Origin of the sequence: Pelorhabdus rhamnosifermentans, from assembly GCF_018835585.1 — a bacterium.
Lineage (GTDB): Bacteria > Bacillota > Negativicutes > UMGS1260 > UMGS1260 > Pelorhabdus > Pelorhabdus rhamnosifermentans.
On the sequence record NZ_JAHGVE010000009.1, the window covers coordinates 1 to 115,343 of the forward strand.

The following is a 115,343-nucleotide window of genomic DNA, read 5'->3' on the forward strand; positions in this document are numbered from 1 at the left end:
GACAAGCCGACTGGTGCAGTTGTTGGACAACAACCATTCGGTGGTAGCCGTGGATCAGGAACAAATGATAAAGCAGGCAGTGCTGTCAACTTAAATCGTTGGATAAGTCAACGGGCAATTAAGGAGACCCTCGTTCCTCGCACCGTGGTTGCTTATCCCTATATGGTAGAGAAATAACTGACTTTGGCGAACGATGATTTGTAAATTGGAGGTGATGATGTGCAAGGGGCCTTGATTTTTAATATCCAGAAATTTTCCGTACACGATGGACCTGGAATTCGAACAACGATATTTTTTAAGGGGTGTCCGCTAGCTTGTCAGTGGTGCCATAATCCAGAAAGTCAAAATTATTGCACCGAAATGATGGTAAATCCTGATCGCTGCACGCAATGTGGTCAATGCGAACAACACTGTCCAGAGCAAGCCATTACTTGGCGGTATGACAAATTGGTTTATGATCGGGGCCGCTGCAAGGTTTGCGGTGCTTGTATTGATTATTGCTGCAAGAATGCCCGGGAAGTTGTTGGCAAAGATTATACTGTTCCCGAACTTATGATTGAAATTGAGAAGGATCGTTCCTTTTATGAACATTCTGGTGGTGGTGTGACACTGTCCGGTGGGGAGGCGATGATGCAGATTGATTTTGTCGAACAACTTATCAAGGCCTGCAAAGATAGTGGAATCTCCGTTGTCATGGATACTTGTGGCTATGCACCAAGTGAGAATTTTCTCCGCATTGTGAATGATGTTGATCTTTTTCTCTATGATATTAAATTGATGGACCCAGATCTTCATTATCGTTATACAGGACAGGATAATGCTTTGATTTTGAAAAACTTGCGGCTATTATCTGATCAGGGAGCGAAAATTGATTTACGTCTACCTCTGATTGAGGGTATTAATACGAACGATGAAGAGATCCAAAACGTGATCGATTTTGCAAGTTCTCTTCATATTTATTCGATTCATCTTTTGCCTTATCATGATATTGCTAAAGGAAAATATCATAAATTAGACGTAGAATATTGTGGGGAAAAATTTTTAATTCCGTCTGATGAACGCTTGCAAGCGATTGCGGCAATGTTTAAAAATCGAAATTACCAAATAATGATTGGAGGATGAATGATGGAACGTCGAGGGATGAATGAAAGGATTCAAAAATTGCGGGAGCAAAGTGTCAATGCGGAGCCTCATCTGTCGATTGAACGAGCTAGGCTGGTTACGGAAGCCTATGAAAAATATCTTGGCACAGTAGAAACCCCTATTTTGCGGGCACTTACCTTTCAACATATTATGGAGAATAAAATATTGTGTATCAATGATGGGGAGCTGATTGTAGGCGAAAAAGGGGAACTGCCCCAATCTGCACCGATCTTTCCCGAATTATGCTGTCATACACTTGAAGATTTTGATGTGATGGATAAAAGGAAAATAATATTTTTCAAGGTTAATGATGAAGCAAGAAAGGTTCAGACAGAGAAAATTATTCCGTTCTGGAAAAATCGCTCCATGCGTAAATTAATTATGGACCGGATGGCACCCGAGTGGATTGATTGTTATGAAAACGGTATTTTTACTGAATTCATGGAACAGAGGGGTCCCGGTCATACCGTAGCGGACGGGAAAATGTACCAACGCGGATTTCTTGATTTTAAGAAAGACATTCAACAACAGATAGCAAGGTTGGATGGTTTACATGATGAAGAGTTTTACGCGAAAAAAAATCAGCTGGAAGCGATGAGCATTTGTTGTGATGCCATTATAGCTTATAGTAAACGTTATGCTGCGTATGCAAGAAAACTGGCAGCTACTGAAAAAGACGAGATAAAAAGGGCTGATTTACTCTCCATTGCAGCCAATTGCGACGTTGTTCCAGCGCATAAGCCGGAAACCTTTGCTCAGGCGATTCAGATGTACTGGTTTGTCCATATCGGGGTTACAACGGAGATTAATCCTTGGGATGCTTTCAGCCCAGGCAGACTGGATCAGCATTTGTATCCTTTTTATCAAAAAGGAGTAGCTGATGGAACACTTACCAGAGAGTCTGCCAAGGAATTGTTGGAATGCCTATGGGTAAAATTTAATAATCAGCCGGCACCGCCCAAAGTCGGTATTACCTTAAAAGAAAGCAGTACTTATACGGATTTTGCCAATATTAATACTGGGGGTATTAACGCCGACGGCGCCGACGGTGTGAATGAGGTATCTTATTTAATTCTTGAGACAATGGATGAAATGAAATTATTACAGCCGAGTTCTAATGTGCAAATTAGTAAAAAAACGCCGCATCAGTTTATTAAGAAGGCTTGTGAAATATCCCGAAAAGGATGGGGACAGCCAGCATTTTATAATACTGATGAGATTGTTGAAGAATTATTGCGTGCCGGCAAGGATATTGCTGATGCCAGACAAGGTGGGTCAAGTGGTTGCGTAGAAACAGGCGCCTGGGGGAAAGAAGCCTATATTCTGACAGGCTATCTTAATTTGCCGAAAATACTGGAACTTACGCTTACGAATGGTTTTGATCAAGTTTCCCAGAAACAATTGGGACTCAAAACGGGCTTTGCCGAAGATTTTAAAACCTATGAAGAACTTTTTGCTGCTTTTAAGCAACAACTCCACTATTTTGTCGATGTGAAGGTACAAGGGAATAATATTATTGAACTTCTTTATGCGAAGCATATGCCTGTGCCCTTCCTGTCCATTATTACGAGCGACTGTATTTTAAGCGGCAAGGATTATAATGCCGGTGGTGCACGTTATAATACCAACTATATTCAGGGGGTTGGCATTGGGACCTTAACGGATTGTTTGTCTGTTTTGAAGTATAATATTTATGAACAAAAACGTTTTACGTTGAAAGAACTTTTGCAAGCCTTAGATGACGATTTTGTGGGTCATGATTCTATCTTTAATTTAGTAACCAACCGGACACCGAAATATGGCAATGATGATGATTACGCTGATCAAATTATGACAGAAGCATTTAACCTGTATCATGATGAGGTGACAGGCCGTAAGACGATGAGAGGCGGGGTATACCGCATTGATATGCTGCCAACGACTTGCCACGTATACTTTGGGTCGGTCATGGGAGCGAGTCCCAATGGAAGGCGAGCCTATAAACCAGTATCCGAAGGCATATCTCCAGAAAAAAGTGCTGATCGTAAAGGTCCGACAGCCGTAATCAAATCAGCGTCGAAAATGGATCACATCAGAACGGGTGGTACCTTGCTTAATCAAAAATTTACTCCCGCCGTGCTGGCTGGGGACCAGGGGTTAGAAAATCTGACTGCTTTGATTCGAACTTATTTTAGCTTGGACGGACACCATATTCAATTTAATGTGATTGATCGGAAAACATTAATTGATGCTCAGAATCATCCGGATGATTATAAAGATTTAATCGTTCGGGTAGCAGGCTATAGTGATCATTTCAATAATTTAGATCGGGAATTGCAAAATGAAATTATTGAAAGAACGGAACAATCTTTTGCGTGACTAAAAAAACTGCCCATCGCTTACTATTTGAGTAAGGGATGGGCAGTTTTTATTGGAAGATTAGTGAATGGAGTCCATGAAAGTGATATACTCCTCTTTCGTCATTTTCGGCTGATAGGACGTTAAGACTTGTTTTGCCTTTGTGGCACCATCAGCAAGAAGGTCAATGATGGTCATAGCCATACATTGTGCCGAAATGAGATACGCCATTTCGGGGTCAACAACTTTAAAGTCCCGTGTGTGCGCATTGCCACTCACGCCGCCAATCCAGGGATGAACAACAGGCATGATGTGCGATAAGTCTCCCATGTCTGTACTTGCCGCATGGTGCTCCAAGGGAATGATGGAATCGGGTCCAAGGAGTGTAAGGGCATTGTCTTTAAAGAGTTCAGTTAGGTTATTATCATTGGCGAGAGGTAGAAAACCTGGTAAATCTGTAATTTCTACTTCGGCGCCAATGGCGGAGGCGCCGCCTTTTAATGCCCGGTTGATTTTTTTGTTTGCATCCATAATGGCTTCGATGGTTTTAGCGCGAACATAGCTTTCGATGCGAACATCAGCTGGAATGACATTGACGAGATCGCCGCCACTGGTGATGATGGGGTGAAAGCGTACATGGTCTTCGTCCCGAAAAGTTTCACGTTGTGCATGAACAGCCATGAGGGCAACCATGGCTGCGTTGAGAGCATTAATACCTTCATGGGGTGCCCCTGCAGCGTGGGCCTCACGGCCAATAAAGCGAATCATTTTGCCGAGAAATCCGTTGCTTGTTCCACCAATATAGACGGTGCGATGAGAATCGCCGTCTGTAGCAAGATGGATCATCATGGCCATATCGACATCATCAAAGGCACCACGCTGAATTAGTTCGGATTTGCCGCCGAGGTATTTAATTTTTCCTTCCCGACGAAGGCGATTCCGATATTCAATTTCAACGTATTCTTCGGCAGGTACGGCAAAAGGAATGACATCGCCGTCTAAGTCCTCCATGACGCCCGATTCTTTGAGACCAATACTGGCAGCAACCATGGCGGCAATTTGGGCATGATGACCACAAGCATGAGCTGCCCCAGTTGTCGCATCCGCCATGGGATGGTCTACGCAGGTGATGGCATCCATTTCACCTAAAACAGCAATTTTGCGGTTATGTGTTCTTCCTGGTAACAACGCTTTTATGCCGGTAATTCCTTGGCCAGTGGCGTGTGAAATATGATGCTTTGTAAAAACATCGGCTATTTTGGCAGCTGTTTTATGTTCTTTAAACCCCATTTCCGGTTCTTTTACAATGGATTGGGCCAGTGAAAAGATTTCATCTTTATGGGCAAGAATGGCTGCAGTTACCTTTTGTTTTAGAATTTCTTTGTTCAATGAACTCATCTCCTTATGATATCATTATTCATTATAGATTCTTTGCACGTATTTGTGTAGTTTAAAGTTTTTATGTCAATTTAGGCTGGTAAAGTGCAAAAAAAAAGATTATAATTTCTCTGTATACTATCAATCGACGTGTGTCTTTTTAGATCATACAATGAAAAAGGTTTTTATGAAGAAGATTGTATACAAAACGATTTTATTTAATAGAAAGGAGTTTGCGATTTTGAACGTATTGAAAAATTGGAAGCTACATGTATTGGCACTTATTTTAGTTGTAATTTGTGAAATGATTGGAACACATAAGGTAACAATTGGGCCGGGTGTATTGTTATTTTTGCCCATGCTTTATGCCATGATTATCGGAGGATTTATCAGTTGGCCCAAACTTAAACTAGTAAAACTGGAGCACATGAATCATGCGTCAGCAGTTTTGAGTATTCTAACACTGCTCTTAGTGACGAAACTGGGGACGGTTATTGGTCCTTCTGTAGGAAAACTCTTAAGTTCGGGGTTAGCTCTTTCGGTGCAGGAACTCGGCCATTTTTTGGGTACCGTTATCGTAGGTTTGCCGCTAGCTATTTTTCTCGGGATGGGGCGCGAGGCAGTCGGGGCAACGTTCTCGATTGACCGCGAACCTAATATTGCTATTATTGCTGAAAAATATGGATTGGATTCGCCTGAAGGCCGTGGCGTTATGTCCGTTTATATTTGTGGTACTGTGTTTGGCGCCGTATGGGTCGGCTTAATTGCTGGCTGTATGGCAGCGCTGCAAATTTTTCACCCTTATGCTTTAGCCATGGGGGCTGGTGTTGGTTCAGGGAGTATGATGGCGGCTGCTACAGGTGCTATTACCGCAGTTTTCCCTGATCATAAAAATGAAATTTTGATGTATGCTGGGGCAAGTAATCTACTTACGACGATCATTGGCATTTATTTCTGTCTATTTATTTCACTTCCTGTGACGAATTATTTGTATAAAGTGCTGACTCCGATTATTGGTCGGCGACAAGAAAAGGGGGGTGCTACAAAATGAGATGGACGGAACAAGTTGTTGTATTTTTAGTTACAGGCATTATTGGTATTGCTGCCAATGTCATCGGCTATCATCATCCCATTATGGATGCGGCTATTGGTTATGCTATTTTGCTTGTCATTACCTTATTAGGTATTCTTGTAACACACATTATGCCGCTTAAACTTCCCATGGTTTTTTGGATTTCACTGCTTGCTATATTTGTTGCATCACCCTTATCTCCTGTGGCATCATTTGTTACAAAGTATGTAGAAAATGTGGATTTTCTGGCTCTGTGTACGTTAATATTGGCTTACGCAGGACTGTCTGTTGGCAAAGATCTTGAAATGTTTAAAAAGATGTCCTGGAAAATTATTGTTGTTGCTCTTGTTGTTTATACAGGCACCTTTGTGTTTGCCACTATTATTGCCCAGAGTATGCTTCATGTAGAGGGAATTATCTAAAATTAAACGATTGAACAAGGATTTTCGTGGCTATTATGGTGCGAAAATCCTTTTTCCTTTCTGCTGTTGGCGTTCAGTAAAGAGGATTTTTCTCCCCTTTGGTGAATTTATCCATTTTAGAATATCAATTAATTGCGAAAAGGGGCATCAGTCATGAATACTAGCTGTTTTTCCCTTCCTAATGTGGATCGTATTGGGCTTGTTGATGATATATCGCGTTTGCTAGTAGAGGCTCAAATAAATATTGTATCGATGGAAGTCGAGCCAAACACATTATATCTGGAGTTTGAAACTTTGCCAGAAGACAAAGAAGCCTGTATTATAGAACGGTTAAAAAATATTCCTTGTATTGTGGATGTGAATGCAATTCAATTAATGCCCCATCAGCAAGCAAATGAACAATTAAGGGCTATTCTCGCGTCAGTCAGTGATGGCATTATGGCCATCGATGATAAGAAGCGAATTACTCAGTATAATCCAGCTGCTGAAAAAATTGTCCGGTTACCTTATTGTCAGGTGATCGGGCATTTGTTGACGGAAGTTTTTTCTCAAGAGCTTCCCTTGATGGATTCTCTAATTAATGGAATTACTTATGATAATCGGGAAATTATTTTAGAAAAAATGGGTAGCCATTATTTAACAAGCGGCCGTCCGATTAAGGACGGATTAGGGCGCATTATTGGGGCGGTAGCCATTCTCAAAGATATCCATGATGTGCGTAAACTAGTGGATTCATTTACTGGAAGTTATCAGCAGGTTTTTCATCAGATCATCTATCAGACCAAGGCTATGCAGAGAGTAGTAAAAACCATTCAATCTATCGCGTCAGGTGATTCTACCGTCATGATTCGGGGAGAAACAGGAACAGGAAAGGAATTGGTTGCGCGTGCTATCCATGCGGCTTCTATACGATCAAATGAAAAATTTGTTCCGCTCAATTGCGCTGCTATTCCTGAACATCTGCTTGAAAGCGAATTATTTGGATATGAGAGAGGCGCTTTTACTGGAGCTGATAAAGGCGGCAAAATAGGACTATTTGAATTTGCCAAAGGCGGGACGCTGTTTTTGGATGAAATCAGCGAAATGCCGCTTAAATTGCAGGCCAAAATTTTGCGCGTGTTACAAGATGGAAAAATGAGAAAAATAGGCAGTGCGGAAGAAATCCAAGTGAATGTAAGGATTTTAGCGGCAACAAATCGAGATTTAGAAAAAATGGTTGCTGAAGGTTTGTTTCGCGAAGATTTGTATTATCGGCTGAATGTCATTCCACTGTTTATTCCGCCGCTACGGGAGCGTCGGGAAGATATTCCCTTGCTTGTTCAGGAATTTTCGCAGCGATTTTCGGTAAGATTGCATAAAACAATCAGTACGATTAGTGAAACAGCGATGTCTAAGTTAATACAATATCCATGGCCTGGTAATATTCGAGAATTGGAAAATGTGATTGAACGTGCTGTTAATTTAATTTCCAGTTCGACTATTTTGACGAAACATATTTATTTTGATTATGAATATGCACCTAAACAGATACAATCTCATGTAGGATCGAATAAAAGCAGCATTACTGAAGTTGCTGATCAAGCGGAATATGAGGTATTAAAGGAAGGGCTTCGCCATTATCATACCTCGCGGGCTTTAGGCAAGGCGTTAGGTCTTTCACACACATCCGTTTTGAGAAAAATGAAAAAATATGGCTTGGATTTTTTTACCGTGGAATAGAATTGCACCAATTGGAATCAAAGCGTTCCAAAAAAATATTTTCTTATTTCTTATAGTCGCTTTTTCCGGGGGAAAAGCGACTATGTTTATTTGGCATGAATATTGCAAATATTTAATGATGTGATGATTGTGAATCACTAAATTACTTTGTTGGAGGGATAACAAATGATTGTAGGTACAGTAAAAGAAATTAAAGATCATGAATTTCGAGTTGGATTGACGCCTGCCGGATGTCATGCTTTAGTAGGAGCTGGACATACGGTAGTTGTTGAAAAAGGAGCTGGCGAGGGGAGCGGTTTTTCTGATGACAGCTATGTAGCAGCGGGTGCGAAGTTGGGGCTGCGAAAAGAAGTATTTGATCAGTCTGATATGATTGTCAAAGTGAAGGAGCCCTTAAAAGCAGAATACGATTTATTTCATCAAGGTCAAATTTTATTTACCTATCTTCATTTAGCGCCAGAGCCGGAATTGACGGCAGCTTTACTCAATAAACAAGTCATTGGTATTGCTTATGAGACGATTCGTGATGCGAAAAATACACTGCCCCTGTTATCCCCCATGAGTCGTGTAGCAGGGAGAATGGCGGTACAAATTGGTGCTCAGTATTTAGAGAAACAGTATGGTGGTAAAGGTATTGTCCTAGGAGGGGTTCCTGGTACGGAATCGGCACAGGTCGTTATTTTAGGCGGTGGGACGGTAGGACTGAATGCTGCGAAAATGGCAGTCGGGCTAGGAGCAAGAGTGGCTGTTCTTGATATGGACCCAGAAAGGCTGGCCTATTTGGATGATATTTTTGGTGGTCGAGTAGAAACGATTGTTTCGAATCCCTATGTGCTTGCACAGTGGGTTAAGAAGGCGGATTTATTTGTTAGTTGTATATTAATTCCTGGTGCTATGACGCCTAAATTGGTTACGGAAGCTATGGTGAAGACGATGGAACCGGGTTCTGTCATTATTGATGTAGCCATTGATCAAGGCGGGGCTGTTGAAACGATTGATCGAGTAACGACTCATTCTGATCCAGTTTATGTAAAGTATGGTGTAGTTCATTATGCGGTGGCGAATATTCCTGGAGCTGCCTCAAGGACTTCGACGATCGCATTGACTAATTCGACATTGCCTTATGCTTTAAGTATTGCTAATAAGGGATGGAAACAAGCCTTAACAGAAGATCCGGGGTTGGCGAAAGGGTTGAATACGGCGTTTGGGAAAGTGACTTTTAAGGCCGTCGCGGATGCACTTGATTTATCATTTACTTCTGTGGATGAAATTCTTCGTGATTATTGATTGCTCATTACGCTAAAGTTAAACAGTTGATTTTATTATGGGTTCCGCTACGGAAAATTTTCAGGTTCTTCTCGTAGCGGAATATTCATTATACACGTGGGAAACACCCTAATCTTTATTGAGAGGTGTACAACAGTGGCGAAAGAAAAGGAATTTGAAGAAGAGTTGCGGCGTGGTTTGAAAGAAAGACATATTCAGTTAATTGCTTTGGGTGGGGCCATTGGAGTAGGACTGTTTCTTGGGTCAGCAACAGCGATTAAAACGGCTGGTCCGGGATTAATATTTTCTTATATTATTGCGGGGATCTTTATTTTATTTATGATGCGATCTTTGGGAGAGTTGGCGGTATCGTATCCTGTTAGTGGCTCTTTTAGTGCCTATGCCAATAAGTTTCTTGGACCCTTGGCAGGATATATCACAGGTTGGACCTACTGGTTCATGTGGATTGTGACTTGTATGGCTGAGATTACGGCTGTGGGAGTTTATATTCATTTTTGGCTGCCTGATTTACCTCAGTGGATACCGGCACTTTTGGCACTTGTTGCGATGACTGTTGTGAATATTGTTGCTGTTTCAGCATTTGGTGAATTCGAATTTTGGTTTGCTCTAATAAAAGTGGTTACGATTGTTGTAATGATTGTTTTGGGTGGTTTGATGATCTGTTTTGGCTTGGGAAATGGTGGCGTCCCGATTGGAATTACTAATCTTTATAGTCATGGAGGACTTTTCCCGCTGGGACTGAAGGGGATCATCCTGTCTTTGGTTATGGTCATGTTTGCTTATGTGGGAATTGAACTTATTGGTGTTACAGCAGGTGAGGCAGAAAATCCGGAAAAGACCATTCCAGCTGCTATTAATAAGGTACTTTGGCGAATTTTGATTTTCTACGTGGGTGCACTTGGTGTGATTATGAGTATTTATCCATGGAATCAGTTGGGGACGATTGGCAGTCCCTTTGTTCTGACTTTTAATAAATTAGGTATTACTGCAGCGGCAGGCATTATTAATTTTGTCGTGCTGACAGCGGCTTTGTCTTCTTGTAATAGTGGGATTTTTAGTACAGGAAGGATGCTTTATAATTTGTCTTTGCAGAATAAAGCACCGAAAATATTTGGCAAACTGAGCAAGCGACATATCCCATTCAATGGTATTTTGGTTTCTTTTTGTTTCTTATTTATTGGTGTTGTCTTGAATTATTTGGTACCTGCTCAAGTATTTATCTATGTTACAAGTGTTGCTACAACAGGGGCTATTTGGACTTGGGGTATTATTGTTTTGGCGCAGCTGAAATTTAGAGCCAGTCTTACGGCTGATGAAGTAACTCAACTGAAATATCCTGCTCCATTTTATCCTGTGAGCAATTGGGCTACGTTGATTTTTCTAGTATTTGTATTGATTATTATGGCTTTCGATGCAGATACACGAGTTGCTTTATATGTGAGTCCCATTTGGTTTGGATTTTTGTTGGTATGTTATTATGCTTTTGGATTACACAAGTCTTCGGATTCTTCTGTGTCCAAGGATGTTTCCTGATTTTTAGTACCAAGATATAAAAGGGGAGTTTCCTGGCGCCAAGCGCCGGGAAACTCCCCTCTTTTTCACTTCGTTAGCGACCAATCTGGTCATAAATGGCTAGCGAAATAGCGGACATGTCATAAAAGGCATGAGGCTCGTCTTTTACATTTTCAGCCATGATGCAGAGAATATAGTCATGACTTTGACCATATACAATGGCGCAATCGTAATTCATACCATCTAATTCGCCTGTTTTGTGAGCAATCGTAATATGATGAGGCAATTGGGCGGGAATGGCTGTATTGTCTTCTTGGCGAGCTAAGGTATCAAGCATTGCTTGGTCACTTGCTGGATCCAGACACTGCAGTTTATATAATTTTTCTAACAAGTTAGCAATGTCTGTTACAGAGGTGTAGTTTTGACGTCCTTGTTTGGCTGCTTCAAAATCCATCATTTTTCTCTGCAATATCGTGTCCTTGCAGCCCAGGCTGTCAATCATGGCATTGATTTTTTTCATGCTTAGTTTATCAATTAGAATATTTGCGGCTGTATTATCGCTTTGGACAATCATGAGTTCGACAATTTGTCCAATCGTGAGTGTCGTTCCGTCCGGTAAATTATAGATGGAACCCCCTTCTACGGTATTCGCATGTCTGATGGTTATTTTTTCATTAAAATCGAGTAAGCCTTGATTTTTTTGATTGTAAGCCTCAATCATAATGGGAATTTTAATTAAACTTGCCGATGCCATTTTATGCGAATTGAGTACGACAGCCTGATTGTCCTGACCCACCCCTAAGGGCTTAACATAAATGGCATGCTCAGTAGTTTTTTGTGTGGGTAAATTTTTTACCTGGTCACTTAACCATTGTTCTGAAATGGGTGCGGCACTTACTGCACTAGGTAGAGCGAAGGAATAGAGACAAAGCACACTACAGAAAACCATAATAGACAGCGTGACCTTGTTTTTGATGAATCCTTGTTTCATTTTTATTTCCTCCTTTATATTTGACAGGGTTTTTTGTTCTTTCATTCACGAAGCAAAATTCATTTGCCCTATGGCTTTGGTTTAGGAAAATAGATAAGCATAAATGATGAGAAAGACAATTTGGGCTCCGGCTACAGTGACGCCATTTTTTATCATGGATTTAATATCTTGTGATTCAGCAAAACCCATGGAACTAAACATATTGGAGCCAGGATAGACAAAATTGGCTACACGCGTTGCTACAACTAAACCGACGGACCAAGCGGCCATGGATACACCAAATTGAGTGACTAGGGTTCCAAACATATCATTGAGCATTTTCATGACGGCAACGGTGGCGCCAGTTAGCCCGAAGGCACCTGTTAATCCCCCCATGATGGCTACAAAGGGCTTTCCGCCAAGGTTCACTAATGGTTGGAAAATAATAGCCAGTGCTTTGAATCCGCCTGCTTGTTCAACAAAATTCATAAAGGGTTCGAGAAAGAGGAACAGGATAAATAATCCTACATTACCTGCCATGCCTTTGACAACGAGCTTTGAAATGCGATCAACCGATAGTCCGCCTGCAAGACCCGTAATAAGCGACAAACTAAGCATAACGACGATGACATAGGCTGTGCCTGCTTTTGCTATAATACCGTATACGACAGCAATGATGAAAGTAATAACAAAGAGTATGCTTGCCTGAGTTTGTCTTGTTGTCGGTATAAATTGTTCGACGTTTTCCGGTACGACATAGGCATTGCTATTTTTTGTTGCTTTTTGAATGCGATGAACAACAATCCATGTTGTAATAAGTGTGACAAGTGCAATAGGTAGAGCCACTTTTAGCAGCATTTCACCGTAGTTGGTGTGCGTTAATCCCATGAGAGTTACGACAGGGGGAGTAAAAGGCCCTAAGATGAGTGCTTCTTCACCGCAAGCTTGGAATAAAACGCCGACAGTGCTGCGTGACAAACCTGCGGCAGCTGCGATAGGTAGTACAATAGGGGCTAAAATGGCATTGCCGCCAGCCATAGTACCAAGCAATCCAACAACAACGAGACAAGCCAGCATCATGCCAAGCATGGCTTTATTTTCTGTGTCGATACCAATTCCATAGATGATTCGATGGACGAGAGTGTGACTGACTTTGGCTTCTGTCATGACCTCACCCAGCCCACGACCTAGCATGATAATTAAGCCAACTAAGGCCAAGAAAGATCCCATGGCTTTGGACATGACATCTGCAAAGGATATGAGGCTCTGATGGGTGAGAATAGCGCCGATGAGAACGCATAATACAGTGACAGGTAAGGGGTCCATATCGCGAAATACAAGTACGACATAGATGAGAAGCGGTAATAATCCGAGTAGGCCCCACCAGATATTAAAGTCAGCAGCAATTCCCATAACAAATTTCCCCTTTCTTTAGTGGATTTTTATTTGATTTCCTGCCAACCTTCGATATGTGTAATGCCGAGTCCCGGTGTATCAGGAAGGATTATCTGATTCTTGGAGAAACTTACGCCACCTGTAATAGGATCTTCAGCAAGCAATACAGCCGCATCTAAATCAGTTTTGGTGACGATTCTCTTTCCTGCAGCAATACTTGCTGCTGCTGTAATACCTACCTTGCTTTCAAGCATACAGCCCATCATACATTCGACACCCATGGTTTCGGCAAAATGGGCAATCTTGATGGCATTATGTAGACCGCCCGCTTTCATGAGTTTAATGTTAATGAGATCACAAGCGCGCATAGAAAGCAGCTTAAATACCTCATAAGGTCCAAAAGCTGATTCATCAGCCATAATATTGGTTTCGACATGATCTGTCACATATTTGAGACCTTCAAAATCGTAAAATTTTACCGGTTGTTCGATGAGCTCAATATTGAGTCCAAGATCTTCAAATTGGCGAATGGTACGGACGGCTTCTTTGGGATTCCAGCCTTGATTGGCATCCAAACGAATGTTCACATTAGGTCCTACGGCTTTACGAATGGCTTTGACACGTTCAATATCAAGGGCAGCGTCTGTTCCCACTTTGAGTTTGAGATCCGTATAACCTGCGGCGATGGCCTCAAAAGCATCAGTCACCATTTCTTCAGGCGTATTGACGCTAATCGTCAAATCCGTTGTCATGGAACTGCGAAATCCGCCGAAGTATTTATACAGGGGAAGGCTGTGGAGTTGGCCAAATAAATCAAAGATAGCAATGTCTAGAGCGGCTTTTGCTGACTGGTTATGCAGCATGGCCGTATCGATTGTTGTCATCAAGGTTTCGATATTGTCAACATCCATACCAATGAGTTTGGGTCCAATAGTATCACGAATGGCTGCAATGACGGAATCTTGACTGTCACCTGTAATAACTGCTGTCGGAGGGGCATTGCCAAAACCGATGGCCTCTGTATTTGTCATGATTTTGATAATGACGTCCTCAGCCGAGTTTACCTGCCTGAGTGCAGTTTTAAAGGGCTTTTTTAAGGGAATACTTACTTTACCAATGCGAATTTCTTTAATTTTCACAGCATAATACCTCCTTGGCTTTAGTTGCTTTCTATTATGGCTACGATCAAACGGGCAGCTGTTTCTAAATCAGAGATGTGAAGACTCTCTTCTTTCGTATGGACATCTTGCATGCCAATGGAAAGATCCACAGCAGCAATACCTTTGGCATTGAAAATATTGCAGTCGCTGCCACCGTTTGTAGAGGCTAACTTGGGTTCTAAGCCAATCCTTTTCATGGCTGCATAAGCTTGTAATACAACGGGCGTATCAGGCGCTAAATGAAAGGGGGCGTAACTTCGTTCAATTTTTACGTCGGCTTTGGCACCCGCGTCATGGGCAGCGTTTTCAAAGCAGCCTTTCATATGTTGACTCTGGGCGTCCAATTTTTCTTTCGAAAGGCTGCGGGCTTCGGCTACAATTTCTAATTTATCAGCGACAATATTTGTTGCCTCGCCACCGGATATGGTACCTAAATTGGCTGTCGTTTCAGCGTCAATACGGAGTAACTTCATTTTTGAAATGGCCTGGGCACCGACTTGAATAGCACTAATGCCCTGTTCTGGATATAACCCGGCATGAGCTGTTTTGCCATGGATGATTGCTGTAATCACGTCTTTGGCGGGACCTTGAATTACGATGGTACCCAAGGGCCCTTCGGCATCTAAAATAAATGCTTTTTTAGCTTTGATTTTGTTATAATCCAGATTTTTGGAGCCATACATTCCGATTTCTTCACCAATCGTGAAGACAACTTGAATTAATCCATGGGGAATGTTTTGTTCCTGTACCTGCCGTATGCCTTCGAGAATGGCGGCGATACCGCCTTTATCATCACCACTTAAAATCGTCGTGCCGTCTGTATGAATGATATTGTTATTTACGAGTGGTTCAATATTTTCGCAAGGCTTGACTGTATCCATATGGCAGCAGAACATGAAAGGATCACCCGGACCTGTAGCAGGTAGGGTGGCAATAAGATTTCCCGTATTGCCGTTAATGGTTTTGCCAGCCCAATCGGTTTCCGTTTGAAAGCCAAGAGATGCTAATTCTTTCGTCAAATAAGAGGCGAAAAGGCCTTCTTGTCGGGACGGACTGGCAATTTTGGCAAAGGCGATAAACTGTTGTACTAGACGCTTGGTGTTTACATCTTTCGTCATTTCATCACTCCCTAATAAAAAATTTTTTAAAATAAAAAACAGCAAGATAAGCTCGTCTAAGACAGGCTTATCTTGCTGGGTTTCATTTACATAGACGTTTGTTTATAAGCAAACGCAATTGTGAATAAAGCAGCAAAAGTTTTATTTATTAGTTAAGTAAGTTATAGCAAATCTATTTTTTTACCTTCCTTAATACTCCAGAATTTTTTTTGCGCGTCTTTAAAAGCAACTAAAATGGCTTTTTGCGAGGACGCAAAATAGCGAGTTTCAAGTTCTTGGCGGATTTCCTCTGTATCAGCTGTTATGCTTTTGCCAATAAAGAGACTGCTGACAAATTCTGTTGTTGTTTGGATAATGGCTGAAACATCGCAGGCAATAATGAGACCTGTTTCTTTGTCAATGACAAAACCGATAAAAAATTGTCCGTACTGAAGCGTAATTGGATTATTTTGTTGCGTTTTTGCATTTCCAACAATATAAATTGTATTTTTTTCAAACATATTTTTACGCACCTTTTTTAAAACCAGAAATTAACTATTTAGAATTTCTTCGCCGCAAAATTTCAATATCCTTTTATAAAGGAAGAAGTTTTCCAGATTTTTGCGGCAGTTACGAATGAATTTGTATTATAATATAATTATATTTATGAGCATTTTTACAAATAAAGACTATAAATTATAGGAGACAGCTGAATCTATGGTAACGCGCGGAAAAAAGGTTTAAGTTTTAATTGGGGAGTGTGGAAGAATGGAACAGGAAAAGGAATTTGAAGAAAAACTGGAACGTGGTTTAAAGGAAAGACATATTCAGCTCATTGCTTTAGGTGGTGCCATTGGGGTAGGGCTTTTCCTTGGTTCAGCAACAGCCATTAAAACGGCTGGGCCGGGATTATTACTATCCTATCTTATTGGTGGAATATTTATCTTCTTTATTATGAGGTCGTTAGGGGAGCTTGCTGTATCCTATCCTGTCAGTGGTTCCTTTAGCGCTTATGCAAATAAATTTCTGGGGCCTTTAGCCGGATATATTACGGGTTGGACCTATTGGTTTATGTGGGTAGTTACATGTATGGCAGAAATCACGGCTGTCGGCGTGTATGTTCATTTTTGGCTGCCAGATTTGCCGCAGTGGATTCCGGCACTTTTGGCGCTTGTTGTGATGACTGTTGTGAATATTGTTGCTGTTTCTGCTTTTGGTGAGTTTGAATTTTGGTTTGCTTTAATTAAAGTGATGACAATTGTTGTCATGATTGTTTTAGGGGGACTCATGATTTGCTTTGGTCTCGGCAACGATGGCATCCCGATTGGTATTGCGAATCTTTATAGCCAGGGTGGATTCTTTCCTACAGGCATCAAGGGTATTATTATGTCTTTGGTTATGGTGATGTTTGCTTATTTGGGTATTGAACTGATTGGTGTTGCTGCGGGAGAGGCCGAGCATCCTGAAAAAACTATTCCAGCAGCCATTAACAAAGTATTTTGGCGTATATTAATATTTTACGTAGGTGCTTTAGGTGTTATTATGAGTCTTTATCCGTGGAATCAGCTCCAAGCGATTGGTAGTCCCTTTGTTTTAACTTTTAGTAAATTAGGGATTACGGCAGCAGCGGGAATTATTAACTTTGTTGTTTTGACAGCTGCTCTTTCTTCCTGCAATAGTGGAATATTTAGTACAGGCAGGATGCTTTATAACTTATCGCTACAGCAACAGGCACCGCAATTTTTTGGAAAACTTAGTAAGCGTCATGTTCCATTCAATGGTATTTTAGTTTCTTTTTGCTTTTTGTTTATTGGTGTCATATTGAATTATTTTGTTCCTGCTGAGGTGTTTATTTATGTGACGAGCGTTGCTACAGTCGGAGCTATTTGGGTCTGGGGTATTATTGTTTTAGCCCAGTTGAAATTTAGACAAAGTCTTACATCTGAAGAGGTGGCACAATTAAAATATCCTGCTGTTCTTTATCCCATTAGTAATTGGGCAACCTTGATTTTTTTAGTATTTGTTGTGATTATTATGGCTTTTGATGCCGGTACGCGCGTGGCCTTATGTGTGGGACCTGTTTGGTTTGGGTTTTTACTTATTTGTTATTATGGTTTTGGATTACATAAATCTTCTAAAGTGATTATAGAGAAGAAAAAAGATTGAGCCTTTTCATAGGCTCAGTTTTTTTATCAGCAATTATCAATGAACAATTTTTGAGTAAAGAAGGAATTTGGCAGAATTTGGCGAATGATAAATTGGTAAGGACTAAAACTTTGGCAGGGATGATTTGATTCCGCTTTGGGTTGCTGATATGGATTTTAAGGATGCTGCATGTCCCGGCAGTATTCTTGTAAAAGCGTTACAGCAATTAAAAGAGGCTGTGGTAAAATTTGATATTGAGCAAACCTAGCGAAAGTTAGGGACGCAAAGTCATGGATCTAAGAACAATTGTTTATGATTGCCAGACTGCCAACGCTATTTTTGTTGAGAACAACAAGCAGGCAATAGCCTGTTTTTTGTTTGGGTATAAAAAGTGATTTCATTTAAATAATGAATGGAGGAGACAAACGACAGAATGAGTACTAAAAAGTTAAGAAATACATTGCAGTTCAGGATGGTATTATTGTTCGTTGCTTTTGCCGTATTTTCGGCGCTGATTGTAGGTGGCGTGAGTGCTTATTTGAGTATTGATTCCACTGAACAAAATATTGTCGACAGCAATACAACGATTGCGAATCAACTTTCTAATGAAATTGAGCGATTTATGAATGATTCGAAGGGCTTGACAGAAACGTTAGCGCTATCGCCTACTGCTACTTCTATGGATGCAGCAAAAATAAAGGCGATGATTATAGCAGCTCAGCAAAAAAATCCACAATTTGAATTGCTTTATGTTATGGATAGTACAGGGATGCAAATCGCTAGAACATCGGGAACTTTAGCAAAACGGGCGGATAAAAATTATTTTACAGGAGCGATGACTGGAAATACCTTTTTGACTGATACGTATATTTCTTCTTTTACAAATGCTCCTACCATTACGATTTCGGCACCTATAAAAGATCCAAGTGGTAAAATTTTAGGCGTTTTTGCGGCTGATATTAGCTTAAAGGCTGTTTGGGATATGGCTGAAAGAACAACCATTGGCTCTAATGGCTATATCGATGTGGTCGATGATAAAGGGACATTTATTGCTCATCCCGATAAAGACCAGGTGCTGAAAAATGAAAATGTCGGTAAACTGTCTTATGTGCAAGAAGTGCTGCAAGGAAAAAGCGGTAGTATGAACGCATTATCAACAGTGGGACAACAGTCGGTCATTGCTTTTGCTCCTGTAAAGTCGTATCACTGGGGTGTTCTTACTTATTTGCCGAATGCAGAAGTTCATAATCACGTGATGAAGATGATTCTCATCATGTTGGCACTTGTGATATTTGCAGTATTTTTAGCGGTGTTTGGTGCTATTTATACGGCTAGAACTATTGCCAAACCGATAAAATTATTGGCACTTTCAGCTGAACAAATGGCGGGTGGAGATTTAAATAAACCGATTCATGTTCAAGGTGTGACTGAAGTTAATGATTTGGCAGCTTCATTGGAAGGGATGCGTAAAGGGTTGACAATCATGATCCGTGAAGTCGTGACATCGTCTAAACAATTAGCAGAGTCTTCTAATCAGCTCACAACCAGTGCAGATCAGTCTGCTCAAGCGGGAAACCAAGTCGCCGTGTCTATTACAGATGTTGCAACTGGTGCGGATAAGCAACTAACGTCTGTAAACGAGGCTACAGAGGTTGTGAAACAGATATCGGCGAGTATCGAGAAAGCTGTACTAAGTACGAGTCAGGTTGCTGCGCATTCATCGAATGCTGCTGCATCGGCTCAAGAGGGTGGTGAGTCCGTTGAGAAGGCTGTTAACCAAATGGCTAAGATTGAACAGACAGTCAATCACTCAGCTCAGCTTGTTGCTAATTTAGGTGAAAGATCAGCGCAGATTGGACAGATTGTTGATACTATTTCAGGTATTGCAGGACAGACGAATTTGTTGGCTCTTAATGCTGCCATTGAGGCCGCAAGGGCAGGGGAACAAGGGCGCGGTTTTGCCGTGGTGGCCGATGAAGTTCGTAAACTTGCCGAACAATCGCAAGATGCAGCCAAACAGATTGCAAGTCTTATTAGCGAAATACAAGACGAGACAAGTCAGGCTGTTGTGGCTATGAATGAAGGAACCCATGAGGTGCAATTGGGTACAGAGGTTGTGAATGCGGCGGGTCAAACTTTAAGTGAAATCACGACGCTTGTTACGCAAGTATCGAATCAAATTCAAGATATTTCAGCGGCCATTCAACAGGTATCAGGGGGTAGTCAGCTGATTGTGTCATCTGTCCGCGATATTGATGGCATTAGTAAGAAAGTAGCAGAGAAATCCGAGACCGTGTCAGCGGCAACAGAGGAACAATCGGCATCCATGGAGGAAATTGCTGCCTCTAGTCAGAATCTTGCTAAGATGGCACGTGATTTGGATGCTGCGGTCAGCAAGTTTACTGTGTAATAAAATGGGCACTGTGTTTAGATGACTTTATATAAACACAGTGCTTTTTTAGTTTTGTCACTTTTGTTTATTTCAAGTAGGAGTTATAACAGGAATTCACTATTATTTAGCGAAAAATAACTAAAGTAAAGATGTATGATGCTAGAAGAGGTGGCTTATGCGCTATTGTGTTTTTTGCGGTGTAGAAATACCGAATGATGCGAAATTTTGTCAGATATGTGGCAAAGAACAGCCGGAAGACGCAAATTTAGCTCTGTCTGGTTATGAGTCAGAGGATAAGGAGCAAGGTGCAAATGGATTTTTGAGTTCTCGCAAAAAAATGATTTTTGCCTGTGTGGGAGTATTTATGGCATTGATCGCTGTTGTTACAACGGTTATTATTTTTGTGCTTAAAAGATAGGGAGGTTAGCCTATGTTCTGTCCCAATTGTGGGGTTGCCATCAGTGAAGTGGGAAGTTTTTGTGCGAAGTGCGGCAAAAATGTAGCCTATTTAACAGAGGTTGAAAGTGTTTTAGCAGAGCAACCGGAAAAGGCACAGTCTATTGAGTCGGCAGCCAGAGAAATGGAAGAAGAAAATGCAGCCACCACGGAAGGGGCTGAGAAAACGGCAATAGAAGAGGTACACGTGGTTGCACCACGGATAGTAACGCCATTATCGGAAAAAGTATATTTCTGCAATCAGTGTGGGACATCTGTTTATTCCAAAGATAACTATTGCTATCAGTGCGGGAAGAAAACGCAAAAACAGTATTATTGTGTGCAGGGAAAAAAACGAAAAAAAGTTGTCATAGGTGTAAGTCTTGTTATCCTTTGCTTAGTTGTTGCTGGAGTTTGTTACAAGCTAACAAGTTGAGTTTTTTTGTTGAAGCTTTATTGAATTCTATGTTGCTGAATGTGGAACAACGTTTTAAAAAAAGAAAAATGGGTGAACAATTTGTTAACAATTAATCGAGCTATTTTACACATACTAGACTTCAACTCTGGCATTACCGTTTTCTCAGAACAAGAGTTAGATATTAAAAGTGACAGTGTCATGACCTTTTTAACGAAACATCTTGAAAGATGTTACCATGATCAAAAGGCTCAGTCCGGAACTTTTTATCCAAATAGCAAATTTAAAGAACAGCTATCCGATTATCTTGCGGATAGTTTAGATTTTATTAATTTTTCAACCTACGTAGCGGAATTAATGTATTCTGCTATTTCTCAATCCGATGTATTTAATTCGGCTGATTTACTCATTTGCGATTTCATGGTGGATGATCAGCGTTTTATTGCTATTTTAAAATGTAATAATCGACCTGGTTTTACGCATCAGGTTATCAACGAAAATGAGAAGGTTAAGAATGAGATTATTAGTCACTATGCCATATTACCGAATTTGTCGCAGAAAATTGATGAATATGCATTTATTGAGGCTGATTCATTAGCTATTCATTTTATTGATAAAAAGTGTTCTATTAATGGCACGGATACTGAAATTTTTGCGGATATTGTTTTAGAATGTAGTGCGCGTGTTTCTCCTCAAGATACCATTAAATTGGTAAACTCTATTACACGGACCGTTGCAGAAAATCATGGACAAAACAGTATTGTTGCTGTCTCAAAGGCTAAAAATTACCTAGTAGAAAACACGGAAGTGTCAGATTATCTTGATCCTGTAGAGCTCGGTAGAGAAGTTTTTAGCTCTTCGCCAAGTATGCAAGAAGAGTATTTGCAAGAAGTCAAAAGCGCAGGAATTGCTGAAACCGTGAAAATGGATAAAGAGTTTGCTCTGAGAAAAGGTAAGAATCATAAAATCAAAACAGATACAGGGATTGAAGTATCTTTTCCTGTTGGCTATTTTCAAAATACAGATTATATTGAGATTATCAATAATCCTGATGGTACGCTGTCTATCGAACTGAAAAATATTGGAAAAATAACGAATAAGTGAAGTTGTGTAATAAAATCAATAGCTTGAACTAAAAATCAAGAAGGCCAGGAATGTCAATGAGACGTTCTTGGCCTTCTTGATTTTGGGTTAAAAACATTACTTGCCCATACTTAAGACATCGGCTAGGTTGAGATTGTTTGGATCTATGGGAATAATAAAGTTGCGATTCAACGTAAACTCTTTACCTAACTGTCCCACGTAGAGATGTTCTGCTAATCCTTGGGCATTCAGTTGAGCAATATAAATATTGTTTTTTCCATCCACACCGACGAGGCGGTACTTGCCTTGCGATGGTGAAATGACACGCCAACTGCCATTTCCATGGCGGACAAGAATTGTGTCTTTTTTTAGATCTTCAAATATTAAAGAATCTTGATCAAAGAGTACGCCAATACGGCCAATGCGTTCCGTATTAAAATAAATACGCTGCAAATTATAATTCGCATCAATTCGGTATACACGAAACAGCGGAATGGGCGTGGTAACGGTCTGTACTTGCATATAAACGACATTTGTTGCTGTCGAACAAGCAATATCGGTGATGTGACTGCCAGCAGGAAGTTTCTCAATTGTAGTAGACAAGGCCTCATCTGTGCGGGTAGGATTAATTTGTGTTAGCAGGACTTTACTGCTGTCTTTATTATCTTCGTGGAGCCCCATAAGAGCAATATTACGGTCTTCCAGCCATTTAAAGTAAGAAACTTTTTTAGTGCCTAGATTGATTGTGCGCACTAACTTTTTGCTTGGCAGGGCATATATTTTGACTGTCGTGTTGTCTACACTTGCCACATAAGAACCGTTAGGTGAATAATAGGTTTTACCTGTAATGACAAGATTTTCGTCACTTTCACTTGTTTGAAAGGAAGAAGCTGGTGCAAGCAATATACGATCTAGATATAGATAAGTGCTTAGTTGGAAAGTCACGGCAACAATAATCCAAAGTGTATATTTTTTCCAGTTGTTCACGTGAACCCCCCTTACTGTTGAACAATAAATGCTGTGGGAAGCATTCGTTCCCCAAGTATATCGCAAGGTTTGTTTACTACCTTGCCGTTATAATACATCGTTGTACTAGAGCCGCCGTCAAGGTTGGCTGCTACATAGGCTCCTTGTTCATACAAAATATTTTGTACATCCATGAGCGTTGCTCCAAGGGATGTAGGTTGCCGACCGTCAATGGCAAGTAGTAAGACCGTTCCGTCTTTTCGTTGACCGATGGCTGTACGCGGTGCCACACCCCAGCCGCCGTCTCCGGAAGTGATTAATTTCTTCCCATTTACAATGAGTGGGGGGCCAAATGTTACACCTTCCCTGACATGCATATTTCGCATTTCAGTTGGTGTATAGTCGCCAGCAACTAAAACGCCTGACTGCGTAAAGCCAATTAAAGGCACGGGTTCGTTAATGTCTGCGCCAATTAAAAATTGTCCGTTGTGCAAGATAACTCCGTAGGGCAAACGACCCGTTCCTGTTCCATTAGGATCATAAAATCCGCCAGCGTTAATAGCTGCAAGTGCATTGTTGCTAGCACCAATGTTACTGATTGTTTCGCCTTTTTCCTGAATATTGCGGGCTGTTGCTACTTTAATCAGAGAAGGATCAGATATTTCAATCAAATAGCCCTGAAATCGTCCCCCCTTAATATTGATCATTTTTACGGATTCATCATGCCGCTTATCGATTTGAAACAAGTTTTGCCTGTTCTGCCCATTATTGTCCTTATCGCCAATAATGGACTTAATTTCTTCGTTTGACAACAGCCAAGTAATGTACTGGGGATGCATGGAGGTCATAATGGCACCGATGACGGTACTTTTGATGTTGTTAAAGGGCCCGTACAATACAATAAATGGGGATGTGGCGATAAACATGATTAAGTTGAAGGCTATAAATCGGACGTAATTATTTGAAATAAAGCTGTTCATGTCTAACCTCTGTTTCCGGTATTTTATTTTTTTATGCATGATCGGTCATTTTTTGACAACAAAGTTATTATATCACGAACATGCCGTTAATCTAAAATTTTTCTTTTGATGAAGGAATTAACAGTATATTGTGGAAATAACAATATAAGGAAAAACGGAAACCTATAAAGGGTAATTGTCTGGTTTGCACTAGAAGGAGAGCGTATGCTGATTCGTTTTAAATTGCTGTTATATTTTTTCACCTTGATTTTATTTCCTATCGTGATGTTAGGTGTGCTGGGAAATATTATTTACAGTCATTCCATGGAGGAGCAGACTAATTTGCATACGGCACAAATGATTGAGCAAGTCACGCGTAATGTTGAGTTTTACATCCATGATATGGAAAATATCGTATATTATCTTTCGAATGAGTCGTTAGTGATAGAATTTTTGCGGCTTTATAATAGTGCTGATAATAGGGAGGTTATTCAAGATCAGGTAAAGGAGCTTTTAAAAAATTATACGGCTATTCACCCTGAAATTGCCGGAATTATGATCGTTAATTACCACGATATGGATATTAGCAATGAAATGCATCGTCTGGCCCGCGATCCGTTAACTGAGGAAATGTGGTATAAGCGGGCTGTGTCTTCACCGAAAGAACTTCAACTTAATAGTAAGCCCCTTGGCCGTAATATTAAGACCAATCAAAATTATCGAGCAGATGAAGTTGTTTCTGTTGCTAAGGCTGTTGTCGATCCTGCAAGCGGAAAGTATATTGGTGTTATTCTCATTGACCTTAAACTGACTGCAATAGAAAAGGTTTTGGAAGATATAACTTTGGGTAAAACAGGATTTCTTTATATTATGGATGACAACGGCAACATTGTTTATGCCCCCGTGAATTCCGTTGTGTATCGAGTAAAAAATGAGTGGCTTAATGAGCCCGCGGGAAGTATTGTAAAGTCCATTCAAAGCAATAGTTACCAGATTATATATAAGAATTCGAAATACACCAACTGGAAGACGATTGGTGTATTTTCATTAAATGAAACGTTACAGGAAGTGGTAAGCATTCGCCATTATTCTATGCTTATTGGAATTTTCACCTTAGTGCTAGCCGTCATTGCCGCCTTCTTTTTTACGTCTTCCATAACCAAACCGCTTAATAAATTACGCCGGTTAATGAAAAGGGCGGAAGAGGGCGATTGGAGTGTTCGCTTTAACAGTAAGTATCATGATGAGATTGGCCAGCTTGGATATAGTTTTAATAATATGATTCAGGAGATTAGTAACTTGATTGATATGGTCTATCTGGAGCAACAAAGAAAGCGGGAAGCTGAACTCAAGACCTTGCAGGCTCAAATTAAACCGCACTTTCTTTATAATACGCTCGATACCATCCATTGGATGGCTCAGGAGCGGGGAGCCCAGGATATTGTTGATATTGTGGCGGCTTTAGCGAATCTTTTTCGCATCGGGTTAAGTAAAGGAAAAGAAATGATTACGGTGCGAGAGGAGCTTGAACATGTGAAAAGTTATTTACTGATTCAAAAAGCGCGTTATGAGGATAAATTGGATTATGAGATTCATTTTGATGACAATGTTCTAGGATATAGTGTTCTTAAGCTCATTCTGCAACCTCTTGTAGAAAATGCCATATACCACGGCATTCACGCACGAAGGGGAAATGGAAAAATTACTATAACAGCTCAATTACGAGACAATAAATTGTATTTTTGCGTGGCCGACAATGGAGTGGGGATTACGCTGGAAAAAATGAAAGAAATCGAGGCGCTTTTATACAGCAATAAGGTTGAAGCTTTGTCAACGAGTTTTGGCATTTTTAATGTGAATGAACGCATTCGATTGTCTTTTGGGGCGGAATTTGGTCTCAAATTCACTAGTACTTATGGTGTAGGTACGAAGGTCGAAGTATGGAATCCGCTTATTTAAATTAAGGGGGGGATTCGATGTGGAAAATATTGATTGCTGATGATGAGCCGAAAATTAGGAAGGGGTTAAAAAATTTAATGGTCTGGTCAGAAATGAATATGGAAGTCGTTGCTGAGGCGGAAGATGGGGAAATGGCGCTCGATTTAGCACAGAAGCTGCAGCCGAATATCCTCTTAGTGGATATTTGTATGCCTTTTTTAAATGGGCTTCAATTTATTGAACAGCTTCATGAGGTGCTAAATGATTGTATTGTGATTGTGATTACAGGACATGATGAATTTTCCTATGCTCAGCAGGCCATAAAATTGCAGGTTTTTGATTATTTATTAAAGCCAATATCACGTGAGTCTCTGTGGCAGGTATTAAAAAAAGCTGAGCAGAAGCTGTTAGACTTACAGTCAAAGGAAAGTTATTTAAATTGGGCGAATCGCGAGACAAAGAAGAACCTCCCCCTACTTCGCCAAACGTTTTGTAAGGAATGGGTTAAAGGACAGTTGGCTGAGTCCTATGTTGCCGAACAGCTTAACTTTTTGGAGCTAGCTGTTCCACCTATTGCAGGGATGTTTGTTATGAAAGTAGTCGGACAATGGGCTTGTGGGGAATTTTTACAAGAGGAGAATCATGAGGCATTGCAAGCAGAGCTCCAAGTCCTTGCAAAAGAGTTTTTTCAAGGGTGGCTGCCCAATCTGATTTTTTCTGATGACAAACATCAACTAGTTGTCATTACTCCGCTAAACCCTCTAGACGAGTGGGAACAGCTCGGTGTTCAGTGGCAAGCGCAGGTTGAAAAACAGCTGAAACAGTTTGTCGTTGTGAGTCAGCAGTCTGTTTCTGACGGGATGATGAATATTGCTGATGTTTATCATAATTTAATGCTTGAAGTCAATCAAAAAGTAAGTTATACGCCCGTAGTGATGTTATCACAAAAATATATTGAGGCTCATTATGACAAAGAAAATTTGTCGTTGCAAGACCTGGCAGCGAGTATTCAAATCAGTCCCACCTACTTAAGCAGGCTGCTAAAACGTGAGATCGGTTTGTCCTTTATTGATTGCCTCACGCATATACGTATCAAGCGAGCCATACAATTAATGAGTAATCCGACACTTAAGCTTTACGAAGTGGCCGAACGGGTCGGTTATAGCAATCAGCATTACTTTAGTACGGCATTCAAGAAAGTAGTTGGACAATCGCCAGCAGAATATCGCAAAAAAAGATAAATGGAGATGATCAATATTCTAGCGGCAAAGGGAAAAAGCGTCGTTGTCTTTATTATGTTACTCGTAATGACAAGCATACTGAGCGGCTGTCAGGAAAATCATCCAGCAGCGCATTTGGATGACGTCAAGTATGTAATTGGTATATCGCAGGCCAATCTGATTGAGCCTTGGCGGGTGAGGATGAATGAAGAATTGGGCGAAGAAGTCTTGAAACATACGGAAATGAGAGCTGTGTTTACTGATGCAGCTCAAAGCAGCCAAAAGCAGATTCATGATGTAGAAGAATTATTGAAGTCAGGTGTGGATTTATTAATTATCTCACCTAATGATGCAACAGACTTAACGCCAATTGTGGCGCAGGTCTACAAGAAGATTCCTGTTATTGTTCTTGATCGCGGTGTGGAAGGCTATGAGTATACACTTTACATTGGTCCCGATAATAAAGCCATTGGTCGTCAGGCGGGCAAGTATGTTGCGGAAATGTTGGGTGGGGCTGGAGGGAATGTTGTTGAAATAGAGGGGCCAGCTGAATTGCCTTCTGTGCGTGATAGAAATGCTGGTTTTAGGGAAGTGATTAAGCAAGAGCCCAATATTAAAATTGTTGATACGATTATTGCTGATTGGCAGCGGGATGAAGCCGAAGATAAAATGACGGAACTTTTCGATAAAAATCCAAATATTGATGTAGTTTTTGCCCAGAGTGACTATATGGCGCTTGGCGCCTATAAGGCTGCTCAAAAACGGGGTTTAAAGCAGGTCAAGTTTATTGGCATTGACGGTTTTGATGGATCGGGTGGGGGGTTACAGCTTGTAGAACAAGGAATTTTACAGGGAACATTTACTTGTCAGACGGGAGGCAGGGAAGCCATACAGTATGCTGTGGATATTTTAAATCACGAACACGGTTTGCCGAAAAAGATTATTCCCAGAAGCAATAAAATTACGGTTGATAATGTTCAGTCCTATTTGCAGGTGAAAAATGAAGGTACCAATGAAAAGGATAAAAAGGGCGATGTTGTCCTGGGATTTTCCCAATTGGGTGCTGAAAGCGATTGGCGTCTTGCCAATTCGGAGTCGATTAAACAGGCAGCGCAAGCGGAAGGGATCAAGCTGTTATTTGATGAAGCGGATCAGCAGCAAGAAAAGCAGATACAAACGATTCGTGCCTTTATTGCCCTCAACGTGGATGTTATTGCTTTTTCGCCTGTCGTGGAAACGGGTTGGGACGAGGTGCTTGAAGAAGCAAAAGCAGCAGGTATTCCTGTAATATTATGTGATCGTGCAGTGAAACCGGATGATAATACACTTTATGCAACATTTATTGGCAGTGATTTTTTAGAAGAAGGACGCCGGGCCGCGCGTTGGTTAATTGGCAAGAAGCAGGGACAACCTTTCGTGAATATTGTTGAATTGGAAGGAACAAGTGGTTCGGCACCTGCTATTGACAGAAAACAAGGGTTTGCCGAAACGATTGCAGACCATCCTGAAATGCGGGTCATTTATTCAGTATCAGGCGATTTTACGCAAACCCAAGGCAAAAAAATGATGAAAGAAGCTTTGAATGTATATGGCGATCAAATTAATGTTGTTTATGCCCATAATGATGATATGGCTTTGGGGGCGATAGAGGCCATTGAAGAACAAGGTCTTAGGCCAGGCAAAGATATTTTGATTGTTTCTGTTGATGCAACGAAAGCGGCTTTTCGTGCGATGCTTGCAGATAAATTAAATTGTACCGTTGAATGTACGCCATTACTTGGGCCACAATTGGTGCTGGCTGTAAAAAATCTATTGTCAGGCAGGGAGCTTCCCGGACGAATTATTACTTCGGAAAGCGTTTTTCCTGCTGAGGTGGCTCGTAGTGAATATGTGAATCGAAAATATTAGGACCGAATTTTATAAGAAATTACTGATTATTCTAAATACGCAGTCGGAGCTTTTCCCTATAATAAGATTATCAAAGAAATCTGGGGAGGGGAAAAAGATATGTCAAAATGGAAACATGTCACTGCCGCACTGCTTGCCGGGATCATGATGCTTGCACTAGCAGGTTGTGGTGATACGGCCAAGCCGGAAGCCGCTAAACCGGCTGACAAAAAAATTGTGTTAGGTTTCTCACAGGTAGGTGCTGAAAGCGAGTGGCGTACAGCCAATACGGAATCTATTAAGGCGAGTGCTCAGGAAGCAGGAATTGAGCTCAAGTTTTCTGATGGACAGCAAAAACAGGAAAACCAGATTAAAGCTATTCGCTCTTTCATCCAGCAAAAGGTAGATGTGATTGCTTTATCTCCCGTCGTTGAAACAGGGTGGGATGCTGTTTTGCAAGAAGCGAAAGCAGCGGGTATTCCCGTTATTCTTACAGATCGCGCTATTAAGATGAGTAGTGGCAATCCTGAAGACTATTATGTTACTTTCATGGGCTCTGATTTTACTGAAGAAGGTCGTCGCGCTGCGAAATGGCTTTTAGGTTTTATGAAACAAGACAATAATCCTGTGAATATTGTGGAACTTCAAGGAACCGTGGGTTCAGCGCCAGCCATTGACAGAAAAACGGGTTTCGAAGAAATTATGAAGGATCATCCAAATTATAAAATTATTAAATCCCAAACAGGTGATTTTACTCGTGCTAAAGGCAAGGAAGTTATGGAGTCCTTTTTGAAATCAGCCAAAGCGGAAGGACAAAAAATTGACGTTTTGTTCGCTCATAATGATGATATGGCCATTGGGGCTATCCAAGCTATTGAAGAAGCCGGTCTCAAACCAGGTAAAGATATTATTATTGTTTCCATGGATGGCGTAAAGGGAGCATTTGAAGCTATGATTGCTGGAAAACTTAATTGTAGTGTAGAGTGCAGCCCATTGCTTGGACCGCAATTGATGCAGGCTGTAAAAGATGTAAAAGCAGGCAAGACACTTGAAAAACGAATTCTTACGAATGAAAGTGTTTACCCGGCTGAGGTAGCTGCCAAAGAACTGCCAAACCGCAAATATTAGTTTAAAATGCAAGGCTCATGATCCACTCCCGTGTTCTCGCTTTGTGTAGAATGAGGAGCAGAAGATTATCTAAGGGATAATCTTTTGCTGGGGTGGATTTTTGATTTCTGGCTGCAGGACGATACCTAGTTTCATTGGGGGTGACACAAGGTTATGGCTGACGACAATTCGTTATTGATAGCAAAGGGAATATCCAAGGCTTTTTTAACAGTAAAGGCTTTATCACACGTGGATTTTAAACTGATGGCAGGTGAAATCCATTGTCTTATGGGAGAAAACGGAGCTGGAAAGTCGACGCTTATTAAAGTATTAACAGGCGTCGAAATGCTTGATGAAGGCGAAATTTTTCTTGAGGGTAAGAAGATTACGCCTAAATCGCCCCAGCAGGCGCAACAGCTTGGGATTAGTACGGTCTATCAGGAAGTGAATCTTTGCGGCAATCTTTCGGTTGCGGAAAATATTTTTATTGGCCGTGAACCCATGCGGTTTGGTCGGATTAATTGGAATGACATCAACAGTCGTGCCGAGCAGCTACTTGGAAAGATGGATATACATATTGATGTAAGGCAGCCCCTTGAACGGTATTCTGTGGCTGTGCAGCAACTCGTGTCTATTGCCCGGGCCCTTGATATATCCGCTAAGGTTTTAATATTAGATGAACCGACGTCAAGTTTGGATGCCAAAGAAGTCGGCAAGCTTTTTGATGTGATGAGGAAATTAAAAACTGAAGGATTGGGTATTATTTTTGTAACCCATTTTATTGAGCAAGTCTATGCTGTTTCTGATTGTATTACTATTTTGCGCAATGGGGAACTTGTGGGTTCTTATGAAACAGCGGCTTTACCGCGTTTGCAGCTTGTCGCTAAAATGATTGGCAAAGCCTTTGCAGGTTTTGAAGACAGTATTAAAGAGATCAGTCCAGTTGATTCGGTGCAAAACATTCATGGCTTTTTGCAGGCTCACGGGATTGGACATCGTGGTTCTATTGCCCCCTTTGATCTAGAACTTCGACGGGGTGAAGTCTTGGGTTTCGTGGGGTTGCTAGGATCAGGCCGGTCCGAGATGGCGCGGACTATTTTTGGTGTGGATCCATCAGACAGCGGTGAAATCGTTATTGACGGAATGCAAACGAAGATTACCTGCCCGGCCGATGCCATGGAACATGGCATTGGATTTTGTCCGGAAAACCGTAAAACTGAAGGTATTATTGCCAATTTATCTGTAAGAGAAAATATTATTTTGGCCCTTCAAGTAAAGCGAGGGTGGAGAAAGTATATTCCGCGTCAGAAGCAAGTAGAAATTGCTGAACGCTACATTGAATTGCTTAATATTAAAACATCGGGGCCAGAGCAGCTTGTAAAAAATTTGAGTGGCGGCAATCAGCAAAAAGTCATTTTGGCCCGCTGGCTGCTCACCGAACCTGAACTGTTAATTTTAGATGAGCCTACACGTGGCATTGATGTTGGTACGAAGGCTGAAATTCAAAAACTCATCTTAAATCTGGCTAGTCAGGGTATAGCTATTGTATTTATCTCTTCTGAGCTTGATGAATCTATTCGCTGCTGTAGCCGGATGACCGTTTTACGTGACAGAGTGAAAATAGCGGAACTTGCGGGAAAGCAAATTGAAGAAAAAATTGTCATGCAAACAATTGCAGGGGTGTAGCCAGATGGAAAATAGGACAAATAAGTGGAATGAATTTAAAAAATCGCAATTGTTTTGGCCCCTTGTGGCATTGTGCATTGTGCTTTTGTTTAATATTGTTTTCACGAAAAACTTTTTGTCTATGGAGATAAAGGACGGACATTTATATGGCGTTATCATTGACATTTTAAATCGTGCGGCCCCCTTGATGCTGCTTGCCATTGGCATGACACTAGTTATTGCAACAAAGGGGATTGATATCTCTGTGGGATCTGTCATTGCCATTTCAGGTGCTATTGCTGCTAGTCTAATTGGTGGGAAACTCGAATATGTCGATGGTATCCAAAAGTTTGTCACCCTTGTTCCCATGCCTGTAGCCATCCTGGCTGCTCTTACCATTACAACGCTCATTGGGGCCTGGAATGGAATCCTAATTTCGAAGGTAGGGATTCAACCCATTGTAGCTACGCTTATTTTGCTTGTGGCAGGGCGGGGTGTTGCCCAGCTGATTACACAGGGTCAGATTATTACGATTTACTATAAACCTTTTCAATATATTGGGACAGGTTATTTATTAGGTTTGCCTTTTGCCTTATTTATTGTGGCTGTCATTTTTTTAGTGACCATGTATGCCGTGAGGAAAACGGCTTTGGGCCTTTTTATTGAATCGGTAGGGATTAATGCTGTCGCCAGCCGCTTTTCAGGAATTCATGTAAATAAATATATCTTTTTAGTCTACGCATTTTCTGGATTTTGCGCAGGTGTTGCAGGTCTTGTCATCTGTTCTAATGTTAGTTCAGCTGACGGAAATAATGCCGGATTGTTTATTGAAATGGACGCCATACTGGCCGTAGCGTTAGGCGGAAATTCGCTTGATGGCGGGAATTTCTCTCTTGTCGGCAGTATCATTGGCGCATTGATTATCCAAAGTATTACGACGACAATTTATGCTCTCGGTGTTCCGCCGCAAGTAACCCTTGTCGTGAAGGCCATTGTTGTTATTATCATCTGTCTATTGCAATCTAATCAATTCCGGACGCTTGTATTTGGCAGACGGGTGCAGAGGGGGAAGAGTTGTGAAAAAACTGCCACTGAATTACAAATACATTAATCTTATCATTACGATCGCTTTGTTTTGTGGTCTCTTTGGCGTAGGTTCAGGACTTTATACAGGCTTCTTTTCTCTTCAAGTTCTGCTTAATATGCTTATAGACAATGCTTTTCTCATTATTACGTCCATTGGTATGACTTTTGTTTTAATTATTGGCGGTATTGATATTTCCATTGGCTCCGTTATTTCCCTCGTGTGTATGTTATCGGCTTATTTACTGGAAATGAAACATTTGAGTCCCTTTGTTGTTATTCCAGCTATGCTGCTGCTGGGTTCATTTTTTGGTTTGGCTCAGGGTAGTTTAATTCATTTTTTTAAAATGCAGCCTTTTATTGTGACTCTGGCGGGGCTTTTTTTAGCGCGTGGTTTATGTTATCTCATCAGCATTGATACCATCATGATTACTGATCCCTTATACCAAATTGCTGCGACCTATCGGATTCCTTTTTTGTTTGGTACGGCTATTTCAGTCAGTGTCATTATTGCATTGATTGTTTTGCTTGCGGCGCTTTATTTGGCTAATTTCACGAAATTTGGCCGTACAGCCTATGCTATCGGCGGGAGTGAACAATCAGCTATGCTTATGGGGCTACCTGTGGCTCGGACGAAAATCCTTGTCTATACGTTAAACGGTTTTTGTTCGGCCTTGTCTGGTATTGTTTTTAGTTTTTATATGCTTTCTGGCTATGGTCTTCATGCCGTTGGACTGGAAATGGATGCTATTGCCTCGGCAGTTATTGGGGGAACTCCCTTAACAGGCGGTGTTGGTTTTATTACAGGAACGGTCTTCGGCGTGTTAATTCAAGGGGTCATTCAAACGTTAATTATGTTCCAGGGAACATTAAGTTCCTGGTGGACTAAAATTGCTGTGGCATTTTTGCTTTGCCTGTTTATTGTGTTGCAACGCGTTATTGTCGCGCAAAAAGATAGTAAGAAGTCTATTGCGTGAAGAAGGTTTACAGTAATGAAACAAGCTTATAGTTATACTGAATGGAATAGAAAAACGTTAAAAATATTTCTAAAAAAGCGAGTTTTGGGGCTCATAAGTGAAACTAGGGCATTCAATCTATTGGGCTGGATCCTGTATCAGATGTTTTAGCCAGATAATGGCGATATTTTCTGTAAAAAAAAGGAGGAGTTTTCAATGAAAAAAATGCTAGCTTTACTACTTGTACTGATGATGATCTTCTTACTGGCAGCATGTGGCACTAGTTCAAACACCACTTCTAAAAAGAAGGTTGGGATTGCCATGCCGACCAAGTCATCAGCTCGCTGGATTGCAGATGGCGACAATATTGTGAAGCAACTGCAAGCCAAAGGGTATGAAGTGGATTTACAGTATGGTGAAGACAACGTAGAGAATCAGATTGCTCAAATTGAAAACATGATTACTAAAGGTGCCAATGTTTTGGTTATTGCATCCATCGATGGGGATGCCTTAACAGATGTATTACAAAAAGCGAAAGACAAAAACATTCCAGTCATTTCTTATGACCGCTTAATCAAAAAAACTCCGAACATAGATTACTATGCAACTTTTGATAACTTTAAAGTGGGAGTTCTGCAAGCTTCCTATATTGAACAGAAATTAGGCTTAAAAGAAGGGAAAGGTCCGTTTAACATTGAGCTTTTTGGTGGATCGCCTGATGATAACAATGCCTTCATGTTCTTTGATGGGGCCATGTCAGTCTTAAAACCTTATATTGATTCGGGAAAATTAGTTGTAAAAAGTGGGCAAATGGATATGCAAGTCTGTGCGATCTTAAGATGGGATGGTGCTACGGCCCAGGCGAGAATGGATAACTTGCTAAGTAAAGATTATACGAATTCGAAACTTGACGCGGTTTTATCTCCTTTTGATGAAATCAGTATTGGCGTAATTTCTTCCCTCAAGGCAGTTGGATATGGAACACCCAACCAGCCGATGCCGATTGTTACTGGACAGGATGCTGAAATACCTTCTGTTAAGTCGATTATCAAAGGTGAACAGGCACAGACGGTATTTAAAGATACGAGAGAACTTGCTAAAGTCACTGTTGCTATGGTTGATGCGGTTTTAAGTGGTCAACAGGCAGAAACCAATGATACAAAGACTTACAATAATGGTGTTAAAGTCGTACCTTCCTATCTCCTGACACCTGTTTCGGTAGATAAATCAAATTACTCAAAAATATTGATTGACAGCGGATATTATACGGCAGATCAGTTGCAATAATTATTTGTAGTGCAACTGTCACGTAATGTGGGCCACAAGGGCTAAATAAGTTAGTGATAGCTGAAAGGTTGTCACTAACTTATTATATAATGCGGCTGTAACGTGATCACATTGCAAGGGGAGGCAATTATGCAAGATATTATCTTGGAAATGGTTAATATCACCAAAGAGTTTCCAGGTGTCAAAGCGCTCAATAACGTGAATCTTCAGGTGAAAAAGGGTGAAATTCACGCGCTAGTTGGGGAGAATGGTGCAGGAAAGTCAACGTTAATGAAGGTTCTTAGTGGCGTATATCCCTATGGAACCTATACAGGCGATATTCGTTATAACGGGAAAATCTGTGAATTTAAGGATATCAAACAAAGTGAAAAATTGGGTATTGTGATTATTCATCAGGAATTAGCTTTGATTCCCTATTTATCAATAGCAGAAAATATTTTTCTGGGAAATGAGCAAGCAAAACGGGGGCTTATTGATTGGAATACTACTATTTTGCGTACGCAGGAATTGCTTAAAAAGGTTGGTCTTAATGAATTACCAAGCACTCTGATTACTGATATCGGTGTGGGTAAGCAACAATTGGTCGAGATTGCCAAAGCTTTATCGAAGGAAGTTCAATTGTTAATTTTAGATGAACCTACAGCAGCGTTAAACGAAGCTGACAGCGCGAATTTGTTAAACTTGTTGCTGGAATTTAAAAAGCAGGGAATATCCTCGATTCTTATTTCACATAAACTGAATGAGGTATCGAAAGTGGCTGATTCTATTACTATTTTGCGCGATGGATCTACTATCGAGACACTAGAAGTTCAACAAGAGCCTATTTCAGAAGATCGCATTATCAAAGGCATGGTGGGTAGAGAATTAACGGATCGTTTCCCAAAACGAAAGGGCACTATTGGGGATGTTATCTTTGAGGTGAAGAATTGGAGTGTGTATCATCCGTTGCATGGGGAACGCAAAATTATCGACAATGTTAATTTCACGATTAAACAAGGTGAGGTAGTAGGCATTGCCGGGCTCATGGGAGCAGGGCGGACGGAACTTGCAATGAGCATTTTTGGCAGAACGTACGGACAGAAAATCAGTGGAACCATTTACAAGAATGGTCAGGAAGTTCACTTGACGGATGTAAGCAAAGCGATTGACAACGGGGTAGCTTATGTGACAGAAGATCGAAAACAGTATGGTTTAATCTTAATTGACGATATTAAGAAAAATTCGACCTTAGCAAATTTGACTAAAATATCGAAAAACTATGTTATTGATGAAAATCTCGAGATACTAGCGGTTGAAGAAAGTAGGAAACAACTGAATATAAAATGTTCCAGCATATTACAGCCTACAGTGAATTTGAGTGGTGGAAATCAGCAAAAGGTTGTTTTGAGCAAGTGGATATTTGCGGAACCTGATATATTAATTTTAGATGAACCTACGCGAGGCATCGATGTGGGTGCGAAATTTGAAATTTATACTATTATTAATAATCTAGTCAAGGCTGGCAAGGGAATTTTGCTTATTTCTTCAGAGCTTTCTGAGATACTCGGAATGTGTGATCGAATTTATACCATGAGTGAGGGACGGATTACAGCAGAGCTTACCCAGAGTGAGGCCTCACAGGAAAAAATCATGAAATATGTCATGGCTCAATAGAGGAGGGATCGTCATGGAAACTTTGAAACACATGTTTCAGAATAATATCAGGGAATATGGCATGGTTATTGCGTTAGTATCCGTTATGGCATTTTTTGAAATTGTCAGCCAAGGTACGTTGCTAATGCCCTTAAATGTAACAAATTTAATTCAGCAAAATAGTTATATCCTCATACTAGCCATTGGTATGTTACTTGTTATCGTTGCCTTCCAAATTGATTTATCCGTAGGATCTATCGCTGCTTTTATTGGTGCCATATCAGCAATCCTGATGGTGGATTATCACGTTGGAGTTGTAGCAGGTGTAGTGATTTCTCTGATCGTGGGGGGACTTGCCGGAGCGTGGCATGGATATTGGATTTCGTATTTTAGAATTCCGGCTTTTATTGCGACACTGGCAGGGATGTTGCTTTTTAGAGGGTTGACAATGACTGCTTTACAAGGACAGTCGAAAGGACCTTTTCCGGTTAGTTTTCAAAAGATCAGTAATGGATTTATTCCTGATTTTTTTTCTGGAACAACTCTGCATATTACAACTCTTTTAGTTGGCGTTATCTTGACTTTAATTTATATTTACTTTGAGCTAAGTAGCAGAAGTACCAAGAAGAAGTACAATTTTCACGTCATTCCTTTACAATTTTCTATTGCTAAAATGGCAATTGTTGGTCTGGCAATCAACTGGTTCATGTATTTACTTGCTGCATATAAAGGAATTCCGAATGTTTTGATATTATTATTTGTACTGATTGTTTTCTATACATTTATAACAACGAAAACCGTGTTAGGGCGTCATATTTATGCTGTTGGCGGCAATGAAAAAGCAGCTAAACTGTCTGGGGTAAAAAACAAGCGGATTGTATTTTGGGTTTTTGTGAATATGGGAGTATTATCGGCCCTTTCAGGCCTTGTTTTTGCTGCCAGGCTCAATGCGGCAACGCCTAAAGCAGGTACCGGCTTCGAGTTGGATGCCATTGCAGCTTGTTTTATTGGCGGAGCCTCTACTGCTGGTGGAATCGGTGCTGTTATGGGAGCGATTATTGGTGGATTGGTTATGGGGGTTATGAATAATGGTATGTCCTTAATGGGTGTGACTATTGACATGCAGCAGACCATCAAGGGGTTAGTGGTATTATTGGCTGTGGCCTTTGATATTTATACGAAATCTAAACAATCATAAAAAGTAAGTAAGTCCTTATCACTTTTTATGTGATAAGGACTTACTTTTTATGGTTGTTCTTTATATTATTCCTGTTCCGTTAAAATGAAGGGGCCGTCAGGTAAGATTGCCAGGGTATGTTCATATTGAGCCGAGCGTTTTCCATCAACAGTACGTGCTGTCCAGCCGTTTTGATCAATTTTGCAATGCCAGGTGCCCATGTTTATCATGGGTTCTATCGTAATGACCATGCCTTCACGCAGTTTAACACCTTTACCAGGCTTCCCATAATGAAGCACAGTGGGATCTTCGTGCATGTCTTTGCCAATGCCATGGCCTGTAAAATCCCTTACGACGGAGAAGCCTTCTGCTTCAACATAAGATTGGATTGCATGGCCAATATCGCCCAAACGATTGCCAACTTGCGCCATTTCGATTCCTTTGTACAGCGATTCTTTTGTGATTTTTAGCAGGTGTTTAGATTCTGGTGAAATATTGCCCACTGCGTGCGTCCAAGCTGAATCAGCAAGGCCGCCATGTAAATTTACAACCATGTCAATGGTGACAATATCGCCGTTCTTTAGCGGCTGTAAATTGGGAAAACCATGACAAATTTCATCGTTCACAGAAGCACAGGTAGCATAGGGATAACCTTGATAACCTTTTTGCTCAGCTGTTGCGCCATAGTTAGCCAAATATTCTTCCGCAAATTTATCGATTGCTAAGGTATTGACGCCGGGTTTAATCATTTTTGCAATTTCTTTGTGACAATTAGCAAGAATCTTTCCTGCTTCATGCATCATTTTAATCTCTCGCTCACTTTTCAATATAATCATGTTAGGGATTCTCCTTAGATAGCAGAAATTAGTTTAAAACTTTTTAGTAGTTCATCTTTAATATTAAATTTTACTATAAAACTATGTAATTGTAAAATTACGTAATCCGATTAATAATAAATAGATTGTGTTTTTAACCAATATTTGCATGCGGATATTGGTTAAATATTTTTTAGCTGTTGTGGAAAACTAATTAAGGTTATCCACATTTTAGATGAAAGGAGCATAAAAGATGCGAAATACTAGATCGGGTTATGCACCACACAAAAGGGGCTATTTTGAGCAAAAGCCGCGCATCATTAAGTCCTACTCTGCCAGAGATTATACAACACTGCCTGATCCTGTGACGGATCCGATTGTATCAAATAATATTTCGAATGCTGAATTTGATTATACCTACGACGGGGGAGATCTCATTTAACGGTTCATATGCAAATAGGCTTAAGGATTTTTCATAGAAAAGGATTATCTTCTATGATGTTGCAATCTTTGTTAACAAGGTTGCAACTTTTTTTGCGGAATTTTTACTCAAAACGTAACAAAAAGTTAACCATAAAATCACGCAATAGTTACCACTATTTTCTATAATAGAATCAAGTCAGCGTTATTGAATTAAATTTAGCCGTTTGGTTAGAAAAAAATGTGTAGGTGTTAAGATGAAATCTTTGTTGGAACCGGCAGTTCGATTGATGAATCGATTAAAATATGCTTATAAATTTGGCATCATCGGGTTGCTTATTGTATTTCAAGCGACTGTTTTAATTTCTTTACTTGTAGCAGAACTGAATAAGAATATTGGCTTTGCTACACGAGAACGTCTGGGGATTGAGTATATTCAGTCTGCAGTAGTCTTGCTTGATGAAGCTCAAGAATATCGAAGCATGCATTATGCGTTTGTACTTGGCGATCATTCTTTGCAGGGAGCTTTGCAGGAAAAAATGGCTCATGTCGATGCCGCTTTTGCTGCCATAGAAGAGGTGGATCGTCATGTGGCGGACCAACTTGACACAACATGGAAAATGCAGATGGTCCGTCAAGATTGGGCTATGCGTAAACAGGAGGCTTACCAAGCAGATCCAAGTCGTGCACAGGTGGAATTTGATTTAGACAGCCGCTGGATTGGTGAAATTACTGATTTGATGCAACATGCGGGAAATAGTTCAAATTTGGCTATGGATGCTGATTTTGATACGGCTTATCTCATCGATTCTGTTTTGCGCAAATTGCCTGGTCTGATGGATACACTGGGAATGGTTCAAGGACGGGCTATTCAACTCTCTGATGATCATTCTCTTTCCATAGAGAGCAGAAACTACTTGCTTGGTTTGGCAGGACGTGTGCGTTCTAGTTTGGAGCAGGCTGATCGTAACCATCAACTTGTTTTTCGCCATAATGACAGTATTCGATTAAAACTCATGGAAGTTTATCGGCCGTTAACCGATTCAGTGCCGATCTTTATTTGGAATTTTGAGCAAAAAACGGTTGGACAACAGGGTCTGCCCATTCCTCAGCAGCTTATTGAAACAAGTGGCAGACAGGCTATTCAAAATGCCAAGCAGTTATATGGACAAGAACTGTTGGCTATTGATGAACAACTTGTCAAGCGGATTGAACAATATTCGCAATATCGCAATGGCATTGTAATTTTTACAGGCAGTATTTTATTTATTATGTGTTATTTATTTATGGCTTTTGATAGATCTGTACGTAAAGGGGTTTATCAGTTGAATGATCTAATGGCAGCGGCTGGACACGGACAGTTAGCTGTTCGGGGTGATATTTATTCAAGTGATGAGATGGGATCACTCACTTACTCTATAAATCATATGCTTGATTCGCTGGAAAAAATGGTCGAAGAAGTTCGGCTGTCTCATGACCGTTTGGAATTATGGAATCAGGAGTTGGAGCAGAAGGTAGTTGAGCGTACGGCATCTCTACAAAATCTACTCGACCATGCGGGGCAGGGCTTTTTGACTTTCGGTGAGGACTTGAAAGTAGCTGGGGAATATAGTGCCGAATGTACTCGGATTTTTAACCGGCCCATTGGGAATGAAAATGTATCGTCTTTGATTTATCCGGGCGACAGGGAGGAACAGGTATTTTTAGAAGCTGTTTTTCAGAAGATTTTTCAGGAACAGAATGAATATTTGCAGAAAACTTATTGCTCTTTGTTACCAGAAGAAATTGTACTTAACAACTGCTATATTGCTGTAGTCTACAAAATGATTGACAAGCTTTCGAAACAAAAGCCACGCAAGATGATGCTGATTCTTACGGATCAGACGCTACAAAAATCTATGGAAGAGCACGCACAGGGTGAACGCGATATTTTGACTATGATCGTTTATGTGGTCACTCATTCGGTGGATTTTTTTAATGCGATGCGCCAATATACGAGTTTTTGTCAGGAGGGATTATCTGATTTGCTTGTTGAGAAAAAATCGGCTAGTGAAATATTAAACACCTTATTTCGAATTATTCATACATTTAAAGGTACATTTGGTCAACTCCATATGGGACATATTATGGCGAATTTGCATGAAATGGAAAGCGAGTTGGAGTTTATCCGCTCTCAGGGCATGCTGGGATTAGAGTACGAGCAACTGGCGGATAAAATAAAACCTTTTACACCGGAAACTATGCTTGGTTGGTTGGAAGACGATATTACTGTCTTGAAGGAGAAGCTAGGTGAGAACTTTTTCCTGCAGGAAAACAGGCTTGTTGTGGAAAATGCTCGCTTACTGGAAATTGAAGATAAAGTTCAACATATGTTATCAGTCAATGAATGTAGGCTGTTGCTGCCTGATTTGCGTCGGTTGCGTTATAAGCCGCTCAAGGAGTTACTTGGATTTTATCCTGAATATGTATGTAATTTAGCTGAACGCCATGAAAAGGCAGTTCAACCGTTTGAAGTTAAAGGGGATGACATTTTAGTTGATCCCCAAAGATATTATGATTTTGTGCAATCATTGGGACATGTCTTTCGTAATGCCATTGTTCATGGTTTAGAATCATTTGACGAAAGATTAGAGCACGGTAAGCAAGAGATGGGGACGATCACTTGTTCTGTTGTGGAAGAGGCTGCTGGTTTTGCCGTGATTATTACTGATGACGGACGTGGCATGGATGTGACAAGGATTCGTGAAGTTGCCGTGGAAAAAGGTATTTGCCAGCAAGCTGCAACACAAAAAATGGAAGATGAAGAAATTGTTCCATTGATTTTTGCTGATGGTTTTTCTGGTGCTAGGCAAGTAAATGAGCTCGCCGGACGCGGCGTCGGTCTCTCTGCCGTTCGAGCTGAACTGGAGAAACTAGGTGGTTCTGTTCGTGTAAATACCCTGTTGGGGCAAGGGACGCAATTTCGTTTCTTTTTGCCTGGGATAGGTTGGGATGAAAATGAATTTTCCATGAAGCAGTTCGGTCAAGCATTACGAACAGTTACAGAAGAGTTGTTAACCAGTCATTATCATTTAACTGTAAATCGTTGTATATACCATGAAGGAGTCCTTGGAGGGAAACTCAAATTGCGGAAGATTACATCATTTATTGATGTGAAGGGAGCACCTAGCGGTAGATTAGTACTGAGTGCCGACGAGGATATTGTGCACTATTTGGCTACTCAGTCGATGGAGCACGAGGGGGTGAAACTATCTGATAACAAGAGTCCGGAAAACATTTTAGCCAAGTATGCTAATGAATTGTTTCAATCTACTGTAAAACAATTTCCACATTGGGCCGATACACTCAAGCTTGAGACACTAGTTACGATTTTAGCTGAAGACGCTTCGGCCAAGTATTCACGGTCGCAGATGTCGACGTGGGTGTTTGAGCTGGATTTAGGTCGGATGACTTTAAGTGTAATTGATTAGTTAATACGAGAAGGGATGATAAAAATGGCACGAATTTTAATTGTTGATGATTCTCTGATGATGAGGAAAACTTTGCGTAATTTTCTTGAAAAGGCGGGGCATGAGATCGTAGGAGAAGCATTGAATGGTGAACAGGCAATCTTGAGTTATTCTAAGTGTCAACCTGAGTTAGTTACAATGGATATTACTATGCCGGGTTTAGGCGGTATTGAAGCGATTAGGCGCATCATTCAAGTCGATCCAGCAGCGAATATTGTTGTAGTTAGTTCGCTTGGACAAAAGCATATTATTTTTGATGCAATACAAAATGGTGCCAAAAATTTTATTCTTAAACCTATTACGGAGCAAAAGCTGATTCCTGTTATCGATTTAGTTATGGAATATAGTTCGGTTGCAGCTTCATCGAATTAATTTGAGTAGCGAAAAAGGAGAATGATCATGTGTGATCAATATTTTGGCCATTATTTATTGAATAAGGGTATTATTACACCTATGCAGCTTTACAAGGCACTTGAATATGAACGCGCTGTTCGTGTGAAACTGGGAATTCTCGCTGTGAATGCCGGGTTAATGACAGCTGCTCAAGTGGAAGAAGTCCATTATCTTCAACGCGTGCGAGATAAAAAATTTGGCCTTATTGCCGTTGAACAAGGCTATTTAACAGATGAGCAAGTAGAAGAGCTACTGTCTACTCAACGTTCAGGACATCTTAACTTACTTCAAGCCATTGCAGATAAAAAATATATGACACTGACAGCTGTGGAAAAAGCTTTAGTTGATTTCCGTAACGAATATGGTGTTGAAGCACTTCTTGAACTAAATGCGGTAGATGATGATACAGTAATTCGAAAATGTATTGATTTTTCGGCAGCGAGGGACAAGTCTGATTTGCTATATTCTTATACAAAATTGTTGCTGCGAAATATTGTTCGGTTTCTTAGTGCTACTCCCTTTCTGTTACCGACAGCTTTTGAGGATGAAAAGTCTACTGAATGGTTTATATCTCAACAGGTTATCGGCGATGAAACACTTGGAATTGTCCTCAGCGTGGATACGCCCGTGTTACTTGCAATTGCCAGCCGTTTTAGCGGGGAAAAACTTGGGTCGGTGAATGAGATGGCGCTGGATAGTGTAGGCGAGTTTTTAAATGTACATCATGGCGTTTTTTGCAGTAATTTATCTGATGCCGGTCTTCGTGTTGATTTACAGCCGCAGTGTGTTGAGGACGGTTTCAAGCAGAGAAGAGGGCAGAGCGCTTATCATGTGCCTGTAGGCACTTCTTTAGGACGGTTAGACATTATGTTATCATTGAAAGATAAATAAATGGGTGTTATAATATATCGATGTTAATAGTCTATATTAGCAAATCAGTCAAGGCTAAGAAAGGGGCAAATGGTGTTATGAATATTGCTTTTTTCTTGATTCCAAAAAGTGAAGTAGTTTACTTGCCTGTAATTTGTACAATGCGACAAGCACTTGAAAAAATGGAATATCATCGTTATACGGCAATTCCGCTTATCGATGATCAGGGAAAATATGCTGGGACCCTTACTGAAGGCGATTTGCTGTGGAAGATGAAAAATACTCCGGGTTTAACTTTTGCTGATACTGAGAAGGTTACGATTCAAGAAATTCCTTGGCGAATGAAGAATAATCCGGTGCATGTCAACTCGGAAATAGAGGAACTATTTTCTTTGGCTATTGATCAGAATTTTGTACCTGTAGTAGATGACAGTAATATTTTTATTGGCATTATTCGCCGTAGAGAGATTATCGAGTATTATCAAAAAAACAATATAGGAAATAGATAAATTTTTCATTCGTATCTTGGATGAAAAAGAATCAGTAGCAAAAGTAAGGGTCTCAATTGTCGCTTTAAAAGGGATAATTGAGATTCTTATTTTATGTCTACGTAATTTGAAGGTGCTTTCTTACTTATAAAATAACGATAATCTGTTCATACTATCTATATATCTTATGAGAATCTATTGATTTGTTGCTAAAGGATGAATTGCTGTGCAAATTAAAGTTGGTATACCACAGGCCATGCTTTATCATGAATTTGGGAGATTGTGGACTGGCTTTTTTCAAACTATGAATATTCCTGTTACTGTTTCAGGTGGCACAAATAAACACATGCTAGATCGTGGCACCATACTGGCTATGGATGAATCCTGCTTGCCCCTTAAGGTGTATTTGGGGCATGTTGATTCTTTGCTTTCCAGCTGTAGTCATATCTTTGTTCCCCGTATCGTTCAGTATCATCAGCATTTTTATTTTTGCTCTAAATTCGCCGGACTCCCTGATATTGTTTGCAATACTTTTGGACTGTCACCCGAGCGGCTTATTTCTCCTAACATGGAGGAGCATTTGCTGACAAATCAACTGAGAGCTGTTTATACGACTTGTCATGCCTTAGGGGTATCGGCTGTTGCTGGATATCTTGCCTATCATCAGGCACTTCAATCATGGAAAAGTCAGGCGCTGTCAGACAAAGCAGTTTGCAAGGACAGTATCGCAGTGATTGGTCACAGTTATTTAGTAAAGGATATATTTTTCTGTCATGATATTGAGCAGGTACTCACTTCATATGGGGTCACCATGATTACTTCTGATCAGATAGCAAGTAAAGTGCTCTATGATGAATCGAAGATTTTTGAGTCGGATATTTACTGGCAACTGTCAGCAAAAATTGCCGGGGCAGCCCAGTTTTTTTGTCGGCAGAAGGATGTTAAAGGGGTTATTATGCTGTCAAGCTTCGGTTGTGGTCCGGATTCACTTGTAAACGAATATATTGAACATTATGTTTTGAAAAAAAGTGGGAAACCCTATATTATTATTAATCTTGATGAACATACGGGAAGGGCTGGATTGATTACACGAGTGGAAGCCTTCTTGGATTTAATGGAATGGAGGAAGAAAGGGTGAAATTAACTTATCCTCACATGGGATATTTAAGCATTCCAATTTTTAATATGCTGACGAATTTAGGTATTGAAGTCATTAAGGCCCCACCAATTTCCAAGAAAACTGTTGAATTAGGTTCAAGCCATTCCCCAGAGGGAGTGTGCCTACCTTATAAAATCAATATGGGAAATTTTTTAGAGGGGATTGATAGAGGCGCTGATACGTTAATAACTATCTGTGGTGCAGGTAAGTGCCGCATGGGCTTTTATAATGCCGTACAAAAAATCAGTTTAGCAGCAAACAAGAATTTAGCATTTTATACGCTCAACACAGATAACCTGTTTAGTGACTTGTATCGGTTTTTATGTATAGCAGCGCCTAAGGCCAGTCGTCTGTCTGTCGTGAAAAATATTATGTTAGCACTTAAATCGCTCCAAGCGCTAGATGCCATTAATGCTGCGAAAAATTTTTATGGTGCACGTTCAAGTGCTCCTGAAAGGATTATCCGTCTTTGTGAAGAAAGCATCCAGCAATTTGCTTATTGTCGTAATTTTCGTGATATCAGGCGCTTGCGGGAACAGGCGTTGGAGGAGATAAGGGCATCGACTCCAGTTAATGAATTTCAACCAGCCAAGGTCGTTTTGCTTGGCGAATTTTATGTCTTAATGGAACCCTACGTTAATCATAGACTTGAGAATATGCTTGTTAAACAAGGTATTGAAGTAAAAAAATTTACTTTTACCGGTCAGTGGGCTTATGCTAAAACACTGATGCAGACTTTAGGATTGTACAATGAGGAAAAAGAATGTCTAAGCCAAGCCAGACCTTATTTTCATTATCATGTAGGTGGTGAAGGGCTAAAGTCAGTCGGTCATGCTGTTAGTTGCGTGCAGAAGGATTATGATGGGCTGATTCATGTTTATCCTTTCGGTTGCACGCCGGAAGTTGTTGCGCAATATGCACTAAAAAATATTGCCCATGATTATGAGTTGCCTCTGTTGTCCTTAAGTCTTGATGAACACGCGAGTGATGTCGGTATTGTGACACGAGTGGAAGCTTTTGCTGATTGTATTCAGAGAAAAAGAACTAAAACAAACTGAGTCGTCTTTCCAGCAAGGAAGGATGACCCAGTTTGTTTTAATGATGAATCGTTTCTTTGTTGCTCCATTTACCACAACGATCTCCCCAACGTGCTGCGATTTCGTTGTTTAATTGGATTTCTATTATTTCACATAAATTTGGACAACCCTTACATTCAAAACTGTGAGGCCGATAGTTGTTATGAATTAAATCAAAACCACGAAAGACAGTAGAGGGCTTTTCTTTGACTTGTTCTTTTGCTAAAAGGGCGGCACCAATGGCACCCATGACGTTGTAGTGGGGTGGGATCATAACAGGGAGGTCCAGGGCATTTTCAAAGGCTTGTTTCATTCCTTGATTTGCAGCGACACCGCCCTGGAACAGGATGGGGGCCTGAATACTCTTTCCTTTACCTACATTATTAAGATAATTGCGTACCAATGCTTGGCATAGGCCGTTTAGAATATCAGCAATTTGGTGTCCCGTTTGTTGTTTGTGAATCATATCTGATTCAGCGAATACGGCACAACGCCCAGCTACACGTATGGGTGTCGTAGATTCTAAGGCTCGACTTCCAAAATCTTCAATGGGCATGCTCAAACGCGCAGCCTGCTGATCTAAAAAAGACCCTGTTCCAGCGGCACATACTGAATTCATGGCAAAGTCTATGACAACGCCATGTCGGATGAGGATGATTTTAGAATCCTGCCCGCCAATTTCAATAATCGTTTGCACATCAGGTACAGTATGCATGGCCGCTATAGCATGGGCTGTAATTTCATTTTTGATTGAATCGGCTCCGACGACAACGGCTGCCAGCTGTCGTCCGCTGCCCGTTGTACCAACGCCTGACACAGTTAAGTTGCTATTGCGTTCATTGATTTGTTTCAGGCCGTTTTGGACAGCCTCAATGGGTCGACCTTGTGTTCGGATGTAGAGAGTATCGATGACTTTATCTTGATTGTTAAGTACTGCCACATTAGTACTGACTGATCCAACGTCAATGCCCAAGAATACTTTCATTAAGCTTCCCCCTTTGGAGTACATAGCGAACCTTACTATTATGTTCTTTTGAGGAAAAATAATGCAAGATGATTTAAGAGATTATATAGTAATAAGCAGGGCTGCCTGGTGGGCAGTCCTGCTTATTTTGACGTGGTTTCATTGATTCAAAAATGATTACTGTTGGCTTGCTTGTACAGAAGTAATGGCAACCATGTTGACAATATCGTTGACATTGCAGCCACGTGATAAGTCATTGACTGGTTTTGCTAACCCTTGAAGAATAGGACCCGTGGCACTTGCATTGCCTAGTCTTTGCACAAGCTTGTACCCAATATTGCCTGACTGAATATCAGGGAATATTAGTACGTTGGCTCTGCCAGCTACGGTGCTGCCAGGAGCCTTTTGGCGGCCTACTGATTCAATGAGTGCAGCATCGGCTTGGAATTCTCCATCAATTTCTAAAGAAGAATCAAGGCCTTTAGCAAGTTTTGTAGCTTCTACAACTTTGTCTACCCATTCGTGCTGGGCGCTTCCTTTGGTAGAGAAGGAAAGATAGCCAATAACAGGTTCAAAATTGCACAGGTTTTTTGCTGTTTGAGCAGCTTGTATGCCGATTTCAGCAAGTGTTTGAGCGTCAGGCGCAATATTTACGGCACAATCGGCAAAAACGAACACGCCCTCACTGCCTAGTGTGCAATTTGGTACTGACATTAAGAAGGCACCGGAAACGGTCTTAAATGGTTTTTTCGTTTTAATAATTTGTAAAGCAGGACGTAAAACATCGCCTGTTGTGCTGAGTGAACCAGCAACCATGCCATCCATATCGCCATTATAAACCATCAGTGTGCCAAAATATAATGGATTCTTGATTAATTCGGCAGCTTTTTCTAAGGTCATGCCTTTGGCTTTTCTTACTTCATACAGTGCTTGTACATAATGATCATGTTGAGAACATGTAGCAGGGTCGATGATTTCAATGTCTGTCAGATCCACCTTGGCCTCTGAAGCCTTTTTAGCGACTTCTTTTTGATTACCGACGAGAGCAATTTTGGCTATTTTTTGGTCCATAATTTCTCTAGCCGCTTGAATTACGCGAATATCACTACTTTCAGGTAATAATATTCTTTGTTGTGTCGATTTTGCTTTGTTCTTAATGGTTGTTAAAAGATCCATGTGAGATTCCTCCACTCTAGAATGTGATAAATTGTGATGTTATGTATTATACTCTTGCGAGTTTGAAGCCAATTTATTTACAAGTTCTATTATGACACAAGGAGGCAGTGAATTTCAAGAAAATAGTCAACCGAGTATTATTGACGAAAATATGTGAATAGAAGGAAAAATAACGGATAAACTAAGGACGAAATTTAAGGAGGTGGAAGCATGGCACTGCCGGGAGTAAGATGTGAGGTATCAAATTGCAAATATTGGCAGCAAGGCGAACATTGTAATGCAGTAGACATTGAAGTAAAGGTTGATCAAGGCCAAAGTAACGCGCGTACCAGTGATCAAACAAATTGTCACACTTTTATGCCACAAAGCAGTTAAATAGAAATCTCACCGGACAGTAAAGTTCGGTGGGATTTTTTTTAATGAATAGACTTTTTCTTGAATTGTCCGCCCATTACATCGTGAACATCACTAATGGTAACAAAACCGTTTTCATCGACTTCTTGAATAATATCCTTTAGTTTCGAAATTTCCAGACGCGAAATTACAGCATATAATACATTTTTTTGTTCTTTACTATAGCCGCCTTCACCGTGTAAGATCGTTACACCCCGGCCTAATCGGCTCATGAGTGCGGCTGAGATTTCATCAGGCTTTTCAGATACGATGAGAGCTGCTTTTGATTCATTAAGTCCTTCAATGGTGATATCAATGACTTTAAAGGCGATAAAATAAGCGACAAGTGAATACATGGCCTTATCCCAGGTAAAAATCAGTCCGGCACTTGTTAAAATAAACAGGTTGAAAAACATGACCATTTCGCCTACTGAAAATCCTGTTTTTTGATCTAAAATAATGGCAACTACTTCGGCGCCATCTGTAGAACCGCCAGAGCGAATAATTAATCCTGTGCCGATGCCAACAATGATGCCGCCAAATACAGCGGCTAAAAATAAATCAGTTGTTAACCCGGGAATTGGGTGAAAGATGCTTACCCAATAGGATAGGGAAACAACTGAAAAGAGTGTGGAGATGGCAAACTTTTTCCCGATCTGCATATAGCCAATATAGAGAAAGGGGATATTTAAGATGGCAATAAAGAGACTAAGGGGATAGCCTGTTACATGACTTGCCATGATGGATATGCCGACGATGCCGCCATCAATAATTTGATTGGGTACTAAGAAAAACTCTAATCCTGCTGCCGCAATCATAGCTCCGATGAAAAGTAAAATATACTTTCTTAAGAGTTTTAGTACGAATTTTTTTTGTGTCAATAAATTCCCTCCCTGAAGTCTGTAACAAGACATTTTTATAGCTTGTATTATTTATATTCTATCTTATTTTATAGTTGTTTTCAACTGAGTATAAATAGTTATTCTTATTAGTGAATAAATTTTCCTAACTGAATCCGGCATTTGAATTTCCATATAAATGCCAAAAGAGAGAAAGCTTAGCGGCTTTTCTCTCTTTATTCCATCATATTTGGTGAGCGTTTTTATTATGAATTAGCTAGATGTTGAATCATTGCTAAAACCAAAGAATAATAAAATAATAATAAGTATAATGATAATCCCTTGATTACCACCAAAGCCATTGAAACCGCCACCATGACCAAAGTTCATAAGTAGATCTCCTCCTTTGTTTGATATTACAGTCTATGCAGGAAGAATTGTTAGGGTGATCTACTCTACAGGCACAATAAAAAAGCTTCGCTACCTGTAAAACTTTTATTTCATCAAAGAATAGATGCCAAGATAGATGAGAAGCAGTAGGACGATAAGGCCATAGTAATAGTTCGCTTTTGATTTATTCGGATTACCATTTGGTCTGAACATGTTTAAAAAACTCCTATCTTTTTCATGCTGTATTATAGTATATACGGGGAATAAAGGAAAAATCCTTTATTGTAATTGGATAAACGATAATAAATTCTTCTTGCTATTCTATCTTTATTGTGATATACTAAATAAAATCATTAACCGAATGCAAATAGTTAATACTAAGCAGTTTATTAAAGTGAAAGAATTAAACCCATTCTCTCCCATCTATAGAATACTGGTAATGGTTCAGATAATAGCGGCTGGTAGTGCATGTGTTGATTGCATTACGATTATCAGTATAAATAGAGAACGGAGGAGAATGTATATGAATATTGAAGAAAATATTAGACAGCTTCTGAAAAAGTTGATATTTTTGGGATATCAACGGTTTCAAATTAGAAATATTATCAATGAAGCTCTTGGACAACAGCTTTTGGAAAATGACTATCGACAGAATGTGCAAGTCATGATTGCTTTACAAAAGTATGAACAACTGGGCAGTGAATATTTACTTACTTACAGTAAATAATTGAATTGATAGGTTTTTGTAATTGTTATGCGACAGGCTTAAGGCTTGTCGCATTTTTATGTTATACGAACTGGAGAAGGGAGCTTGCGTTTGGTTGATAATTTTTTAGTAATAATTCCACCAGTAAGGATGATAATTCCACCACCGTTTACGGCGTGGTCGATAGTGATAAGGGCATCCGTAAGGATTACCATAAGGACAAAACATAGGGAGAACCTCCTTTGTTTTATATCCTATATTATGTAATTTGCTTAGTGCATGTTCCCAATGTGTGATAACAAAAAAGACTGACAGATTGTCAGTCTTTTTTGTTATCACGTAGGGTTTGAATTTTTGCAAGGTCGATATTTTTTTTCGGTTGATTCTTGTTTGGAATCATCCATGGCGCTGACACTTTCAGCAGCCGGCTTGCTTTCTTTCTGGGGCGTTGAATCGCTTAAATCTTTAAATGACATGATGCACATCTCCTTTTTGTGCTGAATAGATGTTTCGTGCATAGTATGTCCGAGTGAAGGTATTTTTTATCGATATTTTTATTATTGTATAAACTAGACTGTAAAAGGTTACCATAAAAAGTAATGGAGTAGATGGGAGTGAAAAGAGTGGTGCAAAAACTACTTTCCTGGATAATTATTGGGGCTACTATGGGGATAGTCACAGCTGGTTTGCTCATATTTAGTGTGGATAGGCCTTATATTCAGCAGAAGGCTGTCATGACGCTTGTTCAAAGCGGTATGAGTAACCCTGATATTCGTGAGATGATTATTTCGCAGGCTATGATTTATTTAAAATCGTCAGAAGGAAAGCAAGAAATGGTTGCTTATTTAAAAACACCAGAAGTAGCCCATGTACTTGCTGAACAAATGGAGACACCGGAATTTCGACAGCATCTTCTTCACTTTATGCAGGTTCCAGAAGTTCGGCAGGCTTTTATTCAGTCATTGCAAGAAGTACCTGAATTTAAAATTTTAAAAGCTCTTGGTGAAATTGTTCCAAATGATGAATCAGCTGTAAGTTCAGAAAAACCGTCCAATCCTGCGGTAAAAACCGGGGAGAAGTCATTGTCCACGACGGTTGCACGGCCATAATAAAAATGGTGTGTTAGAGGCTTTACAATAGGAAATATTTGTGCTATATTAAACATAACAATATAAGTTCGCTAGGGGTGCCGCATACGGCTGAGAGAAAGTTTACCTTTCGACCCTCTGAACCTGACATGGTTAATACCAGCGTAGGGAAGCAAATCTTTGATTCGAAAGCTTACTTCTTTATGAGGTGAGCTTTTTTATTTTGGAGAGGTGAGGCTCTTGAAAGTGAAGTTAAATGGTGCAGAAATTTCATTAGCATCTTCCCTGACGCTTGAACAGCTTCTGTTGACAAAAAAATTAGAGCTGGACTGTGTCGTTGTGGAGTACAACGAAAAAATTGTGAAGCGCAATGAACTGGCAGCGATTATCCTGAAGGAGCGGGATGAAATTGAAGTGCTACGGTTCGTAGGAGGAGGCTGAGAAATGGATAGTCAAGAAGACAAGTTTATTTTAGGGGGAAGAGAACTAAAAAGTCGTTTATTTATTGGTTCAGGTAAGTATAGTGATGATCGCTTGATTCCGAGCATTGCCGAACATTCAGGTGCAGAGGTAATTACAGTGGCTCTTAGGCGCATTGATTTTGAGTCGAAGACAGATAATGTACTGATTCATATACCGGAAACCATGCAGTTGTTGCCGAATACATCAGGGGCGCGCACGGCTGAGGAGGCCATTCGTCTGGCTCGTCTGTCAAAGGCCGCGGGCTGTGGCAATTGGATTAAGGTTGAAATTATTTCAGATGCAAAGTATTTACTGCCTGACGGTTATGAGACAGTGAAGGCCACTGAAATTTTAGCTAAGGAAGGGTTTGTTGTGCTTCCCTATATTAGCCCTGATTTGATGGTTGCCAGGTCTTTAGTTGATGCTGGAGCATCAGCTGTTATGCCGCTTGGAGCCCCCATTGGAACTAATCGTGGTTTAAAAACAAAAGAACTTATTCGGATTTTAATTGAAGAAATTTCTCTCCCTATCATTGTAGATGCGGGGATTGGAGCGCCGTCGCATGCGGTTGAAGCCATGGAGATGGGAGCTGCTGCCTGTCTTTTAAATACAGCTATTGCAAGTTCACCGCAGCCGCTTGTTATGGCTGAAGCTTTCGGACAGGCCGTCGCTGCAGGCCGTAAAGCTTTTTTAGCTGGACTGGGTGTTGATCAAACCATTGCTCAGGCTTCGTCGCCTTTAACGGGGTTCTTACATGAATAAGACGCGCGGTATTTATGAGGAGCTAAAACCTTACCGGAATTTTGATTATGACGGCTTCTTTTCCGGTTTGGCAGATAAGGATATTCAAACAATCTTGGCAAAGGATCAGTTGACGGCTTTGGATTATCTTGCCTTATTATCACCAGCAGCGGAGAAATATTTGGAACCTATGGCTCAAAAGGCCAAGGCCATTACACTCAAGTATTTTGGCAAGACTATTTTGTTATTTACGCCGATTTATTTATCAGATTATTGTACGAATAAGTGTAAATATTGTGGCTTTAGTGCGCTTAATACGCAACCGCGTAAAATGCTCACTCTTGAGCAGGTCGAGCAGGAGGCGCAGGTTATTGCAAGTACAGGGCTTAAACATATATTGTATTTAACAGGGGATGCCCCAACCATTTCTTCTGTCCAATATATGAAAAACTGTACGAAAATTTTAACAAAATATTTTTCATCCGTTGGGACAGAAGTTTACTCCTTGACTTTAGAGGAGTATAAGGAGTTATATGAAGCGGGTGTGGACAGTATGACGATGTTCCAGGAAACCTATAATGAGGCTTTATATGATGATATTCACGTGGCAGGACCCAAAAAAGACTATCATTTCCGGTTAGATGCACCTGAACGAGCTTGCCAGGCAGGAATGTGGTGTGTTAATATTGGTGCGCTGATGGGGCTTGATGAATGGCGCCGCGAAGCTTTTTTCACGGGCCTTCACGCCGCTTATTTGCAGGATCATTATCCTGAAGTGGATATTAACATTTCTGTACCGCGCATGCGCCCCCATACGGGTGATTTTCAGCCACTGGTGGATATGACAGATATGAATACAGTGCAGTATATTTTAGCTTACCGACTTTTTATGCAGCGTTCAGGTATTACTATGTCAACGCGGGAAACAGTTGATTTCCGCAATCATATGATGGGCATTGGTGTGACGAAGATGTCAGCAGGTTCTTGTACAGCTGTTGGTGGACATATTCATAAGAATGCCAATTCAGGGCAGTTTGATATTTCTGATGAGCGTGATGTTGAAGAAATGAAAAAAGCCATTAGGCAGCAGGGGTTTCAGCCAGTCATGAAAAATTGGGAGCCCCTTGTTGGGGAATCTTGATGAATGAATTTGAACAGGCTTTAATCCAAAAAATCGGGGCTGAGCGACTTCGAAAAATTCAATCAGTGAAAATCGGTATTGCCGGAGCAGGTGGACTGGGATCAAATTGTGCCGTTCATTTAGTTCGGACGGGTTTTAAAAAATTTATCCTTGTTGATTTTGATATCCTTGACTATAGCAATTTGAATCGTCAGTACTATTTTAATCGCCAAGTTGGTCGGGCGAAGGTTGATGTGCTTGCTGAAAATTTACTTGCCATTAATCCCGATGTGACGATTGAAAAACTTTGCCGGAAACTTGAAGAACCGGATTTTGCTCAGGTATTTGTGGACTGTCATGTTGTTGTGGAAGCCTTTGATCAGGCAAAATACAAAAAGCTTCTTGTTGAGCGTTTTATTAATACCGATAAATTGCTTGTTTGTGCTTCTGGACTGGCGGGTTTTGCAAGTAGTGATGCGATTGGCATTCATCAATTGCGTGAACGACTTTTTATGATTGGTGATCTGAAAACAGGTGTCGGAGCGGAAACGCCCCCGCTTGCACCACGCGTAGCTGTGGCAGCAGCCAAACAAGCTGATGTCATTTTGCGGTATGTGTTAGCAGATTCTGCTGGGGAGGAAATGTTATGCTGAGTAAAAGAAAGAATCCCTTGCCGTCTGATTTATATGCTTTGACAGCTGAGGAATATTCTTTAGGACGCAGTAATATTGCCGTTGTAAAGGAAATGCTTGAAGCAGGTATTAAAATTATTCAGTATCGAGAAAAGGGAAAAAAACAGCGTGTTAAATATGAAGAATGTCAGGAAATCCGTAAAATGACCTTAGCCTATGATGCTACGTTTATCGTCGATGACGATGTTGAAATAGCTAAATTGGTCGGGGCTGATGGTATACATATTGGACAGGAAGATTTGCCGATTGATGTTGTACGTAATATTGTCGGAGAAGACATGATCATCGGCTTGTCCACGCATTCACCGGAGCAGGCTGAGGCAGCGGTACGTGCAGGAGCTGATTATCTGGGTGTGGGACCGATCTTTTCTACAAAAACTAAAAAAGATGTATGTAGTCCTGTGGGTTTTGATTATCTTGACTATGTTGTCAGTCACGTTACGATTCCATTTGTGGCTATTGGTGGTATTAAGGCAAATAATGTGGCTGAAGTTGTGAAACATGGTGCCAATTGTGTAGCACTTGTGACGGAAATCGTCGGTGCATCGAATATACCTGTAAAAATTGCCGAAATACAACAGAAAATAGCAATAGCAATAGTAAAGTAGTTTCGATAGCAAAAAAAATGATCAGAAGAAGGGGTGCTATTTGTGAGTTATACAACGCAAATGGATGCGGCGAAACAAGGAATTATTACAGAACAAATGAAGACGGTAGCGCAAAAGGAACAAATGGATGTCAATAAGTTGCGCGAGCTTGTTGCTAGCGGCAAGGTCGTTATACCAGCCAATAAGCATCATACTAGTTTAAGTGCTGAAGGTGTTGGTGAAGGACTGAGAACGAAAATTAATGTCAATTTAGGCGTATCGAAAGACTGTTGTAATCTTGATGGTGAGATGGAAAAAGTCAAAAAGGCCATTGAACTCAAGGCTGAAGCAATTATGGATTTAAGCTGCTTCGGGAAAACACAGGAATTTCGCCGGAAGGTCATTGATTATTCGCCAGCGATGATCGGTACGGTGCCTATGTATGATGCTGTAGGGATGCATGAGGCTGAGTTAAAGGATATGACAGCAGAACAATTATTAGCTGTTGTAGAGCGGCATGCTGAAGATGGCGTCGATTTTGTAACTGTCCATTGCGGCTTGAATCGGGCTACTGCCGAACGCGTGAAAAAAAATAAACGTCTCACAAATATTGTTTCACGTGGGGGGTCCTTACTGTTTGCTTGGATGGAAATGAATAATCAAGAAAATCCCTTTTATGAGCATTATGAGTGTCTGCTTGATATTTGTGCTAAACATGACGTGACTATTAGTCTTGGTGATGCCTGTCGTCCCGGCTGTCTTCATGATGCGACAGATGCCGCACAGATTGCGGAACTCATGACACTAGGTGAGCTGACCAAACGGGCTTGGGAAAAGAATGTGCAGGTTATGATTGAAGGCCCTGGTCATATGGCGTTAAATGAAATTGCCGCCAATATGCTGCTTGAAAAACGCCTGTGTCATGGTGCACCTTTTTATGTGCTTGGACCTCTTGTGACCGATATTGCCCCTGGCTATGATCATATTACAAGTGCTATTGGTGGAGCGATTGCTGCTGCAAATGGTGCTGATTTTCTCTGTTATGTAACGCCTGCTGAACATTTGCGGCTGCCGAATCTTGAAGAAATGAAAGACGGCATTATTGCTTCGCGTATTGCTGCCCATGCGGCAGATATTGCTAAAGGTATTCCTGGCGCACGCGAGTGGGATGATAAAATGGGTCAGGCGCGGGCTGATTTGGATTGGGAAAAAATGTTTGAATTGGCCATTGATGATGAAAAACCGCGTCGTCTCCGTAAGGAATCGCAGCCGGAAGAGCAAGAAACGTGTACAATGTGCGGCAAAATGTGCGCTGTTCGCAATATGAATCGGATACTGAATGGTAAAGAAGTTAGCTTAAAGGATTAGAATTATGGTATACTAAAAAAGGACCTGCGCAAAACTGGCAGGTCCTTTTCTTGATAATTTTCTGAATGAGACAAAGGAGAATTTATTGTGACATCACTATCAGCAAAGCTGCTTTCTTGGTATAAAGAGGAAAAACGGGATCTTCCTTGGCGCCGTGACGGTGATCCGTATAAAATATGGGTTTCAGAGATTATGTTACAACAAACACGGGTGGATACAGTCATTCCTTATTTTCAAAAATTTTTAGCACGTTTTCCCAGTGTAAGCAGTCTGGCTGAAGCTGATGAAGAGGAAGTCCTGACGTATTGGCAAGGTCTTGGGTATTATAGCCGTGTGCGTAATTTACACGAGGGTGCACGTCAAGTGGCGGCTCAGTATGGGGGAATCATACCAGATAATCTTCAGGCAATAAAAAAATTATCGGGTATTGGCGATTATACGGCAGGAGCGATTTTAAGTATTGCCCATAATGCGCCTTGTCCGGCTGTAGATGGAAATGTGCTCAGAGTGTTTAGCAGACTTTATTGTTTGACGGAAGACATTATGACAGCTAAAGCGAAAAAAAATATTACGGAAATTGTTAAGCGTGTGTTGCCTGCTGGCCGGTCGGGTGACTTTAATCAGGCTGTGATGGATTTGGGGGCCACTGTTTGTACACCAGCTAGTCCGCGTTGCCCTAGTTGTCCCCTTGCAATTGACTGTCAAGCCTATCAGAAGAATCGGGTAATTGATTTTCCTGTAAAACGCTCAGCTCGGCCACCACGGCCTACTCAATTGGCTGTGGGACTGCTAGAACATAATGGGAGTATTCTCATTCGGCGTCGCCCTGCTAAGGGACTGTTAGCCTCAATGTGGGAGTTCCCGACTGTGGAGCATGTGGAACAAGATGAAATGATGGTGAGAGAAAACTTAAGACAAGTTTTTGTTTTTCTGGGACTTGATGTAAATGTTGGTTCCGCTCAACAGAAATTGACACATACTTTTTCTCATTTAAAGTGGTTTATGACGGTTTATGACTGTACTATGAAGGAAGCAAGAATAGAAGTTCCGTGTCCTTGGCGTTGGGTAGAGAAAAGGATGGCTCACACCATTACTTGGGCAGGACCGCATGCTAAAATTGTGCAACCCTAAGTGCAAAAAAAGGATCTTATGCATAAGCAATAGATCCTTTTTTTATTTATTCACTTTTGAGTTATTTTTGGGGAGATTTCTTTTTTGAAACCTCTTTTTTTCGTTGGTTTCGCCGCGTCATTTCCTGGATAACCACTTTATAGCCTAAATACAAGGCTGGAGGCGCCCAGACGATTTTTACAATTGTGTTTAGTAAAGGACTGTCAGGTGCACCGAAAACGATTAGCATTCCATATAAAGTCGAATACACAAGATAACCAAAATTCCAAAAAACGAAGCCAATTAAAATGGTATATACATATTTCAAGATTATTTTCCTCCTAGTCATATCAACTTTAATTATAACTAGTTTGTCCTTGGTGGGCAAGTGTATTGTTTTGTAGAAGTAAATAGCGGGGAAGGGGGGAAAGGGAAAAAATTTATTTCGACGAATTTTACCTAATAAATGTTACTAGTACATAAATAATTCTCAGAATTGTTATGGCTTTCGTTTTTTAGGAGTATCACATTTGTATATCGTTTGAGAGTGCGTTTTTGTGTAAAATTTTTAGCCTGTGAAATACTATTATTAAGTGATTTAACAACAATGACTGTTTATTGTCAAATTGAGTTATAGGATGGATGTTAATGGATACATTAAAAATATTAACAAGTATTGTTGTAGTAAATTTGTTGCTTAGTGGAGATAATGCGCTTGTTATTGCGCTCGCCAGCCGAAGTTTGCCAGAACGTCAAAAAAAGCTGGCCATTTTGTGGGGGGGAGTCGGCGCTATCGGATTGCGTGTAATATTGACTTTTATTGCAGTATTTTTGCTTACCATTCCTTATTTGCAGTTTGCAGGCGGTGTTATGCTACTGGGTATTGCCGGTAAATTATTAACAGATGATCATTCAAATCAGCAACGGTCGGTAGCGCCGCCATCATTACGTGGGGCCATTCGTATGATTATTTTCGCTGACCTAATCATGAGTCTGGATAATGTGATTGCTATCGCTGCTGTAGCTCGTGGCAGTTTACTCTATTTATTGATTGGCCTTGGATTAAGTATTCCCATCATTATGTTTGGCAGTCAGCTTGTTCAACGTGCTATGGCAAGATGGCCCATCATTGTATGGGTTGGCGCGATTTTTTTAGGATGGACAGCAGGGGAAATGGCTGGCGATGATGCAGGTGCGCAACAATCTGTACAAGCTGTTTTTCCGGGATTTATGGTCTATCTGCCAGCGCTATTTGCAGCTACTGTGTTTATCTGGGGGCTAATTGCAAGGCAAAGACATCCGTGACCTTTTCATGAACTCCTTTAGCTTTGTTATGCATACAATAGAATAAGATGTGTAACAAAAGTGGGGAGGTCATTGGAGTATGTCTTATTATGGAGAGCCTGGATGTTGCGATACTGCCATGCTCGAACAGTCACTTTGTCTTATTTTAGAAGCTTTGAAGGATGAGACACATGATCGGATGTTTTATCAATGTTTATTGCAACTAGCACCAGATCAAAAGCAGCAGGACGTGATTAAATCTATTAGAGATGATGAAATTAAGCATTTTAAAATGTTTCGGGTGATCTATCGAGAAATTATGTGCCAATCCCCCATAACACAACAGGCAACTGATTTTCAAAAACCAAAAAGTTATTGTGCTGGTATTGAACAGGCCATTTTCGGTGAATTAGCTGCGGTTGAATTATATCGTAAGATGATGTTTGGGCTTTGCTCTTCTAGACATAAAGCCATGCTTTTCGAAATTATTACAGATGAAATGAAACATTCAATTAAATGGAATTTTTTATATAGCAAAAATTGCTCAAGTTGTTGTGAAAGTTAAAAGGAGATAGTCCGTATCATTAAAGTGATACGGACTATCTCCTTGTTATTCGAATCAGGTCGGAATTTTAATGATGTGATTTGCTGTTAATAGATAAGATTCAAGGGGCATTTTGTTTTTGTCAAAGTGAATAATGGCTCTGTGAACAAATTTTTCATTAAGAAAGTATCGTAAGTCATAAAGTCTTACGAGAAATAAGCCGTTGGCTTGTTTTTCTACATTAAGATAGAGATAGGGAGTAAAAGATTGAAAAAATTCACCAAGTTCTGTTGTTTGTACAAGCTTAGCTATCTCAGGATGCTGCTGTTTTAATAATTTCGTTTTGACTGTGAGTTTGCACTGGATGAAATTAAACTGCCCGACGATATAGGAGTCAGCAAGTTCCACAACAAAATCCCATACAAGGACTCTTTTTAAGTTCGGCATAACAGCGAGTCGTGCAATTTGCTCTGCAGCGAAGAATATTGTCAAACGTTTTTTTATGCGTGCACGCATAGCGGTGCGTAATGTGAGGTAACAGGCTAAGGTACTGAGCGAGATGATGCCAAGTAGCCCCGCTGGAAGTGCGAAAAAATAAGGAATACTAAAGAACAATAGTAGTAAGGGATCGAAGACATTTAAAAGATGATTTGTCTGGCGTTTTTTGTTAAACGGCCAGAGAAGGCTGGCACCATGAGTATTAAAATAATCAAGTAAAATATGTGATAAGCCGCCGATAAAAGACCACAGCAAATAGCTTAGCCAGTCAGTCATGCCTAGGTTGTAGAGTAGTAGTACAGTAATGAGGCTGGACCACATTATAAGACCGGGCAGGGAGTGGGAAAAAGCCCGATGAGATTTCATGTAGGAAAAATTGCTTTTTAAATGGGTAATAATATCAAAATCAGGGGCCTGGGCTCCTAAAATTGTGGCAATATACAAAGGATCGGTCAAGGAAGGCTGATGGCCTGATAAAGCGGCAAGAGCTACGCCGACAAAAGCGTGAGATAAATTATCCATAAATATTCTCCTAGTCTGTTAAAATCATGAATAAAATTATATCAGTCAGGAGAGAAAACGTCTATGGATATTTTTACTTTTTAAGCGGCTTCATGGAAGATGTTTTTTGACGACGGCCACACCAGAAAAATAAGCCCAGGCCGATGATTATAACGAGTAGACTAGTAAGCTGAGCTGATTTTAAACCAAACAGCAAGGTACCGTAGTCCCCACGAATGTATTCCAGAAAAAAGCGGGCTGTTGAATATAAAATGGCATAGAGAATGAATACTTGTCCCTTGGCATGATTTGTTGTTCTGAATATAAGAAGTAGGGCAAATAAAACGATATCAATTTGACCTTCCCAGATTTCAGCTGGCCAGAGTGGTTGATTGCCATAAACCTGATAGGCGAGGGTGGTATTTGGATAGAGAAGCCCGAAACTGCTGCCTGTAGGGTGTCCGAAGGCATCGCCATTAAGCAGGTTGGCTGAGCGACCGATGGCTTGGCCAAGCAAGATAGCAGGTGCAATAAGGTCGGCGAGTTGCCAGCTGTCAATATGATGCTTTTTCGTATAAAGTATGCCAATTACGGCTCCTAGAATGACACCGCCTTGGATGGCCATGCCCCCTTGCCAGACAAAAGGGATTTCTAGCAAGTGATGGGAATAATAGGCCCAGTCGAAAAAGAATACATCCCAGAGACGTGCGCCAATAATACCGGCAATGCCGCAATAAATTCCCATGTCGGGAATATGACTATGCCAGCGACCATCTTGTTTCGTTAGAAAGTAGGCCACGCCTGTTGCTAAAACAATGCTTAAGCTAAGCACGAGTCCGTAGGCTCTTACTGGAAATTGACCAATGAAAAAAAGATACTGATGCAAAAAAAGACCTCCTTTTTAGAGAAAACAGTACATTATTTATCATTATGCACTAAGTATAGCATGGCTGGCTCAGTGGATAAAGGTGGAACAGATTAAATAGAAAATAGACCGACTTTTTTTATGGTACCAATTAGGTCATGACTTAATATTGTATAGTAATAGGTAAAAAAGTTATGTATCCTAGGAGGACGGAGAAATGGTAGATAATGCCGATTCTTTGGCTAAACAATATTTTCGTCAAATGCAACAGGAACGGGTCTGCCATCAACGTGAAGTAACTACACTACTTGATTGTTTACCAGCCTTTGTCTTTTTTAAAAATGATTTATGTATCTACGTCACAGCTAATCAGACCTTTTGTCAAGCTATTGGGTATTCTTTGGCTGAAATCATTGGTAAAACAGATTATGATTTGTTCTCAAAGGAGCGGGCTGATAAGTACCGTCATGATGATTTAACTGTTTTGTCGCAGGTATGCCGCTTTTTATTGGTGAGGAAGAAGTTTCCTATGGTGGTAAACCCTTTTCGGTTATTACGCGTAAGGTACCATTGAAAGATGCGAATGATTGTGTGACTGGTTTGATCGGTTTAATTTTTGACATAAAAGAAATCAAGGAAGCCGAACGCGAATTGCGTGAAAGTGAAGAAAAGTATCGGCTGTTATTTTCAAAAGAAAAAGATGCCATTATGTTATTCGACTTGGCCTGCCGGCAATTTATTGATGTAAACGAGGCGGCTGTGGCTCTTTATGGCTACAGCCGGGAAGAATTTTTAAATATGAAGGTCCTTGATATTTATGCCGATAGAAGTGCGGTTGAAGACGGACTAGAAGACATTAATGGTCCCTTACTAGCCACGCCGCCTCAGGGGGAGAATGAGATTAATTTGCGTTGGCACAAGAAAAAGGACGGCACTATTTTTCCTGTGGATATTGCGGCGGCTCCCTTTAGTTGGCAGGGAAAAAATATGATTTGTGAAATCATTCGCGATATATCAGAGCAATATAAGATTGAAGAACAGCTGAGAGCTGCCAAGACCTCTGCTGAACAAGCCAGTCGTATGAAAAGCGAATTTTTATCCATGGTAAGTCATGAAATTCGGACACCCATTACGGGTGTTTTGGGCATGTTAGATTTATTAATGGAAACTTTGCTTGATGAAAAGCAACGTAAATTGGCTCAGACAGCACATTTATCGGCTGAAAACCTCTTGGTCATTATTAATGATGTGTTGGATTTTTCTAAAATTGAAGCAGATAAGATTATTCTTGAACAAATTCCCTTTCGGTTAGTCTGCCTTATCAAGGAAACGATTGAAATTGTCAAGCCACCAGCATCTATGAAAAATCTATTAATTACGGTTGACATTGACCCGGCTATTCCAACATGGCTGATGGGGGACCCCATACGGTTAAAACAGATATTATTAAATTTGGCTGGAAATGCTGTAAAGTTTACTGATAAAGGATCCGTTACGCTACGTGTCATGCTTAAAAAACAGACAAAAAACCATGTTTTCTTACGATTTGAGGTAGTTGATACGGGCATTGGCATTGCTTGCGATAAGGTTCAATATCTCTTTCAACCTTTTACGCAGCAAGATGGTACGACGACACGTCGTTATGGTGGAACAGGCTTGGGGTTGGCTATTTCTAAGCGATTAGTTGAATTGATGAATGGACATATTGGTGTAATGAGTCAAGAAGGTCATGGGTCTACTTTTTGGTTTGATTTATTTTTGTCCAGTGAGGTTAATAATTATGATGAAACTTATCATCCCATACCTTGTCCGGACGATTTCGCTCTTTTGAATTGTCCCTATCAGGAACCTTATCTCGCGGGGCGGACGGTATTGCTTGTGGAAGATAACCCCATCAATCAAGAAATTGTTTATCAATATTTGAAGAAATGGGGTATTACTGTTGATGTTGCCACAAATGGGCAGGAATGCTTGGCAAGGGTTTCGCAGGGTGCTTATGATCTCATTCTGATGGATTGTCAGATGCCAGAGATAGACGGATTTGAGGCGACCCAGGCTATTCGCCTTCAAGAAATGACGCTAAATCATCACATACCTATTATTGCCATGACGGCCTATGCTATGACAGGTGACAAGGAACGATGTTTGGTGGCGGGAATGGATGATTATATTAGTAAGCCCTTATCACGGCAAGAGCTTCAGTCTGTACTTGCTAAGTGGCTTAAAGATATTAATGTATTACCCATTTTAGATATGGCTGTTTTGACTGAATTGCGGCGTCTGGAGGCTGAGGGGGCTGCCGGGCTTCTTGTTAAATTGATTGGCTTTTTTAAGGAACTAATGCCAATAAAGATTGCTGAGCTGAGGCAGGCTGTTTACCAGACTGATGGAAAAGCATTAAGTTATGCCGCTCATTCATTGAAATCAGCTAGTGCCCATTTAGGTGCAGTACGTTTATCAAAGCTTTGTGAACAACTGGAAGTGCAAGGGCGTAGTTTGGCCTTGCGGGATGTAGCAAGTCAGATAGAAAAAGTCGCCTGTGAATTCGAATTGGTGATGAAAGAATTGAATAAGTTAATAGAGTAAATAAACATAATAACAAACATTCGTTCGGGAAAATGCGTAAGCTTATTGCATCGAACATATGTACTGTGATATATTATAGAAAACAAACAAATGTTCGCAGGAGGGGTTATCCTTGAGGATGTTGTTGACTGTATTCATGGTTGTTTTGATCTGTTCCCTTACGGTGTTAGCTCATTCAGATGTTAATGATTTCCAGGGAAATATTACTTACAATACGATATACGTACAAGCAGGGGACACAGTGTGGAATATTGCTGCGAAAGAGGTAACAGATAAAGAAGATATTCGCAAGAGGATAGGCTTAATTCAAAAAGCCAACGGTCTTGATAACAATGCCCATTTATATCCGGGGCAGGCTTTGAAAGTACCTGTGAAGTGGTAGAAATCAAAAAATGCCATCCCGATGAGGGATGACATTTTTTATAGAATCCTTTTTAGTGTGAACTTAAGGGCGTCACAAGATACTAAATGGTATTCTGTCTTATTGCGCAGACCGAGAAAGGCACTTGTTACTGATTGATCATGGAGGTGCCCGTAAATACAATGTTTTACAGCATATTCATCAATTAGAGCGAGAAAATCATTGTTGTCTTCTTTTTGAACGAGTGGAGGATAATGAAGGAGTGTGATGATGTTATCATAGCCAGCATTTTTTGCGGTTTCTAATGAAAGGCGCAAGCGGCCAATTTCTCGCTGATAAATAGGCTGGTCTTCCTCTTTAAAATGGGGATCTGTGGGAACCATCCAGCCGCGTGTGCCGCATAAAGCCAGGTTGAGTTCCGGCAGTTCGTAGAAATTATTTTGAATGAAATGCAGGGTAGGTGGACAGAGCCGTTGCATCTTGGTCAGCGTTTGCCACCAGTAGTCGTGATTTCCGCGAATAAGATATTTTTGACCGGGTAAATCAGCTACGGCCTCAAGATCGGGTAGGGCTTCGGTGAATTTCATGGCCCATGATACATCACCAGGCAGTAAAACGACATCATCTGCTGTAACAAGCTGAGACCAGTCAGACGTGATTTTTTGCCAGTGGTTTAGCCAGTTGTCGCCAAAAATATGCATGGGTTTAAACGGTGGATTTCCTGATAGATGAAGATCACTAATGGAAAAGATTTTCATAAAGACCGTGTCCTTTCAGTCATAATTAGGTTAATTGTACAGCCGTAGCAAAAAAAAAACAAATTTTACACTGACTTTTATGGACAACTTTGGTAAATAGGTATAAAAAAAAACCGAATAGGTGTACAATGGCAAAGAAGATAAGTAAAAGAGGAGACCGAATAGGGGAGATTCTGCCGTGGGAGACATAACTAGAATGAATGAATTTAATAATGAAAATGTATTATTGCAAAATAAAATGAGACGATGGACTATAGGAGCTTTCATTGTCATCATGTCGAGTGCAGCAATTTGTGGATCAATAGCCTGGATGCACTGGAAACATGCACCTGAGTATTCGCTTAATATGATCAAGACTGCTGTTGAGACGCATGATATTAAAGCATTTGATCACTATGTTGATTTAGATAGGCTTCTTACGCAAGGGATTGATCAACTCCTTCGTTCTACCATGGATGATGAAGAGAATTATGAGCCTGCCAAGCAAGCAGTGGGATTTTTTCAGACTGTAAAACCCGCGCTTATTTCTTCTGCTAAAGATCAGATCCGTTTTTATGTTGAACAAGGCGTTTTTTCGAAATCGGCGAATCGTTCTGGAAATATTGCAGAAACGGACATCGGGGATTTATATAAAAATACGGGCGGTGGATCGTCTGTATTTCATGGTGTTGAATATGTTAAAGAAGAGGGAAAGGATGCTGCTGTCGGCATAAGGGTGTTTTTTCCGAAACTTGACAAGGATTTCATTCTAGAACTGAATATGCGAGATTGCGAGGATTATTGGCAATTAGTTGAAATCAATAATTTTGGTGAATTTTTTTCTCAGATCGCTGCAGCGGAACAGGCAAAATTAGCTGAAGTCAATCAGCCAATTGTTGAGTCCATGTCTACACATGTTGCACTTGATAGTGTGAAGGCGATAGCAGAATCTAATGAGGATTTGGGTATTGCCAAGTCTATTCATTTGGTGGGGACTGTGAAAAATGTGGGCACAGAAGCGATTGGCAATGCCGGGTTTACTTTCATTGTGAAGGATGGAGATAAAATCGTTCGTAAATTTCCAGTAAAAACCAATTGGAGCCAGCCACTTCCAGTGGGTCAAGAGAGGAATATGTTGTGGAGCAGAGGCGTGAATCCATTTCTAAAGTCTGATATGGTTCTGTATCAAACCATTGGTAATTTAACGATTGAGGTACAACCCATTTATATTCAGCTTATAAATGGCACGGAACAGAGATTAGTTGAAAAATTACCTTAAGCTAGAATGCGACTAAATACCTGATTTTACTTGACAAATTCTTACAAAATGTGATTTAATCTTATTAGTAGTATTAATTTATTGGTATCTTGTTAAAAAAGATAGCCTAAAAATAAAGCGCCTAAGATTGATAGGCTTGCTATGTGATCGCATAGAAATGCAGTCAGGCGTGAGCCTGACTTTTTTGATACTTATTTTAATATGAGTCATTTATGGTTTTAAGGATAAAAAGTTTTTCAGAATGCTTCTAAAATAATTAATGAATTGTGAAAGAGGTAATTATGGGGAGTAGTATGGAGGGTAATAAAAAGATAGAATTAACTATGCGTTTATCTGAATTTGAGATGCCACCCATGCAAGATGTACTTATTGTGGGGAAAATGGCACCGATTGGTGCGGAAGCCGCTAGGAGAATGGTAGATATTTTATCTCCCGATCAGTATATGATAAAAAAAACGGAGCATCCGATTATTGAAGCGATTGTTATAAGAAAATCTTTATTGAATATGATGCCTGAAGATAAATTGATTGCACTTATCTTAGAGGAGGGAGAAAAGGTTACTAATGAAACAATGATAGTAAGAGTGCAACTGAATATTACTATCTTAGTTAGTAAATCGATTGAATTATGATTAGATGTGTCGCAGATATTATGATTAAAGATTTTCCGGTAGTTGATGCACTTGCAGGGTTACGGCATGTTCAAAATATGGCAGTAAGAAATGAATTTGGCAGTTTAGTTGTTATGGAATCGAATAAGGTAGTTGGTGTACTGAATTATTGGGATTTAGTTAAATCTCACCCTAATCGGATTGTTGCTGATGCAATGTCCGAGAAATTTATGTATATTGCTCCAGAGATGACTGTCTGGGAAGCAAAAGAAATGCTTGATGAACATTGTGTTGAGTTATTGTTGATTGGTAATCAACAAGCAGTATGTGGTATGGTGAATCAACCCCTTATTGATGCCGAAATAGGACAACATCGTGATTTGTTGACAGGTCTTTATCGAAGTGATTATATTTATTATCAAGCTATAAAACTTCTTGATGGTGGCAGCGCAATATCGTTCATTTTCCTCGATGTAAATAATTTTGGCCGCATTGATAAAGAGTATGGACATATTTATGGGGATAAAATACTTCAAGAAATTAGCGCATTATTAAAGAATAAGATGAATGAACAAACTTACTTATCTCGTTTTGGAGGTGATGAGTTTCTGGTCTTGACCCCTTATAATATTGATGAATGTTGTAGTTTTGCTGAAAATTTATTACATAGTGTTGTATGCCATCATTTTTATAAGGATATACCCGTAACGATTTCGGCAGGTATTGCTAAAAAGTCCGCTGAAGGGAGTTTGGAAGATCCCTTTTCTTCTCTTCTACAAATGGTTAATCGTGCTAGTTTAGCTTCGACGAAAGCCAAGAAAAATAAGTCGGAACTAGTTGTTGCTGATGATGTTGATTTTAACGAAGAGTTGGGTCGTATGAGTTTATAGATAAGGGAGGGCATTTTGATGTCATATTTACTTCAGCCATTAGGGGTAGGTTCTTTAAAACTGATCAGTCGCTTGGTTATGCCGCCCATGGCTACGGCACAGTCACAAGATAATGGAATGGTAAGTCAAGCGCTTTTAGATTACTATGGGGAAAAATCTGCTGGCGGCTATTTTTCATTGGTTATTATTGAACACAGTTTTATTCAATTGGCAGGAAAGGCCAGTCATCAGCAACTGTCTGTTGCTGATGACTGGATGATAGAAGGATTGCGGGAGTTGGCAAATGTCATTCATCGTAACGGTTCGAAATGTGTTATGCAAATTAATCACGCTGGCAGTGCCACAACAAAGGATATTACAGGTGGGATTCCTGTTGGTCCTTCTGCGGTAGTAAATCCACGCAAAGGTGGTATTCCCCACGAACTTACGCGACAAGAAATTGCTCAGATCGTGACTGCTTTTCAGCAGGCTGCAGGACGTGTAAAAGCTGCGGGGTTCGATGGAGTTGAAATTCATTCGGCTCATGGCTATTTTCTTAATCAATTTCTGTCGCCAATTACGAACAAACGTACAGATGAATATGGTGGGGATATTCATCATCGTATTCGTCTTCATCTTCAAATTATTGCAGCAGTGCGTGAAATTGTGGGACAAGATTTTCCGATATTGCTGCGTCTAGGGGCTTGTGATTTTCTTCCCGGGGGGACAACAATTGAAGATAGTTTAGTTGCGGCAGAGGCCTTTGAAACAGCCGGAGTCAATATTATCGATATATCTGGCGGGCTTTTAGGATATACAGTGCCAGGTGTTACAGAACCCGGTTATTTTGCTTCACTTGCCGCGGCGATAAAAAAAGTCGTTTCTGTTCCTGTTATTCTTACTGGTGGAATTACGGATGTGCAGGAGGTAGAACGACTGTTGGCAGATGGAAAGGCCGATCTGATTGGAGTGGGCCGAGCTGTTTTGAAAGATTCTAATTGGGCAAAAGAAGCTGTTGCTCATCTTCAATCCAACTAGCGTGTAAACAGGAAATCTAGAATAATATGTTGAATATTGAAAGAGACTGATTGGATTTATATATTTGTCAATAGGATACTAACCAAAAGGGGGGGTAAGTATGTTTAATCTTGGTATGTCTGAACTTGTGTTAATATTAGTGATTGCGCTTGTTGTTTTTGGACCAGGCAAGCTTCCTGAAGTTGGCAAGGCACTTGGTAAGGGAATTCAAGAATTTAAGCGAGCTACGGCGACTAGTGGTCAAGAGGAACCCATGAAGGTGGAAGCCAAGCCAGTTGAAGAAGTTCATAAAACAGAAGAAAAAAAGTGAGGAATCTGTCATGTCATCGACGGATCACGAAATAAATTCAGAAACTGACGCAGTTACAGATGCTGCAGGTGGTGCCATGTCGCTAGTTGAGCATTTGCAAGAGCTCAGGCAAAGACTGATTAAAATTATTGTTACTGTCAGTGTTGCCAGTAGTTGTTGTTACTATTTTTCAGCCGATCTCGTTGATTGGATTACTCAGCCTGCAGGAAAGCTTTATTATATGCATCCTGCTGAGGCTTTTTTCACGTACATGAAGGTTTCAGTTTTATTGGGATTTTTGTTTACTCTGCCTGTGACAATGTATCAAGTTTGGGCTTTTGCTTTGCCTGCTTTAACGAAAAATGAAAAGAAATTATCCGTTTTCTTAATTCCTGCTTCGGTAGTACTTTTCGCTATGGGATTGGCTTTTTCTTATTTTCTGGCACTACCAGCTGGTATTCGTTTTATGTTGGGCTTTGCCAGTGAGACTTTGCAGCCGCTGTTTTCAATTGGTGAATATGTGTCATTTGTAATTTCCTTTTTATTGCCTTTTGGTTTTGTTTTTGAATTGCCGTTGATTATTCTGGTGGCGGCGCAGTTTGGTTTAATAAGTTCTCAGTTTTTAAAAGCAAAAGGCAAGGCTGTGTTGGTTTTATCTTTTGTTGCCGGAGCTATCTTATCGCCTACGCCTGATGTCTTTTCACAGACACTTGTAGCGGTACCTCTTATGATTTTATATGGCCTTAGTTATTTAATTGTGCGATATGTGTTGCGTAAATAAATGGGATTTTTTTATGAATAGCTGTCAGGAGATATTTAGGTCGGTGAAAATTTGTTTAATGCAGCATCATAATAAAAGATGATCAAGATAGGAGGCTCTGCAAATGATAAAAATTTGCGGGCCTTTTGTATTAAAACCTATCATTTCAGCGGAAAATGACTTTGAACATGAATTTTTGATTGCTTTTAAAGAATAATCGACAAATGCGCTGTATTTTGCTATTATTATTTTTATGAGTCAAAAGAACTTATAACATTTAAAAACAGGAGATTTGTAAAATGCAAATTGATACTCCCTATTATCTTATTGATGAGAAAAAATTGCTTCGCAATTTACAGATCATCCAGAAGGTTCGTCAGCTTTCTGGAGCGAAGTCAGTTTTGGCTCTCAAGTGTTTTTCCGCTTGGTGTGTATTTGACTTGATGAAAGAGTACATGGATGGCACAACTTCCAGTTCTCTTTTTGAAGCAAAATTGGGTTTTGAAAAATTCGGCAAAGAAACACATGCTTATTGTGTAGGATATTCTGAGAAAGATGTGCTGTCTGTAGTTCAATTTGCCGATAAGATCATTTTTAATTCTGTTTCACAATTAGATCAATATTACGATGTTGCGAAATCGGCACAACTTGGTTTGCGTGTCAATCCAGGAATAAGCTATTCTGATTTTGATTTGGCTGATCCAGCACGCAGGTATTCACGGTTGGGCGTTGTGGATAAAGCGCTACTTGAAAAACGAATTCCCCGTCTGACTGGTCTGATGTTTCATTACAATTGTGAAAATGATGATGTGGATATTTTTTCACAACAGCTTGATATAATTGGGAACTGTTATGGCGACATACTCAAACAATTACAGTGGGTCAGTCTTGGGGGCGGATGTTATTTTACTAAAGAAGGCTATCTGATTGAAAAATTCAGCAAGAAGTTGGCTGATTTTGCAAAAGAATTTGATGTGCAAGTTTATTTGGAACCAGGTGAAAGTGCGATTACAGATTGTGCCGAATTGGTTACTCACGTTGTTGATTTAGTTCATAACGAAATGAATATTGCTGTTGTTGACGCTTCTGTAGAGGCTCATATGCTGGATTTATTGATATATCGATTGTCAGCCAAAATGGAAACAAGCGATAAGGGGAATTATGAGTATATGGTTGCTGGACGCTCGTGTTTGGCTGGAGATATTTTTGGTACATTTCGTTTTAAAGATAAGTTGGAAATCGGTAGTGAAATCCGTTTCGCTGATGCTGCTGGCTATACACTAGTCAAGAAGACTTGGTTTAATGGATTACAGATGCCAGCGATTGCTGTACGTAGGCTAGATGGCACGGTAGAGGTTATCCGCAAATTTGGTTATAAAGATTTCTTAAATAGTTTGTCATAAATGTCTTTAGGTAATAGGAGGGAAAAATGCGAAAAAATGTTTTAATAGTTGGTGCTGGCGGAGTGGCCCATGTAGTTGCTCACAAATGTGCCATGAATAACGATATTTTAGGTCATATCTGTATTGCTTCGCGTACTCAGCGAAAATGTGAGAACATTATCGAAAGCGTGCTAAGCAAAAATCACTTGAAAGATTCATCGAAAAAATTGTATTCACGTAAAGTGAATGCTTTGGATATTCCGTCTTTGATTCATGTCATTCAGGATACTCAGTCGGAAATTGTTATCAATGTAGGTCAGTCTTATATTAACATGTCTGTTTTGGAAGCTTGTATTGAAACAGGCGCGGTCTATATGGATACAGCTATTCATGAAGAACCAGACAAGGTTTGTGAAAATCCTCCGTGGTATGCTAATTACGAATGGAAGCGCAAGGAACGTTGTAAAAAAAACGGCATTACTTCTATTTTAGGGATCGGATTTGATCCCGGCGTAGTCAATGCCTGGTGTGCTTTGGCACAGAAAGACTATTTCGATCAAATCGATACTATTGATATACTAGATGTGAATGCAGGCAGTCATGGTAAATATTTCGCTACTAACTTTGATCCTGAGATTAATTTTCGGGAATTTAAGAAAGTATGGACTTGGATTGATCGAAAATGGGTGTTGCAAAAGGTTCACTCCGTAAAAGTGGACTACAATTTTCCTGTAGTGGGAAGCCAGCCTGTTTATCTGACTGGACATGATGAACTTCATTCTTTGTCAAAGAATATCGATGCCGCTTCCATTCGTTTCTGGATGGGTTTTGGTGATCATTATTTGAATGTATTTTCTGTTTTGACCAATATTGGACTGACTTCAGAAAAACCGGTCAAGATTGCAGATGGTGTGGAAATTGCGCCACTTAAAGTGTTAAAGGCGCTATTACCTGATCCGTCTTCTTTGGCTCCTAATTACACGGGGAAAACTTGTATTGGCAATTTTATTCGCGGTACAAAAGACAATAAACAGCGGGAAATTTTTATCTATAATATTTGCGATCACGCCGAGTGCTATAAGGAAGTGGAATCACAGGCGATTAGTTATACGGCGGGCGTTCCCCCTGTGGCAGCTGCCATTTTGGTTGCGCGCGGTGAATGGGATATTAAGAGAATGGTAAATGTGGAAGAATTAGATCCTACACCTTTTATCGATCTGTTAAATACACTAGGCTTGTCTACGAACGTGATTGAAGCACCTGTAGCTTTTACGCCGCCGGTTATTGAATCACTAGAGTCTGTTTGAAGAGAGGCAAGACCCAAATGATATAGCGTTGGAGAAATTGTTTATATTTTATGCAAACAAAAACAGGCCTTACAGCCTGTTTTTGTTTGCATGTCAGTCACCCAGTTTTGGCCTTTTTCGTTCATAACGTTTTTAGCCAGGAGTCAAACTTAGCGTAAATTTCACTGCGTGCTGTATCTACTTCGGCACCGCGCCATTCTTGTCCTGTATCATTATCATACCAAAGTTCACGATTGACAAAAGCGCCTGATGGACAAACCTTTTCTTGTACAGCTGCCTCAATCGTATCAATGATGCTTTGTTTGATGCTTTTCCGCATCAGCTTGCAGCCGGCTTTTTCTGTTGCTTTTACTTCCGGCTCTGCGTCTTCATTGGACGAAATTTCTACATGGCTGAGCAGCTTATTATGACTGCTTGCTTTGGCAATAGCCTGTTTGGCTAAAGTGGCGGCTTGCTCACGACTCATGTTATCGTCTGTTACGGTGACTCTGACTGTACCAATAATTAATTTATACATAACGCACCTCCTAAAATTTATTGTATGCCGTGAATTTTTGACTAGAACTTTTTGAGAATTGTCGATTTGACAGGTTGTTAAAGATTGCTATATAATTATATGCATAAATCTTAAGAAACAGAGTAGTAAGTTTTGTCGAATCAACAGAAAGTTAGCGGGTGATGGGAGCTGACGTTTCGTTAAAACTGAACTCACTGTGGAGGAGCAGCAGTAAAAGAATGAACTGCTGACGGAAAACCGCCGTTATCGGAATTGAGAGGGTGACTTTGTCACTAATCAGGGTGGTACCGCGAGTTTGCTCGTCCCTGGCTTTTATTGCCAGGGACTTTTTTATTTTTCCCTATTTTGTATTTCGGGAGGTTTTCTTATGATGAACGAAAAATATGTACCGGCGGAAGTAGAATCGAAATGGCAACGCATCTGGGAGGAACAGAAAGCTTATGAGACAAAGCTTGATCGTCAGCGCCCAGAATACTATGTGTTGGAAATGTTTCCTTACCCATCAGGTAATTTACATATGGGGCATGTCCGAAATTATTCCATTGGTGATGTTATTGCCAGGTTTAAGTCGATGCAGGGCTACAATGTGCTTCATCCTATGGGGTGGGATTCTTTTGGCATGCCTGCCGAAAATGCGGCTATTAAACATGGTCTCAAGTCGGATAAATGGACATGGGATAATATTGCCAATATGCGCCGACAGCAAAAGACGCTTGGTCTGTCTTATGATTGGGATAGGGAAGTGGCTACTTGTCATCCTGATTATTATCGCTGGACACAGTGGCTCTTTTTATTGTTTTATGAAAAAGGCTTGGCTTATAAGAAAAAAGCCGCTGTTAACTGGTGTGAAGAGTGTAATACTGTACTAGCTAATGAACAGGTTGTTGATGGACATTGCTGGCGGTGTGACTCTGTTGTTGTGAAAAAAGAATTAGAACAGTGGTTTTTTAAGATTACCGATTATGCTGATCGGTTGCTTGCTGATTTAAGTGAACTCAAGGGCTGGCCTGACAGAGTGAAAACGATGCAGGAAAATTGGATTGGCAAAAGTACGGGTGCTGAATTTTCTTTTGATGCTCCTGAGATTCATGAAAAAATTCCAGTTTATACTACAAGAGTGGACACAGTTTACGGTGTAAGTTATATTGTGTTGGCACCAGAGCATCCTTTTGTTGAGCGCCTTATTGCGGGTAAAGAACAGGAAGCAGCTGTCAAGGATTTTGTTGCTAAGGTGCGTGGACTTAGTGAAGTTAGTCGTACATCAGGTGACACGGAAAAAGAAGGTCTGTTTACAGGTGCTTACGCTATTCATCCCTTTACAGGTAAAAGAGTGCCGATTTGGGTAGCGAACTATGTATTGTTTGAATATGGGACAGGTGCTGTTATGGGGGTTCCGGCTCATGATGAACGTGACTTTATGTTTGCAAAAAAATATGATTTGCCTATTCAAATTGTCGTTCAACCGCAAGGCAAAGAGCTGAGTCTTGATTCCATGACAGACGCTTATCATGAGGATGGCATTCTTGTCAATTCTGGCGAGTTCAGCAGTATGACAAGTGAAGATGCACGAACTGCCATTGCCAAGTGGCTGGAAGAGAAAGGGATCGGTAGCGGCAGGACGAATTATCGTCTGCGTGACTGGCTCATTTCCCGTCAAAGGTATTGGGGGGCACCGATTCCGATTATTTATTGTCCTCATTGTGGCGTTGTTCCTGTACCAAAAGATCAATTACCTGTTCGTTTGCCAGAAAACGTGGATTTTAATCAAGGTGCCGTGTCTCCACTTGCGACTGTTGAGGAGTTTGTCAATTGTACTTGCCCGAAATGTGGTGGTAAAGCAAGGCGTGAAACAGATACAATGGATACCTTTATTTGTTCCTCATGGTATTATTTCCGTTATACGAGTCCGCATTGCGAAGTGGCACCATTTGATTCATCGCAGGCCAATTACTGGGCTCCTGTTGATCAATATATTGGCGGCATTGAACATGCTATTTTGCATTTATTGTATTCGCGCTTTTTCACGAAAGTGCTAGCTGATGCGGGACTCGTCAATGTCAATGAGCCTTTTAAAAATCTGTTAACACAAGGAATGGTTATTAAAGACGGTTCGAAAATGTCAAAATCCAAAGGCAATGTTGTTTCGCCTGAAGAGATTGTCAATAAATTTGGCGCTGATACAGCGCGGTTATTCATTTTATTTGCCGCTCCTCCTGAACGGGATCTGGAGTGGAATGATCAAGCAGTGGAAGGCTCTCATCGGTTCCTCAATCGTTTGTGGCGGATTGTTTATCACTATGTTGACACGATTCGTGGCGGAGAAACGAGTTATGATACAGTAAGCTTGACGAAAGCCGATAAGGAATTGCGTCGCGCCTTACATTTGTCTATTAAGAAAGTAACCGATGACATTGGAGAGAGACGGAATTTTAATACAGCCATTAGTTCCATTATGGAGCTTGTTAATGCTTTGTATCTGTTTAAAGACCAGGAAGATCAGCCGAAATCCGGTTTGATTTATGAGGTCTTGACTTCACTTGTGAAACTCATTGCTCCTTTTGCGCCGCATATAGCAGAAGAATTGTGGTCTGAAATGGGACAAGAAGGCAGTGTTCATAAGCAAAAGTGGCCGAAATATGATCCAGACGCCATTGAGCAGGATGAACTGGAAATTGTGTTACAAATTAATGGGAAAGTGCGCGATAAGTTAATTGTTCCAGCCAGTCTTGATAAAGTGGCACTAGAGGCTGCGGCGTTAAAACAGGATAAAGTGAAAAACCTGATTGCTGATAAAAAAGTAGTCAAAGTGATTTGTGTTCCCCATAAACTTGTTAATATTGTTGTAAAATAGGGTTTCAATAGTGATAGGAAACTTTTGAGTCAGTGCCGATAAAAGTATTAGCACTGACTTTTTTTATTGAAAGTAACAGTTGAAAACAACACAGGAATCATTTTACATGCTTTATTATTTTACTTGACTTGTGGTTTATAGTGATATGATTTCTCGTCGAACTTATTAAAGGCCACGCTAGCGGTTTTTCTTAATTCATAAGATAATTTTGCTATTAAAGAGTTTTAAGGCAGTAGTCGTCAAAATATATTTGATATTGGAGATCTTGACAGATGATAGATTGTTCCATATAATAATTATTAATATAACACTTACATGAGCGATGGGGCTCTCGCAATTTATGCGGGAGTTTTATGTTTATTTTTTGGAAATGTCTTTTAAAAGGCCAAAAATGGTCTGTAATAACATTTTATAGTGAAGGAGCTGGTTATTAAAGCCGAAGCGATGAGAAGGAATAGGGCAATGAGGATTTTTAATGCAAAGGAGAAATGTATTGATGAGCAAGTTGGCAAACAACCCGCAGGTAAATGATGATCCGCGCAGTGGATTTTTGAAAAAAATTGAGATATTCGGGAATAAACTTCCTAATCCGGCAATTCTATTTTTACTATTAATTGGTCTTCTTGCTGTTGTATCTGCAATATTAGCTTCGAATCATGTGGCTGCCATTCATCCTTCTACACATAAACCAATTTTTATTAAAAGTTTAATTAGTCAAGAAGGATTACAATGGATTTTTACGGATTTGATAAAAAATTATCTTGCTTTTCCGCCGCTTGGCATGATTATGGTAATGACTTTGGGTATTGGTCTTCTGGAAAAAGCCGGATTTATGGATGCTGCCATCAAATCGGCTGTTCACGCTATTCCTCCGAAATATGTCACATTTACTATTGTAATCATTAGTTTTATGAGCCACATGGCTTCTGATGCCGCTATTGTTGTTGTTCCGCCGATTGCAGCTATGTTGTTTTATTCTTTGGGACGACATCCTTTTGCAGGATTTGCTGCATCACTTGCTGCTATTTATTCTGGGTTTACAGCCAATCTGTTAATTGTTACGACAGATGTGTTGTTATCAGGGCTGACGACGCAAGCAGCACAAATTGTTGATCCGAATATGGTTGTAACACCGATTGATAACTGGTATTTTGCTTCATTTGCCGTTCTTGCTCTTGCTATCCTTACGACAGTAATTACTGAAAAATTTGTTGAGCCAAGTTTAGGTACTTTTCAAAGCAGTCAGGAAGTAAAATTAGAAAAGCCGACAGATCAGCAAAAAACAGCTCTTAAGTTTACAGGAATTGTGGCCATCATTTTTATTGCTGTTTTAATGTTATTAGTTGTACCTGAAGGTGCCTTGCTCAGAAATCTCGAAACAGGTGGTATTCCGGGATCACCATTTATGAAGGGGATTGTACCGTCGCTCTTTTTCTTTTTACTTACTTTAGGTCTTGCTTATGGGCTCAAATTGGGTTCGATTAAAAATGGTGATGATATTATTCATATGATGAGTGAAGCTGTAAAAGGATTATCAGGTTTTCTTGTTATGGCCTTTGTTATTGCGCAATTTATTGCTGCCTTTACATGGACTAATGTGGCTACCCTTGTTGCAACAACAGGCGCTGATTTTCTAAAGAATATTCATATGACAGGTCTTCCGGCCTTGATCTGCATGATGTTACTTGGTCAGTTACTTGGGCTATTTATTGCTAGTGGCTCGGCAATTTGGTCGTTGTTATCACCTGTCTTTGTTCCCATGTTTATGTTGCTTGGTTATCATCCGGCATTTATTCAAATGGCATTCCGCGCTGGTGATGGTGCTTTGAATACGGTTCAGATTGTTAATCCTTTCTTACCGCTTTTCTTAGAGGACTTGAAAAAGTATAAAGCAGATACAGGTATTGGTACTTATTTGTCGCTTATGATGCCTTATGCACTATCCTTCTTTGTTATGTTTTATCTTTTGTTTACTTTCTGGTATATGTTCGGTTTGCCAAGTGGCCCGGGCGTGCCGCAGCGGTTATGGTAAGATGAAAAGAAAACAATTTTATGTGATGCAAGTAGCTTAGGTGAAAATGAATTTGGTCTCATTGATCTGACAACATGTCAGATCATTTTTTTTTTTTTGCTATTATACAGATTATTGCAAAAATATATAGGAAATGCCTGAAGAATAACGAAATATTACATCAAGACTGGATGTCTTTTAGCCGATAATATTCTTATGAGGGGTCTGATGTCAAATGGGGACCTATAAGAAACGATTGGTAATTATCTTAGTTATGGCGGCCATGGCTGTGGGGGTAAGCTTTTTTATTTTTTCCAGCAAGCATTCTGCTGTTGATGCTGAATTTACTAATGATGATGTTGTCACAGAGCAAAAGCCTTCAGGCAAGGGAAAAGCGAAAGGAGATTCCGTTGTGTATGTAACAGGTGCAGTCAATCAGCCCGGGCTTTATACAATCAACGATCGTCTTAGAGTAACAGAGCTCATTGCACTTGCTGGTGGAACGACATTTGATGCAGATATGAGCAAAGTGAATATGGCACGTGTCGTAAAGGATGGTATGCATATTCATATTCCCGTTGTTAAAGAAAAAAAGGCTGCTCAGACGGCGGGAAGTGTGCGACAAGGGCATACTTGGCAAGGGACGGCGACTGAAGCTATCAATGTGAATACAGCTTCAGTTGAGGAACTTAGTACTGTCAAAGGAATTTCACCGCAGCTTGCCGCCCAAATTGTTGAATATCGCATAAAAAAGGGTGCTTTTGCTTCTTTCGAAGACTTATTACATGTACCGGGCTTTACTCCCAAGCGGTTAAATCGGGTGAGGGACAAGCTTGTGATATAGTTTAGTGAGTTTGTTGAAAGAAGGCGGTTGTCGTGTTGTGGCCAATTGTGATTTCATTTTTGGCCGGTTTGATTTGTCAGCCTTATGTCGAATCGTATATTTCCATTACAGTAGCAGGTATTTTAGTGATTTTTCTGTTCGGCGGAGTTGTATTTTGTCTTCATACAGATGAATTTTTTTATGCGAAAGTTTTTTTGAGCATTTCTTTTATGTTTGTTGGTTTTTTACTCATGTCTTTTGCGCTTGCTGTTTCGCCTACTGATATTAGTCATTATAGCGGCGAGCAAAGTATCAAGGGAGAAGTCGCGAATGTTCCGAAGGTTACTGCTTCTATGAATGGGAAAATTCATGTAACGTATGTGATTGCAGCCCGCAAAATTCAAGTTCATGGCGAGTGGCATCAAGTATCTGGTAAATTTATGGCTGTTCTAAGTCAGCAGCAATCTGACAGGGCCTTTAGTCTGGGCGACAGGGTTATGCTTACAGGCAAGCTTTATTTGCCTCACAATTATCAGAATCCAGCAATGTTTGATCAAGTGATGTCGCTGAAAGAGCGAGGCATTTCGGCTACGCTATGGATCAAGTCTATGCGAGGTGAGCAGCGCTTTCACGGCTTTTCTTTGGCTAACGTTTTGGCTGATATGCGCGCGCAAGTGCATCAGCGTATGGCAGAGGCGATGGCACCGGGGGATGCGGCTTTGCTGAGTGGCATGTTATTTGGTGGTTATGATGGAATTCGCAGCGATATTATTCATGATTTTGCAGCCACGGGAATTATTCATATTCTCTCTGTTTCTGGTACTCATATTGCCCTTGTTGCTGGGGCAGCAGCCGCAATTTGCTCTTTGTTCCATGCATCTTCCAATGTGACAGCAGCTGTTTGTGCCATGTTTATGATTTCTTATTCCATGCTCTCGGGACTTGTACCCGCCGTTGTGAGGTCACTTATGATGGGGCTTGCCGCATTGCTTGCAGTTTGGAGTGGACGCAGTTGGAATAGTTCCCAGGCCTTATTAATGACGGTTTTACTGCTATTATTTTATCAACCACTGTGGATTTATGATTTGAGTTTTTTGCTATCTTTTGCAGCGACTGGGGGGATTGTATGGTTTTTTCCCTCACTTCGCAATAAGCTGGATTTTGTGCCGACGCCGCTGGCTTTATCGCTTGCTGTGACATTGGCAGCGGAGCTGGGTGTTTTGCCATTTGTTGCTTATTATTTTAATAATCTTCCCCTATCTTCGATATTGGCCAATTTGGCCATTGTTCCTATTATTGAATTGACTGTTCTTGTTGCCTTGTCTGGTGCAGTATGTACGTGGATTTTACCCGTTTTTTATTTGCTCAATCGCTTTATTTTTGCTTTTTGTAGTTTGATAGTTGGCTTTGCTGTATTACTGACTCAAGGGCTTGCTTATTGGGGTGGATTGCTTTACGTACCAGCATTTAATTGGCTCACGGGGCTTATTTATTATATCGGACTATTTTACCTATTCGGTTATCATCCTAAATTTATTTGGTCAGCTCGTGAAGTCTGGCGGCGTTATTCATGGAGTGTTGCTCTTTTGTGCAGTCTTATGCTTCTTATGGGGAGCTGCTATGCGTTTTGGCCGAAACCTGTTACAGTACATTTTATCGATGTCGGCCAAGGGGATGCGACACTCGTCATTACGCCTCATAGACATGCTGTGTTAATCGATACAGGCGGCACACTAGGTGAAGATAGCGTTTTTGATGTGGGGGAAAGAGTTGTTGTTCCTTATTTAAAACATTATGGTGTTACTCAAGTCGATGTTTTAATTCTTACGCATGGACATCAAGACCATGCTGGCGGTGCAGCAGCTGTAGCTGAGCTTCTATGTGTGAAGCAGGTGGTAATTGCCAAGGAGGCGCCATCGCCTGCCATGTTAGCTTTGGAGAAAGCGATGCATCATGAGCATTTGATTTTTGCTGCTGAGGGACAAAAACTGGATCTTGATGGCGTTCATTTTGAAGTGATTCATGCTGAAAATGCGATTCGCGAAAAGCCAGGCAATGAAGTATCTTCTGTTATTCGTTTTAACTACGGGGCGAACAGTTTCCTTATAACAGGTGATCTTGAGGCAGATGGGGAGCAAGAAATACTTGAAAAGGGGATTACGCCTGTTAATGTGCTGAAGGTGGGCCACCATGGTTCGAAAAATGCCTCTACAGCTGATTTTCTGGCTGTTCTTCACCCTGAGTATGCTATAATATCTGTAGGTTATGACAATCACTTTGGTCATCCTCATGCGGAAACGCTGCGGCGTCTTCAGGCGATTCACGCAAAAATTTATCGGACCGATGAAAATGGCGCTGTCGTATTTACGCTTGATGGCCGGAATATATCGGTTAGAACCTTTGTTGGTGGCATGTCCCATTAGGAGGATTTGATGTTTTATGGATTACGTAGCTTTACAAAAAGACTTGAAAGCAGGTAAGATTAAACCTTTATATTTGCTTTATGGTGAAGAGCCCTATCTGTTTAAAGAGTATCAAGAGCAGATACTTAAAGTATTACTGACCCCTGATGAACGTGATATGAATTTAATAACGTTTGATCAAGATCCATCGGTTGCTGAACTTCAAGGTATTGCGGAGGGCTTTCCTTTTTTAGGAGAGCGTAATGTGCTGCTTGTAAGGAATACGCGGTTTTTTAGTGCGGCAAAAAAAGGTCGTTCTGAAGAGAAGGGGCCGCAAAAGGATGAAGATTTACTGCGCTTTTTAGAGGCTATACCCAAGCAAACTGTTCTGATATTTATTAGTTATGAAAAGGTGGATAAAAGGCGTAAGACATTTAAGATAGCCTTTGAAGTCGGGGCTGTCCTGGAGGCTGCGCCACTAAAAGGGCGGGAATTGCAAAGCTGGCTGGAAGGCACAATTGGTGCACTTGGCAAAAATATTTGCTCTGAGGCACTCCATGAGATATTAACGGCTGTAAGCTTGATGCCTCATGCATCGCTGAATTATCTTGAACAAGAACTGACGAAAATTGTTCTTTATTTAGGAGAGAGACAAGAAATTACGGTGGCAGATGTCCATATGCTTCTTGCCAGCGTTCCGGAAATTTCCGTATTTGTTATGATGGATGCACTGAGCAGAAAAAATGCCCGCCTGGCACTTGCTGTTCTTGAAGAACAAATAGCGACTGGTCAGGCAGGGCTTCGTCTATTGGCGTTGTTAGCACGGCAGGTAAGACAGTTGTATCAGGCAAAAATTATGATTGAAGAAGGTTTTAGCAGCAAAGAAATTGGCAGTTATTTAAAGCTTATGCCTTTTGTAACAGATCGATTAATTAAACAAAGTCGCGTTTTTCAGCTTGCACAACTCAAACAGGCTCTAGGGCTTTTGAGTCAGGCTGATCAGGATTTAAAATTGAATAAAGGTCTTGTTTCACTGGAAAAAATTATTATTTATCTATGTCAATGAAGAATTTTTGGCCATTAAGTCTATGAAAGTTGAGTTATAGTTAGCCTTGATAATCCGGAAATTACATAACCTAAATTGAGGTGATTTCATGGAAATGATCGATAGGATGAATAAAAATATTCTATATATGATCTTAGCGGCGATTGATAATATTCATGATGGAATAGTAATTGTAGATAAAAATTCAAAAATAATTTATGTGAATGAAGCGTATTCCAAAATTCTTCATGTTAATAAAGATAAAGTATTAAATCAATTTGTAAGTGAAATAGAACCTGGAGCGATTATATTAGACAGTTTAAAAGAAAAAAAGCCGAAAATAAATACGGTTGTAAAAGTGAAAACGAGGGGAAAAGAAATTGTAGTCAATATAAATCCAATTATAGTTGCGGATGAACTTTTAGGAGCTGTATCCATTTTTAAAGATGTCACAGAGGTATCCTTGCTAAATAAAGAATTGGAACAAGTTCGTAAATTAACGGGCTATTTTTATAATGGTAGTTCAAAATTTCACAAGGACTTACCTGAAAGTTTTTCGAATATCATAGGAAATGATAAGAAGTTTATCAATTGCTTAAAATTAGCAAGTATTGTAGCTCCCACAGACGCTGCCGTATTAATTGAGGGAGAAAGTGGAGCAGGGAAGGAAGTTGTAGTTAACGCGATAGTAAGTGTGAGTAAAAAAAGAAGAAATCCATTTGTAAATATTAACTGTTCGGCTATCCCTGAAAGTTTATTTGAAAGTGAACTTTTTGGATATTCCTCTGGCTCTTTTACGGGTGCTCAAAAGGGCGGTAAAGTGGGTAAATTTGAAATGGCTAATAATGGAACAATATTTTTAGATGAAATAGGTGAAATGCCACTGTTTATGCAGGCAAAACTTTTGAGAGTTCTTCAATCTGGCGAAATTCAAAAAGTAGGTTCTAATAATATTAATATCGTAAATGTGCGAGTCATTGCTGCTACAAATAGAGATTTAAAATCAATGGTGAATCAGGGAAAGTTTAGAGAGGATTTGTATTTTAGATTGAATACTTTTAAAATAACGATTCCGCCTCTTCGAGAAAGAGGTGAGGATAGCATTCTTTTAGCTGAACATTTTTTAAATTTATATTGTAATAAATATAAGAAGAAATTGACTTTGTCTAATGAAGTGAAAAATTTATTGCTAACTCATCACTGGGCTGGAAATGTAAGACAGGTCCAGAGCTGTATTGAATATGCGGTGATTATTTGCCAAGGAGATATGATCACGATAGCGGATTTGCCAGACGAAATACAAAATTCAAGTATAGCTGAGAAGGAGCATGCATTTAAACATAAAGAAAAAACTTTAAAGAATATGATATCGGGTGTGGAAAAAATTCAGATAGTGAATGAGTTGAAAAAAACGCATGGAAATAGAACACAGGCAATGGAAAACATCGGGATATGCAGGCGTACTTTTTATCGCAAGTTGAAATTATATGATATTGATCCCAAACTGTATACCAAGTAGCATTTGCATTGTATACAAAGTATATTGCTGTATACAAAGTATATAACAATATACTTTGCCAGATGTGTAAGAATTGCTTGAAATAACTGATTTGGTTGATATTTATAATGCTTATTAAGCATTATTTTTTTTTGGCATGGTAGTTGCAATATATAAATACGAAATAATATTTTATATTGTGAAGAGGGTGGATTTGTGAAAACAGTAAGAATTGGTGGAGGTCAAGGTTTCTGGGGAGATTTAAATGATGCTCCAATAACTATGGCAAAGAATGATAATGTTGATTATATCGCATGCGACTATTTAGCTGAATTAACTTTATCAATTATGAGAAGACAGAAAGAACACAATCCTGAAAGAGGATATGCAAGGGATTTTATCACGGCTTTAAAACAAATGCTTCCAATGATTAAAGAAAAATCGATTAAGGTTTTGACGAATGCCGGAGGCATGAATATCAAGGCAGCAGTGGAAGCCGCAAAAGAGGCGATTAAAGAATCGGGTTTGAATTTAAAGATCGGTTATGTACTTGGCGATGATGTGATGGATATTATACCGGAACTCAGAAAACAAGGGATATCGATGAATAATATGGATACTGGAGAAGCTATCGATTCAATTTTGCCCCGCATGATCAATGCGAATGTATATTATGGATCAGAACCGATTATAGAATGCTTACAGGGTGGAGCCGATATTATTATTGTGGGGCGTTCTACCGATACTGCAATGTGGCTTGCGCCCCTGCAGTATGAATTTGGCTGGAAAACGGGTGAATGGGAAGCCTTGTCTACCGGTATTTTGGCAGGCCATTTATCGGAATGCGGTGCACAAGCTACTGGTGGTAACTACGATTATGATTGGAAACACGTTCCAGAGCCGGAATTTTTAGGCTATCCGATAGCTGAAATTAGTGAGCCTGGGAAACTTGTTATGACAAAAACTAAAAATACGGGCGGTCTTGTAACACCACAGTCGATTAAAGAACAATTGTTTTATGAAATCCATGATCCGAAAAAGTATCTTACGCCGGATGTGGTAGCTGATTTTAGCAATGTAACTGTAAAAGAATTGGAAAAAGACCGGGTGGAAGTGGCTGGCGTAACAGGCCATGAACGACCGGATACTTTAAAACTTTGCGTGGGTTATCGCGAAGGATATCGCAACATCGCCTACCTGCCGTACAGTTGGCCGGAGGCTTTGGAAAAAGCCAAGTTGGCAGCGAACATTCTTGACAAGAGAATGGCAATGAAAGATTTGAAAGCTTTGGAAAAACGGATCGATTATTTAGGTCTGAACGCGTTACATGGTCCTATGGCCCATGAAATTAATGCCGATTTAAATGAAGTAATACTACGATATGCTATAAAGACAGAAACAAAAGAGGAAGCATTTAAATTGACCCCGGAAATTGCACCCGTAAGCAATTTAAATGGTCCAGCACAAGGCTGCTTTTTTGGTGGCAGAACAAAACCTAGTGAAGTGTTTGCATTGTGGCCGACATTGATTCCAAGGGATGCTATAAAATTAGAGGCACATGTTGAGGAGGTTAAATAAAATGCAAGTACAATTAAAAGAGATAGCACATGGCAGATCTGGAGATAAAAGCGATACGTCAAATCTTTGTATTTATGCAAGAAAACCCAAGTATTATCAGGCTATGAAAGAACAGCTTACGCCGGCAGCGGTAAAAAAGCATTTTGAAGGCGTTGTATTCGGTGACGTTATTCGTTATGATCTGCCGCAATTGGACGGTTTCAACTTCGTTATGCACCATGCTTTGGATGGCGGTGCTACTCGCTCACTTAGACTCGATACGTTGGGTAAAACCATGGAAGCAGCGCTTTTACGCTTCGTCATCGAAATTGACGAAAAATAATTGGGGATTTTATGTTCTGATAATGAAGTAATATTATAATTCAAAGGAGATTGTTGAATATGGCAAAACCACTTAGTGGTATTCGTGTAATTGATTTAACACGTGTTTTGTCTGGGCCCTATTGTACGATGCTGATGGCGGATATGGGAGCTGAAGTGATTAAGATCGAGCAGCCTGACAAGGGGGACGACAGCAGAAGCTATCCTCCGTTTGAAAGAGGAATCAGTGCTTATTATGCCAATCTCAATAGAAATAAAAAAAGTGTTGCATTGAACTTAAAAGATGATGAGGCTAAGAAAGTCCTTTTTGATATGATTAAAGTTTCTGATGTAATAGTAGAAAATTTTAAACCGGGCACGATGGATAAACTGGGGTTGTCTTATGGCGAAGTCAAGGCAATCAATCCAAAGATTGTATATGCTTCTATATCTGGTTTTGGTCAAACAGGACCTTATAAAAAACTTCCCGGTTATGATGTTATTGCACAAGCAATGAGTGGAATGATGAGCGTTACAGGATGGCCGGATTCGGCACCGACAAGAACGGGAACGGCTATCGGTGATATTCTGGCTGGACTCAATTGCTGCATCGGCATTTTAGCTGCGCTTCAAGGCAGAACAGGCAATCAGCATGGCGATAGAATTGATATCGGACTGGTAGATTGCTCGGTTAGTGCGATGGAAACGATTAACGAAATATATATGGTGGAAAATAGAATGCCTCAGCGTATCGGAAATCGATATGAATTTATTTATCCTTATGATTCTTTTCAGGCTAGTGATGGCTGGGTTGTTATTGCAGTTGGCAATGATTCGATTTGGAAAAGATTCTGTGAAGCTATTGAACGGCTAGATCTGCTCGAAGTAGAAAAGTATAAGCTTAATAAAGATCGAGTCAAAGCACATGAGGAATTAACTAAACTTGTTACTTTATGGACAAGGAAACATAAAATTAAGGAAATTATCCAATTGCTTCAAGCGCATAGTATCCCTTGTGCTCCTATTAATACGATTGCTGATGTTGTGGAAGATGAACATATTGCCAAGGCAAGAGAGATGATCTGTGAAGTGGACCATCCCGTTGAGGGCAAGATGAAAATAACAGGTTGTCCCATAAAATTTACCGAATCGGATCATGTACAGTATGACAAGGCACCAACACTTGGAAGAGATACGAAAGAAGTTTTGGAAAAGTTATTAAAAATGTCTTCTAATAAAATTGATTATTTTATTTCTAAATAGCAGACGAAGATCATAAGTAATTTCTATTGTTTTGCTATATAAGTGTAATTATATCAATGATAACAATCTGTTTTGGGTTAATATATGGCAGGCAATTGACATAGTTGCCTTATATAGCAATTTTATTTCGCAAAAATTATACTTAACAAGTAAATGGTGACTTAAGGTATGCTGAAAAAAGTCGGACTATTCGCTGTTGATATTCTATTCATTTAATTTTAAATTAATTCTCAGTCAAGAAGGAGAAATCCGGAGTTAATTAAGGAAATTTATAGATAAAGGAGATTAATTTATGATAGCATTACTTGGATTTGTGACTGTTTGTACTGCCGTTATATTAATCACAAAGAATAAAATGCAGCCGGTGCCTGCACTGATTCTTATCCCGGTAATTACCTGTATTGCCGGCGGGTTTGGACCGCAATTAAGCAAATTTATCGTTAAAGGTATTTTAGAAGTAGCACCTATGGGAACAATGTTTATTTTTGCAACATTGTTTTTCGGCATTATTATTGATGCAGGAACGGTAGATCCAATCATAAAAAAAATCTTTAAGATCGTTGGTAGAGATCCAGTAAAAATAGTGTTAGCAACAGGCATTTTAGCCATGATGGTTCATCTCGACGGAAACGGCGCTGTTACCTTTTTGATTACGGTTCCCGCCATGCTGCCGCTGTATGATGCAGTCGGCATGAGGCGGACAACTTTGGCTACGGTTATTGCGTTAAGTGCCGGCTTGATGAATACAGAACCTTGGGCAGGCACTGCACAAAGATGTATGGTTGCCTTAAAATTGACTACCGATCAATTGTGGGTGCCACTCATTATTCCTTTCGTGGTCGGTGCTATCTCGATCTTGCTCATTGATTATAAATTGGCTCTGGATGAGAAGAAACGGCTTGCTAGTCTTCCCAACTATCAAGCTCATTTAGAATCCGCAGCAACAACCGAACTGATCTATGAGGTGAGTGAAGAAAAACAAAAGACTGCTCGGCCTAAGTGCTTTTGGTTCAATGTAATTCTCGTGTTATCCCTAATCGGCGTTTTAGTATCTGGAAAAATTTCTCCGGTCGTTGCGTTTATGGTTGCTTTGACCCTGGTTTTGATGGTCAATTATCCGGACGTAAATGAGCAAAAAGAACGGATGAACGCTCACGCCAAGAATGCATTGTTAATGTCCGGTATCGTATTCGCAACAGGTGCATTGGTTGGTGTTATGTCCGGGACGGGAATGATTCCTGCGATGGCACAGGTACTTGTCAACATTATTCCAAATGAGTTCAGCAGGTATCTGGCGGTGTTCGTAGGTATTATCAGCATGCCTTTAAGCTTGTTGTTTGATCCGTCTTCATTCTATTTCGGCGTGCTTCCCGTCATTGCCGAAGCGGGAAAAAGCTTTGGTATACCAGCGGCCGAAATTGCAAGAGCTGCTTTTTTAGGACAGATGAATATGGGTTTTCCCATCAGTCCACTCACCGGTGGAACCTTCTTGTTAGTAGCTCTTGCGGGAGTTGGTCTCGGTGAACATCAGTTAAAAACATTTCCGTATGCCTTCCTGGTAACGATTATTATGCTTGTGGTCAGTATTGCAATTGGCGCTATATCAATATAAGATAACGGTGCTATACTACTGTTCACTGCGAATTCAAAACTTCACCGATTGCAACTTTCATGACTAGATAATTACAGGCATAATCATTGTGGAGTGCGATTCTTCCTGTTTGGCGGCGGTCAAGGCATAGCTATAATCGTAGAAAGAATATAACAGTAAGACAATGGGAAAGTTCTGTGTAGGTATGGCTACGGCAATATTGCTAAAGCACGATGAATATAAGGTAATGCTAAAGCAATGATTGTGATAAAGCGTTATAGCTAAGACAATTTATAAGACTTGTAGATATATTGTAGAAGCCCTTATAAATAATCATGTAATAAATAGTACTAGCCAATTTAGCTAGTACTATTAAGTATGTAACGAGCAGAAGGTTAAGAATATTGCCGTCAAGTGTAACAGGTGGAAGTCGTATTGCCATGGTGTTGTTAGCTAAAATAGAAGAATTAAAGTGAAATATATAGATTAACATTACTAAGGAAATTGGAAATTTTACGGAAAGTATAAAAGTGTTTGTAAAATGGTTTTAATAGTAAATGGTGGGGGGGTTGGTTATGAAAAGTATTCAAACAAAACTTACTCTAATGGTTTTGTCTATTGTTGTTGCTTCAATGTGCACGTTGGGAGGATTAAATTACTGGAGAGCAGAGAGCATAGTTAGTGATAATATCACCACTGGAATGAAAGCTTCTGCTGAAAGTAATGCGAAGGATATAAGTAACTGGTTGGAAACGCGCAAATCGGAACTGACTTTGTTAGCTGCTTTGCCTGCAATAGAAAGCGGTGTACTAGAGGATATTACTCCTATATTACAAAACCTAGCAAAGGAAAATAATGATTATCTGCTCATAAGTTATGTGGATCCACAAGGAATTGCATTTACATCGCAAGGCGCGAAACTTAATGTTGCAGAGCGTGATTATTTTCAGCAGGCAATTAGCGGCAAACCTTTTATTTCAGATCCCATGATAGGTAAATCAACTGGGCGGCCGTTGACAGTCATAGCAATACCAGTCAAGAAAGACAATCAAGTAACGGGGGTGGTTTATGGAGCTATCGATATGGGGACGATAGAAAAAAATGTATTGAATATCAAAATAGGGCAGACCGGTTATGCCTTTATTGTGCAGGGGGACGGTCTTAGAATTATTCATCCTGATAAAGAACAGGCGATGAAGTTCAATCCCTTGGCGGATACAGGCATTTCATCTGAAGAGAAGAACTTGAATGAACGCATGATTAAAGGGGAAGTGGGAATTTCTCGTTCTGTGGGCAAGGGGAATGATAAATTTGTCGCATATGCACCTATAGGCGGTGTCAATTGGTCGATAGTACTGGAAGTGCCTGTAGCAGAGATGACAGGAGTACTGTCATCTCTTACAACCATCTCATTTATAACTATTATCGCGGTGTTAATTGTATCCGGCTTATTTGTTATTTGGCTGGCGCGTCGTATTGCTAAACCTATCCAAAAATTGGAACTGGTAGCTAACCGGATCGCTGATGGTGATATTTCAGAGACTAAAGTACATATTACATCGAATGATGAGATTGGGCGACTGGGACAGAGCTTTGAGCAGATGGCACAAAATCTGCAAAGTATTATTCGGAAAATTCTCGGGGCTACCGAACAAGTGGCGGCTGCATCACAAGAATTAACCGCCAGTTCGGAGCAATCGTCTCAAGCGGCCAATCAAATTGCCACTTCAATTACTAATGTGGCTACAGGAACTAACGAGCAGATGGATGCCGCAAATGATACGACGAGGGTTGTAGAACAGATGTCGGCCAGTATTCAACAAATTGCCGCTAATGCTAATCAAGTAGCTGAACAGTCGGCCCAGGCAGCAGGAAAAGCGAAAAATGGCGACAGAGCAGTGGAGAAAGCGGTAACTCAGATGATAAAAATCGAGGAAACAGTCACTGATTCTGCTCAGGTTGTAACGAAATTGGGCGAACGCTCGAAAGAAATAGGACAAATTGTCGATACTATCTCTGGCATTGCTGGGCAAACCAATCTTTTGGCTTTAAATGCAGCTATTGAAGCTGCACGGGCGGGAGAACAAGGTAGAGGTTTTGCGGTAGTTGCCGAAGAAGTGCGCAAACTTGCTGAACAGTCTCAAGAAGCGGCTAAAAAAATCGCCGAACTTATCGGAGAAATTCAGGGAGATACTGGCCATGCTGTGATAGCGATGAACGACGGCACGCGAGAAGTAAAGCTAGGTGCTGAGGTTGTCAATATTGCCGGGGCCACCTTCCGGGAAATTGCTAATCTAGTGGCAGAAGTGTCAAGTCAGGTTAGGGAAATTTCTGCAGCTATACAGCAAATGGCTTCCGGTAGTCAACGCATTGTGGATTCGGTAAAAAAGATTGACAATCTAGGCAAAAAGTCAGCAAGCGAATCGCAAGGAGTTTCGGCAGCTGCGGAAGAACAGTTGGCTTCCATGGAGGAAATTGCATCTTCTAGCCAAGCGCTGGCCAAGTTGGCCCAAGATTTACAATCCGAGGTAAATGAATTTCGAATATAATGGATGGCAAACAAAAAAACACTTTACGCTTTGCGTAGAGTGTTTTTAGGTCTGTCTTTATTCCGTTATAGCATTAACTTTACGAGCCAGGCGGGACTTTTTACGAGCCGCGGCATTTTTATGAATAACGCCTTTGGCGACAGCTTTATCAATCGCGCTGGTAGCTTTAGTCAGGAGGGATTTTGCTTCTTCTGCTTTACCGCTTTCAATGGTTTCAAGGGTTTTGCGAGCTACCGTTTTAATGGCCGATTTTACTGAAGCATTGGCGACACGACGCTCAGCATCTGTTTTCATGCTGCGTACGGAAGATATAATTTGTGGCAAGTGATTCACCTCCTTATAATCTTGTTACCTAAAATATTTTAGCATGAGTATATAAAAAATGCAAGAGACAATTCCCAAAGTTTAGCGTAATTATCTCTGCTGTTGCGGCATAACTGTGGCTCAGGTGGGTAATGATAAAAATAAAAATGGAGTGATGGCCATGGAGTTCTTAAAACCGTTGCAAACTGATTTAGCTGTTGAAGCGAGGGAAAATATTGTCGAACAGACAAGCGCTCCCATTAGTGGCTTACATGTTGAAAATGACGAAAACGACGAAGATGTTACGATTACGAGAGTTACTATTGATTCAGACCAGGCACAGCAGATGGTCGGTAAACCTAAAGGAATTTATGTGACGGTGGAGGCGCCTGGTTTGCGTTATAAAAATACGCCATTATCAGCGAAGGTGATGAATTATGTCGCGCAAGAACTGGCTAAATTACTCCATGTATCAAGTGATGCGACGATTCTTATTGTTGGCTTAGGTAATTGGAATGTTACACCTGATGCGCTTGGGCCACGGACAATTGATAAAATTGTTGTGACGCGTCATCTTGATGACCTGTTATCACCTGAACTGAAAGGTGGGGTTCGGCGGGTTTGCGCTTTGGCACCAGGCGTTTTGGGACTTACAGGCATGGAAACGGCTGAAATTATTAAGGGGGTTGTAGCAGAAGTAAAGCCTCAGACAGTTATTGCAATTGATGCCCTTGCTGCAGCGTCAAGCAGTCGTGTTGTGACAACAATACAGCTCAGTACTACAGGGATACATCCTGGCTCAGGTGTGGGTAATAAAAGGTTTGGTCTGACGGAAGATTCTTTGGGTGTGCCTGTCATTGCCATTGGTGTTCCAACGGTTGTTCATGCTTCAACTATTGCAATGGATACGATTCATATTTTGCAGGAGCATGCCGCGTTTGCCCGCTACTTTAAAAGTCTAGAGACTTTATCTGACCAAGATCAACAGAAAGTGATTCGTCAGGTTTTACCTGATATCCTAGGGGATATGATGGTAACTCCAAAAGAAGTAGACCGGATGATTGATGACATTGCCGTTGTTGTTGCTGGGGGCATTAATCAGGCTTTACACCCCAATATTGATTATGAAAACATTCACATGTATCTCCATTAAGTAATAGGTTGCCTCCCTTGTGCATATAGATTGTATGTAAACAAAAGTGGGGGGGCCTATTTGTTGAGAAGCCAAATAAGACGGAGAAAACGTAAACCGGATATTTTTTATATTGGCTGTATCGTCATCGTTGTTCTTGCCTTCCTGTCAGGATGCGCTTATTTGTTTTGGACGAATGGCGATTCTTTAGAAGCCGTACCGGCTACTGCTGCACCTGGTGCGGGGAGTCATTCTGCCGGGGTTTTGAGCTGGCCTAAATGGAAAAATATTATGGGGCAAGGAGTGCCGGGACTCCTTGCTGTAACGCAGGAGAAGCCTTCTGTAAAAGTAACAGCAAAATTTTCTGTCGGACAAGTAGTACGTAGCGCTGTCCTGGGTTTGACTGGTGTCGATATGAAAGATATGCGTTCACTTCTTCAGGGCGAAATCCCTTTATTACTTGGTTTAAAAGGAGCAGGGCAGACTGTAAGTGCCATGGGTATGCCTGACTTTCCTAAATTTGATTTTCATATGCCTTCAAGTACCGGTACTCCACTTGTAGGCATTTATCATACGCATACGGCGGAGTCCTTTATTCCTACTTCGGGTCGCTCACACAGTCCGGGTGGGCAATTAGGCGATATTGTTAAGGTAGGCGATGATCTTGCCAAACATTTAGAACAGCAAGGCATTGGCGTGATTCATAGTGAAAATATTCATGACTATCCATCATTTATGAAGGCGTACAATTTGTCGGAAGTGACAGTGAAAAAAATGCTGAGTGACAATCCGTCACTCCAGATGCTGTTTGATATTCACCGCGATGCTGAAAAAAAAGAAAATGTTACAGCTACAGTCAATGGTTTGCAAGTCGCCCGGATTTTAATTGTCGTAGCCGTGGGACAACCTGATCTTGTTCAGCCTCATTGGCAGCAAAATCATGCCTTTGCCAAATTGATTGAAGCAAAACTGAATGAACGTTATCCAGGGGTGAGTCGTGGCATTCAAATGGTTGATTGGCGTTATAATCAGCATTTGCATCCGCGGGCATTGTTGCTTGAAGTGGGCTGTCAGGAAAGTTCGTTAGAAGAAGCCAATCGTAGTATTGAGATGCTTGGTGATGTATTAGTGGATATTATCCATGAAAATAAAGAACAATAAAGACCCCTATTGAAAGGCGGAATGGGATGGATGAATTTTGTGATTTGAAAATGATTGGGCGTGGACTTTTCCTCTTGATAGTAATGACCGTTTTTGGTGTTATGGCGGCTGAGCAGCAAATGAATCATCTCACAGAGCGCACAAATTTCGTACAGTCATTTAATGTCGTTTACAGTCAGGATGGCACGTACCTGGCCTATTTGTTTGGTGATTCCTATCGTATAGAAGAATGCTATCAAGTAGGGGCTCTTTCTAATAGTGAACGAGCGGTGTATTTGACGCTGGGTTCCAAAGTTATGATGATTCCGTTTATCTACTCTTTTTCTGCGCAGTCCTATTTTGATGAATTATATCAAGTCAGCCACGGATTGAGGCCCAAATTCTATGAAATGAAAGGCCAGTTAAAACATAGCAGTCAAACTTTACAGACTTTTTGGCAAAACTTTGGCAGACAAAGAAGGTACCCCTTGCAGTGAAAAGCTGCAAGATGATATAATTTATTGAGTAATTTATCTGTTAGCGCATGTAGGCTGCAGAGAGGAGGACGGGTGTGGACATTTCCAAGATCCGCAATTTTTCGATTATCGCTCATATTGATCATGGCAAGTCGACCCTGGCTGATCGCTTGCTAGAATATACAGGTGCCTTGTCGGCACGTGAAATGGAAAGCCAAGTACTCGATCAGATGGATTTGGAACGGGAACGAGGCATTACCATTAAAGCTCAGGCCGTGCGATTATCTTATCAGGCGAAAGATGGACAAACTTATTTGCTTAATTTAATTGATACACCAGGTCATGTGGATTTTACTTATGAAGTATCACGCAGCTTAGCGGCCTGTGAAGGGGCTCTTTTAGTTGTCGATGCCGCGCAGGGGATTGAGGCTCAGACACTCGCTAATGTCTATTTGGCTTTAGAACACGATCTGGAGATCGTGCCTGTTATTAATAAAATTGATTTGCCTAATGCCGATCCTGACAAGGTAAAGCAGGAAATTGAAGATGTGATTGGTCTGGATGCATCTGACGCGATTTTGACAAGTGCCAAATCGGGGATTGGTATTGAAGATGTTCTTGAGGCCGTTGTGGCTAGAATTCCCGCTCCGAAAGGGGAGGCGGATAAGCCCTTAAGAGCACTTGTTTTTGATTCGCATTTTGATGCTTATAAAGGCGTTATTGTTAATGTCCGCGTGTTCGACGGAACGATTCGGGCGGGTATGAAAATTCGCATGATGGCCACAGGAAAAGTATTGGAAGTGACGGAAGTCGGGATTTTTAAACCCTATATGGCGCAGGTGACAGAACTACTTCCAGGTCATGTCGGTTTTGTGGCTGCAGCGATTAAAAATGTGAAAGATGCCAGAGTCGGTGATACCATGACAGGCGAAGAATATCCGGCTGACCAGGCGCTTAAAGGCTATCGGACCATTACACCGATGGTGTATTGTGGCTTGTATCCGACGGAAAGTACGCAGTATGATGCGCTGCGCGATGCTCTGGAAAAATTACAGCTCAATGATGCGGCCCTGGTTTTTGAACCGGAAACATCCATTGCCTTAGGATTTGGTTTTCGCTGTGGTTTTTTAGGATTACTTCATATGGATGTTATTCAGGAACGCGTTGAGCGGGAGTATAATATTACGCTTATTACGACGGCACCGAGCGTGATTTATCATGTTCACCAGACAGATGGTGAAATGGTCACAGTGGATAACCCGGCACTGTTGCCGCCAGCAACAAAAATTGATTATATTGAAGAGCCCTATGTGCTTGCTAAGGTCATGGTCCCCAATGATTTTGTGGGTGCCGTCATGGAGCTTTCGCAGGATAAACGGGGCGAATTTAAAGATATGAAATATTTAGATGAAAATCGCGTCATTATTTCTTATCATTTGCCCTTAAGTGAAATTATTTATGACTATTTTGACAAATTGAAATCATCGACACGCGGATATGCCTCACTTGATTATGAATTGTCAGGCTATAAGTCCTCTAAGTTAGTGAAACTGGATATTTTACTGAATGGCGATCCTGTAGATGCCTTAAGTGTGATTGTTCACCTTGATAAGTCTACATCAAGGGGACGGCAGTTAGTCGAAAAGTTGCGTGGCATTATTCCGCGGCAAATGTTTGAAATTCCTATTCAGGCTACGATTGGCAATAAAGTCATTGCCAGGGAAACAGTTAGGGCTATGCGGAAAGATGTGCTTGCCAAATGTTATGGCGGTGATATTACGCGTAAACGTAAATTGCTTGAAAAACAAAAAGAAGGTAAAAAGCGCATGAAACAAGTTGGTAATGTTGAGGTACCCCAGGAAGCTTTTATGGCAATTTTAAAAATGGACTGATGACAGTGAAAAAATTAGGCCTTTATGTGCATATTCCCTTTTGTCAGCAGAAATGTTTTTATTGTGACTTTCCGTCTTTTGCCGGACAGGAAGCTTTTTATGCAAGCTACACTCGCGCCTTGGTTCGAGAAATTGTCGACCAAGGCGCTTGCCATTCGGCTGAGACAGTAGATACCCTCTTTATTGGTGGCGGAACACCTACGGTGTTGCCGCTACCTCTCCTTGCTGAGATTTGCCAGGTTATTTGCCAGTCTTTTCAGGTTGCTGATGATGCTGAGTGGACCATCGAGGCTAATCCAGGCACAGTGGATGCTGAAGAACTTTACCAATTGCGAAAACTGGGTATTAATCGACTGAGTTTTGGTGTCCAGTCTTTTGATGAGGGACTGCTTCGTCGCTTAGGGCGTATTCATACGGTCCAAACGGCGATATGCTCAGTAGAACAGGCTCAAGCGGCGGGATTTTCCAATCTGAGTATTGATTTAATGACAGGACTTCCCGGTCAAACGTTAGAGCAACTTCAACACACTCTTGAGGAGGCAGCAAAGTTACCGCTCCGTCATCTCTCTGTTTATGCCCTCAAGGTAGAAGAAGGAACGGCTTTTGCTGTAGACGAGCAGGCAGGACACTTACATTTGCCTGACGAAGCGCTCGACGCTGCTATGGATGATTTTGTTGTAAGTTTTTTATCGAAGCAGGGTTTTTCCCGTTATGAGATATCGAACTATGCCCAGAAAGGTTTTGCCTGTCGGCACAATTTAAAATATTGGCATTATCAGCCTTATGTTGGTTTAGGTGCTGCCGCCCATTCCTTTTTAAATGGGCGGCGTCAGGCCAATACTCCTGATATTGCCGCCTATATTGCGGCAATGACAAAGGGCCAATCAGCTGTAATATTTAGTGAAACCTTAGGTGGAGCTGAGGCAAGAGGCGAAATGATATTTTTAGCTCTCAGGACGACAGCGGGCTTATTATTTCATGATTATGCCAAACAATTTAACCGGAACTTTTTACAAGATTATGAAAATATTCTGGTAAATCTTCGGCAGCAAGGATTGATTTGCCAAAATAAACAAGGTATTTCTCTAACGAATCTTGGAATGAAATTTGGTAATGTTGTTTTTCGCACATTTTTACCATAAAGTTTGCGTCTTGTTCTTGACAGAGCTACAAATGAGTGGTATTTTTTTATTAGATGTTAGCACTCTATGAATGAGAGTGCTAACAAAAGGAGGCGGAGTCGATGCTTGATGAAAGAAAACGCCGAGTTCTTCAGGCTATTATTAACGATTATATTTCGACTGCCGAACCGATTGGCTCTAGAACTATTGCCCGCAAATACAATTTAGGAGTCAGTCCTGCTACCATTCGTAATGAAATGTCTGATTTGGAGATGCTGGGCTATTTAGAGCAACCTCATACTTCTTCTGGACGTATTCCATCTGCTAAGGGATACCGATTCTATGTGGACTGTTTGTTGGCACCTCACAGTATCTCAGACAAGGAAGCTTGTTTAATTCAGCAGTGGTATGAAGCCAAGGTTAGGCGTATTGATGAGTTATTTCAAGAGACGGCCAAGGTATTGTCGAAAATAACGAATAATATTTCTCTTGTCATGGCACCGCAAGCTTCAGAGTCTAAGTTTAAATATTTGCAGTTTCTACCTCTTGATGATCATCGGGTCATTGCCGTTGTTGTGACAAATCAGGGATTGATGGAAAATAAAGTAATTGACATTCCCGAAGGTACAACGTATGATGATTTGCAGCATATTGCGGTGCGTGTCAACAACCGTTTGGCTGGGCTTGATTTTAAACAGATCAAATTTTCTATTATGGATGAAATTAAACAGGATTTACTAGCCGATTCGGCGATCATGCAATATGCTTTTGACACAGTAAATCAAGCCATGAATCAGGATAAAAGCGAAAAAGTCTATCTTGGTGGGACAACACATTTATTGAACCAGCCGGAGTTTCAAGATGTGGATAAAATCAAAAATATTTTGTCCATGCTTGAGGAAGAAAAGCTACTTTGCGATATTTTGCATATGCGTGATAATGACGGCGTCATTGTCACAATCGGTCAAGAAAATAAGTATAGCGGTATCCAGGATTGTAGTGTTGTTCAGGCAACTTACCGTATTGAAGGGCAGGTTGTAGGTACAGTGGCCATTTTAGGACCGACGCGTATGGAATATGGCAAGACGATGGCAATTCTAGAGTTCATGCACACTCATTTGGGTGAACTTATTAAAAAATATCAATTGAAGTGAAGCAGAACAAATAAGTAATGAGAATGATAGCATGAGGTGAAAGTATGGCTGAAAATGAAAAAATGCAAGCTGCCCCTGTCGATGAACAGGACGAGACAGCAGAGTGTGAATCGACAGAAGAAGCGAATCTAGGGGAAGCGCAAGAGAGTAATTCCGATAATCAGCAGTTTCGTGCGAATCTGACGGCACAGATTGAAGAAAAAGATGCGGTAATCAAAGAATTAACGAAGCAATATCAAAGGCTCCAAGCTGATTTCGAGAATTTTCGTCGCCGCAGTCGTCAAGAAAAAGATGAGCTCTCTACGGTAGTAGCCGAAGGAATTGTTCTTGAGATATTGCCTGTTGTGGACAATTTTGAGCGAGCTTTGGCCTCTGATGCTGAGGATATCAGTTCGGTACGCTCGGGTGTAGAACTCATTTTTCGACAAATGAAGGCGTCACTGGAAAAGTTGGGTGTGACGACAATTGAAGCAGTTGGCAAATCTTTTGATCCCAGTGAACACCAAGCTGTGATGCGGGTGGAGGATGCTGAAGCAGAAGATGGCATCATTACTGAAGAACTGCAAAAAGGTTATAAGGTAAAAAACAGAGTGGTTCGACCAAGTATGGTGAAAGTCGTCAATAATAGTTAACTTCAATTTACTTAAATTGAGATACTTATAAAAGTTTTAATCATTAAAGGGGGACATTTATTATGGCAAAAGTTATTGGGATAGACCTTGGTACAACAAATTCTGTTGTAGCAGTAATGGAAGGTGGCGAACCTGTTGTTATTGCAAACACGGAAGGCAGCAGATTAACTCCTTCTGTTGTTGGTTTTTCGAAAACAGGTGAAAGGCTCGTAGGACAACTTGCTAAACGTCAGGCTGTTTCCAACACAGAAAGAACAATTAGTTCCATAAAGCGTCATATGGGTAGTGATTACAAGGTTAAAATTGATGACAAAGATTATTCACCACAAGAAATTTCAGCCATGATTTTGCAAAAATTGAAACAAGATGCTGAAGCTTATTTAGGTGAAAAGGTTACTCAGGCCGTTATTACCGTACCGGCTTATTTTACAGATGCTCAGCGACAGGCAACAAAAGATGCAGGTGTTATTGCCGGTCTTGAAGTGCTCCGAATTATCAATGAACCAACAGCAGCAGCACTTGCTTATGGTATTGATAAAGGTGAAGATCACACGGTTTTAGTATATGACCTTGGCGGCGGTACTTTTGATGTATCCATCTTGGAATTGGGTGATGGTGTGTTTGAAGTAAAAGCAACCAATGGTAATAACCGCTTAGGCGGCGATGATTTTGATGAACGCGTAAGAAATTGGTTAGTAAACGAGTTTAAAAAAGAACAGGGCATTGATTTGTCGAATGACAAGATGGCCAATCAACGTCTGTTAGAAGCAGCTGAAAAAGCTAAGATTGAATTGTCTGGTGTTTTGACGACAAACATTAATTTACCTTTTATTACGGCCGATCAAACAGGTCCGAAACATTTAGACATTAACTTAACGCGCGCCAAATTTGATGAACTAACAGCTGATTTGGTAGAATCAACAATGGGACCCACACATAAGGCTATGCAAGATGCCGGAATGTCGCCCAAAGACATTAATAAAGTCATTTTAGTTGGCGGATCTTCACGGATTCCTGCCGTACAGGAAGCCATTAAAGGCTTTATTGGTAAAGAACTTCATCGCGGTGTTAATCCTGATGAATGTGTAGCTGTCGGTGCTGCCATTCAGGCGGGTGTACTTGTAGGGGAAGTCAAAGATGTGTTGCTTCTTGATGTTACGCCTCTATCCCTTGGTATTGAAACACTTGGTGGCGTTTTCACGAAGATTATTGAACGCAATACAACCATTCCGACATCAAAAAGCCAAACATTTTCGACTGCTGCTGACAGCCAGCCTTCTGTAGACATTCATGTCTTACAAGGTGAACGTGAAATGGCGGCCTCGAATAAAACATTAGGTCGTTTTGAATTATCGGGTATCCCACCGGCTCCACGTGGCGTGCCTAAAATTGAAGTAACATTCGATATTGATGCCAATGGTATTGTGAATGTTTCAGCAAAAGATTTGGGTACAGGCAAGGAACAGAAAATTACGATTACTTCTTCAGGCGGTATTAGTAAGGATGAAATTGATCGGATGGTTAAAGAAGCGGAAGCTCATGCAGCAGAAGATAAACAAAATAAAGAAGGCATTGAAGTAAGAAATAATGCCGATTCTCTTGTTTATCAAGCTGAGAAGGCCATTAAGGATATTGGCGATAAAGCAGATAAGGCTTTAATCGAGAAGGTACAGCAAGCTGCAAATAATCTAAAAGAAACATTGAAGGGTACAGATGTAGAAAAAATTAAAGCTGATACAGAAGCATTGACTAAGCCCTTCTATGAACTTTCGCAAGCCTTGTATAGCCAGGCACAAGCGCAGGGACAGCCTGACGCAGCAGCGGACGGTGCAGCGAAAGATAAAGATGAGACCATCGTAGATGCTGAAGTAGTCGATGACAAAAAGAATGAAAAAGCTTAGGATGGTGCAAGGTGAGTAAACGAGATTATTATGAAGTCTTGGGAGTCTCTAAGTCAGCATCAGATGATGAAATTAAAAAAGCCTATCGTAAATTAGCTAGAAAGTATCATCCTGATGTGAATCGTGACAACCCCAAAGAGGCGGAAACAAAGTTTAAAGAAGCCTCAGAGGCCTATGAAGTCTTGTCAAATGCCGATAAGAAAGCGCAGTATGACCAATATGGTCATGCTGCCTTTGACGGTGCCCAGGGTGGTGCTGGATTTGGTGGATTTGGCGGTGGTTTTGGTGGTGCCAGTGCAGGTGGATTTGGCGATATTTTTGATATGTTTTTTGGGGGACAGGGTTTTGGTGGAAGATCGAATGGTCCGGAAAAAGGATCCGATTTACGCTATGATATGGAGATTACCTTTGAACAGGCTGCTTTTGGTGTAGAAAAGGAAATTGAAATCCCGCGGACGGAGGATTGTCGGGCCTGTCATGGCACGGGTGCAGCACCAGGAACACATGCTGATACCTGTCCAGACTGTAAAGGCACAGGGCAGGTACAGTTTACCCAAAATACCCCCTTTGGCCGTATGATGAATGTCAAAACATGTGATCGTTGTCATGGTGAAGGAAAAATTGTGAAGACGCCTTGCAAAGAGTGTCATGGTCAAGGAAAAGTTAAAGCAAGAAGAAAAATAAAAATTAAAATTCCTGGTGGTGTCGATAACGGTTCCAGGCTTCGCGTGGCTCATGAAGGTGAAGCAGGCATGCGTGGCGGCCCGCAGGGTGATTTATATGTTTATATTTTTGTAAAACCGCATAAACTGTTTGTACGAGAAGGCAATGATGTGATTTGTGAAGTGCCGATTAGTTTCGTTCAGGCTATTTTGGGTGATGAGATTGAAGTTCCTACTTTAGAGGGAAGAGTGAAATTCCGCATTGAAGAGGGGACACAGTCGGGTACTATCTTTAGGCTTCGAAATAAAGGTATACCCCATTTAAGAGGGAATAGTCGCGGTGATCAGCATGTGAAAGTCAAAGTTGTTACACCGAAAAATTTAACAGAGAAGCAACGCGAACTGTTAAAAGAATTTGCCCGTATTAGCGGAGAAGATATTAACCCGGAACAAAAAGGCTTCTTTAAAAAAATGAAGGATGCGTTTGGGGTTTCTTAATTCCATAAAAGGGGCGAGTGCAGATGAAGTGGGCTGAAATCAGTATCCAAACCTCTCATGAGGCCACCGAAGCGGTGGCCAATATTTTTCATGATCTCGGGGCGAGTGGTGTTGTTATTGAAGATCCGGAGTTAATTAATACGTATCGGTTATCAGGTGCTTGGGACTATTGCGATATTCCACTGGAAGAAAATACGGAAGTTGTCATTGTCAAGGCCTATTTGCCTGTTGATGAAGCAATTGATGGTAAATTGCAGTTGTTTGAAGGCAAGGTCAATGATCTTAGTGGACATGATATTGATTGTGGTTGTGGAAAGATTACTTGCCGTGAGATTCAGGATGAAGATTGGGCAACGAGTTGGAAAGAATTTTTTCATCCTGTCAAGGTGGGAGAAAAAATTGTTATTAAACCTACTTGGGAAGATTATGAAGCCGGAGTGGATGATATTGTCATTGAACTTGATCCTGGTATGGCTTTTGGAACAGGAACTCACCACACAACGGCCATGTGCATTCGTCATCTTGAGGATTTGATTGAGCCTGGCATGAAAGTTTTTGATGTCGGTGCGGGTTCTGGTATTTTAAGTATTGTCTGTGCGAAATTAGGCGCGAAACAAGTGCATGCTGTTGATTTGGATGGTGTTGCTGTTCGTGTTGCCAAAGAAAATATTTGCCTCAATCATGTCGAGGATACTGTGACTGTTACTGAAGGCGATTTACTTACAGGTGTTACGGGAGATGCTGATTTGATTGTTGCCAATATTGTCGCCGATATTATTATCAAGGTGATTCCTGATGTGAAGATAAGACTAGGCGCAGGCGGAGCTTTTATTGCCAGTGGTATTATTGCTGAACGGTTAAGTGATGTAACAGCTGTGTTATTTGCTAACCATTTTACTGTTGATAAGGTGAGCGAAGAAGGCGGTTGGGTCGCCGTTGTTGCGCGTAAGGAATGTTAAATGAGACAGTTTTTTGTTCGTGAAATAAAAGACGTTATGGTGCTGACAGGTGATGAAGCTTGGCATGCGGCTAAGGTGCTTCGGCTCAAGGCAGGGAGTAATATCCAAGTGGTTAGTGCTAATGGACAAGCAGCTGAGGCTTGTATTGTCTGTGCTGATCCAACAGAAGTCACAGTGAGACTTCTGTCAGTCATTGAACGTACAAGTGAGCCACCCATTCATATTACGCTTGCTCAAGGCTTGGCGAAGGGCGATAAATTTGATTATGTTGTGCAGAAGGCTGTAGAACTTGGTGTTCACACGATTATTCCCCTTGTTACAGAACATTGTGTTGTTAAATATGATGCGGCTAAGAAACAGCAAAAACAGGCTCGTTGGCAGAAAATTGCTGCTGAAGCAGCCAAACAATGTCATCGTTTAAGTGTTCCTGTTGTGCAGGACATCTTGTCATTTAGCGAGCTATGGATGCAGGAAAGGCCTAATTATACAACGCTGTTTTTTTATGAGCAGGAAGATAAATTGGGTGTGAAACAAATTCTGCAGCAGTCGATGCAGCAGTCTTTTCTCTTGATCGTTGGTCCAGAAGGCGGGTTTAGTAAAAATGAAGTAGCAGGCGCGAGAGAGCGCGGTGCCCATGTTGTGAGTTTGGGACCGCGCATTTTGCGTACGGAGACAGCGGCAACATCGGCTCTGGCCATTGTTATGTATGAATGTGGTGATTTAGGAGGAACACTATGCCAAGAGTAGCTTTTATCACTTTAGGCTGTAAAGTGAACCAATTTGAAACAGAAACAATTGAAGGACTATTTCTTGAGCGCCGCTATGAAATTGTCGGATTTCATGAAATAGCTGATGTTTATGTGATCAATACGTGTTCTGTCACGCACTTAGGTGAAAAAAAATCGCGTCAATATATTCGGCGGGCTAAGCGGCTTAATCCTGTGGCTATAGTGGCTGTAACAGGGTGTTATGCCCAAATTGCTGCTGACGAAGTTGCTGCCATAAAAGGTGTAGATGTCATTGTGGGGACGCAAAATCGTCAGGGCATTGTCGATCTTGTGGAAGCCGCCGTCCAAGAACATAAAAAAATCAATGTTGTAACGAATATTATGGAGGCCAGGGAGTTTGAAGAAATTCCTTTACTTGCCATGCCTGGCAGGCAGCGGGCCTTTTTAAAAATTCAAGAAGGCTGTACGAATTTTTGCAGCTATTGCATTATTCCCTATACACGTGGTCCCTTACGGTCGCGTCCGCTTGCCGGAATTTTAAGCGAAATGGACAAATTCGTTGCTGCCGGGTTTAAAGAAGTTGTTTTAACGGGTATTCATTTGGGTGCCTATGGACGTGATTTATCAGATCATTTGACGTTAGCAGATGTTGTAAAGACGATTACTGAAGTGGAAGGTATCATGCGCATTCGCTTAGGTTCGCTAGAATCCATTGAAGTAACGGGTGAGATGATTCATCTTTTAAAAACTCATCCTAAATTGTGTCGTCATCTTCATTTGCCGCTGCAATCAGGGTGTAATCGTATTCTCAAAGGAATGAATCGCCCGTATACAACAGCTGAATATCGACATTTGATTGAAAATATTGTAAACGAAGTTCCTGATATCGCTATTTCTACGGATTTAATTGTCGGTTTTCCTGGTGAAACAGAGGAACTTTTTCATGAAACGGTGGAATTTGTTCGCGAAATGAAGTTTTCTAAGATGCATATCTTCCCATATTCTAAGCGTGAGGGTACGCCAGCTGCGACTTTTCCTGACCAGGTGCCTGAAGAGGTCAAGAAAGAGCGGGCTCATGTTATGCAAGAACTAGCCAGTGACTTAGCTGCTCAGTATGCTGCTCGATTTATCGGCAAGGTACTTCCTGTACTATTTGAAACTTACGATAAGGGGTATAGTGAGGGGCATACGGAAAATTATTTAAAGGTTTTGGCACCTACACCTGATAATTCATTGATTGGAATGATTATGCCTGTCGTCATCACAGACCTTATGCCTGATGGTGTACAAGGAAAAGTACAAAAATAAATTCTTCTGGCTGATTCTGGCAGGATTCTGGCTATAAAGGCCGAATTAAGTTATAAATGTAAGTCTTTATTACGTGTTCTTATTGAAGGGGGGTGTATCTGGCATATGCAGCAAGACTGTGTGTTTTGTAAAATTGTAAACAGGGAGATTCCTGCGGAGATTATCTATGAAGATGATCGCGTGTTAGCTTTTCCTGATATTCAACCAGCCGCTCCTATTCATATTCTCTTGATTCCAAAGAAGCATATTGCTAACATCCTGGAAGCGACAGAAGAAGACCAAGACCTTTTGAGGCATCTTTTGGCTACTGTGCCAATTATTGCGAAGCAAGTTGGCATGGATGAGGCCGGTTTTCGTACAGTAATAAACACGAAAGATAATGGCGGTCAGACAGTTCAGCACTTACATTTGCATATTCTTGGTGGGCGATTTATGACTTGGCCGCCAGGTTAAGATTGACAGTTGCTTGTGCCCTATTGTATAATATTCAGGTGTATATGAATGCACTTCCCGTAGGCTTGCGTGGAGGGAGGGAGATCAGATGGCAGAAATCAAGGTTGGTAAAAACGAAACACTGGAAAGCGCACTCCGCAGATTCAAGCGTTCCTGTCAAAAAGCCGGTGTTCTTTCTGAAGTAAGAAAACGTGAACATTATGAAAAACCTAGCGTCAAACGGAAGAAAAAGTCCGAAGCAGCGCGTAAAAGAAAGTTTAATTAGTGTTTCCGGAGGTATTGAGGAATGTCTCTTAAAGATAAGTTGACAGCCGACATGAAATCAGCGATGAAAGAGAAAGAAGCGGGAAAACTCAGACTTTCTGTGATTCGCATGGTTCGTGCCAATATCAAATACGCAGAAATTGAACAAAAAACCGAACTAACGGATGAACAAGTTCTGGACGTTTTGACTAAAGAGGTAAAAATGCGGCGAGATTCAATAGAGGAGTTTACAAAAGGTAATCGTCCCGAGTTGGTAGAAAATCTCGAACGTGAAATTGAAGTGTTAATGCACTATCTGCCCAAGCAGCTTAGCGAAGCGGAAATTCGTACTTTAGCTCAAGCTGCTGTTACCAAGTCCGGTGCTTCTACTGCCAAGGAAATGGGCAAAGTAATGGCTATCTTGATGCCTTCAGTGAAAGGTAAAGCAGATGGTAAACTCGTCAACACAATCGTGCGTGAATTGCTTCAATCATAAATACAATCCGGTGCTCATAACAGAGTACCGGATTTATTTGTGTCTAGGGTGACAGGAATGGTTTGAACCGGTGGCGAATAAACTAGGATATAAGGTCCTGAGGTGATAAAAATGAAGCGGATTTCTGTCATACTGAAAGTTTTTTGTCTAGTTATGATCCTGTGTGTGCCTTTTTCTGTCGTTAAGGCTCAAGGCCAGGTGACTGTAATTCGTTTAAATGGCGAAATTAATCCGAGTCAATTGGCGCTAATTCATCGTGCTTTTGGGGAAGCTACAGATAAACAGAGTGATGCCGTACTTGTTGAACTCGATACTTTTGGCGGACTCGTTGATTCAGCGACAAAAATACGTGATATTATTAGTGAAAGTCCTATTCCAACGATTTGTTTTGTGAAAAATCGGGCTTGGTCGGCAGGGGCCTTGATTGCTCTTGCTCATGGGCATATTATTATGGCGCCGGGAAGTAGTATTGGGGCGGCTGAACCGATTCCGACGACAGAGAAGACTGTAGCTGCTTTAAAAGCTGAGTTTTCGGCAACAGCAGACCGTAATGGTCGAGACGCAAATGCGGCAGCTGCTATGGTTGACAAGTCTCTAGGTTATGGTATTTATGCCCGACCGGGTGAAATTTTGGCTTTTACAGATAAGCAGGCTGTTGAGGCTGGGTTTGCTGAAGCTGTTCTGCCTGATCGGGCTACCGTGCTTAATCAGTATGGTTTGGGCCAAAGGCAAGTGGACGTTGCGGAAATGAATACGACGGAAAAGGCTGTTGGTTATCTGTCAGACCCACTTGTCAAAGGGTTCTTAGTCACACTGATTTTTCTGGCTATTTTAACGGAAATAAAAACAGCCGGTGTGGGGATTGCTGCCTTAATGGGACTGATTGCGGCAGCCGTATTGATGGGAAGCCAATTGCTTGTAGGTGCGACAGGCTGGATGCCAGCACTACTCTTTTTTGGTGGTGCGGCGCTCATTGTTCTTGAGCTATTTATTCCTGGATCAGCAATCTTTGGTATCAGTGGTATGCTTATGATGTTTGGCGGACTATTTTTGGTATTAGGCGGGGACGGTTTTGCTGTCGAGTATTTAGCAAGCAGTCTTATTTTGGCTTTGGTGATTTTCGCTTTCATTGTCAAAAAGCTGCCAACAAGTAAACTTTGGTCGCGATTTGTGTTGAAAAATCAGGCTAAGACAGCGGATGGCTATACATCTTCTTTGGATTATTCAGCCCTTGTGGGCAAAGAAGGTATCGCTGTTACGCCATTACGTCCGGCAGGTACGGTGATGATTGAAGGGAAACAAGTGGATGTCGTGTCAGAGGGACAGTACATTGCCGTTCATGAACCCATTGTCGTTGTCAGTGTATCAGGACGACGGATTGTTGTTGAAATCGTTTCGCATTCGTGATTTACAAATGAGGAGGTTATGATATGGGGAGTTTAATCGTGTCGTTACTGTTATTAGTTGTTGTGGCTTTTGCAGTGGTTTTGTTTTTGCATTTTGTGCCCTTGGGGCTTTGGATTTCGGCTATGGCCGCAAAGGTGGAAGTGGGGATCTTTACGTTAATTGGCATGCGGTTACGTCGTGTTCCGCCCGCAGCTATTGTTTTACCGCTAATTAAAGCGAATAAGGCAGGAATTGAAGTGAATGCCAATCAACTTGAAGCCCATTTTCTGGCTGGCGGGAATGTAGATCGTGTCGTCGATGCACTGATCGCTGCGCAGCGCGCTGAGATTCCCCTGCCTTTTACTCGTTCAGCAGCAATTGATTTGGCTGGACGGGATGTATTGGAAGCTGTGCAAATGAGTGTTAACCCAAAAGTCATTGAGACGCCTGTTATTTCTGCTGTGGCAAAAAACGGGATTGAGCTCAAAGTCAAAGCCCGCGTTACAGTGAGGGCGAATATTGATCGCTTAGTGGGTGGTGCTGGCGAGCAGACTATTATTGCCCGTGTTGGCGAAGGGGTTGTTACAACAGTCGGTTCTTCTGTGGATCATAAGGATGTACTGGAAAATCCCGATCATATTTCAAAGACTGTTTTATCTAAAGGGCTTGATGCAGGAACAGCTTTTGAGATACTCTCAATTGATATTGCCGATGTAGATGTAGGGCGTAATATTGGTGCGCAGCTTTTGACAGATCAGGCTGAGGCTGAGAAACGTATTGCTCAGGCCCGGGCTGAAGAACGGCGGGCTATGGCTGTGGCTAAGGAACAGGAAATGAAGGCTTTTACGCAAGAAATGCAGGCCAAGGTTGTGGAAGCTCAGGCTGAAGTGCCTCATGCTATGGCCCAAGCTCTTAAAGAGGGGCATTTAGGTGTAATGGACTATTATAATTTAAATAACGTACTCGCTGATACGCAAATGCGCGAGACCATTGCCAAAACAGGTGCACCCAGCCCGACAGAAAAGAAATAGGGGGTAGCTGATGGATATCATTTGGGTTTTTCTATTAATGGCATTGCTTTATGGATTGCCTGAATTATTGCGAAAGAAGCAGCGTAAAACATATGACTATCCAAAGGTTCCTAAGAAAACTCCGTTACCAGAGCCGCTTCCGATGGACGACTCTGCGCGAGTTGTGACAGCTTATGAGGCAAGAGAGACGTTGCAGCCTACCATCATGATTGCTGAAAAAAAAGTGGAGCCTAAGTCAACCAATCGTTCGCAAGTAGAAATGCTTTCAACGAAGGTGGTTGATGAAAATTCAGCTATTACTTCATCGGAAGTTGCAACAGGCATTGTATGGGCCGAAATTTTAGCTAAACCTAAACTTGTCAGACCTTATGGATCATTTAAAGCGCGTTAGAATGAATTTGAAAATGCCGCTCACTTTTAACAAAAGTTGGGCGGCATTTTTTTTCGATTTTTGCACAAAATAACAAGCAAAGATTTATTATGAGAAAATGGGGTGAAAGCATGGAATCGCATTATCGCGGTAGACTTACCTATGCCAAAGGCACGTATGTTGAATTTGTAGTCGCCCCTCATGAACAGGTCGATTTTGGTGATATCTTAGTTGTTGAAGGAAAAGGTGAGGAGCGATTTTACATTCGCGCCTATGATTTTAAGGTGAAATCGCGCTGGTCGGGTTTGAATGGTGTCAATTATCTGATGAGTAAACTGAATGCCGATGGACAGGTGGAAAATCAAGATGAACTGGATTTCTATCTTGGGGGCAATCATACGATAAAACTAGGTATGGCTGAACAACTATGTTATGCTGATGATAAGGGCCAATTGTATAATCCTAAAACATGTCCTGATTTTTTTGCTGAAGTTCGCTCGCTAGGTAATCAAGATACGGCATTATTGGCTGAAATGAAGGGTGATTTGGAAGTTGGCTATTTGAAAGGCGGACGCGGTGTTTTAGAGCTGCCTGTAGGTATTTATGGTTCAAAATCTATTACAGAACATATGGGGATTTTTGGTACGACAGGGTCAGGTAAAAGCAATCTTGTCAAGGTACTAGCAAGTTCCGTCATGAATAATAAGCAGTATGGTCTGCTTATTTTTGATGTGCATAATGAGTATTATGATGCTTTAGCGCAGCATCCTTTTGCTCATGAGCGATTGTGTGTTTATAATACGCAACCTCATACTTCCGATGTCACAAAGCTTACTGTTAATTTTGCTGAGATGGAACCAGACGATGTTACTGCTTGTGCGACATTTAGCGAAGTGCAGCTTGATGCTCTTTATAAATTGGCAGCAGTTTGGCAGGATCATTGGATGGACTATGTATTAAAATATGAAACAGAAGATATTATTGATGAATTAAAAGGTTGTACAGGGCAAAAATTTCAGCCACGAACAATTAGTAAAATCAAAAGTATCTGTTGGAATTTGCAACAAGAACTGAATATGAAGCTCGATGAATCATCTGTTATGGCGAAACTGCTTAGTGACATTGAAGCAGGCAAGATTGTTCTTGTGGAACTCAAAAATACTTCTTCCATTGGGGAGCAGGCTCTCGCAACACTGGTGTCGAAAAAATTATTGCAACATCATGCCAAGAGTTTGGAGCAGGATATGGCTAAGTTGCGTCCTGTACTGATTGTTCTTGAAGAAGCGCATCGTTTTTTAGGCAAAAAAGAGCATGCATCAAATAATGTATTTGCCCAGCTTGTTAGCGAAGCCCGTAAGTTTAATATGGGACTCTGTGTTGTTGATCAGCAACCCCGCTTGCTTGCTGATAAGGTACTGTCGCAGCTCAATACCTTGTTCATCTTAGGTTTGGCTTCCCGGGCTGATCGTAGTAAGATTGAAACAATGTGTCGTAAAGACATTTTGCAGCAACGTAATGAAATTAAAAATTTAGATTGTGGTGAAATGATTGTGGCTACAAACTATATGCGCTTTGCAGCGCCAGTAAAGGTTCATAAATTCGAGGATTTTATTACACGAGATGTTTCTTTTCCGATGGAGCAGTTGCCTATGCTTTGTGTACAGTAACAGGTTTTATCGCTTTACCTTTGGCTATTAGTCAGCATGAATGTAGCGTGCGAGCTATATTCATGCTGATTTCTTGTCTTAAACCCTTTGTTATGACATACATATGGTATGAGGGGGGAAAAGAATGGGCCGAAATAAAAAAAATAATTTACTCGTACTTGCGAATTTACTCGAATTGCCAGATGATATTGTTCTTGATTTACCCCGCATGACAATGCTTGGCAATAAGCAATTACTTGTGGAAAATCATAAGGGGATTATTGAATATTCCACTGTTCTTGTAAGAATTAAGCTCAGTCAAGGTACCCTCATTATTCATGGTGAACAACTGTCTCTAGGAAATTTACAACAAGAACAAATTCTTGTTGAAGGAATTATTAAGCTTGTTCAATATGACTTGTAGGGGGAAAGAAAGTGCTTCTCACAAGACTGGGTAATTATTTTGGCGGTATTGTTTATATCAGAATACAAGGTATTATTCCGGAAAAATTTGTTAATTTATGTTTAGCAAATAATATTTTGCTCTGGAATGTTATCAAACGGGAGCAAGATCTCTATGCCTACATCCGGTTAGGTGATTTCTTTGTTATTCGTCCTCTTGTGAAGATCAGTCAAACAAGAGTAGAAGTCTTGGGATATAACGGTTTTCCCTTCTTTTTAAAAAAAATGAAACATCGTAAAATGCTTGTCATTGGTGCATTATTATTTTGTTTTCTACTTGATTACTGCTCAGCTTTTGTGTGGTTTGTTGATGTGCAGGGTTTACAGAATTTATCGAAAAGTGAAGTGCTTCGTATTGCCTATGAGCAGGGGCTGAGGGTGGGAAGTAAGAAAGACACGATCGAGCAGAAGAATGTTGAAAACACCTTGTTACTTACCGTTCCAGAGATAGCTTGGGTCTCGGTCCATTTTATGGGAACACGGGCTGTCATTGAAGTGGTGGAGAAGACGTTTCCCAAAGAAGAATCAAAAGAGCCGGCTCATGTCGTGGCTGATAAAGATGGCGTGATTACGGAAATGATCGTTGTGGCTGGGCAGGGTGTGGTTAAAAAGGATGATACTGTAAAGAAGGGGGATATCCTCATTAAGGGAGAAAGTTCCTTAGGATTCACACCCGGGATAAGAGCTTCAGGTATTGTTAAAGCCAAGGTATGGTACGAAAGCTATGGTGAAGATTGGCTTGTTCGCTTAGTGCCACAGCGTACAGGAAATAGAGTCTCGTCATTTAAACTTACTCTTGGCAATGAGCAGTTTGTTTTAAAGCGAGTCGATGAACTGCCCTTTGCTACGTATGACACAGAGGTTTCAATCAAAAAAATTCCGTGGTGGAGGAATAATACGCTTCCTGTCGAATCTACTATGCAGGTCTTTTACGAGACTTTGCCGGTTTTGCTTGAAAAAAGCCGTGAAGCATGTTTGGAAGAAGCCAAGCGTCAAGCCTTAGCTGCCCTTACTGAACAGATACCAAAAAATGCACAAATTTTAACGCGCAACATCGAAGTGATGTCACTCGATGAACCCAATGTAGTGCGTGTAAAGATCCGTGTAGAAGCTATTGAGAATATTGGAAAAATCCTAACGATTGTACAGGGAGGCTAAGTTATTGCCACAGGAAGAAATCAATAACCCTATTGAAAGACGAATTGATTTTGCTGATCATCAGGAGGCATTAAGTATTTTGGGCCGGAATGATGAATATTTACAAATACTTCAAGAGAATTTTTCGAGTCAAATTACAACGCGCGGCGATCAGCTGGTTCTTTTGGGCGAAACTGCAGAAGTTGATCAGATTTATCAGCTAGTTTCTGAGCTTTTATTTTTACATAGAGGTGGTAACTTTATTACTGTTCATGATGTGAAATATAGTTTGGGTATGGTGAAGGCTTCTAATGGTGATAAGCTCCATGCCCTTTACGCTGACACGGTTTTAGTAACGTCCCGTGGCCGTTCTGTCAAACCAAAAACATGGGGCCAACTTGGGTATCTTGAATTCATCCGTCACCATGAAATTACATTTGGCATTGGTCCTGCGGGGACAGGAAAAACCTATTTGGCTGTTGCTATGGCTGCTCAGGCATTAAAAACAAAAAAAGTGGAAAAAATCATATTATCTCGACCTGCTGTAGAGGCTGGTGAAAAGCTAGGTTTTTTGCCAGGTGATTTGCAGGAAAAGGTAGATCCTTATTTGAGGCCCTTGTATGATGCCTTGTATGATATTTTAGGCAGCGATACGGTTCAAAAATTTATGACCAAAAATATCATTGAAGTAGCACCGCTTGCTTATATGCGGGGACGGACGCTGGAAGATGCTTTTATTATTTTGGATGAAGCTCAAAATACAACAGTGCCGCAAATGAAGATGTTTTTAACGCGTCTTGGGTTCGGATCGAAAATGGTTATTACAGGTGATCTTACGCAAATTGATCTGCCTAAAGGACAGCGTTCTGGTCTTGCTCAAGCTTGTACGATTCTGAAAGGGGTCAAGGGAATTGCTGTAACTGAATTTGGTGAAACGGATGTGGTACGTCACGAAGTGGTGGCTCGCATTATTCGGGCCTATGAAGAGTTCGAAAACCACCAATAGAAGAGTGATTCAATAACTCGCTTGGAGGAAATGAATGATTTCTACAAATAGTCGGTTGTGTGACTTATTTATGCAGCCAGGTAGTATTTACGCTAGACCTGTTTTTCGGCGAATCGTTTTGGTTTTGGCCTTTTTTAGCCTGTTTGTCATTTTGTTATCGACAGATTTTATTCCTGATAAAGTTTTTTTTGAAGTTGGACAAATTAGCGACCGCGATATCTTAGCGCCTCGTTCTGTTTCCTATGTCAATACAGTCAAAACGAAGCAGTTAGAATCGGAAGTCATGGCAAGCGTTGTGAGTGTGTATGATCTGGATAAGGCGGTCATTACGACAACAGAAAATGATTTAAAAAACTTATTCCAGATGGCGCAGGCTGTGGTTCGTGACAAACAGCTGACAGATGGAGAGAGACTGGACAAGGTACAAGGGACTGTAGCGAATGCTCTACCGACTTCACTACTTACCATGCTGATTAACACGGATGAACAGTCGCTTATGAACTGTCAAGAATTTGTTGCGCCACTGATACATAAGTATTTGCAGCGGGGGATCCGAGAAGATGAGTTGGAGCTCACGCGTAAACAGATTGTTCTGGAGATTAATGAAGCAAATTTATCAAAAGATAATAAATTGCTAGCCAGTGCTTTGACAGAGGCCTTGCTTAAACCGAATTTTGTACTGAATCTCAAAGAAACGGATAAGCGTAAGCAAAGTGCGTTGGCCAGTATTGATCCTGTGCGCGATACAGTCAAAAAAGGCCAGGTTCTCGTCAGACGGGGCGATGTTGTGACGGCGGAACAGATTCGTGCCTTGGAAGAATTGGGTCTGTCTAAGGGACAGGCAAATGAGTTAAGAATTTTTGGACTGAGTATTTTTGTGCTTGTCATTATGGCGCTAGAAATGACTTTTCTTCACTTGTTTGTTCGGTCCGTTTTTGACAATGATTCCGATCTTGTCTTGTTAGGTCTTGTTGTTCTTGTGACTTTGCTCGTGGGGAAAATCGCTCACTACTATTCGGACTTTGCTGCTCCCATGGCTGTTGGGGCTCTGCTTGCCACTCTGTTAGTTGATCGTCGGCTGGGATTGTCTGTGAGCATTACGCTGGGTCTTTTCTTCGGCGTCATTGTGGATCATGACTTACGTGCCGTTGTGACGGCTTTAATTGGCAGTATTACGGGAGTATACTGTGTTTCTCGTCCTGTTGAGCAGTATACTTTGCCTAAGACGGGCCTGTGGATTGCTGCTATTCAGTTCATTGTTATTGGTGCTACAGGTCTCGTGGAACAATTGGATAGTACGGAACTTTTTATTCAATGTGTGTTAGGTGCATTTAGCGGTATAGCAGCCTCTATTATAACGATTGGTATTTTGCCTTATCTTGAAAATCTGTTTAATATTACAACGGCATCGAAGTTGCTTGATTTAGCCCGGCCTAATCATCCGTTATTACGGCAACTCTTGCTTGAAGCGCCGGGAACGTATCATCATAGTATACTTGTAGGTAACCTAGCTGAGACAGCCGCTGCCGAAATTGGCGCTGATCCTGTACTTTCCCGCGTAGGGGCTTATTACCATGATATTGGCAAAATCAAGCGACCTTACTTTTTTGTGGAAAATCAGGGCGGGGGTGAAAATCCCCATGAGAAAATAGCACCTTCTTTAA

106 protein-coding genes, 2 riboswitches and 1 other annotated feature (1 of these 109 running past the window's edge) are annotated in these 115,343 nt (G+C 40.8%); of the genes, 87 read left to right on the forward strand and 19 right to left on the reverse strand.

Translation table 11 applies throughout. The annotated features are described in order from the left end of the window. Positions 1-219: 219 nt before the first annotated feature. Together Ga0466249_RS12175 and hypD are read left to right on the forward strand one after the other, a co-directional pair. On the forward strand, positions 220-1,122 hold the full coding sequence (locus Ga0466249_RS12175; protein ID WP_215829739.1) for a trans-4-hydroxy-L-proline dehydratase activase: 903 nt from the start codon (positions 220-222) through the stop codon (positions 1,120-1,122). After that, complete coding sequence (gene hypD / locus Ga0466249_RS12180) at positions 1,123-3,501, forward strand: trans-4-hydroxy-L-proline dehydratase (RefSeq protein WP_246588676.1); 2,379 nt, start codon at positions 1,123-1,125, stop codon at positions 3,499-3,501. It abuts the gene before it with no gap. Positions 3,502-3,561: 60 nt separating this feature from the next. On the opposite strand, the gene Ga0466249_RS12185 is transcribed toward hypD, so the two are convergent. Further along, positions 3,562-4,878: an amidohydrolase gene (locus Ga0466249_RS12185; protein WP_246588677.1), complete on the reverse strand. Its 1,317-nt coding sequence runs from the start codon at positions 4,876-4,878 to the stop codon at positions 3,562-3,564. Between the two features lie 220 nt (positions 4,879-5,098). Here Ga0466249_RS12185 and Ga0466249_RS12190 point away from each other — a divergent pair, with 220 nt between their 5' ends. The 5 genes from Ga0466249_RS12190 to Ga0466249_RS12210 all read left to right on the forward strand — a co-directional run bounded on the left by Ga0466249_RS12190 (position 5,099) and on the right by Ga0466249_RS12210 (position 10,890). Then, entirely contained in the window at positions 5,099-5,908 is an 810-nt protein-coding gene (locus Ga0466249_RS12190; RefSeq protein ID WP_215829741.1) for a DUF3100 domain-containing protein, read from the forward strand. Next, positions 5,905-6,351: a hypothetical protein gene (locus Ga0466249_RS12195; RefSeq protein ID WP_215829742.1), complete on the forward strand. Its 447-nt coding sequence runs from the start codon at positions 5,905-5,907 to the stop codon at positions 6,349-6,351. The genes Ga0466249_RS12190 and Ga0466249_RS12195 overlap by 4 nt, the downstream gene beginning before the upstream one ends. A gap of 153 nt (positions 6,352-6,504) precedes the next feature. Then, positions 6,505-8,070, forward strand: coding sequence for a sigma 54-interacting transcriptional regulator (locus Ga0466249_RS12200; RefSeq protein WP_215829743.1), 1,566 nt, complete (start codon positions 6,505-6,507; stop codon positions 8,068-8,070). 165 nt (positions 8,071-8,235) lie between these two features. Beyond that, on the forward strand, positions 8,236-9,357 hold the full coding sequence (gene ald / locus Ga0466249_RS12205) for an alanine dehydrogenase (protein WP_215829744.1): 1,122 nt from the start codon (positions 8,236-8,238) through the stop codon (positions 9,355-9,357). A 135-nt stretch (positions 9,358-9,492) separates the two neighbouring features. Next, positions 9,493-10,890, forward strand: coding sequence for an amino acid permease (locus Ga0466249_RS12210; protein WP_215829745.1), 1,398 nt, complete (start codon positions 9,493-9,495; stop codon positions 10,888-10,890). A 73-nt stretch (positions 10,891-10,963) separates the two neighbouring features. Here Ga0466249_RS12210 and Ga0466249_RS12215 read toward each other — a convergent pair whose 3' ends face one another. From Ga0466249_RS12215 to Ga0466249_RS12235, 5 genes are all read right to left on the reverse strand, one after another. Continuing rightward, positions 10,964-11,860 carry a serine hydrolase gene (locus Ga0466249_RS12215; RefSeq protein ID WP_215829746.1) on the reverse strand — a complete coding sequence of 299 codons (897 nt, stop codon included), beginning with the start codon at positions 11,858-11,860 and terminating at the stop codon, positions 10,964-10,966. Between the two features lie 81 nt (positions 11,861-11,941). Then, positions 11,942-13,252, reverse strand: a complete 1,311-nt coding sequence (locus tag Ga0466249_RS12220) for a permease (protein WP_215829747.1) — start codon at positions 13,250-13,252, stop codon at positions 11,942-11,944. Positions 13,253-13,281: 29 nt separating this feature from the next. Next, a complete protein-coding gene (locus Ga0466249_RS12225) occupies positions 13,282-14,373 on the reverse strand; it encodes a dipeptide epimerase (RefSeq protein WP_215829748.1) in 1,092 nt (363 codons plus the stop codon). Between the two features lie 20 nt (positions 14,374-14,393). Further along, entirely contained in the window at positions 14,394-15,512 is a 1,119-nt protein-coding gene (locus Ga0466249_RS12230) for a M20/M25/M40 family metallo-hydrolase (RefSeq protein WP_215829749.1), read from the reverse strand. A gap of 161 nt (positions 15,513-15,673) precedes the next feature. After that, positions 15,674-16,012 (reverse strand): DUF3870 domain-containing protein, encoded by a 339-nt coding sequence (locus tag Ga0466249_RS12235; protein WP_215829750.1) that lies wholly within the window; start codon positions 16,010-16,012, stop codon positions 15,674-15,676. A 247-nt stretch (positions 16,013-16,259) separates the two neighbouring features. Here Ga0466249_RS12235 and Ga0466249_RS12240 point away from each other — a divergent pair, with 247 nt between their 5' ends. The 6 genes from Ga0466249_RS12240 (at position 16,260) to Ga0466249_RS12260 (ending at position 21,982) form a co-directional block, all read left to right on the forward strand. After that, positions 16,260-17,657: an amino acid permease gene (locus tag Ga0466249_RS12240; protein WP_215829751.1), complete on the forward strand. Its 1,398-nt coding sequence runs from the start codon at positions 16,260-16,262 to the stop codon at positions 17,655-17,657. A 124-nt stretch (positions 17,658-17,781) separates the two neighbouring features. Next, positions 17,782-17,904, forward strand: a complete 123-nt coding sequence (locus Ga0466249_RS27190; RefSeq protein ID WP_281422637.1) for a hypothetical protein — start codon at positions 17,782-17,784, stop codon at positions 17,902-17,904. After that, a riboswitch (cyclic di-GMP riboswitch) is annotated at positions 17,884-17,968 on the forward strand. It overlaps the preceding gene by 21 nt. Before the next feature lie 101 nt (positions 17,969-18,069). After that, positions 18,070-20,046 carry a methyl-accepting chemotaxis protein gene (locus Ga0466249_RS12245; RefSeq protein WP_215829752.1) on the forward strand — a complete coding sequence of 659 codons (1,977 nt, stop codon included), beginning with the start codon at positions 18,070-18,072 and terminating at the stop codon, positions 20,044-20,046. Positions 20,047-20,203: 157 nt separating this feature from the next. After that, positions 20,204-20,446, forward strand: coding sequence for a zinc-ribbon domain-containing protein (locus Ga0466249_RS12250; RefSeq protein ID WP_215829753.1), 243 nt, complete (start codon positions 20,204-20,206; stop codon positions 20,444-20,446). A 12-nt stretch (positions 20,447-20,458) separates the two neighbouring features. Beyond that, positions 20,459-20,899: a zinc ribbon domain-containing protein gene (locus tag Ga0466249_RS12255; protein WP_215829754.1), complete on the forward strand. Its 441-nt coding sequence runs from the start codon at positions 20,459-20,461 to the stop codon at positions 20,897-20,899. A 72-nt stretch (positions 20,900-20,971) separates the two neighbouring features. Then, entirely contained in the window at positions 20,972-21,982 is a 1,011-nt protein-coding gene (locus Ga0466249_RS12260; protein ID WP_312889764.1) for a nucleoid-associated protein, read from the forward strand. A gap of 96 nt (positions 21,983-22,078) precedes the next feature. Here Ga0466249_RS12260 and Ga0466249_RS12265 read toward each other — a convergent pair whose 3' ends face one another. Both Ga0466249_RS12265 and Ga0466249_RS12270 read right to left on the reverse strand, forming a co-directional pair. Continuing rightward, positions 22,079-22,948: a hypothetical protein gene (locus Ga0466249_RS12265; RefSeq protein WP_215829756.1), complete on the reverse strand. Its 870-nt coding sequence runs from the start codon at positions 22,946-22,948 to the stop codon at positions 22,079-22,081. A gap of 11 nt (positions 22,949-22,959) precedes the next feature. Beyond that, a complete protein-coding gene (locus Ga0466249_RS12270; protein ID WP_215829757.1) occupies positions 22,960-23,907 on the reverse strand; it encodes a phosphodiester glycosidase family protein in 948 nt (315 codons plus the stop codon). 204 nt (positions 23,908-24,111) lie between these two features. On the opposite strand from Ga0466249_RS12270, the gene Ga0466249_RS12275 reads away from it, so the two are divergent. The 10 genes from Ga0466249_RS12275 to mmsB all read left to right on the forward strand — a co-directional run bounded on the left by Ga0466249_RS12275 (position 24,112) and on the right by mmsB (position 37,859). Beyond that, positions 24,112-25,845, forward strand: a complete 1,734-nt coding sequence (locus Ga0466249_RS12275; protein ID WP_215829758.1) for a cache domain-containing sensor histidine kinase — start codon at positions 24,112-24,114, stop codon at positions 25,843-25,845. A 17-nt stretch (positions 25,846-25,862) separates the two neighbouring features. Beyond that, positions 25,863-27,065 carry a response regulator gene (locus tag Ga0466249_RS12280; RefSeq protein WP_215829759.1) on the forward strand — a complete coding sequence of 401 codons (1,203 nt, stop codon included), beginning with the start codon at positions 25,863-25,865 and terminating at the stop codon, positions 27,063-27,065. Between the two features lie 6 nt (positions 27,066-27,071). Beyond that, a complete protein-coding gene (locus Ga0466249_RS12285) occupies positions 27,072-28,952 on the forward strand; it encodes a substrate-binding domain-containing protein (protein WP_215829760.1) in 1,881 nt (626 codons plus the stop codon). A gap of 99 nt (positions 28,953-29,051) precedes the next feature. Further along, on the forward strand, positions 29,052-30,059 hold the full coding sequence (locus Ga0466249_RS12290) for an ABC transporter substrate-binding protein (protein WP_215829761.1): 1,008 nt from the start codon (positions 29,052-29,054) through the stop codon (positions 30,057-30,059). A 153-nt stretch (positions 30,060-30,212) separates the two neighbouring features. Continuing rightward, on the forward strand, positions 30,213-31,724 hold the full coding sequence (locus Ga0466249_RS12295) for a sugar ABC transporter ATP-binding protein (RefSeq protein ID WP_215829762.1): 1,512 nt from the start codon (positions 30,213-30,215) through the stop codon (positions 31,722-31,724). Positions 31,725-31,728: 4 nt separating this feature from the next. Continuing rightward, positions 31,729-32,814, forward strand: coding sequence for an ABC transporter permease (locus tag Ga0466249_RS12300; RefSeq protein ID WP_215829763.1), 1,086 nt, complete (start codon positions 31,729-31,731; stop codon positions 32,812-32,814). Next, a complete protein-coding gene (yjfF, locus tag Ga0466249_RS12305) occupies positions 32,780-33,763 on the forward strand; it encodes a galactofuranose ABC transporter, permease protein YjfF (protein WP_215829764.1) in 984 nt (327 codons plus the stop codon). Before Ga0466249_RS12300 ends, yjfF begins: the two co-directional genes overlap by 35 nt. Before the next feature lie 195 nt (positions 33,764-33,958). Continuing rightward, complete coding sequence (chvE, locus tag Ga0466249_RS12310) at positions 33,959-35,029, forward strand: multiple monosaccharide ABC transporter substrate-binding protein (protein ID WP_215829765.1); 1,071 nt, start codon at positions 33,959-33,961, stop codon at positions 35,027-35,029. Between the two features lie 129 nt (positions 35,030-35,158). After that, positions 35,159-36,682 carry a multiple monosaccharide ABC transporter ATP-binding protein gene (mmsA, locus tag Ga0466249_RS12315; protein ID WP_215829766.1) on the forward strand — a complete coding sequence of 508 codons (1,524 nt, stop codon included), beginning with the start codon at positions 35,159-35,161 and terminating at the stop codon, positions 36,680-36,682. 13 nt (positions 36,683-36,695) lie between these two features. Next, complete coding sequence (gene mmsB, locus Ga0466249_RS12320; protein WP_215829767.1) at positions 36,696-37,859, forward strand: multiple monosaccharide ABC transporter permease; 1,164 nt, start codon at positions 36,696-36,698, stop codon at positions 37,857-37,859. A 65-nt stretch (positions 37,860-37,924) separates the two neighbouring features. Here mmsB and map read toward each other — a convergent pair whose 3' ends face one another. After that, entirely contained in the window at positions 37,925-38,674 is a 750-nt protein-coding gene (map, locus tag Ga0466249_RS12325; RefSeq protein WP_215829768.1) for a type I methionyl aminopeptidase, read from the reverse strand. 232 nt (positions 38,675-38,906) lie between these two features. Here map and Ga0466249_RS12330 point away from each other — a divergent pair, with 232 nt between their 5' ends. From Ga0466249_RS12330 to Ga0466249_RS12360, 7 genes are all read left to right on the forward strand, one after another. Then, positions 38,907-39,095: a hypothetical protein gene (locus tag Ga0466249_RS12330; protein WP_215829769.1), complete on the forward strand. Its 189-nt coding sequence runs from the start codon at positions 38,907-38,909 to the stop codon at positions 39,093-39,095. A gap of 235 nt (positions 39,096-39,330) precedes the next feature. After that, positions 39,331-42,543 (forward strand): ATP-binding protein, encoded by a 3,213-nt coding sequence (locus tag Ga0466249_RS12335; protein WP_215829770.1) that lies wholly within the window; start codon positions 39,331-39,333, stop codon positions 42,541-42,543. 24 nt (positions 42,544-42,567) lie between these two features. Further along, positions 42,568-42,954 carry a response regulator gene (locus Ga0466249_RS12340; RefSeq protein WP_215829771.1) on the forward strand — a complete coding sequence of 129 codons (387 nt, stop codon included), beginning with the start codon at positions 42,568-42,570 and terminating at the stop codon, positions 42,952-42,954. Positions 42,955-42,981: 27 nt separating this feature from the next. Continuing rightward, complete coding sequence (locus Ga0466249_RS12345; protein WP_215829772.1) at positions 42,982-43,866, forward strand: chemotaxis protein CheX; 885 nt, start codon at positions 42,982-42,984, stop codon at positions 43,864-43,866. 20 nt (positions 43,867-43,886) lie between these two features. Continuing rightward, entirely contained in the window at positions 43,887-44,354 is a 468-nt protein-coding gene (locus Ga0466249_RS12350) for a CBS domain-containing protein (protein ID WP_246588678.1), read from the forward strand. A 205-nt stretch (positions 44,355-44,559) separates the two neighbouring features. Next, on the forward strand, positions 44,560-45,471 hold the full coding sequence (locus Ga0466249_RS12355; protein WP_215829773.1) for an acyl-CoA dehydratase activase-related protein: 912 nt from the start codon (positions 44,560-44,562) through the stop codon (positions 45,469-45,471). Continuing rightward, positions 45,468-46,550 carry a hypothetical protein gene (locus tag Ga0466249_RS12360; protein WP_215829774.1) on the forward strand — a complete coding sequence of 361 codons (1,083 nt, stop codon included), beginning with the start codon at positions 45,468-45,470 and terminating at the stop codon, positions 46,548-46,550. The genes Ga0466249_RS12355 and Ga0466249_RS12360 overlap by 4 nt, the downstream gene beginning before the upstream one ends. Positions 46,551-46,587: 37 nt before the next feature. On the opposite strand, the gene Ga0466249_RS12365 is transcribed toward Ga0466249_RS12360, so the two are convergent. Together Ga0466249_RS12365 and pta are read right to left on the reverse strand one after the other, a co-directional pair. After that, the gene (locus tag Ga0466249_RS12365) at positions 46,588-47,553 is read right to left on the reverse strand and encodes an acyl-CoA dehydratase activase (protein ID WP_215829775.1); all 966 of its coding nucleotides are present in this window, start codon (positions 47,551-47,553) and stop codon (positions 46,588-46,590) included. A gap of 156 nt (positions 47,554-47,709) precedes the next feature. Continuing rightward, on the reverse strand, positions 47,710-48,708 hold the full coding sequence (gene pta, locus Ga0466249_RS12370; protein WP_215829776.1) for a phosphate acetyltransferase: 999 nt from the start codon (positions 48,706-48,708) through the stop codon (positions 47,710-47,712). A gap of 210 nt (positions 48,709-48,918) precedes the next feature. Here pta and Ga0466249_RS12375 point away from each other — a divergent pair, with 210 nt between their 5' ends. Further along, positions 48,919-49,083, forward strand: coding sequence for a DUF1540 domain-containing protein (locus Ga0466249_RS12375; protein WP_215829777.1), 165 nt, complete (start codon positions 48,919-48,921; stop codon positions 49,081-49,083). Positions 49,084-49,124: 41 nt separating this feature from the next. Here Ga0466249_RS12375 and Ga0466249_RS12380 read toward each other — a convergent pair whose 3' ends face one another. Beyond that, a complete protein-coding gene (locus Ga0466249_RS12380; RefSeq protein ID WP_215829778.1) occupies positions 49,125-50,015 on the reverse strand; it encodes a YitT family protein in 891 nt (296 codons plus the stop codon). Between the two features lie 838 nt (positions 50,016-50,853). On the opposite strand from Ga0466249_RS12380, the gene Ga0466249_RS12385 reads away from it, so the two are divergent. Next, a complete protein-coding gene (locus Ga0466249_RS12385; protein WP_215829779.1) occupies positions 50,854-51,057 on the forward strand; it encodes a hypothetical protein in 204 nt (67 codons plus the stop codon). 314 nt (positions 51,058-51,371) lie between these two features. Here the strand turns inward: Ga0466249_RS12385 and Ga0466249_RS12390 are convergent, their stop codons facing one another. After that, on the reverse strand, positions 51,372-51,512 hold the full coding sequence (locus tag Ga0466249_RS12390) for a hypothetical protein (protein ID WP_215829780.1): 141 nt from the start codon (positions 51,510-51,512) through the stop codon (positions 51,372-51,374). A gap of 147 nt (positions 51,513-51,659) precedes the next feature. Between Ga0466249_RS12390 and Ga0466249_RS12395 the strand changes: the two genes are divergently transcribed. The 8 genes from Ga0466249_RS12395 (at position 51,660) to mutY (ending at position 58,225) form a co-directional block, all read left to right on the forward strand. Further along, a complete protein-coding gene (locus tag Ga0466249_RS12395) occupies positions 51,660-52,145 on the forward strand; it encodes a hypothetical protein (protein WP_215829781.1) in 486 nt (161 codons plus the stop codon). 63 nt (positions 52,146-52,208) lie between these two features. Further along, a riboswitch (TPP riboswitch) is annotated at positions 52,209-52,312 on the forward strand. 43 nt (positions 52,313-52,355) lie between these two features. Further along, complete coding sequence (gene thiS, locus Ga0466249_RS12400) at positions 52,356-52,565, forward strand: sulfur carrier protein ThiS (RefSeq protein ID WP_312889765.1); 210 nt, start codon at positions 52,356-52,358, stop codon at positions 52,563-52,565. Between the two features lie 3 nt (positions 52,566-52,568). After that, positions 52,569-53,348, forward strand: a complete 780-nt coding sequence (locus tag Ga0466249_RS12405) for a thiazole synthase (RefSeq protein WP_215829783.1) — start codon at positions 52,569-52,571, stop codon at positions 53,346-53,348. Next, entirely contained in the window at positions 53,341-54,468 is a 1,128-nt protein-coding gene (gene thiH / locus Ga0466249_RS12410) for a 2-iminoacetate synthase ThiH (RefSeq protein ID WP_215829784.1), read from the forward strand. The genes Ga0466249_RS12405 and thiH overlap by 8 nt, the downstream gene beginning before the upstream one ends. After that, complete coding sequence (thiF, locus tag Ga0466249_RS12415; RefSeq protein WP_215829785.1) at positions 54,468-55,100, forward strand: sulfur carrier protein ThiS adenylyltransferase ThiF; 633 nt, start codon at positions 54,468-54,470, stop codon at positions 55,098-55,100. Before thiH ends, thiF begins: the two co-directional genes overlap by 1 nt. Next, a complete protein-coding gene (gene thiE, locus Ga0466249_RS12420) occupies positions 55,094-55,747 on the forward strand; it encodes a thiamine phosphate synthase (RefSeq protein WP_215829786.1) in 654 nt (217 codons plus the stop codon). Before thiF ends, thiE begins: the two co-directional genes overlap by 7 nt. A 42-nt stretch (positions 55,748-55,789) precedes the next feature. Continuing rightward, positions 55,790-57,094: a phosphomethylpyrimidine synthase ThiC gene (thiC, locus tag Ga0466249_RS12425; protein ID WP_215829787.1), complete on the forward strand. Its 1,305-nt coding sequence runs from the start codon at positions 55,790-55,792 to the stop codon at positions 57,092-57,094. Positions 57,095-57,181: 87 nt separating this feature from the next. Continuing rightward, on the forward strand, positions 57,182-58,225 hold the full coding sequence (mutY, locus tag Ga0466249_RS12430; protein ID WP_215829788.1) for an A/G-specific adenine glycosylase: 1,044 nt from the start codon (positions 57,182-57,184) through the stop codon (positions 58,223-58,225). A gap of 61 nt (positions 58,226-58,286) precedes the next feature. Here the strand turns inward: mutY and Ga0466249_RS12435 are convergent, their stop codons facing one another. Then, on the reverse strand, positions 58,287-58,532 hold the full coding sequence (locus Ga0466249_RS12435; protein ID WP_215829789.1) for a hypothetical protein: 246 nt from the start codon (positions 58,530-58,532) through the stop codon (positions 58,287-58,289). A gap of 320 nt (positions 58,533-58,852) precedes the next feature. Between Ga0466249_RS12435 and Ga0466249_RS12440 the strand changes: the two genes are divergently transcribed. Beyond that, a complete protein-coding gene (locus tag Ga0466249_RS12440) occupies positions 58,853-59,509 on the forward strand; it encodes a TerC family protein (RefSeq protein ID WP_215829790.1) in 657 nt (218 codons plus the stop codon). Positions 59,510-59,588: 79 nt separating this feature from the next. Then, entirely contained in the window at positions 59,589-60,053 is a 465-nt protein-coding gene (locus tag Ga0466249_RS12445) for a hypothetical protein (protein ID WP_215829791.1), read from the forward strand. 54 nt (positions 60,054-60,107) lie between these two features. Here the strand turns inward: Ga0466249_RS12445 and Ga0466249_RS12450 are convergent, their stop codons facing one another. Further along, the gene (locus tag Ga0466249_RS12450; RefSeq protein ID WP_215829792.1) at positions 60,108-61,052 is read right to left on the reverse strand and encodes a metal-dependent hydrolase; all 945 of its coding nucleotides are present in this window, start codon (positions 61,050-61,052) and stop codon (positions 60,108-60,110) included. A gap of 73 nt (positions 61,053-61,125) precedes the next feature. After that, positions 61,126-61,917, reverse strand: a complete 792-nt coding sequence (gene lgt / locus Ga0466249_RS12455; protein WP_215829793.1) for a prolipoprotein diacylglyceryl transferase — start codon at positions 61,915-61,917, stop codon at positions 61,126-61,128. 196 nt (positions 61,918-62,113) lie between these two features. Here lgt and Ga0466249_RS12460 point away from each other — a divergent pair, with 196 nt between their 5' ends. The 3 genes from Ga0466249_RS12460 (at position 62,114) to Ga0466249_RS12470 (ending at position 64,864) form a co-directional block, all read left to right on the forward strand. Continuing rightward, complete coding sequence (locus Ga0466249_RS12460) at positions 62,114-62,470, forward strand: PAS domain-containing protein (protein ID WP_215829794.1); 357 nt, start codon at positions 62,114-62,116, stop codon at positions 62,468-62,470. Further along, positions 62,392-64,482, forward strand: coding sequence for a PAS domain-containing hybrid sensor histidine kinase/response regulator (locus Ga0466249_RS12465; protein WP_215829795.1), 2,091 nt, complete (start codon positions 62,392-62,394; stop codon positions 64,480-64,482). Before Ga0466249_RS12460 ends, Ga0466249_RS12465 begins: the two co-directional genes overlap by 79 nt. Before the next feature lie 112 nt (positions 64,483-64,594). After that, positions 64,595-64,864 carry a LysM peptidoglycan-binding domain-containing protein gene (locus Ga0466249_RS12470; protein WP_215829796.1) on the forward strand — a complete coding sequence of 90 codons (270 nt, stop codon included), beginning with the start codon at positions 64,595-64,597 and terminating at the stop codon, positions 64,862-64,864. A gap of 38 nt (positions 64,865-64,902) precedes the next feature. On the opposite strand, the gene Ga0466249_RS12475 is transcribed toward Ga0466249_RS12470, so the two are convergent. Beyond that, positions 64,903-65,601, reverse strand: a complete 699-nt coding sequence (locus Ga0466249_RS12475; RefSeq protein ID WP_215829797.1) for a metallophosphoesterase — start codon at positions 65,599-65,601, stop codon at positions 64,903-64,905. A gap of 196 nt (positions 65,602-65,797) precedes the next feature. Between Ga0466249_RS12475 and Ga0466249_RS12480 the strand changes: the two genes are divergently transcribed. The 8 genes from Ga0466249_RS12480 (at position 65,798) to Ga0466249_RS12515 (ending at position 73,115) form a co-directional block, all read left to right on the forward strand. Then, entirely contained in the window at positions 65,798-66,859 is a 1,062-nt protein-coding gene (locus Ga0466249_RS12480) for a hypothetical protein (RefSeq protein ID WP_215829798.1), read from the forward strand. Positions 66,860-67,140: 281 nt separating this feature from the next. Continuing rightward, positions 67,141-67,491, forward strand: a complete 351-nt coding sequence (locus tag Ga0466249_RS12485; protein ID WP_215829799.1) for a hypothetical protein — start codon at positions 67,141-67,143, stop codon at positions 67,489-67,491. Then, a complete protein-coding gene (locus Ga0466249_RS12490; RefSeq protein WP_215829800.1) occupies positions 67,488-68,360 on the forward strand; it encodes a diguanylate cyclase in 873 nt (290 codons plus the stop codon). Before Ga0466249_RS12485 ends, Ga0466249_RS12490 begins: the two co-directional genes overlap by 4 nt. A gap of 18 nt (positions 68,361-68,378) precedes the next feature. After that, complete coding sequence (locus Ga0466249_RS12495; RefSeq protein WP_215829801.1) at positions 68,379-69,377, forward strand: NADH:flavin oxidoreductase; 999 nt, start codon at positions 68,379-68,381, stop codon at positions 69,375-69,377. Positions 69,378-69,477: 100 nt separating this feature from the next. Continuing rightward, complete coding sequence (locus tag Ga0466249_RS12500) at positions 69,478-69,687, forward strand: twin-arginine translocase TatA/TatE family subunit (protein ID WP_215829802.1); 210 nt, start codon at positions 69,478-69,480, stop codon at positions 69,685-69,687. Positions 69,688-69,697: 10 nt separating this feature from the next. Continuing rightward, positions 69,698-70,447 carry a twin-arginine translocase subunit TatC gene (gene tatC / locus Ga0466249_RS12505; RefSeq protein ID WP_215829803.1) on the forward strand — a complete coding sequence of 250 codons (750 nt, stop codon included), beginning with the start codon at positions 69,698-69,700 and terminating at the stop codon, positions 70,445-70,447. Between the two features lie 278 nt (positions 70,448-70,725). Beyond that, entirely contained in the window at positions 70,726-71,829 is a 1,104-nt protein-coding gene (gene nspC / locus Ga0466249_RS12510) for a carboxynorspermidine decarboxylase (RefSeq protein ID WP_215829804.1), read from the forward strand. Between the two features lie 26 nt (positions 71,830-71,855). Further along, entirely contained in the window at positions 71,856-73,115 is a 1,260-nt protein-coding gene (locus Ga0466249_RS12515; RefSeq protein ID WP_215829805.1) for a saccharopine dehydrogenase family protein, read from the forward strand. Between the two features lie 121 nt (positions 73,116-73,236). Here the strand turns inward: Ga0466249_RS12515 and Ga0466249_RS12520 are convergent, their stop codons facing one another. Next, entirely contained in the window at positions 73,237-73,632 is a 396-nt protein-coding gene (locus tag Ga0466249_RS12520; protein WP_215829806.1) for a hypothetical protein, read from the reverse strand. Between the two features lie 103 nt (positions 73,633-73,735). Continuing rightward, positions 73,736-73,942: a binding site (T-box leader), on the forward strand. 60 nt (positions 73,943-74,002) lie between these two features. Between Ga0466249_RS12520 and leuS the strand changes: the two genes are divergently transcribed. The 11 genes from leuS (at position 74,003) to Ga0466249_RS12575 (ending at position 91,543) form a co-directional block, all read left to right on the forward strand. Further along, positions 74,003-76,483 (forward strand): leucine--tRNA ligase, encoded by a 2,481-nt coding sequence (leuS, locus tag Ga0466249_RS12525; protein ID WP_215829896.1) that lies wholly within the window; start codon positions 74,003-74,005, stop codon positions 76,481-76,483. Positions 76,484-76,979: 496 nt separating this feature from the next. Then, entirely contained in the window at positions 76,980-78,515 is a 1,536-nt protein-coding gene (locus Ga0466249_RS12530; protein WP_215829807.1) for an AbgT family transporter, read from the forward strand. A gap of 214 nt (positions 78,516-78,729) precedes the next feature. After that, on the forward strand, positions 78,730-79,338 hold the full coding sequence (locus Ga0466249_RS12535; protein WP_215829808.1) for a ComEA family DNA-binding protein: 609 nt from the start codon (positions 78,730-78,732) through the stop codon (positions 79,336-79,338). A gap of 32 nt (positions 79,339-79,370) precedes the next feature. Next, the gene (locus tag Ga0466249_RS12540; RefSeq protein WP_215829809.1) at positions 79,371-81,740 is read left to right on the forward strand and encodes a DNA internalization-related competence protein ComEC/Rec2; all 2,370 of its coding nucleotides are present in this window, start codon (positions 79,371-79,373) and stop codon (positions 81,738-81,740) included. 16 nt (positions 81,741-81,756) lie between these two features. Continuing rightward, a complete protein-coding gene (gene holA / locus Ga0466249_RS12545; protein ID WP_215829810.1) occupies positions 81,757-82,785 on the forward strand; it encodes a DNA polymerase III subunit delta in 1,029 nt (342 codons plus the stop codon). An 88-nt stretch (positions 82,786-82,873) separates the two neighbouring features. After that, positions 82,874-84,283: a sigma-54 interaction domain-containing protein gene (locus tag Ga0466249_RS12550; RefSeq protein ID WP_215829811.1), complete on the forward strand. Its 1,410-nt coding sequence runs from the start codon at positions 82,874-82,876 to the stop codon at positions 84,281-84,283. A 195-nt stretch (positions 84,284-84,478) separates the two neighbouring features. Next, positions 84,479-85,840, forward strand: a complete 1,362-nt coding sequence (locus tag Ga0466249_RS12555) for an acyclic terpene utilization AtuA family protein (protein ID WP_215829812.1) — start codon at positions 84,479-84,481, stop codon at positions 85,838-85,840. Between the two features lies 1 nt (position 85,841). Further along, positions 85,842-86,162, forward strand: coding sequence for an AtuA-related protein (locus Ga0466249_RS12560; RefSeq protein WP_215829813.1), 321 nt, complete (start codon positions 85,842-85,844; stop codon positions 86,160-86,162). A gap of 59 nt (positions 86,163-86,221) precedes the next feature. Continuing rightward, the gene (locus Ga0466249_RS12565) at positions 86,222-87,403 is read left to right on the forward strand and encodes a CaiB/BaiF CoA transferase family protein (RefSeq protein ID WP_215829814.1); all 1,182 of its coding nucleotides are present in this window, start codon (positions 86,222-86,224) and stop codon (positions 87,401-87,403) included. A 292-nt stretch (positions 87,404-87,695) separates the two neighbouring features. Further along, positions 87,696-89,015, forward strand: coding sequence for a CitMHS family transporter (locus Ga0466249_RS12570; RefSeq protein WP_215829815.1), 1,320 nt, complete (start codon positions 87,696-87,698; stop codon positions 89,013-89,015). 554 nt (positions 89,016-89,569) lie between these two features. Next, complete coding sequence (locus Ga0466249_RS12575; RefSeq protein ID WP_215829816.1) at positions 89,570-91,543, forward strand: methyl-accepting chemotaxis protein; 1,974 nt, start codon at positions 89,570-89,572, stop codon at positions 91,541-91,543. A gap of 57 nt (positions 91,544-91,600) precedes the next feature. Here Ga0466249_RS12575 and rpsT read toward each other — a convergent pair whose 3' ends face one another. Then, entirely contained in the window at positions 91,601-91,867 is a 267-nt protein-coding gene (rpsT, locus tag Ga0466249_RS12580; protein ID WP_215829817.1) for a 30S ribosomal protein S20, read from the reverse strand. Between the two features lie 160 nt (positions 91,868-92,027). Between rpsT and gpr the strand changes: the two genes are divergently transcribed. From gpr to Ga0466249_RS12695, 23 genes are all read left to right on the forward strand, one after another. Continuing rightward, positions 92,028-92,999: a GPR endopeptidase gene (gpr, locus tag Ga0466249_RS12585; RefSeq protein ID WP_215829818.1), complete on the forward strand. Its 972-nt coding sequence runs from the start codon at positions 92,028-92,030 to the stop codon at positions 92,997-92,999. 63 nt (positions 93,000-93,062) lie between these two features. Next, the gene (gene spoIIP / locus Ga0466249_RS12590; RefSeq protein ID WP_246588679.1) at positions 93,063-94,139 is read left to right on the forward strand and encodes a stage II sporulation protein P; all 1,077 of its coding nucleotides are present in this window, start codon (positions 93,063-93,065) and stop codon (positions 94,137-94,139) included. Positions 94,140-94,165: 26 nt separating this feature from the next. After that, positions 94,166-94,615 carry a hypothetical protein gene (locus Ga0466249_RS12595; RefSeq protein WP_215829819.1) on the forward strand — a complete coding sequence of 150 codons (450 nt, stop codon included), beginning with the start codon at positions 94,166-94,168 and terminating at the stop codon, positions 94,613-94,615. Positions 94,616-94,689: 74 nt separating this feature from the next. After that, on the forward strand, positions 94,690-96,486 hold the full coding sequence (lepA, locus tag Ga0466249_RS12600) for a translation elongation factor 4 (RefSeq protein ID WP_215829820.1): 1,797 nt from the start codon (positions 94,690-94,692) through the stop codon (positions 96,484-96,486). Between the two features lie 5 nt (positions 96,487-96,491). Then, the gene (gene hemW / locus Ga0466249_RS12605) at positions 96,492-97,628 is read left to right on the forward strand and encodes a radical SAM family heme chaperone HemW (protein ID WP_312889766.1); all 1,137 of its coding nucleotides are present in this window, start codon (positions 96,492-96,494) and stop codon (positions 97,626-97,628) included. A gap of 101 nt (positions 97,629-97,729) precedes the next feature. Continuing rightward, on the forward strand, positions 97,730-98,761 hold the full coding sequence (gene hrcA, locus Ga0466249_RS12610) for a heat-inducible transcriptional repressor HrcA (RefSeq protein ID WP_215829822.1): 1,032 nt from the start codon (positions 97,730-97,732) through the stop codon (positions 98,759-98,761). Positions 98,762-98,805: 44 nt separating this feature from the next. Then, positions 98,806-99,393, forward strand: a complete 588-nt coding sequence (grpE, locus tag Ga0466249_RS12615) for a nucleotide exchange factor GrpE (RefSeq protein WP_246588680.1) — start codon at positions 98,806-98,808, stop codon at positions 99,391-99,393. 62 nt (positions 99,394-99,455) lie between these two features. Beyond that, positions 99,456-101,294: a molecular chaperone DnaK gene (gene dnaK, locus Ga0466249_RS12620; RefSeq protein WP_215829823.1), complete on the forward strand. Its 1,839-nt coding sequence runs from the start codon at positions 99,456-99,458 to the stop codon at positions 101,292-101,294. An 11-nt stretch (positions 101,295-101,305) separates the two neighbouring features. Continuing rightward, on the forward strand, positions 101,306-102,454 hold the full coding sequence (gene dnaJ, locus Ga0466249_RS12625; protein ID WP_215829824.1) for a molecular chaperone DnaJ: 1,149 nt from the start codon (positions 101,306-101,308) through the stop codon (positions 102,452-102,454). 23 nt (positions 102,455-102,477) lie between these two features. Next, on the forward strand, positions 102,478-103,413 hold the full coding sequence (gene prmA, locus Ga0466249_RS12630) for a 50S ribosomal protein L11 methyltransferase (protein WP_215829825.1): 936 nt from the start codon (positions 102,478-102,480) through the stop codon (positions 103,411-103,413). After that, positions 103,414-104,160: a 16S rRNA (uracil(1498)-N(3))-methyltransferase gene (locus Ga0466249_RS12635; RefSeq protein ID WP_215829826.1), complete on the forward strand. Its 747-nt coding sequence runs from the start codon at positions 103,414-103,416 to the stop codon at positions 104,158-104,160. Continuing rightward, a complete protein-coding gene (gene mtaB / locus Ga0466249_RS12640) occupies positions 104,148-105,449 on the forward strand; it encodes a tRNA (N(6)-L-threonylcarbamoyladenosine(37)-C(2))-methylthiotransferase MtaB (protein ID WP_215829827.1) in 1,302 nt (433 codons plus the stop codon). The genes Ga0466249_RS12635 and mtaB overlap by 13 nt, the downstream gene beginning before the upstream one ends. A gap of 105 nt (positions 105,450-105,554) precedes the next feature. After that, complete coding sequence (locus tag Ga0466249_RS12645) at positions 105,555-105,902, forward strand: histidine triad nucleotide-binding protein (RefSeq protein ID WP_215829828.1); 348 nt, start codon at positions 105,555-105,557, stop codon at positions 105,900-105,902. An 88-nt stretch (positions 105,903-105,990) separates the two neighbouring features. Continuing rightward, a complete protein-coding gene (gene rpsU, locus Ga0466249_RS12650) occupies positions 105,991-106,167 on the forward strand; it encodes a 30S ribosomal protein S21 (protein ID WP_215829829.1) in 177 nt (58 codons plus the stop codon). A gap of 21 nt (positions 106,168-106,188) precedes the next feature. Continuing rightward, entirely contained in the window at positions 106,189-106,641 is a 453-nt protein-coding gene (locus Ga0466249_RS12655) for a GatB/YqeY domain-containing protein (RefSeq protein WP_215829830.1), read from the forward strand. 111 nt (positions 106,642-106,752) lie between these two features. Beyond that, positions 106,753-108,048: an NfeD family protein gene (locus Ga0466249_RS12660; RefSeq protein ID WP_215829831.1), complete on the forward strand. Its 1,296-nt coding sequence runs from the start codon at positions 106,753-106,755 to the stop codon at positions 108,046-108,048. Positions 108,049-108,071: 23 nt separating this feature from the next. Beyond that, positions 108,072-109,058 carry a flotillin-like protein FloA gene (gene floA / locus Ga0466249_RS12665; protein ID WP_215829832.1) on the forward strand — a complete coding sequence of 329 codons (987 nt, stop codon included), beginning with the start codon at positions 108,072-108,074 and terminating at the stop codon, positions 109,056-109,058. Between the two features lie 10 nt (positions 109,059-109,068). After that, positions 109,069-109,449 carry a hypothetical protein gene (locus tag Ga0466249_RS12670; protein WP_215829833.1) on the forward strand — a complete coding sequence of 127 codons (381 nt, stop codon included), beginning with the start codon at positions 109,069-109,071 and terminating at the stop codon, positions 109,447-109,449. Positions 109,450-109,559: 110 nt separating this feature from the next. Further along, positions 109,560-111,095 carry an ATP-binding protein gene (locus Ga0466249_RS12675; protein ID WP_215829834.1) on the forward strand — a complete coding sequence of 512 codons (1,536 nt, stop codon included), beginning with the start codon at positions 109,560-109,562 and terminating at the stop codon, positions 111,093-111,095. Positions 111,096-111,219: 124 nt separating this feature from the next. Further along, the gene (gene yqfC / locus Ga0466249_RS12680; protein WP_215829835.1) at positions 111,220-111,498 is read left to right on the forward strand and encodes a sporulation protein YqfC; all 279 of its coding nucleotides are present in this window, start codon (positions 111,220-111,222) and stop codon (positions 111,496-111,498) included. 11 nt (positions 111,499-111,509) lie between these two features. Further along, entirely contained in the window at positions 111,510-112,694 is a 1,185-nt protein-coding gene (gene yqfD, locus Ga0466249_RS12685) for a sporulation protein YqfD (RefSeq protein ID WP_215829836.1), read from the forward strand. Positions 112,695-112,698: 4 nt separating this feature from the next. Continuing rightward, positions 112,699-113,679 (forward strand): PhoH family protein, encoded by a 981-nt coding sequence (locus Ga0466249_RS12690; RefSeq protein ID WP_246588681.1) that lies wholly within the window; start codon positions 112,699-112,701, stop codon positions 113,677-113,679. Positions 113,680-113,713: 34 nt separating this feature from the next. Then, positions 113,714-115,343: the 5' portion of an HD family phosphohydrolase gene (locus Ga0466249_RS12695; protein WP_215829837.1), read on the forward strand. 557 nt of this gene lie beyond the right edge of the window; 1,630 of the gene's 2,187 nt are visible here — the first part of the coding sequence; the start codon lies at positions 113,714-113,716; its stop codon lies off the right edge, out of view.

Excerpts from the sequence above, each read along its gene's own strand:
- mtaB (WP_215829827.1), top strand. The coding sequence starts at position 104,148 with ATGCCAAGAGTAGCTTTTATCACTTTAGGCTGTAAAGTGAACCAATTT.
- Ga0466249_RS12340 (WP_215829771.1), top strand. The coding sequence starts at position 42,568 with ATGGCACGAATTTTAATTGTTGATGATTCTCTGATGATGAGGAAAACT.
- Ga0466249_RS12375 (WP_215829777.1), top strand. The coding sequence starts at position 48,919 with ATGGCACTGCCGGGAGTAAGATGTGAGGTATCAAATTGCAAATATTGG.
- Ga0466249_RS12275 (WP_215829758.1), top strand. The coding sequence starts at position 24,112 with ATGCTGATTCGTTTTAAATTGCTGTTATATTTTTTCACCTTGATTTTA.
- chvE (WP_215829765.1), top strand. The coding sequence starts at position 33,959 with ATGAAAAAAATGCTAGCTTTACTACTTGTACTGATGATGATCTTCTTA.
- Ga0466249_RS12185 (WP_246588677.1), bottom strand. The coding sequence starts at position 4,878 with ATGAGTTCATTGAACAAAGAAATTCTAAAACAAAAGGTAACTGCAGCC.
- grpE (WP_246588680.1), top strand. The coding sequence starts at position 98,806 with ATGGCTGAAAATGAAAAAATGCAAGCTGCCCCTGTCGATGAACAGGAC.
- Ga0466249_RS12500 (WP_215829802.1), top strand. The coding sequence starts at position 69,478 with ATGTTTAATCTTGGTATGTCTGAACTTGTGTTAATATTAGTGATTGCG.
- Ga0466249_RS12215 (WP_215829746.1), bottom strand. The coding sequence starts at position 11,860 with ATGAAACAAGGATTCATCAAAAACAAGGTCACGCTGTCTATTATGGTT.
- Ga0466249_RS12230 (WP_215829749.1), bottom strand. The coding sequence starts at position 15,512 with ATGACGAAAGATGTAAACACCAAGCGTCTAGTACAACAGTTTATCGCC.
- Ga0466249_RS12560 (WP_215829813.1), top strand. The coding sequence starts at position 85,842 with ATGCAAGTACAATTAAAAGAGATAGCACATGGCAGATCTGGAGATAAA.
- thiH (WP_215829784.1), top strand. The coding sequence starts at position 53,341 with ATGAATAAGACGCGCGGTATTTATGAGGAGCTAAAACCTTACCGGAAT.
- gpr (WP_215829818.1), top strand. The coding sequence starts at position 92,028 with ATGGAGTTCTTAAAACCGTTGCAAACTGATTTAGCTGTTGAAGCGAGG.
- Ga0466249_RS12235 (WP_215829750.1), bottom strand. The coding sequence starts at position 16,012 with ATGTTTGAAAAAAATACAATTTATATTGTTGGAAATGCAAAAACGCAA.
- Ga0466249_RS12595 (WP_215829819.1), top strand. The coding sequence starts at position 94,166 with ATGGATGAATTTTGTGATTTGAAAATGATTGGGCGTGGACTTTTCCTC.
- Ga0466249_RS12570 (WP_215829815.1), top strand. The coding sequence starts at position 87,696 with ATGATAGCATTACTTGGATTTGTGACTGTTTGTACTGCCGTTATATTA.
- Ga0466249_RS12565 (WP_215829814.1), top strand. The coding sequence starts at position 86,222 with ATGGCAAAACCACTTAGTGGTATTCGTGTAATTGATTTAACACGTGTT.
- Ga0466249_RS12655 (WP_215829830.1), top strand. The coding sequence starts at position 106,189 with ATGTCTCTTAAAGATAAGTTGACAGCCGACATGAAATCAGCGATGAAA.
- thiF (WP_215829785.1), top strand. The coding sequence starts at position 54,468 with ATGAATGAATTTGAACAGGCTTTAATCCAAAAAATCGGGGCTGAGCGA.
- Ga0466249_RS12550 (WP_215829811.1), top strand. The coding sequence starts at position 82,874 with ATGGAAATGATCGATAGGATGAATAAAAATATTCTATATATGATCTTA.
- Ga0466249_RS12390 (WP_215829780.1), bottom strand. The coding sequence starts at position 51,512 with ATGTCATTTAAAGATTTAAGCGATTCAACGCCCCAGAAAGAAAGCAAG.
- Ga0466249_RS12490 (WP_215829800.1), top strand. The coding sequence starts at position 67,488 with ATGATTAGATGTGTCGCAGATATTATGATTAAAGATTTTCCGGTAGTT.
- Ga0466249_RS12480 (WP_215829798.1), top strand. The coding sequence starts at position 65,798 with ATGAATGAATTTAATAATGAAAATGTATTATTGCAAAATAAAATGAGA.
- Ga0466249_RS12195 (WP_215829742.1), top strand. The coding sequence starts at position 5,905 with ATGAGATGGACGGAACAAGTTGTTGTATTTTTAGTTACAGGCATTATT.
- Ga0466249_RS12645 (WP_215829828.1), top strand. The coding sequence starts at position 105,555 with ATGCAGCAAGACTGTGTGTTTTGTAAAATTGTAAACAGGGAGATTCCT.
- Ga0466249_RS12495 (WP_215829801.1), top strand. The coding sequence starts at position 68,379 with ATGTCATATTTACTTCAGCCATTAGGGGTAGGTTCTTTAAAACTGATC.
- Ga0466249_RS12365 (WP_215829775.1), bottom strand. The coding sequence starts at position 47,553 with ATGAAAGTATTCTTGGGCATTGACGTTGGATCAGTCAGTACTAATGTG.
- prmA (WP_215829825.1), top strand. The coding sequence starts at position 102,478 with ATGAAGTGGGCTGAAATCAGTATCCAAACCTCTCATGAGGCCACCGAA.
- Ga0466249_RS12460 (WP_215829794.1), top strand. The coding sequence starts at position 62,114 with ATGGTAGATAATGCCGATTCTTTGGCTAAACAATATTTTCGTCAAATG.
- floA (WP_215829832.1), top strand. The coding sequence starts at position 108,072 with ATGGGGAGTTTAATCGTGTCGTTACTGTTATTAGTTGTTGTGGCTTTT.
- hypD (WP_246588676.1), top strand. The coding sequence starts at position 1,123 with ATGATGGAACGTCGAGGGATGAATGAAAGGATTCAAAAATTGCGGGAG.
- nspC (WP_215829804.1), top strand. The coding sequence starts at position 70,726 with ATGCAAATTGATACTCCCTATTATCTTATTGATGAGAAAAAATTGCTT.
- Ga0466249_RS12270 (WP_215829757.1), bottom strand. The coding sequence starts at position 23,907 with ATGAACAGCTTTATTTCAAATAATTACGTCCGATTTATAGCCTTCAAC.
- Ga0466249_RS12245 (WP_215829752.1), top strand. The coding sequence starts at position 18,070 with ATGAGTACTAAAAAGTTAAGAAATACATTGCAGTTCAGGATGGTATTA.
- Ga0466249_RS12345 (WP_215829772.1), top strand. The coding sequence starts at position 42,982 with ATGTGTGATCAATATTTTGGCCATTATTTATTGAATAAGGGTATTATT.
- ald (WP_215829744.1), top strand. The coding sequence starts at position 8,236 with ATGATTGTAGGTACAGTAAAAGAAATTAAAGATCATGAATTTCGAGTT.
- Ga0466249_RS12675 (WP_215829834.1), top strand. The coding sequence starts at position 109,560 with ATGGAATCGCATTATCGCGGTAGACTTACCTATGCCAAAGGCACGTAT.
- mmsB (WP_215829767.1), top strand. The coding sequence starts at position 36,696 with ATGGAAACTTTGAAACACATGTTTCAGAATAATATCAGGGAATATGGC.
- Ga0466249_RS12350 (WP_246588678.1), top strand. The coding sequence starts at position 43,887 with ATGTTAATAGTCTATATTAGCAAATCAGTCAAGGCTAAGAAAGGGGCA.
- Ga0466249_RS12450 (WP_215829792.1), bottom strand. The coding sequence starts at position 61,052 with ATGGATAATTTATCTCACGCTTTTGTCGGCGTAGCTCTTGCCGCTTTA.
- Ga0466249_RS12285 (WP_215829760.1), top strand. The coding sequence starts at position 27,072 with ATGATCAATATTCTAGCGGCAAAGGGAAAAAGCGTCGTTGTCTTTATT.
- Ga0466249_RS12405 (WP_215829783.1), top strand. The coding sequence starts at position 52,569 with ATGGATAGTCAAGAAGACAAGTTTATTTTAGGGGGAAGAGAACTAAAA.
- Ga0466249_RS12475 (WP_215829797.1), bottom strand. The coding sequence starts at position 65,601 with ATGAAAATCTTTTCCATTAGTGATCTTCATCTATCAGGAAATCCACCG.
- Ga0466249_RS12535 (WP_215829808.1), top strand. The coding sequence starts at position 78,730 with ATGGGGACCTATAAGAAACGATTGGTAATTATCTTAGTTATGGCGGCC.
- Ga0466249_RS12670 (WP_215829833.1), top strand. The coding sequence starts at position 109,069 with ATGGATATCATTTGGGTTTTTCTATTAATGGCATTGCTTTATGGATTG.
- holA (WP_215829810.1), top strand. The coding sequence starts at position 81,757 with ATGGATTACGTAGCTTTACAAAAAGACTTGAAAGCAGGTAAGATTAAA.
- map (WP_215829768.1), bottom strand. The coding sequence starts at position 38,674 with ATGATTATATTGAAAAGTGAGCGAGAGATTAAAATGATGCATGAAGCA.
- Ga0466249_RS12440 (WP_215829790.1), top strand. The coding sequence starts at position 58,853 with ATGGATACATTAAAAATATTAACAAGTATTGTTGTAGTAAATTTGTTG.
- Ga0466249_RS12445 (WP_215829791.1), top strand. The coding sequence starts at position 59,589 with ATGTCTTATTATGGAGAGCCTGGATGTTGCGATACTGCCATGCTCGAA.
- Ga0466249_RS12255 (WP_215829754.1), top strand. The coding sequence starts at position 20,459 with ATGTTCTGTCCCAATTGTGGGGTTGCCATCAGTGAAGTGGGAAGTTTT.
- rpsU (WP_215829829.1), top strand. The coding sequence starts at position 105,991 with ATGGCAGAAATCAAGGTTGGTAAAAACGAAACACTGGAAAGCGCACTC.
- Ga0466249_RS12575 (WP_215829816.1), top strand. The coding sequence starts at position 89,570 with ATGAAAAGTATTCAAACAAAACTTACTCTAATGGTTTTGTCTATTGTT.
- Ga0466249_RS12335 (WP_215829770.1), top strand. The coding sequence starts at position 39,331 with ATGAAATCTTTGTTGGAACCGGCAGTTCGATTGATGAATCGATTAAAA.
- Ga0466249_RS12520 (WP_215829806.1), bottom strand. The coding sequence starts at position 73,632 with ATGTATAAATTAATTATTGGTACAGTCAGAGTCACCGTAACAGACGAT.
- Ga0466249_RS12485 (WP_215829799.1), top strand. The coding sequence starts at position 67,141 with ATGGGGAGTAGTATGGAGGGTAATAAAAAGATAGAATTAACTATGCGT.
- Ga0466249_RS12635 (WP_215829826.1), top strand. The coding sequence starts at position 103,414 with ATGAGACAGTTTTTTGTTCGTGAAATAAAAGACGTTATGGTGCTGACA.
- Ga0466249_RS12660 (WP_215829831.1), top strand. The coding sequence starts at position 106,753 with ATGAAGCGGATTTCTGTCATACTGAAAGTTTTTTGTCTAGTTATGATC.
- leuS (WP_215829896.1), top strand. The coding sequence starts at position 74,003 with ATGAACGAAAAATATGTACCGGCGGAAGTAGAATCGAAATGGCAACGC.
- Ga0466249_RS12250 (WP_215829753.1), top strand. The coding sequence starts at position 20,204 with ATGCGCTATTGTGTTTTTTGCGGTGTAGAAATACCGAATGATGCGAAA.
- Ga0466249_RS12530 (WP_215829807.1), top strand. The coding sequence starts at position 76,980 with ATGAGCAAGTTGGCAAACAACCCGCAGGTAAATGATGATCCGCGCAGT.
- Ga0466249_RS12380 (WP_215829778.1), bottom strand. The coding sequence starts at position 50,015 with ATGTCTTGTTACAGACTTCAGGGAGGGAATTTATTGACACAAAAAAAA.
- Ga0466249_RS12300 (WP_215829763.1), top strand. The coding sequence starts at position 31,729 with ATGGAAAATAGGACAAATAAGTGGAATGAATTTAAAAAATCGCAATTG.
- Ga0466249_RS12280 (WP_215829759.1), top strand. The coding sequence starts at position 25,863 with ATGTGGAAAATATTGATTGCTGATGATGAGCCGAAAATTAGGAAGGGG.
- dnaK (WP_215829823.1), top strand. The coding sequence starts at position 99,456 with ATGGCAAAAGTTATTGGGATAGACCTTGGTACAACAAATTCTGTTGTA.
- tatC (WP_215829803.1), top strand. The coding sequence starts at position 69,698 with ATGTCATCGACGGATCACGAAATAAATTCAGAAACTGACGCAGTTACA.
- mmsA (WP_215829766.1), top strand. The coding sequence starts at position 35,159 with ATGCAAGATATTATCTTGGAAATGGTTAATATCACCAAAGAGTTTCCA.
- Ga0466249_RS12515 (WP_215829805.1), top strand. The coding sequence starts at position 71,856 with ATGCGAAAAAATGTTTTAATAGTTGGTGCTGGCGGAGTGGCCCATGTA.
- yqfC (WP_215829835.1), top strand. The coding sequence starts at position 111,220 with ATGGGCCGAAATAAAAAAAATAATTTACTCGTACTTGCGAATTTACTC.
- Ga0466249_RS12240 (WP_215829751.1), top strand. The coding sequence starts at position 16,260 with ATGGAACAGGAAAAGGAATTTGAAGAAAAACTGGAACGTGGTTTAAAG.
- Ga0466249_RS12330 (WP_215829769.1), top strand. The coding sequence starts at position 38,907 with ATGCGAAATACTAGATCGGGTTATGCACCACACAAAAGGGGCTATTTT.
- thiE (WP_215829786.1), top strand. The coding sequence starts at position 55,094 with ATGCTGAGTAAAAGAAAGAATCCCTTGCCGTCTGATTTATATGCTTTG.
- Ga0466249_RS12295 (WP_215829762.1), top strand. The coding sequence starts at position 30,213 with ATGGCTGACGACAATTCGTTATTGATAGCAAAGGGAATATCCAAGGCT.
- pta (WP_215829776.1), bottom strand. The coding sequence starts at position 48,708 with ATGGATCTTTTAACAACCATTAAGAACAAAGCAAAATCGACACAACAA.
- Ga0466249_RS12220 (WP_215829747.1), bottom strand. The coding sequence starts at position 13,252 with ATGGGAATTGCTGCTGACTTTAATATCTGGTGGGGCCTACTCGGATTA.
- Ga0466249_RS12290 (WP_215829761.1), top strand. The coding sequence starts at position 29,052 with ATGTCAAAATGGAAACATGTCACTGCCGCACTGCTTGCCGGGATCATG.
- Ga0466249_RS12465 (WP_215829795.1), top strand. The coding sequence starts at position 62,392 with ATGCCGCTTTTTATTGGTGAGGAAGAAGTTTCCTATGGTGGTAAACCC.
- Ga0466249_RS12385 (WP_215829779.1), top strand. The coding sequence starts at position 50,854 with ATGAATATTGAAGAAAATATTAGACAGCTTCTGAAAAAGTTGATATTT.
- hrcA (WP_215829822.1), top strand. The coding sequence starts at position 97,730 with ATGCTTGATGAAAGAAAACGCCGAGTTCTTCAGGCTATTATTAACGAT.
- Ga0466249_RS12200 (WP_215829743.1), top strand. The coding sequence starts at position 6,505 with ATGAATACTAGCTGTTTTTCCCTTCCTAATGTGGATCGTATTGGGCTT.